The sequence below is a fragment of the Streptomyces sp. 4N124 genome (assembly GCF_052245395.1).
In the GTDB taxonomy this organism is placed as follows: domain Bacteria; phylum Actinomycetota; class Actinomycetes; order Streptomycetales; family Streptomycetaceae; genus Streptomyces.
Genome location: NZ_JBQQBS010000034.1, coordinates 1 through 108,123 on the forward strand (window position 1 = coordinate 1; position 108,123 = coordinate 108,123).

98 protein-coding genes and 3 pseudogenes are annotated in these 108,123 nt (G+C 71.0%); 55 read left to right on the plus strand and 46 right to left on the minus strand.

All coding sequences use genetic code 11. The annotated features are described in order from the left end of the window. Nucleotides 1–118 precede the first annotated feature (118 nt). Both ACTWQO_RS29395 and ACTWQO_RS29400 read right to left on the minus strand, forming a co-directional pair. Nucleotides 119–337: a hypothetical protein gene (locus ACTWQO_RS29395; RefSeq protein ID WP_443240388.1), complete on the minus strand. Its 219-nt coding sequence runs from the start codon at nucleotides 335–337 to the stop codon at nucleotides 119–121. 134 nt (nucleotides 338–471) lie between these two features. Beyond that, on the minus strand, nucleotides 472–1,413 hold the full coding sequence (locus ACTWQO_RS29400; RefSeq protein WP_443240389.1) for a LysR family transcriptional regulator: 942 nt from the start codon (nucleotides 1,411–1,413) through the stop codon (nucleotides 472–474). Between the two features lie 184 nt (nucleotides 1,414–1,597). Between ACTWQO_RS29400 and snpA the strand changes: the two genes are divergently transcribed. Beyond that, nucleotides 1,598–2,278 carry a snapalysin gene (snpA, locus tag ACTWQO_RS29405; RefSeq protein WP_443240390.1) on the plus strand — a complete coding sequence of 227 codons (681 nt, stop codon included), beginning with the start codon at nucleotides 1,598–1,600 and terminating at the stop codon, nucleotides 2,276–2,278. A gap of 160 nt (nucleotides 2,279–2,438) precedes the next feature. On the opposite strand, the gene ACTWQO_RS29410 is transcribed toward snpA, so the two are convergent. Both ACTWQO_RS29410 and ACTWQO_RS29415 read right to left on the minus strand, forming a co-directional pair. Next, nucleotides 2,439–4,376, minus strand: coding sequence for an FUSC family protein (locus ACTWQO_RS29410; protein ID WP_443240391.1), 1,938 nt, complete (start codon nucleotides 4,374–4,376; stop codon nucleotides 2,439–2,441). Between the two features lie 28 nt (nucleotides 4,377–4,404). Beyond that, nucleotides 4,405–5,403 (minus strand): endonuclease/exonuclease/phosphatase family protein, encoded by a 999-nt coding sequence (locus tag ACTWQO_RS29415; RefSeq protein WP_443240392.1) that lies wholly within the window; start codon nucleotides 5,401–5,403, stop codon nucleotides 4,405–4,407. A gap of 148 nt (nucleotides 5,404–5,551) precedes the next feature. Between ACTWQO_RS29415 and ACTWQO_RS29420 the strand changes: the two genes are divergently transcribed. Next, on the plus strand, nucleotides 5,552–5,749 hold the full coding sequence (locus tag ACTWQO_RS29420; protein WP_443240393.1) for a hypothetical protein: 198 nt from the start codon (nucleotides 5,552–5,554) through the stop codon (nucleotides 5,747–5,749). Between the two features lie 31 nt (nucleotides 5,750–5,780). Beyond that, nucleotides 5,781–6,167 (plus strand): peptidoglycan recognition protein family protein, encoded by a 387-nt coding sequence (locus ACTWQO_RS29425; protein WP_443240394.1) that lies wholly within the window; start codon nucleotides 5,781–5,783, stop codon nucleotides 6,165–6,167. A gap of 71 nt (nucleotides 6,168–6,238) precedes the next feature. Here ACTWQO_RS29425 and ACTWQO_RS29430 read toward each other — a convergent pair whose 3' ends face one another. Next, nucleotides 6,239–7,348, minus strand: a complete 1,110-nt coding sequence (locus tag ACTWQO_RS29430) for a hypothetical protein (RefSeq protein ID WP_443240395.1) — start codon at nucleotides 7,346–7,348, stop codon at nucleotides 6,239–6,241. Nucleotides 7,349–7,432: 84 nt separating this feature from the next. Then, nucleotides 7,433–8,644: a PP2C family protein-serine/threonine phosphatase gene (locus ACTWQO_RS29435; protein ID WP_443240396.1), complete on the minus strand. Its 1,212-nt coding sequence runs from the start codon at nucleotides 8,642–8,644 to the stop codon at nucleotides 7,433–7,435. Nucleotides 8,645–8,773: 129 nt separating this feature from the next. On the opposite strand from ACTWQO_RS29435, the gene ACTWQO_RS29440 reads away from it, so the two are divergent. Then, nucleotides 8,774–9,217, plus strand: coding sequence for a hypothetical protein (locus tag ACTWQO_RS29440; RefSeq protein WP_443240397.1), 444 nt, complete (start codon nucleotides 8,774–8,776; stop codon nucleotides 9,215–9,217). A gap of 3 nt (nucleotides 9,218–9,220) precedes the next feature. Here ACTWQO_RS29440 and ACTWQO_RS29445 read toward each other — a convergent pair whose 3' ends face one another. Further along, a complete protein-coding gene (locus ACTWQO_RS29445; RefSeq protein WP_443240398.1) occupies nucleotides 9,221–9,601 on the minus strand; it encodes a nuclear transport factor 2 family protein in 381 nt (126 codons plus the stop codon). Between the two features lie 117 nt (nucleotides 9,602–9,718). Beyond that, nucleotides 9,719–10,045 (minus strand): SH3 domain-containing protein, encoded by a 327-nt coding sequence (locus ACTWQO_RS29450; protein ID WP_443240399.1) that lies wholly within the window; start codon nucleotides 10,043–10,045, stop codon nucleotides 9,719–9,721. 221 nt (nucleotides 10,046–10,266) lie between these two features. Here ACTWQO_RS29450 and ACTWQO_RS29455 point away from each other — a divergent pair. Beyond that, nucleotides 10,267–10,650 (plus strand): annotated as a pseudogene (locus ACTWQO_RS29455) (hypothetical protein); the annotation flags it as partial. Here ACTWQO_RS29455 and ACTWQO_RS29460 read toward each other — a convergent pair. Next, nucleotides 10,553–11,903 (minus strand): annotated as a pseudogene (locus tag ACTWQO_RS29460) (aminotransferase-like domain-containing protein). The pseudogenes ACTWQO_RS29455 and ACTWQO_RS29460 sit on opposite strands and share 98 nt — an antisense overlap. Nucleotides 11,904–11,977: 74 nt before the next feature. On the opposite strand from ACTWQO_RS29460, the gene ACTWQO_RS29465 reads away from it, so the two are divergent. The 4 genes from ACTWQO_RS29465 (at nucleotide 11,978) to ACTWQO_RS29480 (ending at nucleotide 17,109) form a co-directional block, all read left to right on the plus strand. Beyond that, nucleotides 11,978–12,757: an alpha/beta fold hydrolase gene (locus ACTWQO_RS29465; protein WP_443240400.1), complete on the plus strand. Its 780-nt coding sequence runs from the start codon at nucleotides 11,978–11,980 to the stop codon at nucleotides 12,755–12,757. A gap of 131 nt (nucleotides 12,758–12,888) precedes the next feature. Next, nucleotides 12,889–13,257 carry a hypothetical protein gene (locus ACTWQO_RS29470; RefSeq protein WP_443240401.1) on the plus strand — a complete coding sequence of 123 codons (369 nt, stop codon included), beginning with the start codon at nucleotides 12,889–12,891 and terminating at the stop codon, nucleotides 13,255–13,257. 4 nt (nucleotides 13,258–13,261) lie between these two features. Then, complete coding sequence (locus ACTWQO_RS29475) at nucleotides 13,262–15,757, plus strand: substrate-binding domain-containing protein (RefSeq protein ID WP_443240402.1); 2,496 nt, start codon at nucleotides 13,262–13,264, stop codon at nucleotides 15,755–15,757. Then, nucleotides 15,754–17,109 carry an extracellular solute-binding protein gene (locus tag ACTWQO_RS29480; protein WP_443240403.1) on the plus strand — a complete coding sequence of 452 codons (1,356 nt, stop codon included), beginning with the start codon at nucleotides 15,754–15,756 and terminating at the stop codon, nucleotides 17,107–17,109. Before ACTWQO_RS29475 ends, ACTWQO_RS29480 begins: the two co-directional genes overlap by 4 nt. Nucleotides 17,110–17,134: 25 nt before the next feature. Here ACTWQO_RS29480 and ACTWQO_RS29485 read toward each other — a convergent pair whose 3' ends face one another. Beyond that, nucleotides 17,135–18,373, minus strand: a complete 1,239-nt coding sequence (locus tag ACTWQO_RS29485) for an amidohydrolase (RefSeq protein WP_443240404.1) — start codon at nucleotides 18,371–18,373, stop codon at nucleotides 17,135–17,137. A gap of 336 nt (nucleotides 18,374–18,709) precedes the next feature. Here ACTWQO_RS29485 and ACTWQO_RS29490 point away from each other — a divergent pair, with 336 nt between their 5' ends. Further along, nucleotides 18,710–19,366 (plus strand): Uma2 family endonuclease, encoded by a 657-nt coding sequence (locus ACTWQO_RS29490; protein WP_443240405.1) that lies wholly within the window; start codon nucleotides 18,710–18,712, stop codon nucleotides 19,364–19,366. Here the strand turns inward: ACTWQO_RS29490 and ACTWQO_RS29495 are convergent. Continuing rightward, nucleotides 19,363–19,512 (minus strand): hypothetical protein, encoded by a 150-nt coding sequence (locus ACTWQO_RS29495; protein ID WP_443240406.1) that lies wholly within the window; start codon nucleotides 19,510–19,512, stop codon nucleotides 19,363–19,365. The two genes, ACTWQO_RS29490 and ACTWQO_RS29495, sit on opposite strands and share 4 nt — an antisense overlap. Nucleotides 19,513–19,638: 126 nt before the next feature. Here ACTWQO_RS29495 and ACTWQO_RS29500 point away from each other — a divergent pair, with 126 nt between their 5' ends. Both ACTWQO_RS29500 and ACTWQO_RS29505 read left to right on the plus strand, forming a co-directional pair. Next, nucleotides 19,639–20,982, plus strand: coding sequence for a tetratricopeptide repeat protein (locus ACTWQO_RS29500; RefSeq protein ID WP_443240407.1), 1,344 nt, complete (start codon nucleotides 19,639–19,641; stop codon nucleotides 20,980–20,982). A gap of 154 nt (nucleotides 20,983–21,136) precedes the next feature. Next, nucleotides 21,137–21,922 carry a GAF and ANTAR domain-containing protein gene (locus ACTWQO_RS29505; RefSeq protein WP_443240408.1) on the plus strand — a complete coding sequence of 262 codons (786 nt, stop codon included), beginning with the start codon at nucleotides 21,137–21,139 and terminating at the stop codon, nucleotides 21,920–21,922. Between the two features lie 21 nt (nucleotides 21,923–21,943). On the opposite strand, the gene ACTWQO_RS29510 is transcribed toward ACTWQO_RS29505, so the two are convergent. Continuing rightward, nucleotides 21,944–22,720: a hypothetical protein gene (locus ACTWQO_RS29510; protein ID WP_443240409.1), complete on the minus strand. Its 777-nt coding sequence runs from the start codon at nucleotides 22,718–22,720 to the stop codon at nucleotides 21,944–21,946. A gap of 297 nt (nucleotides 22,721–23,017) precedes the next feature. On the opposite strand from ACTWQO_RS29510, the gene thrS reads away from it, so the two are divergent. Both thrS and ACTWQO_RS29520 read left to right on the plus strand, forming a co-directional pair. Continuing rightward, nucleotides 23,018–24,298 (plus strand): threonine--tRNA ligase, encoded by a 1,281-nt coding sequence (gene thrS / locus ACTWQO_RS29515; protein ID WP_443240410.1) that lies wholly within the window; start codon nucleotides 23,018–23,020, stop codon nucleotides 24,296–24,298. Nucleotides 24,299–24,372: 74 nt separating this feature from the next. Continuing rightward, entirely contained in the window at nucleotides 24,373–25,332 is a 960-nt protein-coding gene (locus ACTWQO_RS29520) for a nucleoside hydrolase (protein ID WP_443240411.1), read from the plus strand. Nucleotides 25,333–25,411: 79 nt separating this feature from the next. On the opposite strand, the gene ACTWQO_RS29525 is transcribed toward ACTWQO_RS29520, so the two are convergent. Further along, nucleotides 25,412–26,335, minus strand: coding sequence for an LAETG motif-containing sortase-dependent surface protein (locus ACTWQO_RS29525; protein WP_443240412.1), 924 nt, complete (start codon nucleotides 26,333–26,335; stop codon nucleotides 25,412–25,414). A gap of 350 nt (nucleotides 26,336–26,685) precedes the next feature. Here ACTWQO_RS29525 and ACTWQO_RS29530 point away from each other — a divergent pair, with 350 nt between their 5' ends. Further along, entirely contained in the window at nucleotides 26,686–28,329 is a 1,644-nt protein-coding gene (locus tag ACTWQO_RS29530) for a glycoside hydrolase family 13 protein (protein ID WP_443240413.1), read from the plus strand. 161 nt (nucleotides 28,330–28,490) lie between these two features. On the opposite strand, the gene ACTWQO_RS29535 is transcribed toward ACTWQO_RS29530, so the two are convergent. From ACTWQO_RS29535 to ACTWQO_RS29555, 5 genes are all read right to left on the minus strand, one after another. Further along, complete coding sequence (locus ACTWQO_RS29535) at nucleotides 28,491–28,856, minus strand: DUF6479 family protein (RefSeq protein WP_443240414.1); 366 nt, start codon at nucleotides 28,854–28,856, stop codon at nucleotides 28,491–28,493. A gap of 34 nt (nucleotides 28,857–28,890) precedes the next feature. Continuing rightward, a complete protein-coding gene (locus ACTWQO_RS29540; protein WP_443240415.1) occupies nucleotides 28,891–31,410 on the minus strand; it encodes an immunoglobulin domain-containing protein in 2,520 nt (839 codons plus the stop codon). 104 nt (nucleotides 31,411–31,514) lie between these two features. After that, nucleotides 31,515–32,039: a hypothetical protein gene (locus tag ACTWQO_RS29545; RefSeq protein WP_443240416.1), complete on the minus strand. Its 525-nt coding sequence runs from the start codon at nucleotides 32,037–32,039 to the stop codon at nucleotides 31,515–31,517. Between the two features lie 77 nt (nucleotides 32,040–32,116). Next, complete coding sequence (locus ACTWQO_RS29550) at nucleotides 32,117–33,046, minus strand: HtaA domain-containing protein (protein ID WP_443240417.1); 930 nt, start codon at nucleotides 33,044–33,046, stop codon at nucleotides 32,117–32,119. A gap of 102 nt (nucleotides 33,047–33,148) precedes the next feature. Beyond that, on the minus strand, nucleotides 33,149–33,889 hold the full coding sequence (locus ACTWQO_RS29555; RefSeq protein ID WP_443240418.1) for a hypothetical protein: 741 nt from the start codon (nucleotides 33,887–33,889) through the stop codon (nucleotides 33,149–33,151). A 107-nt stretch (nucleotides 33,890–33,996) separates the two neighbouring features. Between ACTWQO_RS29555 and ACTWQO_RS29560 the strand changes: the two genes are divergently transcribed. From ACTWQO_RS29560 to ACTWQO_RS29570, 3 genes are all read left to right on the plus strand, one after another. After that, on the plus strand, nucleotides 33,997–35,043 hold the full coding sequence (locus ACTWQO_RS29560; protein WP_443240419.1) for a heme/hemin ABC transporter substrate-binding protein: 1,047 nt from the start codon (nucleotides 33,997–33,999) through the stop codon (nucleotides 35,041–35,043). Between the two features lie 91 nt (nucleotides 35,044–35,134). Then, a complete protein-coding gene (locus ACTWQO_RS29565; RefSeq protein ID WP_443240420.1) occupies nucleotides 35,135–35,527 on the plus strand; it encodes a luciferase domain-containing protein in 393 nt (130 codons plus the stop codon). 58 nt (nucleotides 35,528–35,585) lie between these two features. After that, the gene (locus ACTWQO_RS29570; RefSeq protein ID WP_443240421.1) at nucleotides 35,586–36,077 is read left to right on the plus strand and encodes a DUF4442 domain-containing protein; all 492 of its coding nucleotides are present in this window, start codon (nucleotides 35,586–35,588) and stop codon (nucleotides 36,075–36,077) included. 19 nt (nucleotides 36,078–36,096) lie between these two features. Here the strand turns inward: ACTWQO_RS29570 and ACTWQO_RS29575 are convergent, their stop codons facing one another. From ACTWQO_RS29575 to ACTWQO_RS29585, 3 genes are all read right to left on the minus strand, one after another. Continuing rightward, nucleotides 36,097–36,867, minus strand: a complete 771-nt coding sequence (locus ACTWQO_RS29575; RefSeq protein ID WP_443240422.1) for an SCO2400 family protein — start codon at nucleotides 36,865–36,867, stop codon at nucleotides 36,097–36,099. Between the two features lie 162 nt (nucleotides 36,868–37,029). Further along, nucleotides 37,030–37,956, minus strand: coding sequence for a peptidoglycan-binding protein (locus ACTWQO_RS29580; protein WP_443240423.1), 927 nt, complete (start codon nucleotides 37,954–37,956; stop codon nucleotides 37,030–37,032). Between the two features lie 102 nt (nucleotides 37,957–38,058). After that, complete coding sequence (locus tag ACTWQO_RS29585) at nucleotides 38,059–39,027, minus strand: alpha/beta hydrolase (protein WP_443240424.1); 969 nt, start codon at nucleotides 39,025–39,027, stop codon at nucleotides 38,059–38,061. A gap of 154 nt (nucleotides 39,028–39,181) precedes the next feature. Here ACTWQO_RS29585 and ACTWQO_RS29590 point away from each other — a divergent pair, with 154 nt between their 5' ends. Further along, the gene (locus ACTWQO_RS29590) at nucleotides 39,182–39,637 is read left to right on the plus strand and encodes a MarR family winged helix-turn-helix transcriptional regulator (protein ID WP_443240425.1); all 456 of its coding nucleotides are present in this window, start codon (nucleotides 39,182–39,184) and stop codon (nucleotides 39,635–39,637) included. Between the two features lie 131 nt (nucleotides 39,638–39,768). Further along, nucleotides 39,769–41,475, plus strand: a complete 1,707-nt coding sequence (locus tag ACTWQO_RS29595; protein WP_443240426.1) for a lysyl oxidase family protein — start codon at nucleotides 39,769–39,771, stop codon at nucleotides 41,473–41,475. A 79-nt stretch (nucleotides 41,476–41,554) separates the two neighbouring features. Here the strand turns inward: ACTWQO_RS29595 and ACTWQO_RS29600 are convergent, their stop codons facing one another. After that, on the minus strand, nucleotides 41,555–42,211 hold the full coding sequence (locus ACTWQO_RS29600; protein ID WP_443240427.1) for a response regulator: 657 nt from the start codon (nucleotides 42,209–42,211) through the stop codon (nucleotides 41,555–41,557). Further along, nucleotides 42,208–44,565 (minus strand): sensor histidine kinase, encoded by a 2,358-nt coding sequence (locus tag ACTWQO_RS29605; RefSeq protein WP_443240428.1) that lies wholly within the window; start codon nucleotides 44,563–44,565, stop codon nucleotides 42,208–42,210. Before ACTWQO_RS29605 ends, ACTWQO_RS29600 begins: the two co-directional genes overlap by 4 nt. Before the next feature lie 240 nt (nucleotides 44,566–44,805). On the opposite strand from ACTWQO_RS29605, the gene ACTWQO_RS29610 reads away from it, so the two are divergent. The 5 genes from ACTWQO_RS29610 (at nucleotide 44,806) to ACTWQO_RS29630 (ending at nucleotide 50,783) form a co-directional block, all read left to right on the plus strand. Next, on the plus strand, nucleotides 44,806–45,426 hold the full coding sequence (locus ACTWQO_RS29610) for a peptidoglycan-binding domain-containing protein (RefSeq protein ID WP_443240429.1): 621 nt from the start codon (nucleotides 44,806–44,808) through the stop codon (nucleotides 45,424–45,426). Between the two features lie 20 nt (nucleotides 45,427–45,446). After that, a complete protein-coding gene (locus ACTWQO_RS29615) occupies nucleotides 45,447–46,319 on the plus strand; it encodes an esterase/lipase family protein (protein ID WP_443240430.1) in 873 nt (290 codons plus the stop codon). A gap of 151 nt (nucleotides 46,320–46,470) precedes the next feature. Continuing rightward, entirely contained in the window at nucleotides 46,471–48,687 is a 2,217-nt protein-coding gene (locus tag ACTWQO_RS29620) for an MMPL family transporter (protein WP_443240479.1), read from the plus strand. A gap of 126 nt (nucleotides 48,688–48,813) precedes the next feature. After that, nucleotides 48,814–50,130: a sensor histidine kinase gene (locus ACTWQO_RS29625; RefSeq protein ID WP_443240431.1), complete on the plus strand. Its 1,317-nt coding sequence runs from the start codon at nucleotides 48,814–48,816 to the stop codon at nucleotides 50,128–50,130. Further along, nucleotides 50,127–50,783: a response regulator gene (locus ACTWQO_RS29630; RefSeq protein ID WP_443240432.1), complete on the plus strand. Its 657-nt coding sequence runs from the start codon at nucleotides 50,127–50,129 to the stop codon at nucleotides 50,781–50,783. The genes ACTWQO_RS29625 and ACTWQO_RS29630 overlap by 4 nt, the downstream gene beginning before the upstream one ends. A gap of 9 nt (nucleotides 50,784–50,792) precedes the next feature. Here the strand turns inward: ACTWQO_RS29630 and ACTWQO_RS29635 are convergent, their stop codons facing one another. Continuing rightward, nucleotides 50,793–51,641: an NAD(P)H-binding protein gene (locus ACTWQO_RS29635; protein WP_443240433.1), complete on the minus strand. Its 849-nt coding sequence runs from the start codon at nucleotides 51,639–51,641 to the stop codon at nucleotides 50,793–50,795. A 106-nt stretch (nucleotides 51,642–51,747) separates the two neighbouring features. Between ACTWQO_RS29635 and ACTWQO_RS29640 the strand changes: the two genes are divergently transcribed. Then, nucleotides 51,748–52,134, plus strand: coding sequence for a winged helix-turn-helix transcriptional regulator (locus ACTWQO_RS29640; protein WP_443240434.1), 387 nt, complete (start codon nucleotides 51,748–51,750; stop codon nucleotides 52,132–52,134). Nucleotides 52,135–52,168: 34 nt separating this feature from the next. Here the strand turns inward: ACTWQO_RS29640 and ACTWQO_RS29645 are convergent, their stop codons facing one another. The 5 genes from ACTWQO_RS29645 to ACTWQO_RS29665 form a co-directional block, all read right to left on the minus strand. Continuing rightward, nucleotides 52,169–54,172: a flavin monoamine oxidase family protein gene (locus tag ACTWQO_RS29645; protein ID WP_443240435.1), complete on the minus strand. Its 2,004-nt coding sequence runs from the start codon at nucleotides 54,170–54,172 to the stop codon at nucleotides 52,169–52,171. A 167-nt stretch (nucleotides 54,173–54,339) separates the two neighbouring features. Beyond that, on the minus strand, nucleotides 54,340–55,566 hold the full coding sequence (locus tag ACTWQO_RS29650) for a cytochrome P450 (protein WP_443240436.1): 1,227 nt from the start codon (nucleotides 55,564–55,566) through the stop codon (nucleotides 54,340–54,342). A gap of 143 nt (nucleotides 55,567–55,709) precedes the next feature. Then, nucleotides 55,710–56,870 carry a serine hydrolase domain-containing protein gene (locus ACTWQO_RS29655; protein ID WP_443240437.1) on the minus strand — a complete coding sequence of 387 codons (1,161 nt, stop codon included), beginning with the start codon at nucleotides 56,868–56,870 and terminating at the stop codon, nucleotides 55,710–55,712. Nucleotides 56,871–57,016: 146 nt separating this feature from the next. Then, a complete protein-coding gene (locus ACTWQO_RS29660; protein ID WP_443240438.1) occupies nucleotides 57,017–57,676 on the minus strand; it encodes a response regulator in 660 nt (219 codons plus the stop codon). A gap of 16 nt (nucleotides 57,677–57,692) precedes the next feature. Further along, nucleotides 57,693–58,922, minus strand: a complete 1,230-nt coding sequence (locus ACTWQO_RS29665) for a sensor histidine kinase (protein ID WP_443240480.1) — start codon at nucleotides 58,920–58,922, stop codon at nucleotides 57,693–57,695. 225 nt (nucleotides 58,923–59,147) lie between these two features. Here ACTWQO_RS29665 and ACTWQO_RS29670 point away from each other — a divergent pair, with 225 nt between their 5' ends. The 3 genes from ACTWQO_RS29670 to ACTWQO_RS29680 are packed head-to-tail and all read left to right on the plus strand — an operon-like array spanning nucleotide 59,148 to nucleotide 62,671. Further along, nucleotides 59,148–59,384 carry a hypothetical protein gene (locus ACTWQO_RS29670; RefSeq protein ID WP_443240439.1) on the plus strand — a complete coding sequence of 79 codons (237 nt, stop codon included), beginning with the start codon at nucleotides 59,148–59,150 and terminating at the stop codon, nucleotides 59,382–59,384. Then, nucleotides 59,381–60,142, plus strand: a complete 762-nt coding sequence (locus ACTWQO_RS29675; RefSeq protein WP_443240440.1) for an ABC transporter ATP-binding protein — start codon at nucleotides 59,381–59,383, stop codon at nucleotides 60,140–60,142. Before ACTWQO_RS29670 ends, ACTWQO_RS29675 begins: the two co-directional genes overlap by 4 nt. A gap of 3 nt (nucleotides 60,143–60,145) precedes the next feature. After that, nucleotides 60,146–62,671, plus strand: a complete 2,526-nt coding sequence (locus tag ACTWQO_RS29680) for an FtsX-like permease family protein (protein ID WP_443240441.1) — start codon at nucleotides 60,146–60,148, stop codon at nucleotides 62,669–62,671. Between the two features lie 15 nt (nucleotides 62,672–62,686). Here the strand turns inward: ACTWQO_RS29680 and ACTWQO_RS29685 are convergent, their stop codons facing one another. Then, nucleotides 62,687–63,460, minus strand: a complete 774-nt coding sequence (locus ACTWQO_RS29685) for an alpha/beta fold hydrolase (protein ID WP_443240442.1) — start codon at nucleotides 63,458–63,460, stop codon at nucleotides 62,687–62,689. A 100-nt stretch (nucleotides 63,461–63,560) separates the two neighbouring features. Here ACTWQO_RS29685 and ACTWQO_RS29690 point away from each other — a divergent pair, with 100 nt between their 5' ends. Next, a complete protein-coding gene (locus ACTWQO_RS29690) occupies nucleotides 63,561–64,160 on the plus strand; it encodes a TetR/AcrR family transcriptional regulator (protein WP_443240443.1) in 600 nt (199 codons plus the stop codon). Nucleotides 64,161–64,235: 75 nt separating this feature from the next. After that, a complete protein-coding gene (locus ACTWQO_RS29695; RefSeq protein WP_443240444.1) occupies nucleotides 64,236–64,622 on the plus strand; it encodes a VOC family protein in 387 nt (128 codons plus the stop codon). A 99-nt stretch (nucleotides 64,623–64,721) separates the two neighbouring features. On the opposite strand, the gene ACTWQO_RS29700 is transcribed toward ACTWQO_RS29695, so the two are convergent. Genes ACTWQO_RS29700 through ACTWQO_RS29710 form a run of 3 tightly spaced genes read right to left on the minus strand, consistent with a single transcriptional unit; the run spans nucleotide 64,722 to nucleotide 67,150 of the window. Further along, nucleotides 64,722–65,510 carry an ABC transporter permease gene (locus tag ACTWQO_RS29700; RefSeq protein ID WP_443240445.1) on the minus strand — a complete coding sequence of 263 codons (789 nt, stop codon included), beginning with the start codon at nucleotides 65,508–65,510 and terminating at the stop codon, nucleotides 64,722–64,724. Continuing rightward, a complete protein-coding gene (locus ACTWQO_RS29705) occupies nucleotides 65,507–66,466 on the minus strand; it encodes an ATP-binding cassette domain-containing protein (protein WP_443240446.1) in 960 nt (319 codons plus the stop codon). The genes ACTWQO_RS29700 and ACTWQO_RS29705 overlap by 4 nt, the downstream gene beginning before the upstream one ends. A 12-nt stretch (nucleotides 66,467–66,478) precedes the next feature. After that, a complete protein-coding gene (locus ACTWQO_RS29710; protein ID WP_443240481.1) occupies nucleotides 66,479–67,150 on the minus strand; it encodes a DUF4097 family beta strand repeat-containing protein in 672 nt (223 codons plus the stop codon). A 242-nt stretch (nucleotides 67,151–67,392) separates the two neighbouring features. Here ACTWQO_RS29710 and ACTWQO_RS29715 point away from each other — a divergent pair, with 242 nt between their 5' ends. Further along, nucleotides 67,393–68,127: a helix-turn-helix domain-containing protein gene (locus tag ACTWQO_RS29715; RefSeq protein WP_443240447.1), complete on the plus strand. Its 735-nt coding sequence runs from the start codon at nucleotides 67,393–67,395 to the stop codon at nucleotides 68,125–68,127. Nucleotides 68,128–68,134: 7 nt separating this feature from the next. Here the strand turns inward: ACTWQO_RS29715 and ACTWQO_RS29720 are convergent, their stop codons facing one another. Next, on the minus strand, nucleotides 68,135–69,349 hold the full coding sequence (locus ACTWQO_RS29720) for a PucR family transcriptional regulator (RefSeq protein ID WP_443240448.1): 1,215 nt from the start codon (nucleotides 69,347–69,349) through the stop codon (nucleotides 68,135–68,137). A gap of 275 nt (nucleotides 69,350–69,624) precedes the next feature. On the opposite strand from ACTWQO_RS29720, the gene ACTWQO_RS29725 reads away from it, so the two are divergent. From ACTWQO_RS29725 to ACTWQO_RS29735, 3 genes are all read left to right on the plus strand, one after another. Next, nucleotides 69,625–70,509: a DUF4394 domain-containing protein gene (locus ACTWQO_RS29725; RefSeq protein ID WP_443240449.1), complete on the plus strand. Its 885-nt coding sequence runs from the start codon at nucleotides 69,625–69,627 to the stop codon at nucleotides 70,507–70,509. A gap of 165 nt (nucleotides 70,510–70,674) precedes the next feature. Then, nucleotides 70,675–71,226, plus strand: coding sequence for a DUF3558 family protein (locus ACTWQO_RS29730; RefSeq protein ID WP_443240450.1), 552 nt, complete (start codon nucleotides 70,675–70,677; stop codon nucleotides 71,224–71,226). Between the two features lie 209 nt (nucleotides 71,227–71,435). Further along, nucleotides 71,436–71,873, plus strand: a complete 438-nt coding sequence (locus ACTWQO_RS29735; RefSeq protein WP_443240451.1) for a hypothetical protein — start codon at nucleotides 71,436–71,438, stop codon at nucleotides 71,871–71,873. A gap of 58 nt (nucleotides 71,874–71,931) precedes the next feature. On the opposite strand, the gene ACTWQO_RS29740 is transcribed toward ACTWQO_RS29735, so the two are convergent. Next, entirely contained in the window at nucleotides 71,932–73,518 is a 1,587-nt protein-coding gene (locus tag ACTWQO_RS29740) for a carbohydrate-binding protein (RefSeq protein WP_443240452.1), read from the minus strand. A 271-nt stretch (nucleotides 73,519–73,789) separates the two neighbouring features. Here ACTWQO_RS29740 and ACTWQO_RS29745 point away from each other — a divergent pair, with 271 nt between their 5' ends. The 5 genes from ACTWQO_RS29745 to dacB all read left to right on the plus strand — a co-directional run bounded on the left by ACTWQO_RS29745 (nucleotide 73,790) and on the right by dacB (nucleotide 77,221). Beyond that, nucleotides 73,790–74,176, plus strand: coding sequence for a sortase-dependent protein (locus tag ACTWQO_RS29745; RefSeq protein ID WP_443240453.1), 387 nt, complete (start codon nucleotides 73,790–73,792; stop codon nucleotides 74,174–74,176). Further along, nucleotides 74,173–74,784 (plus strand): class F sortase, encoded by a 612-nt coding sequence (locus ACTWQO_RS29750; protein WP_443240454.1) that lies wholly within the window; start codon nucleotides 74,173–74,175, stop codon nucleotides 74,782–74,784. Before ACTWQO_RS29745 ends, ACTWQO_RS29750 begins: the two co-directional genes overlap by 4 nt. A 76-nt stretch (nucleotides 74,785–74,860) precedes the next feature. Further along, nucleotides 74,861–75,352: an RNA polymerase sigma factor gene (locus ACTWQO_RS29755; protein WP_443240455.1), complete on the plus strand. Its 492-nt coding sequence runs from the start codon at nucleotides 74,861–74,863 to the stop codon at nucleotides 75,350–75,352. Beyond that, complete coding sequence (locus tag ACTWQO_RS29760) at nucleotides 75,336–75,788, plus strand: hypothetical protein (RefSeq protein ID WP_443240456.1); 453 nt, start codon at nucleotides 75,336–75,338, stop codon at nucleotides 75,786–75,788. Before ACTWQO_RS29755 ends, ACTWQO_RS29760 begins: the two co-directional genes overlap by 17 nt. Before the next feature lie 152 nt (nucleotides 75,789–75,940). Continuing rightward, nucleotides 75,941–77,221: a D-alanyl-D-alanine carboxypeptidase/D-alanyl-D-alanine endopeptidase gene (gene dacB / locus ACTWQO_RS29765; protein ID WP_443240457.1), complete on the plus strand. Its 1,281-nt coding sequence runs from the start codon at nucleotides 75,941–75,943 to the stop codon at nucleotides 77,219–77,221. Between the two features lie 54 nt (nucleotides 77,222–77,275). Here the strand turns inward: dacB and ACTWQO_RS29770 are convergent, their stop codons facing one another. Continuing rightward, entirely contained in the window at nucleotides 77,276–77,818 is a 543-nt protein-coding gene (locus ACTWQO_RS29770; protein ID WP_443240458.1) for a tellurite resistance TerB family protein, read from the minus strand. 551 nt (nucleotides 77,819–78,369) lie between these two features. Here ACTWQO_RS29770 and ACTWQO_RS29775 point away from each other — a divergent pair. Beyond that, the gene (locus tag ACTWQO_RS29775; RefSeq protein WP_443240459.1) at nucleotides 78,370–79,602 is read left to right on the plus strand and encodes an acyl-CoA dehydrogenase family protein; all 1,233 of its coding nucleotides are present in this window, start codon (nucleotides 78,370–78,372) and stop codon (nucleotides 79,600–79,602) included. 102 nt (nucleotides 79,603–79,704) lie between these two features. On the opposite strand, the gene ACTWQO_RS29780 is transcribed toward ACTWQO_RS29775, so the two are convergent. The 7 genes from ACTWQO_RS29780 to ACTWQO_RS29810 form a co-directional block, all read right to left on the minus strand. After that, the gene (locus ACTWQO_RS29780) at nucleotides 79,705–80,298 is read right to left on the minus strand and encodes a GAF domain-containing protein (protein WP_443240460.1); all 594 of its coding nucleotides are present in this window, start codon (nucleotides 80,296–80,298) and stop codon (nucleotides 79,705–79,707) included. 31 nt (nucleotides 80,299–80,329) lie between these two features. Beyond that, nucleotides 80,330–80,932, minus strand: coding sequence for a GTP-binding protein (locus ACTWQO_RS29785; protein ID WP_301982606.1), 603 nt, complete (start codon nucleotides 80,930–80,932; stop codon nucleotides 80,330–80,332). Beyond that, entirely contained in the window at nucleotides 80,910–81,287 is a 378-nt protein-coding gene (locus ACTWQO_RS29790; protein ID WP_443240461.1) for a DUF742 domain-containing protein, read from the minus strand. The genes ACTWQO_RS29785 and ACTWQO_RS29790 overlap by 23 nt, the downstream gene beginning before the upstream one ends. 2 nt (nucleotides 81,288–81,289) lie before the next feature. Next, nucleotides 81,290–81,718: a roadblock/LC7 domain-containing protein gene (locus tag ACTWQO_RS29795; protein ID WP_301987486.1), complete on the minus strand. Its 429-nt coding sequence runs from the start codon at nucleotides 81,716–81,718 to the stop codon at nucleotides 81,290–81,292. Nucleotides 81,719–81,766: 48 nt separating this feature from the next. Further along, entirely contained in the window at nucleotides 81,767–83,395 is a 1,629-nt protein-coding gene (locus ACTWQO_RS29800; protein WP_443240462.1) for a sensor histidine kinase, read from the minus strand. Between the two features lie 478 nt (nucleotides 83,396–83,873). Further along, entirely contained in the window at nucleotides 83,874–84,539 is a 666-nt protein-coding gene (locus ACTWQO_RS29805; protein ID WP_443240463.1) for a response regulator transcription factor, read from the minus strand. Continuing rightward, on the minus strand, nucleotides 84,536–85,717 hold the full coding sequence (locus tag ACTWQO_RS29810) for a sensor histidine kinase (protein WP_443240464.1): 1,182 nt from the start codon (nucleotides 85,715–85,717) through the stop codon (nucleotides 84,536–84,538). The genes ACTWQO_RS29805 and ACTWQO_RS29810 overlap by 4 nt, the downstream gene beginning before the upstream one ends. Before the next feature lie 227 nt (nucleotides 85,718–85,944). Between ACTWQO_RS29810 and ACTWQO_RS29815 the strand changes: the two genes are divergently transcribed. Next, nucleotides 85,945–86,547, plus strand: a complete 603-nt coding sequence (locus ACTWQO_RS29815) for a DUF308 domain-containing protein (RefSeq protein ID WP_443240465.1) — start codon at nucleotides 85,945–85,947, stop codon at nucleotides 86,545–86,547. A 70-nt stretch (nucleotides 86,548–86,617) separates the two neighbouring features. Here ACTWQO_RS29815 and ACTWQO_RS29820 read toward each other — a convergent pair whose 3' ends face one another. Next, nucleotides 86,618–87,253 (minus strand): TetR/AcrR family transcriptional regulator, encoded by a 636-nt coding sequence (locus ACTWQO_RS29820; RefSeq protein WP_443240466.1) that lies wholly within the window; start codon nucleotides 87,251–87,253, stop codon nucleotides 86,618–86,620. Between the two features lie 134 nt (nucleotides 87,254–87,387). Between ACTWQO_RS29820 and ACTWQO_RS29825 the strand changes: the two genes are divergently transcribed. The 4 genes from ACTWQO_RS29825 to ACTWQO_RS29840 are packed head-to-tail and all read left to right on the plus strand — an operon-like array spanning nucleotide 87,388 to nucleotide 93,041. Then, nucleotides 87,388–88,509, plus strand: a complete 1,122-nt coding sequence (locus ACTWQO_RS29825) for a VOC family protein (protein ID WP_443240467.1) — start codon at nucleotides 87,388–87,390, stop codon at nucleotides 88,507–88,509. After that, complete coding sequence (locus ACTWQO_RS29830; RefSeq protein WP_443240468.1) at nucleotides 88,506–89,444, plus strand: fumarylacetoacetate hydrolase family protein; 939 nt, start codon at nucleotides 88,506–88,508, stop codon at nucleotides 89,442–89,444. The genes ACTWQO_RS29825 and ACTWQO_RS29830 overlap by 4 nt, the downstream gene beginning before the upstream one ends. A gap of 19 nt (nucleotides 89,445–89,463) precedes the next feature. Beyond that, nucleotides 89,464–91,056, plus strand: a complete 1,593-nt coding sequence (gene mhpA / locus ACTWQO_RS29835; RefSeq protein ID WP_443240469.1) for a bifunctional 3-(3-hydroxy-phenyl)propionate/3-hydroxycinnamic acid hydroxylase MhpA — start codon at nucleotides 89,464–89,466, stop codon at nucleotides 91,054–91,056. After that, entirely contained in the window at nucleotides 91,053–93,041 is a 1,989-nt protein-coding gene (locus tag ACTWQO_RS29840; RefSeq protein WP_443240470.1) for an acetoacetate--CoA ligase, read from the plus strand. Before mhpA ends, ACTWQO_RS29840 begins: the two co-directional genes overlap by 4 nt. A 125-nt stretch (nucleotides 93,042–93,166) precedes the next feature. Here the strand turns inward: ACTWQO_RS29840 and ACTWQO_RS29845 are convergent, their stop codons facing one another. After that, entirely contained in the window at nucleotides 93,167–94,513 is a 1,347-nt protein-coding gene (locus ACTWQO_RS29845) for a COG1470 family protein (RefSeq protein ID WP_443240471.1), read from the minus strand. A 236-nt stretch (nucleotides 94,514–94,749) separates the two neighbouring features. Between ACTWQO_RS29845 and ACTWQO_RS29850 the strand changes: the two genes are divergently transcribed. The 4 genes from ACTWQO_RS29850 (at nucleotide 94,750) to ACTWQO_RS29865 (ending at nucleotide 101,942) form a co-directional block, all read left to right on the plus strand. Continuing rightward, nucleotides 94,750–95,442 carry a LuxR C-terminal-related transcriptional regulator gene (locus ACTWQO_RS29850; protein ID WP_443240472.1) on the plus strand — a complete coding sequence of 231 codons (693 nt, stop codon included), beginning with the start codon at nucleotides 94,750–94,752 and terminating at the stop codon, nucleotides 95,440–95,442. A gap of 220 nt (nucleotides 95,443–95,662) precedes the next feature. Further along, nucleotides 95,663–98,929: a hypothetical protein gene (locus ACTWQO_RS29855; RefSeq protein WP_443240473.1), complete on the plus strand. Its 3,267-nt coding sequence runs from the start codon at nucleotides 95,663–95,665 to the stop codon at nucleotides 98,927–98,929. Next, entirely contained in the window at nucleotides 98,926–99,630 is a 705-nt protein-coding gene (locus tag ACTWQO_RS29860) for a DUF4255 domain-containing protein (RefSeq protein WP_443240474.1), read from the plus strand. Before ACTWQO_RS29855 ends, ACTWQO_RS29860 begins: the two co-directional genes overlap by 4 nt. Next, entirely contained in the window at nucleotides 99,627–101,942 is a 2,316-nt protein-coding gene (locus ACTWQO_RS29865) for an ATP-binding protein (RefSeq protein WP_443240475.1), read from the plus strand. Before ACTWQO_RS29860 ends, ACTWQO_RS29865 begins: the two co-directional genes overlap by 4 nt. Nucleotides 101,943–101,960: 18 nt before the next feature. On the opposite strand, the gene ACTWQO_RS29870 is transcribed toward ACTWQO_RS29865, so the two are convergent. Next, nucleotides 101,961–104,111, minus strand: a complete 2,151-nt coding sequence (locus tag ACTWQO_RS29870) for an eCIS core domain-containing protein (protein WP_443240476.1) — start codon at nucleotides 104,109–104,111, stop codon at nucleotides 101,961–101,963. A 247-nt stretch (nucleotides 104,112–104,358) separates the two neighbouring features. On the opposite strand from ACTWQO_RS29870, the gene ACTWQO_RS29875 reads away from it, so the two are divergent. The 5 genes and pseudogenes from ACTWQO_RS29875 to ACTWQO_RS29895 form a co-directional block, all read left to right on the plus strand. After that, the gene (locus ACTWQO_RS29875; RefSeq protein ID WP_443240477.1) at nucleotides 104,359–105,921 is read left to right on the plus strand and encodes a phage tail sheath family protein; all 1,563 of its coding nucleotides are present in this window, start codon (nucleotides 104,359–104,361) and stop codon (nucleotides 105,919–105,921) included. Between the two features lie 34 nt (nucleotides 105,922–105,955). Beyond that, entirely contained in the window at nucleotides 105,956–106,396 is a 441-nt protein-coding gene (locus ACTWQO_RS29880; protein ID WP_210573033.1) for a phage tail protein, read from the plus strand. Continuing rightward, nucleotides 106,393–106,887, plus strand: a complete 495-nt coding sequence (locus ACTWQO_RS29885) for a hypothetical protein (protein WP_443240478.1) — start codon at nucleotides 106,393–106,395, stop codon at nucleotides 106,885–106,887. The genes ACTWQO_RS29880 and ACTWQO_RS29885 overlap by 4 nt, the downstream gene beginning before the upstream one ends. Continuing rightward, the gene (locus tag ACTWQO_RS29890; RefSeq protein WP_163014002.1) at nucleotides 106,884–107,042 is read left to right on the plus strand and encodes a DUF6760 family protein; all 159 of its coding nucleotides are present in this window, start codon (nucleotides 106,884–106,886) and stop codon (nucleotides 107,040–107,042) included. Before ACTWQO_RS29885 ends, ACTWQO_RS29890 begins: the two co-directional genes overlap by 4 nt. 4 nt (nucleotides 107,043–107,046) lie before the next feature. Next, nucleotides 107,047–108,123: pseudogene (locus ACTWQO_RS29895) on the plus strand (hypothetical protein); the annotation flags it as partial.

Here is a 108,123-nt window from a genome sequence, read left to right on the forward strand (position 1 = left end):
GTCGTGGCGGTATGGCGCAAGGACGGCTGCGACATCGGCGCCTGATCGCACCCGGTACGCATACGGATGCGGGCCGCTCTCTTCAGGAAAGCGGCCCGCATCCGTATGTCCGTGCAGCTCAGGGAGCCGTCACGCAGTTCACGGCCGGAAGCTCGGCCGGGGCCGCGAGGCCGGTCGGGTCGAGCAGGGCGGCCGGGTCGACGAGTCCGGTGACGGCGCCCGGAGCCTCGGCGAGGCAGGTGACGGCAGCCGACGGGTCGGGCACGGCGGTGGCGGCCGGGGCCGCGGCTGAGGCGAGGGCCAGGGTGCCGAGGATGACGGAGGCGGTGCGACGCATGGAAAATCCCCTTATCGGGAGGGCGGTTGAACAGGATTGATCATTACCTGTACGCGCCCCTGAACTCGCCCTGCGTCACTCGCACGAGAACGACGTAACGATTCACCGCCCGCGCGGAGTTGACCAGGCCGCCGTCACGGCAGCGCCGGGACCGGCCGACCCGCACCGTCGCGTTCCAGCCACTCCCGGTACGCCGGTGCCTCCCGCGCCGCTTCCCGGTACGCCTGCTCCAGCGCGGGATACACGCCGTCGAGGTCCGTCTCGGTGCGGGCCGCGAGCATCAGCCGTACGCCGAGCGGGTCGCCGTACAGCCGTCGTACCGCCATCCCGGGGCGGGGCAGACAGGTCGGCTGGCAGACCGTGACGACCTCGCCGGTCGCGACCAGGGCGGCGGCCGTGTGGTAATCGCCGTGCAGGACACGGGGGTTGACCCCGGCGGCGCGGAACATGCGCCGGACGGCGTCCCATTCGCCGTCGACGGTGGGGTCGATCATCCAGCGGTCCCCGGACAGGTCGGTCAGCCGGACCACCGGGTGCGCGGTCGCGGGATGGTCGGCGGGCAGGGACACGAACTGCGGTTCGCGGGGGATCAGGACACGCAGGCGCAGTTGTTCGGGGATGCGCAGCGGGCAGCCCTCGACCTCGTGGACGAAGGCGACGTCCAGCTGGCCGTCGGCGACCATGCGCAGCAGGGCGTTCGGGGAGACGTCCATGTGGAGGGTCGGTTCGTGCAAAAGCGCCCGCAGCCGGCGCAGCCAGCCCGCCAGGGCCGCGCTGGCGGTGGAGCCCACGCGCAGCTGCGGTCCGCCGGTGGCGGCGGCGCGTGCCTCGGCGACCAGGGAGCGCATGTCGGCCACGACCGGGCGGGCACGGCTGAGCACCAGCCGGCCCAGCGGGGTGGGCCGGCAGCCGCTCCGTTCCCGGGTGAACAGCGTGCCGCCCAGCTCCTGCTCGATGCGGCGCAGCTGGGTGCTGAGCGACGGCTGGGCGACGCCGAGTTGGCGGGCGGCCCGGTGCAGACTGCCGGTGTCGGCGATGGCGCACAGCGCGCGTAGATGTCTCACCTCGAGCTCCATGCCCTGGGAGACTAAAGCGGGGACACAGGTTCCACCAGACGCACAAATGGCTGCTGACATACGCGAATTGGGCGCGGGCACGGTGCGCGATAGGACGGTGCTATCGCCGGTTGCCATCATCACAGCCGCGCCACAGGCGCCGAGACTCAGCGATGACGACTCACCCCCCACCTAGGAGTCATCGATGCGTATCCGTACGTCTGTCATGGCCGCGGCAGCTTTCGGCCTCAGTGTCGCAACGGTCGGTCTGGGCACGGCGGTTCCGGCCGCCGCGACCCCGGCCGCCACCGCGGTCCCCGCCCACGCCGGCTACACCGCGGCGTCCCCCGACGCCGACGCGAGCCGTGCCTTCTTCGAGGCCGTCCTCAAGTCGGTCGCCGAGAAGCGCGCCGCGCAGCCGAACGCCGCCGCGGCCGTCACCGTCACCTACGACGCCTCCGCCGCGCCGACGTTCAGCTCCCAGATAGCCCGTAGCACGGAGATCTGGAACGGCGCGGTGTCCAACGTCCAGCTGCAGGAGGGCTCGAACGCGGACTTCACCTACCGGGAGGGCAACGATCCGAGGGGCTCGTACGCCTCGACCGACGGGCACGGTGGCGGCTACATCTTCCTCGACTACGCGCAGAACGAGGAGTACGACTCGACTCGCGTCACCGCGCATGAGACGGGGCACGTCCTTGGTCTGCCTGATCATTACGAGGGTCCGTGCAGTGAGCTGATGTCGGGGGGTGGCCCTGGTCCGTCCTGCACGAATGCCAACCCGGATGCGAATGAGCGTGCCCGCGTGGAGCAGTTGTGGGCCAACGGGCTTGCTGCGGCGCTGGAGACGGCGATGAGTGACAAGTCGCTGAGCAAGTCCCGCTAGGCGCTGTGCGGCTGCCGCGATAGGCCGTTGATCGTCTGCGGGTCCGTTGTGGCTGGGCGCGCAGTTCCCCGCGCCCCTTCGGGGCGCTACCGAACCCCACCCCCCACATGGGTGCGGGGCCGTCCTCCTGCACAGGGCGGTCCCGCACCCATTCTGGTGGTCAGTGTGGGGAGGCGATTGATCTGGCTGCCGCCACCTCCTGGCGGAGTGGCTCCAGGACGCTTCCCGATGGGCCGGTCAGGTCGGTGCGGACCTCGTACAGGACGTCGGCCTCTCGTAGTCCTTCGGCCAGTTCCCGGAGTTGCAGGGTTACTTGAGCGACCTCTGCGGCCGAGGGAGGGGCCGCGCCGTGCTTCACCCGCACCCGTGCCGCCGTTGTCACGTCGACGATCCGTTCCACGGCGACGACCAGTGGCCACCAGGCGGCGGCACGGCGGCCGGTGGGCGGGGGTTCGGTCAGGGCGCGTTGGAACTCCGTGCGGATGACGGAGAGGTCGCGATAGAGGCGGCGGCGCATGCGGGCGCGGGCGGCCGGGTCCTCGCCCTTGCCGAAGGCCGCCTCCACATACGTCGCCGTGTCCGCCACCGCGTCCGCGAGACGGTCGCCCACGCGCACGTGCCAGCTCTCCGGCCAGAGCAGGTAGCCCGCGATCAGCGCGATCGCGCAGCCCATGAGGGAGTCGACCAGGCGGGGCAGGAGCAGGCCCGTTCCCTGGTGGTTGAGGATGTCGGAGAGGAGGAGGATCACCGGGGTGATGGCGGCGGTCTGGTAGCCGTAGCCCCGCGGGGTGAGCGCGGGGATCAGCGGGGCGAGCAGCAGCATCACCGGTACGTCCCACCAGCCCCGCGGCACCTGGGAGAGCACCGCCGCCGCGACGACGAGGCCGGTGACCGTGCCGAGGGCCCGCAGCAGCGCCCGTGAGAAGACCGATCCGAAGTCGGGCTTGAGGACGAAGGTGATGGTCAGCGCCACCCAGTAGGAGCGCGGGACCGTGATGATCGACACCAGGACCTGGGCCAGGCCGATGCACAGGGCCAGGCGCAGGCCGTAGCGCCAGGAGTTGGCGGACAAGATCACGTTCCGTCCGGCCTGGGCGGCGCGGATGCGGAGGGCGGCCGGGCGGCCGAGGCGGTCGTCGATGCCGAGGGGATCGATGTCCGGGGCGGTGACGACGGAGGCCGCGTGGCGCACGGCGTGGTTCATGGCGCGGTTCGTCTCGCTCACGGCCACCGGCAGGTCGAGCCCGATCGGGCCGGTGTAGCCGGTGTCGATGGCCTCCGCGACGTGCCGGACCGCTGCCGGGACCTCCGGCGGGAGCGGCTTTCCGGTCAGGTGGGCCGCGGGGGCGGCCTCCACTACGGGCGTGATCGCGTTCAACTGGGCGAGCAGCCGGGTGAGTTCGGGGCTGCGGCCGTGGTGGCGGGTGCGCCGGGCGAGGACGAGGTCGTACGACTGGTTCAGCGACTGGGTGACGGCGTGGCGGGCGTCGTCGTACGCGTCGGGATCATCGGTCGCCGCCAGCAGCTCGGCCACCGTCCGGTAGGTGTCCGCGACCGCCGTCCGCTCCGGCACCCCGCCCCGCAGCGGCCAGGCCAGCAGCGCGAGCAGCAGTACGAGGAGCCCGCCGCCGCTCACCAGCGCCGGCGCGAGCCACCACTCGCCCGGCATCGGCAGGCCCGCGCCCACCACGGAGTTGAGGAGCAGCAGCAGCCCCGATACGGAGGCGACCGCGCCGATCGTCGAGATCATCCCGGAGACGAGCGCGACGCCGGTGACGGCGGCGACCGCGAGCCAGCCGTGCCCGTAGACCAGCGAGCCGAGGGTGATGCCGACGGCGCCGAAGAGCTGCGGGACGGCGATGGTGAGGATCCGCATCCGGTAGGCGTCGGCGGTGTCGCCGATGACTCCCGACAGCGCGCCCATGGAGGCGAGGGCGCCGTAGGCGGGCCGGTCGACGGCGAGGCCGATGGCCAGGGGCAGGGCCATGGCGAGGGCGGCGCGGGCGACGGCGGGCCAGTTGACGGGCGCCGGTTCGGACCGGAGGTTCCGGACCAGCCAGTCGGGGGGCGTCAGGCCGATGGGGAACTCTCGGGACATGGCCCCATTATGTTCGCCCCTGACATCCTCATCCCCGCTGGTGGAGCGTGATGTCGACCAGCAGCGACCGGTGGTCGGTGTCGCCGAGGTCCACGAAGCGGGCCGTGCGTGCGGAGAAGTCCGGGGACAGCAGCACATGGTCGATCTGTGCGCCGAACGTCGGTGTCGTCCGGGTCGGCCAGCTGGGCGTGCGGTCGGAGCCGGTGAGCCGGGCCGCGTCGCGCAGCCCGGCGTCCAGGATGCGGCGGAAGGCGGCGTGGTCCTGAGAGGCGTTGAAGTCGCCGGCCAGGATGGTGGGGGTCTGCTCGTCGGCGCTCACGTAGTCGCGCAGGGCGCCCAGCTCCCGGCGCCATACGTCCGTCTGCCCGGGCAGCGGCGGCATGGGGTGCGCGAGCTGGAGCCGTACGTCGTGCCCGCGCACGTCGGCGACGGCGCCGGGCATGGCCATGGTGCCGGGCACGCCGTCGGTGCCCTTGAGCGGGAAGCGGCTGAGGATGACCGACCCCTCGGAGCCACCGGCGATCACGGCCTCGCGGTGCGGATAGTCGTCGGCGAGGTCGCGCTTGAGCACCTCGTCGCAGGCGAAGTCGCACTCCTCCACGAACACGATGTCCGGCTTGTCACGTCGTACGGTCTCGACGAGGGCACCGGTGGCCTGCCCGAACTCGACGTTCGAGGTGAGCACGCGGAACGAGGCGAGGACGGGCCCGGTCGGCTGGGCGCTCTTGCCGTACGGCTCGATGAACCACGCCAGCAGGCCCAGCAGGACGACACCCCACACCGCCCCCACCCACCACCGCGCGAGCAGCGTGCACAGCAGTCCGAGACCCGTGGGCACGAGCAGCCAGGGCAGGAACGCGAGGACCTGCGGGACGGGCGTGATGCCATCGGTGTCGGCGACCCGGCAGCCCACGACGACACTGACTCCGGCGAACAGCAGCACGGCGAACCAGACGCCGGGACGCCGCGAGCTCCTTCGCTCGCGTCCGTCACCGGAAACGGTCCACTCGGCAACATCAGTGTCCAATGCCCGGCCTTCCGCTCGCGGGTGGGGTGGCCGAATCCTCCCTCAAAGACGGGAGCCGTGGGTGGAAGGTTGCGCCGAGCGGGAGGGGTCCCGGGGGTGCGCGCCCATGATGTGGCGCCGGTCATCGAGTGGGAGAGGGAGATCCGAGATGACACCCGTACAGGTCGACTGGTTGACCCTGCTGCTGGCGCCTTTCGCCCTCGTCGGGCTGTTGGTCGCCTTCCCGGCCATACGTTCGGCGATCAAGCGCGGTGAGCCGGCGCCCGGCTGGGCGAAGGCCGTCCAGGGGGTGGCGATCACCTGCGCGCTGCTCATCGCACTCCTGAACGTCACGAGGAGTTCGTGACGCCCGGGACGGGTGTGGAGGTCGCGTAGTCATGATCACTCGAAGCGGGCTCGTCTGTTTCTGGATCGGCGCGGTGTTGATCCTGAGCTGCACGACGGCGTCGCTGTGGGTGGCCGAGACGCAGCTCGGCCGATACCCGACCTGGCAGGTGGCTGTCGGCTTCGGCGTCGGCTCGTTCGTCCTGTGCCTGATCCTGCTGGCGAACAGGTACCGAGGCCAACGGCAACTCATGGCGGGCGTGTGGCACTCGATATCCCTCATCGATGTCACCGTCATGCTCGCCCTGCTGGCCAACTGGGGTTTCGTCGCGCTTCAACTGGTCGGGGAGCACGGCCGGGCCTGGCATGCGGTACCGATCGGCCTGTACTTCGTCGGCATCGCGCTCATCTACATGTTGGGCGACTATCCGCCCGGCTGAGCACCCATCGACCGAGGTTCGGGTCAGACGACCCAGGCGGGAATCCCTGGCCTTTCAGGTCAGGGAGCACGTCAAGCGGACTGACTCTGTGTCTGGAGCTGGTTCAGATGCCGCTGGATGTGATCCAGCGCGCCCTGCCGACGCCCCGGCACCCGTGCCCTCAAGTCGGCCAGGGTGGGCCCGAGTTCGCGGGCCCGCGCCGGGTCGGCGATCCGGCCCCACTGGTGGTGCGCCCGGTCGACGGCGGCCTCGACGGCAGGGTCGGACGGCGCCTGCCCGGCCGCCAGCCGCGCGGAGGCGACGCCCAGCCAGGTACGGCAGCTGCGGACGGGGTCCCCGGCGAACATGGCCAGATCCGCGCGGACCTCGGCCCAGTGCAGGGCCTGTCCGGAACCGGGGCCGTATGCCCGCACCGCGGCCTGCTCCTGATGCGCGGCGAGCGCGTCGGCGTCGTCGTGCCGCTCCGCCTGCACGGCGGCGCTGATCGCGGAGTGCGGATCGGCGACCTCCGGCGGATGCTGCGGGCGCGGCACGGGAACGGGCATCGGTACCGCCGACGGCGTCAGCACCAGGTCACCGTACGAACCCTCGTTGGCGATCCGGCTCAACGCCTGCTGATGCAACTGCTCCAGCGGCGGCCGGTGCCCGCTGCGCAGAATCGTCGCCACGGCCTTCATGTACGACGGCACCGCCACGGTCCGCCGGGGAGGCGGCGGCGCGATACGGCCGTAGACGGCGTTGTTGCCGCCCGAGTCGAAGGGCCGGGTCCGCAGATGGTCCCAGGTCTCCGCATCGGCGTGCAGATCGAGGACGAGGGTCGTGGTTCCCGCCGCCCGCAGCCGCAGTTCCTCCCGCACCCAGTGCCACGGGAACGCCGTGTACCGCACCGTCGACGGCGTCGTCCGGGCCAGCGCCAGGTGCGGCAGGTACTGCCGGCGGTCGATCTGCAGCTGGCCGGTGATGAAGACGGTGAGCGGGCCGGGGGTGCCCGCGGCGGCGCGCAGCCGGGTGAGGACGGCCTGCGGCTCAAGCGGGTCGGCGAGTTCGACGACGTTCGCGGTGTCCGTGCCGGACAGGACGGCGGGCGGGACGGCCGCGAGGACGGGAAGCACGGACGCGGCGTCCACCATTCGCCCCTTGCCCAGCGGCGAAGCCGCCAGCAGCAGCACGGTTCCGGGCATCGTCCCTCCCAATCCCCCGTCGATCACTTACCGCAGCACCGTAACCGCTGCGGCTGCAAAGGTGGGTGTCAGGACCGCAAACCGTCAACTGTCCCGTGCGTCCCGGGGCCTGAGCCGCCGTACGGCGAACACTGTGGTGTCATCGGCCAGCCTTCCCCCGCAGTGCCGCAGCACGCCCTCCCGTACGAAGGCGACGAGGCGGCGGGGTTCGACGGTGCGCGGATCGGCGGCGACGGCGCGGGCGACCTCCGTGGCGAGCGGGTAGAAGACGCCGTCGCGGTCGCGGGCCTCGGTGACGCCGTCCGTGGTCAGCAGCAGCGTCTCGCCGGGCGCGAGGCTCACCCGTTGGACGGGCGGCGGGCCCTGGGCGGGGGCGAGGGTGCTCAGGCCGAGGGGGAGGGTGTCGCCGGACGGCAGGGAGCGTACGCCGTCGGGGCCGACGAGGAGCGGCGGCTCGTGGGCGAAGACGACGGACCGGACGTCGTCGGGTTCCCGGTCGGCGAAGCCGAGCAGGACGGCGGTGGCGAAGCGGTCGCCGTCGTCGCGGCCGAGCGCAGTGACGTGCCCGCAGTGCCGCAGCATCCGCACCTCCAGGCGGTCGGCGACCGTCGCCAGGTCCGGCTCGTGATAGCCGGCCTCGCGGAACGTGCACAGCAGCGCGGCCGCCGCCTCGACCGCGCCGAGGCCCTTGCCCTGCACGTCGCCGAGGAGGACGCGCGTGCCGTGCGGGCCGGGCTGGATGTCGTAGAAGTCGCCGCCGACACGTGCCTCGACATCGGCGGACAGATACACCGCCGCGTGCTCCAGGCCGCCCCAGCCCGGCGGCAGCGGACGCAGCACGGTACGGCGGGTGGTCTCGGCGACGTCCCGCATGTGCAGCATGCGGCGCTCGCCGCGCACCCGCACCGCGCAGGCCAGCACGGCCAGCACACTGCCGACGGCGACGAGGTAGAAGTCGGCCGGTCCGGCCTGGTACTCGTTCGGCCAGGCACTGTCCGCGATGGGGTAGACGACGGTCGCGAGCACCGCGTACGCGGCCGTGCCCCACACCCCGCAGATCGCGGCGGCGATACCCGGCACCAGCACGATCCAGGTGATGATCCGGAAGTCCCGGGTGGTGTTCCAGTCGACGATCAGAATGCCCACGAGCACCAGCAGCGGCGGCACCCAGGCGACGCTCCGGTCCCGGACCCGCAGCATCTGGTGGCTTTGCAGCACATCCCGGGGCACGGCGTCCGGCAGCAGTCGTACGAGCGGGCGCCGACCGCCCACCGGCCTCAGTCCGCGCCCGCTCATGACGCCAGCGAAGCACGGCCGGGCGCGGGCCGCATCCGGACCGGGGCCAAGCGGGTTTCCCACCGACTTGCCAGAGAACCCGCCCAGGTGTGCTCTGGATGACAGGGGCGACAAGAGAGGAGTCCTCCCATGGCTCATGCGGCACCAAGGTCCGGGGGACCGGCCACACGGCTCCCCACACCCGACGTCTTCAGCGAGCGCACCCACAAGGTCGCGAGGTATGCGATTCCCGTGGTCCTCGGGCTCGTCTACGGCTACTGGGCCGCGGCCAACCGGCGCTCCGGTGGCGAGATCACCGGCTGGAACATCCTGTTCGGCTTCGCCACCGCGCTCGCGTTCATCGTGCTCTGCATCGCCGTGGCGACACTGGCCCCCCGTCTGAAGCGGGAACTGCACTCGATGACGAAGTCCGCCTTCGCCGGCGCGGCATTCGGGTTCCTCTACAGCCAGTCGGGGGCGAGCGTGCTGCGCTCCACGGTGATGAGCCTGCTCATCACGGCCGCCATCTTCACGGTGTTCTTCTACCGCTACTACACGCACGAGGACGCCGAGGGAAACCCCCTCCCGCGCTGACGACTACTCCATCGGTTCGACGAGGGCGGCCCGCCATTCAGGCCGCGGGTCCGCCCCCAGGCTCGTCCAGTACTCCGTCCCACGGACGATCTGTCCGTCACGGACAGTCCAGAACGATGCTGCGCGGAAGACGCCAAGACTGTCGTGTGGCACTTCGACTTCGGAGACGACTTCGTCGCCCTCGGCCACCACCTTGAGCACCCGAATCGACCAGCCCTCCGGATATTCACGGTTCACCGCGACGAAGTTCTCCCGGCCGATGATGCGTTCGAGGCTGATCGGCCACTCGACCACGACATCCTCCGCGATCAACTCGGCGACACCTGCCCAGTCCCGAGCCTGGATCCGGTCCCACAGGGTCTCAATCACCATCGAAGATTCCATCGACGGAGCCTCCCACAGCGGTCTGACACCCGGCCCCGCTTGGACGGGAGACGCCCACGCGTGGGCCCCGGCACGGCCGGCCGGAGCCCACGCGCTCCCCTGTTTCCCTTCCCCCGGTCACCAGTTGGTGTCGATGAAGGCGGCGCTCGCCCACGCCTGGACGCCGACGAGCCGGTACCAGTACGGGTTTCCGTTGACGCTCTGTCCGACGACCCGGCAGTCGACACGGACCTGACTGCCCGGTGCCAGCCGGGCGACGACGTGCGAGTGGACGGTCGGCGACTGCCTCAGGTCGAGCTTCGTCGCGGAGACGACAGTGCCCCAGATCGGACCGGAGGATCCTCCGCTGCCGGCGTGTGCCGTGCCGCCCGCCGTCGAGACGGCGAGGCTTCCGCCGGTCAGCAGGGCTACGGCCAGGGTCCGCAGGGCCGGGGTGGTGCGCATGATCGGCCTCCTCTCCCCAGAACCATGAGACACCCGATCGGGTGAACCCTCCACCGGAGAGAGCCCCCGTATGCAGTCGGCGAGGTCGCGCACCCGCTCACCAGGGAGTTGCATGAAGAGGAGCGCCCTGAAAGGGCGCGGGGCTGCATCAATATGCGGCTCCGCCGCGTGGGCGCGACCAGCCACAACGGACCCGCAGACGAACCACCGCGGCACCTCCGGAAGGAACCCACGTGCTAGAAGTCGCAGCCTTCTGGCTCCCCGTGGCGGCCACCGTGGCCGCATTCACCGGCATCGCAGTCGCCGCCTGCCGCCGCCGCGCCCTCACCGCGACCGCTCTCGGCACGGCGCTCGGCGGCGCGTTCCTCACCCTCGCCGTCGAGATCGGCCGCCGCCTCACCCTCGCCGACCTGCCGGAGGACACCCACCGCCCGGCCGCGGGCACCGTCTACGACGCCCTCACCACCACCCTGCGCACGGTCTCCTGGCTCCTCGTCGCCGTCGGCCTCACCGTGGCCCTCGGATGCCACCTCGTACGACGCCGGCGAGGGTCCGCAACGCCCGCTCCAGATCCGGCTCAGGAACGGACGCGAGCCCGAGCCTGACCGCGTCCGGCGTCCTCGCCGGATCCACGGCGAACGCGGGCCCGGGAGTCACCGCGATCCCGTGCTCCGCCGCGGCGGCCGTGAACGTGTCCGCACGCCAGGGCGCGGGCAACTCCCACCAGGCGTAATAGGCGCGAGGATCGGACCGTATGTCGAACCCGTCGAGGTGCCGGGCGACAAGCCGCTGCCGACGCGCGGCGTCCTCCCGCTTCCCTTCGACCAGCCGCGCCACCGTCCCGTCCCCGCACCACCGCACGGCCGCCTCCAGCGCGAACCGCCCCGCGCTCCACCCCCCCCGGACCGGATCGCGGCGGCCACAGCCTCCACCCGCCGCGGCGGTACGACGAGAAAACCCACGGTGAGCCCGGGCGCGACCCGTTTGGACAGGCCGTCGACGACGTGGGTCAGCTCGGGGGCGTGCACGGCGAAGGGTGCGCCATCGCTTCCGGCATCGGCGAGGAAGGACCAGATGCGGTCCTCCACGACGGGAATGCCCAAGTGGGTTATGGAGTCCGCCAGTTCGCGCCTGCGCGCCTCATCCATCGTCGCCGACGTGGGGTTGTGCAGCGTCGGCTGGAGATAGAGCGCGGACAGGCGGGCCGTGCGATGGGCGGCGGCGATCGACTGGGGGAGCGGGCCGCGTTCGTCTGCGGCGAGCGGCACCAGGGTGACACCGAGCCGCGCCGCGATCTCCTTGACCAGCGGATACGTCAACGGCTCAACACCGACACGACCACCCGGCGGAACCAGGGAGGCGAGAGCGGCGGCGATGGCTTGGCGGGCGTTGCCTGTGAAGAGCAGCTGGGCAGGGGCCGGTTGCCAGCTCGGCGTGGCGAGCAGGCCGACCGCCGCCTCCCGTGCCGGAGCCGTACCGGTGGCCGCCGCCGGACGCAGGGCCTCCGTCAGAACATCGGGGCGCAGGAGCGGGGCGAGGGCGGGGGCGCGAGCAGCTCCGACTGGCCGGGCGCGGAAGGGTAGTTGAGCTCCAGATTCACGGGCGCGGCGGTCGCGGTTTCCACGAGCGGACGGCCGTACGACATGACAGGCGCCGCCCGGACGAACGTACCCCGGCCGACCTCCCCGACGACCAGACCCCGGCGCACGAGCTCGCCGTACACCCGCCCGGCCGTGGACCCGGCGATCCCGCGGCGACGCGCGAACACGCGCTGCGGAGGCAGCCGTTCGCCGGGGCGGAGCCGGCCGGCGGCGATGTCGTCGGCGATGCGGTCGGCGAGACGCCGGTAGTCGTCCATCAGGCCTCCCAGGATTGCACCGAGGGCAAAGATCTTATTGCACCGAGGAGTTGACCGGATCTAGGGTCGTTCACATGGCACCCTTCCTCGCATACGAGGACAAAGGAGCAGACACCTCCCTGCTCCCCCTCGTCCTCATCCACGGCCACCCCTTCGACCGCACGATGTGGACCCCGCAGACCGAGGCGTTCTCCGCATCCCGCCGGGTCATCGCCCCCGACCTGCGCGGCTACGGCGCCTCCCCGGTGGTCCCCGGCCTCACCCCGCTCTCCGACTTCGCCCGCGACATCGAGGCGCTGCTGGACGAGCAGAAGGTGCGGGAGTTCGTCCTGGCCGGCCTCTCGATGGGCGGCCAGATCGCGATGGAGTGCTACCGCCTCTTCGGCGAGCGCATCCGGGGTCTCGTCCTCGCGGACACCTTCCCGGCGGCGGAGACGGCAGCGGGCAAGGTGGTCCGCAACGAGATGGCCGACCGGCTGCTGGCCGAGGGCATGCGTGGATACGCCGACGAGGTGCTGGAGAAGATGGTCGCCCCGTACGCCTCACCGCAGGTCAAGGCCCACGTCCACCGCATGATGACGGCCGCGCCTCCCGAAGGCGCCGCAGCAGCCCTGCGCGGCCGCGCCGAACGCCCCGACTACCGCACCTTGCTGACCCGGGTCACCGTCCCGGCGCTGGTCGTCGTCGGCGCCGACGACACGTACACACCGGTCGCGGACGCGGAGGCGATGCACGCGGCATTGCCGGACTCGACGCTCCGGGTCGTCGAGGGGGCGGCCCACCTGCCGAACCTGGAACGCCCGGCGGAATTCAACGCGGCGTTGCGGGAGTTCCTGACCCGGATCGACGCGTAATTCGCCCCGGCCCGGCTTGCGCTTCTACAACGTAAACAGCGCACTGAGTTCCGTTTGTGACGCAAACGCACTTCAGTGCCCCCGTGACGAACCCTTCAGTGCCCGCAACCTCCCTGCCATGATGGTGAGTTATGGCTGAGGGGGATGGAGTGGCCGACCGGGCCGAGCGAGGGATCCGCGTCCGGCTGGACGAGACGGCGGGCGAGGGCGACCTCGACGCGCTGCGGAAATGGCTTGAGCGGGAACAGCCGCTCGACGAGATGGTGCGCGAAGGCACACTGCGGATCCACGAACGGGCCCGCACGGACGAGACCGGTGCCCCGATGGGCGCCGGCATGGAGATCGTCATCGAGCTGATCGGAGCCGCCGCGAGCGCCGTCTTCCTTCAGCTGCTCACCCAGGTGGGACGGTCCGTCGATGCCTGGCGTGCCAACCGCCGCCAGGTGGAGGACGGCGAGCCGCCCGCGGGAACCGTCGACCCGTTGGACGGCGACGGGTAGACCGGTGAGCCCCAGCAAGAACCGAGCGCTGCTGGTCGGAGTGTCCACGTACGAGGACAAGAATCCGCCGCGTGGGGTGCCCGGGGACCTTCCCGCCGTCGAGCACAACCTGACGATGCTCAGACGGGCGCTGCTGCGGGGCGGTGTCTTCGACGAGGACTCCATCACCGTCTCCCGGTCGCCCTCGCAGGACGAGTTCAACGAGGCGCTGCACTCCGCCGCCGCGGAGACCGACGGGCTGCTCCTGCTGTACTTCGCCGGGCACGGCGCCACGCCCAGCTCCGGCGACCCGCTGTTCCTGCAGATGCGCAATGCGCGCGTGATCAGGGGCGGACACAGCGTCTTCCACGGTGCGGCGAAGTACGACGACGTGCAGACCGTGCTGCTCAGCAGCCGGGCCGAGCGGATCGTGGTCGTCCTCGACTGCTGCTACGCCGGCAACGCGGGCGTCGCCTGGGAGCGGGAGCACGAGACCCACCAAAAGCGGCGGGTGCTGCTGCTGATGAGCGTGCAGGCCAACCACCGCATCGACGCGGGCGACGCCGCCACACCGACGCCGTTCACCGCCCAGCTCGTACAACTCCTGGAGAAGCCAGGTGAGTTGTCGTTCCGCTGGCTCTCCGGGCAGTTGCGTGAGGAGATGGTCGGGCAGGAGACCACGCGGGGTGAGCCATGGGTGCCGCAGAGCCGGGCCGAGCCCGGGGAGGACGTGCTGCTGTCCCGGAGGCCGGAGACCGGTGTCGTGCGGCCGCCGCGGAGCGGGTCACCTGCCGTGGCGCCCAGACCGTCGTCCCTCCTGAAGCACCTGCGCCGCCGCGCCGCCGCCCTCGGCACCCTCGTACTCGCCCTCACCGCCTTAGCCTTCGGCACCTACGGCCTGTACGCCCTCGTCGGCTCCTCCCCCGCCTGCGCGCCGCCCCTCGAACTGCGCGTCCTGACCGACCCCGACCTGAAGCCGACGCTCACCGCCGCGGCGGGCGCCTATCTGACGTCGGAGGAGAACACGGACGGGGACGGGTGCCGGGTCAGTGGGATCACTGTGTACAGCGCCCGTTCCGCCGACGTGGTGACCGCGCTGCGCGAGGAGTCCGAGCCCTGGCAGGAGCCCCGTGCGGAGGAGACCAACCCGCAGCGGGACATCGGGCCGCAGGCCGACATCTGGATCCCGGGCTCGCCCGCCGCCGCCCAACGCGCCGAACACGAGCGGGACACCAATGCCAAGGCCTGGCTGGAGGTGGAGCGGCAGCCGCTCGCGTACTCCCCGATCGTCCTCGCCGTACCGACCGCCCTCCCCGCCGCCGACCAGCGCACCGGCCGCAACCTCACCGACCTGATCGCCGACCTGCGTGGCCGCGCGGACCAGGCCGAAGTGCGCCGTACCGACCCGGAGTTCGCCGACTCGGCGCTGTTCGCCACGATCGGCCTGTACAACGGCGCCGGCCGTGCGCTGGACGTGGAGAAACAGCTCGACCAGCCGGGGCCGCCGTCCGACACGGCCGCGCAGCTGCTGTGCGAACTGCCCCGCAACGACGCGGTGGACGACCGCACGGCTGTCCTCGTCCCCGAATTCCTGCTGAAGTCCGGGGTCGGCTGCGACAGCGCGCGGCGCAGTCCGCGGATCGCCGAGTACCCGAAGAACGTGCCCGGTCTGGAGCCCACGTTCGTGCGGGTGCGCTGGCAGGACGGCGACCGGGACCGGGCCGCGCGGGATGCCGCCGTGGCGGACTTCCGCTCCTGGCTCACCGACGGGCAGGGGCGGGACGCGTTCGCGCGCGCCGGTTTCCGCGAGCCCACCGGCGACCGGCTGCTGCTGGACGGGAATGGGCCCGCACCCGGGGTGCTGCCCGCGCCCAGGCCGCTGACGGAGGCCGCCGGACTCAACCAGACGGAGACGGCGTTACGGGCCTACCGCGCCGCCCACGGTCCCGGCCGGGTCCTCTTCCTGCTCGACAGCTCCGGCTCGATGGCCTCCCTGTGGGACGGGCCCAGCGGCGGCCCCGGTCTGCTGAAGCAGTCCCTCGGCGGGCTCGGCGGCCAGGACGAGTACGGCGTGCGGGCGGTGGCGGACACCCCCGAAGGAGACCGGTACGAGACCCTGCTCCCGCTCACCACCCACGACCGCGAGGACGCCGTACGCAGGATCGACCAGGCCGAGGTCCGGTCCGGTGCCGACTCCGATCCGCACGCCGCGCTGCTCGGCGCGCTCGACGACATGGCGGACCTCGGCGCCGACGACCGCCCCCAGCTGATCGTCTACATCACCGACAGCGGGGACCACAACCGGATGACCGGCGGGAAACTCGACGAGGTGCTGACCCGGGCTCAGTCGGCGGACGTGCCGGTGGCGATGGTGTCGCTGCGCGGCGGGGCCTGCGCGGCGGGCAAGCCGGACGCCCGGATCGCCGCGGCGAGCGGTGGCCGCTGCCTGGACGCCGACGGCGACATCGGCAAGGGCCTGTCCGCCGAGGTCGAACGGACCGGACTCGGGGAGGACCAGTGATCCGAAGGACGGCGGCCCTGCTCGCCCTGCTGCTGGTGGCCGCCTGCACCGGCGGCGGCGACGGCACGTCCGCCGAGCCCTCCGACGACGTGGTCGGCGACATCGTCATCGCCAGCGGCCTGGACGTCACCGGCAAGAGCGGCATCCGCCAGCAACTCATCGACGCCTGGAACGACCGGGAGGCCAAAGCGGGCACCGGGTTCAGGGCCACCCTGGTCGAACTCACCGGCAGCGCCGACGAACAGCGCAGCCAGCTCCTCGGCGCCCTCCAGTCGGGCAGCGCCACCTACGACGTGGTCAACCTGGACGTCACCTGGGTACCGGAGTTCGCCGAGTCCGGTCTCGTACGACAGCTGTCCGACGACCTGCTCGACGACGACGTCATCGACTCCGTCGCCGACACCGCCCGCTGGGACGGCAGGGTGTACGCGGCTCCGTTCAACAGCGACGTCGGGCTGCTCTACTACCGGCGCGACCACTTGAAGGCAGCGGGCCTGGAGCAGACCGAGCTGACGGGCGACCTCACCTGGAAGGGGCTGCTCGGTCTGATCGACTCCCTCCGCGGCGACGAGCCCGAGGGCTACGAGAAGGGCTGGACCACCCAGCTCGGCCCCTACGAGGGCCGTACCGTGGGCGCCGTCGAGGCGTTCGCGTCGGCGGTGCCGGACCTGGAGCTGACCGACGAGCGGGGCGAATACACCGGCGACGCCGAGACGTTGGAGAAGGGCATCAGGGAACTGCGCGAGCGCACCCGGACGCCGTACATCCTCCAGGACGCCTTCGACTCGAACGAGGCCGCGTCGATGGCGGACTTCGCCGCGGGCCGCACCACGTTCCTGCGGCACTGGCCGTACGCGTACGGCACCCTGCACCAGACCCTCGACGAGAACCAGCTCGGCGTGGTCCCGCTGCCCGGCAAGGCGGTGCTCGGCGGGCAGAACCTGGCGGTGACGCAGGCCTCGCCGCGGGCGGGGAAGGCCATGGAGCTGATCGAGTTCCTCACCGGCGAGGAGAGCGAACGCTGTCTGCTGGACGCGGGGTTCGCGGCGACCCGGGAGTCGGCGTACACCGACGACACGGTCGACTGCACGGTGGCGGCCACGCCCGCGCCCTCCGCGACGGGCGAGCGCCCCGACGACATGCCCCGCGAGAAAGGCCGCCCCGCCTACGCCCGCGCCACGCTCCTGCCCGCACTGCAGCAAGCCGTCCAACGCCCGCGCACCGCCCTGTACGGCGCCTTCACGCAGACTCTCATCGCCCAGCTGGGCCCTCTGTTCACCGATGACCCGCCGCCGGAGGAGGAACTGGCGGAGAACCTCCACCGGGCCTTGAAGAAGGCTCTGCCCGGCTGATCGATCGACCGACGCTGCTGGCTGATCACGCCACCAAATACGCCAGCGCCCCCGCCACCAGCGTCCGCACCCCCGGCGTGACCACCGACAGATCGGGGGCGAAGAGCGGGCTGTGGTTGCTGGGGACCGCGTCGATTCTCGCCATGAGGTCCTCGCCCTCCGCCGTGTCCCACACCTCGTCCGGGGTGCTGGTCACGAACCAGAAGGAGTACGGCAGCTTGCCCTCGGCGAGTTGCGCGAAGTCCTCGCTGCCCATCGCCGGACCCGGGTCGAAGACGGCGGCGGCACCGAACACCTCGCGGTGCACCCCGGCGATACGGTCATGGGTCGCGGGGTCGTTCACCGTCGCCGGGAAGTCGTTGCCCAGCGTCACCTCGGGCTCGCGCGGGCAGCCGGCGGCCAGGCACTCGCCCCGCGCGATACGCCGGATCGCCTCGACCATGCGGTCCCGCACCGCCGCCGACTGCGTCCGCAGGTTGAGGGAGATCCGGGCGGTGGCGGGGATGACGTTCGCCGCCGTGCCCGCCTCGATACGGCCGACGGTCAGTACCGCCGACTCGCGCGGGGCGACCTCGCGGCTGACGACGGTCTGCAACCGGGTCACCAGATAGGCGGCGGTCACCACCGGGTCGACGGTCGTCTCGGGACGCGAGCCGTGCCCGCCGCGCCCGTGCACCACGATGTCGACGTCCGTCGTGGCGGAGAGGATCAGCCCGGCATGGTGGCCGAACAGGCCCACGGGGCCCGGCGCCACATGCTGGCCGAGCAGGACGTCCGGGCGCGGCACACGGTCGTAGAGCCCGTCCGTGACCATCGCCAGGGCGCCCTGGCCGGATTCCTCGGCGGGCTGGCCGACCACGATCAGCGTCCCCGACCAGGCGTCCCGTCCGGCGGCCAGCGCCTGCGCCGCGCCCGTCAGCCACGTCACGTGCATGTCATGCCCGCACGCGTGCATCACCCCGGGCGCCTGCGACGCGTACGGCAGCCCGGTCTGCTCCTCGACCGGCAGCGCGTCCAGGTCGGCGCGCAGCAGCACGGTCGGGCCGTCGCCGTTGCGCAGCACGCCGGTGACGCCGGTGCCGCCGATGCCCTCGGCCGTGTCGAATCCGGCCGCGGTGAGGCTCTTGGCGAGCCCGGCCGCCGTCCGGTGCTCGCGGAAGGCCAGTTCCGGGTGGCGGTGCAGATCGCGGTAGAGGTCCTCGAGGGCGGGGAGGGGGAGGTCGGCGGTGAGGTCCAGCGCGGTGCGTGCGGCAGCAGACGTCATGGCGTCAGGGTAGGGCGACCGCATGTCGGGCCCGCGTATGCGAAAGGCCGCCGGCGGGACGAGGGGGGAGTGTGTCCCGCCGGCGGCGGATCAGAGGTGGTCCGGGCGTCAGAACGCGGGGACCTCGGCGGGCCGGGCCTTGTTGATGTTGCTCTGGGCAGGACGGTCAGCGCCGGCACGACGCTCAAGGGCACCATCCCGCCCGGCGTGGCGGGGACCTGGCCCGTCGGCGAGCGGAAACGTAGCAGCACACTCGTTCGGGTGATCGGCTCCGGATTCCTTGTGCGGGCTCGGCGTCTACCCTGGGAGCGTCGCGTCGAGCGAAGGAGGTCTGTCATGGCGACGGCGGAGCCGATCATCATGCCGGGGTATCAGGGCGAGGCCATTCACGGGCCGTACGACGACCCTGACGGCGACAGCGACGCGGACAGTGGCGTGCCCGACTACCAGGGTGCGAGCGTGGAGCAGGTCTTCGAGCTCTTCAGTGCGACGGCCCCCAGGGGCTGGCGTGTGGAGTTGATCGAAGGGGAGATCTGCGTGACGCCGCCGGCCAACGGGGAGCATGAGGAGATTGTGTCGAGGCTCAACCGTCAGATCATCCGGAAGGACCCCGACGACTTCCTGTTCACCTACACCGGCATCGGTCTCAACGTTCCCGGGGCGTCCGAGACTGGTCACGTTGTCCCCGACCTCGTCGTCGCACCCGAAGGCAGCTTCGATGACGAGAAGCAGTTTCACGACACTCTGCCTGTCCTGCTCGTCGCCGAAGTAGCCTCCCCCGGTACCGCTGATCGTGACCGCGAGAAGAAGATCCGCGGTTATGCCCGAGCCGGCATTCCCGTCTACCTGCTGATTGACCGCGAGGAGGCGGAGATCACCGTCTACTCCGAGCCTTCCGGCGACGAGTATGCCCAGGCCCCCAAGCATAAGATCGGCCTCACCGCCCCTCTGCCTGCCCCCTTCGGGTTCGAGCTGGACACGGCGAAGTTCTAGAACTCTCGCTGAACCTGCTGCTGTACCGGTTCCGGCTCCGCCCGCGCCGGTCCCGCGTTCGCGGCCAGCAGCAAGGTCGCTACGGCGATGACGGCGGCGGCGATGCCTCGGGCGTAGCGCTGGGTGGGGCTGGTGCGATCGAGCACGGCGACCTCACAGCGGCGGTGTGTTGAGGAGGGTATTAAGCGGGTCTCCTACGCGCGTTTAATCCGCCGTTTAACCTAGAGGCTGTGCTTGCCGAACGGCAAGAGGGGCCAGGGGAGTTGGGCGGAATGCCGGAGCGGGACGACCCGGAGATCATCGGGCGCAGAGTGCAGCAGCTGCGGGTCGAGCGGGGACTGACGCAGCGGCAGTTGGCCGAGCCCGCTTACACGCCTGCCTATGTATCCACCCTGGAGGCGGGGCGAGTCCGGCCCTCCGACGACGCGTTGCGGCATCTCGCCGAGCGGCTCGGCGTCGCCTTCGACGAGTTGGCCAGCGGACGGTCCGCCCGGCTTGTCACGGAGCTTCGGCTCAAGCTCACCGGCGCCCAGCGCACCCTCGCCACCGGCGAGGCCGAGGCCGCCGCCCACGGGTTCAGGGCGGTGCTGGACGAGGCTGAGCCGCACGGGCTGAGGGAGGAACAGGCGGCCGCGCTGCTGGGGTTGGGGGAATGCGGGACGCAGACCGGCGAGCTGGTCGAGGCGCGGAAGTGCTTCGAGCGGGCCGAGGAGACCCTTGCCGACGCCCCGCTGCCCGCCCGTGTGCCGGCGATCCGCGGTCGGGCCGTCGCGCACTACCTCGCCGGTGAACTGCGGTACGCCGTCTACCTGTTGGAGTCCACCCTCGACGAGCTGAACCGGGGCGGCCTGCACGACCCGGACGCCCTGCTTCTGCTCTACGCCTCCGCCATCGGGCCGTACATGGACATGGGCGCCCACGCCCGCGCCGCCCAGGCCGCCGAGTTCGCTCTCGCGCTCGCCCCGCGCGCGGGCGACCCGGCGCTGGTGGCCCGTATGCACCGGTCGGTCGCCCGCACCCTGCTCGCCGAAGGGCGGCTCGCCGAGGCCGACGCCTCGCTGGCCAAGGCGGCCGAGCTGTACCGGCAGCTGCAGATCCGCACCGAACTCGCCAACTGCCACTGGATGCGCGGGTATGTGTGCGCACAGAACGGCGAACTGGAGCGCGCAGAGGACGAGTTGAGGGCTGCCCTGGACATGCTCTCCGCCAAGCGCGCCGCCCTCTACAGCAGCCAGGTCGCCGTCGAGCTGGCCGACGTACTCCACCGGAGGGGGAAGTCCGAGGAGGCGGCGGCCCTCCTGAATGGGGTCCTCGGTGATCTGTCCTCCGAGCGCGGCGCCGTCCACGCCGCCGCCGCGCACCGGCTGCTCGGGATCATCGCCGAGGACACCGGGGACACGGACGACGCCGAGGAGCACTACGTACGCGCGCTCAGCCTGCTGGAGCGCGCCGGCGCCGCCGGTGATCTCGCCGACCTGTGCCGGCTGCTCGGCGATCTGCTGCGTCGGACCGGGCGCGTGGAGGCGGCCCTGGACGCGTACCGGACGGGGCTGGGACACCGTACGGCCCCCGGCACCACCACCCTCGGACCCGCACCCGCACAGCCCCCTCTTTGAGAAAGCCCGGGCCGGGCACGGAGGCTGCGATAAGCGGTAGGGCGGGCGTTTCGGGCCAGGTGCCTCGGGTAGTCGGGCGGCGTCCGGGGATGGACGGTCCTGTGGGCCGCCCCGGACGGAGAGACCATGCAGGCCGCACCGTATGGAGGAGGCGGTGACAGTGCGGCCCAGGGACGAGCGGCGCGGCGGTTCCGCCGGCGGTGAGGGTCCCCGGCAACATGATCCCACCGCCCGTGTGATCGGTGAGGAGGTACGGGGTGCCCGGCCCGCGGAGATACCGGGGCGGCTGTGCTCGGTCGCGGTCCGGCTGGTGGACGTGACCGGGGCGACCGTTTCGCTGCACGGTGGCGGGATGCCCGTACAGCTGTGTGCGAGTGACGAGCTGGCGGAGCGGCTCACGGAGATCCAGGCGACGCTGGGTGAGGGGCCCTGCCTTGCCGCCGCGCAGGACGGGACGGCTGTGTTCGCCGAGGATCTGGCGGGTGAGGAGGGGGCGCGGCGCTGGCCGGTGTTCGCGATGGAGGCCACGGCGGTGGGGATACGCGCGGCGTACGCGGTACCGCTGGGCGGTGAGGACGGCGGAGCCGGGCCGGAGGGCCTGGAGTGCCTGGGCACGCTGGACCTGTATCGCCGGGAGCCCGGCGCGCTCGGCGCGCGTGACCTGCGGACCGCGCGGCTTGTCGCCGGGGTCATGACGGTGGCCTTGATGGCCCTGCCGCGCGAGGAGGACGGTGTGCTCGACCCGGGGCGGTGGCTCAGCGGGCTCGCGACCGAGCACGACGAGATCTACCAGGCCACCGGGATGATCATGGCTCAGCTGGGGGTCGGGGCGGACGAGGCGATGGCGCGGTTGCGGGGGCGGGCGTTCGCGGAGGAGCGGACCGCGGTGGATGTGGCGCGGGATGTGGTGGCGCAGCGGGCGAGGTTCGACCGGGACTGAGGTGCTGCCCCCCTTTCGCCCTCACACCTCCGCGCGGCCCCGCTTGCGGACCTCTGCGAGGCGTGCGGCGCCCAGTTCCGCGACGCCCTGGGTGACCTCGGCCGATACCTCGCCGATGCCGCCGTTGGTGAGTGCGAGTGCGTCGGCGCCCACGCGGACGGCGGCGACGTCGAGGGTGAGCGTGAATTCGCCCTCCGCCGATTCGCCGGTGAGCGTGAGCCGGACGGCCTCGCGGGCATCGCCGACGTCGGGCATTTCCAGGCCGCTGACCTGGCCTTCGCGTACGGCGCCCTGTGCGGTCGTCGCGGCGAACGTGGCGCACGTCCTCGGCAGCGACCTCAGCCAGGCGAGCGTGCTCTCCACCTCCGCCGGGCGCTGGGTGACGACCTGATAGCGCAGCTGCGCCCCGTCCCAGGCGTCGTCCAGGGCGACGACGGCTCGGGTTCCCGCGGCTGTGCCGAAGAGTTCGTCCGTGTAGACGGTGTCCAGCAGCCGCTGGCACTCCGCCGGGCGCGCGGCCGCCTTGAGCAGCCCGTCCCGCCAGGTGGCGGCCCCTTCCGTGGGCATCCAGGGGTCTCCGAGGTCGGTTTCGGTGATGAGCGCGGCTTCTGTCTGGGCTCTGGTGAGGGAAGGGGCGGCCGCGGGTGACGTTGACGGTGACTGTGCGGTGGTGGGGGTGCTGGTGCTGGGCCGTTCGGCTGCGGAGGGGGTCTCCGGCCAGTCGACCGAGCATGCGGTCGCGGTTGCGGTCAGGAGGGCGGAGACGAGGACGAGGGGGACGGCAGGAGTGCGGGGCATCGAGGGGGCTCCTGGGGTGCCGGGGCAGGGGCGTGTCTCCTACGGCACCACCGGCAACGTGGCCTCACCAGCGCGCCGGGCCGTCCGGGTGAGCGGGCACCCGGGGTGGGGGCTGCGCCCACCCGTGCCGCCCCGGGCGGCACGCATGCCCGCAGCTCAGAAAAGGCGTCGCCGTCTCCCTCACCCCCCTGTTAGCGTCCCCCCATGAAGCGCGCCCAGCCGTCCCTCATGACGACGACGCCGGAGAGTGTCCCGGCGCGCTGACTGCTGACGTAGATCATCGAAGCCCCGGGGCGAGTGCTCCGGGGTTTCTGCGTTGCTGCCCGGCTCCTCGCCTCCGTATCGGAGGAGCCCGAAATGAACGATCACCGTCGACTCGGTCGTGAGCTGGAGTTGTTCGGCACCGATCCGCTGATGGGGGCGGGGTTGCCGTACTGGCTGCCGGACGGGGCCGTGGTGCGGCATGTGCTGGAGGAGTACGTCCGGGACGTGGAACGGGAGGCCGGGTATCGGCATGTGTATTCGCCGGTGATCGGGAAGCGGGAGCTGTACGAGATCTCGGGGCACTGGGACCACTACAGCGACGGCATGTTCCCGCCCATGGAGCTGGGGGCCGAGCAGGTCGTGCTGCGGCCGTCGCTCTGTCCGCACCATGCGCTCATCTACCGGTCCCGGTCGCACAGCTATCGCGAACTTCCCCTCCGGATCGCGGAGTTGGGCGGCATGTACCGCTCCGAGCTGTCCGGCGTCCTTGGTGGGCTCAGCAGGGTGCGGGCCATCCAGCTCAACGACGCGCATATCTTCTGCACCCTGGAGCAGTCCGTCGACGAGGCGCGTGCGGCCCTGGAGTTGATCGGGCGGGTGTATGCGGATCTGGGGATCCGGGCGGCGAGGTATCGGCTGTCGCTGCCCGGGGACGGTGGAAAGTACGTCGCCGATCCCGCGCTGTGGCGCCGGGCGACCGCATTGCTGGAGGAGGTTCTCGACAAGGCGGGGGTCGCTTACGAAGCTGTCGAAGGCGAGGCCGCCTTCTACGGGCCCAAGATCGATGTGCAGGTCGTGGACTCGGCGGAGCGCGAGGCCACCCTCTCCACCGTACAGATCGACTTCCACCAGCCCGAGCGGTTCGACCTGCACTACATCGGCCAGGACGGGGCCAAGCACCGGCCCGTCATGGTCCACCGCAGCATCGTCGGCAGTGTCGAGCGCTGTGTCGCCCACCTCCTCGAAGTGCACGGCGGCGCCTTCCCGGCCTGGCTCGCGCCCGTGCAACTGGCGGTGCTGCCGGTGTCGGAGGCGCAGGAGCAGCAGGCGCAGGAGGTCGTACGGCGGGCCGTGCGGCGCGGGCTGCGCGCCGAGCTGTACGGCCCCGGCGACGGCACCCTCGGCGCCCGCATCCGGGCGGCGCGGCTCGTGCCGTACCAGGCGGTGATCGGGGCGCGGGAGGCCGACGACGAGCTGGCGGCCGTACGGCTGCGGGACGGGCGGCAGCCGGGGGCGGTGCCTGTCGCCGGGCTGCTCGACCGGATCGCGGAACGGGTCTCGGATCGCGGCGCCGAACTGTGGGCGCCTGCGTAAGGTCATGTCCGTAGTGACTTGTGACAGCGACTCACGACAGTGACTTTCCCGGACGTGGAATGAGGAGCGCCGACGTGACCGGTCAGCCCATACCCGTGATCATCGACTGCGACACCGGTGTCGACGACGCCCTGGCCCTGCTGTTCGCCGTACGCCACCCGGGGATCGACCTGCGGGCGATCACCTGTGTGGCCGGGAACACCGACGTCGACGGCGTCGTACGGAACACGCTCACCGTGCTGGAGCAGGCGGGCGCACCCGAGATTCCCGTCGCGCGCGGCGCCGAGCGGCCGTTGATCGAGGCCGTGCGGACGGCACGGCATGTGCACGGGGAGGACGGGATGGCCGACCTCGGGCTGCGCGCGCCGAGCCGTACGGCGGTCGACGTGGACGCGGTGACGCTGCTGCGGCGGGAGATCCTTGCGTCGCCGCGGCCGGTGACGCTCGTTCCGACCGCGCCCCTCACGAATATCGCTCTGCTGTTGCGGACCCACCCGGAGGTCGTGCGCAACATCGAGCGGATCGTGTTCATGGGTGGCGCGGTGGCGACGGGGAATGCCACGCCGGTCGCGGAGTTCAATGTGTGGCATGACCCGGAGGCGGCGGCGATTCTGCTCACCGCGGGGGTGCCGATCACCATGTATGGGCTGGATGTGTTCAAGCGGGTGCTAGTGCCTGCGGCGGATGTGCAGCGGTTGCGGACGAGTGCGGAAGCGAGTCTTCGGATGGCCGGGGAGTTGCTGGCCCATCGTGATCCGGACGCGTCCGGTGATCCGACCCCTACGGGGGGTCTGGGGGACGCCGGTGCGGTGTGTGCGGTCGTCGATCCCGCGGGTATCCGTACGGAGCTGTTGGCGGTCGAGGTGAACCTTGCTCCGGGGCCGGGGCGGGGGCAGACGATCGTCGACCGGCGTCCCCGTCCCGGCGAGGCCGAGATCCATGAGGGTATTCGTGAACAGCCCTTGGTGGATGTGGCGTTGGACGTCGATGTCGAGAGGTACGTGAAGCTGTACCTCTCGACCGTCGAGCGTTAGTTGGTTCTTTCTTGTCTGCGGGTTTGTGGGGGCTGGTCGCGCAGTTCCCCGCGCCCCTGAAGGGGCGCCAAGGTTCCCGTTAGCTTGAAGTGCGGCGGCGGCGTGTCAGCACCACTATGCCTGCGCCGCCTGCCAGCAGGACCGTCGCGCCGATCGCGATCGGCATGGTCGCGCTGCTGCCGCCCGTCTCGGCGAGGTCGTCGTCGCCGCCGTTCGGGGTGGGGGCGGGGGGCGGCGTCGACTCGGAAGCGGGCGGGGTGGAGGGGGTCTCGGACGGCGGCTCGGTCGGCGGAGGCGTCGTCTCCTCGGCCGGCGGGGTGGACTCGGCCGGGGGCGTGGACTCGGCCGGCGGGGTCGACTCGGCCGGGGGCTCCGAAGGAACCGTCGTGCACTCCTTCGTGCCGCCGTTCCACGCGGCGATCAGCTTGTCCTTGATGACCGGGCGGTCCGGGCCCTTGGGCAGGTCGCCATGCTCGAAGCCGTCGTTCGCGTCGAAGTCGCCGTCGTACTTGACCTTGCCGCGGTAGAGGTCGATCTGGGCGAAGCAGCCAGCGTCCGGCACCGCGATGTCGAGGGTGTCGGTCTGGCCGGGCTTGACGGTCGCGGTGTCGAAGTCGACGAAGACCTGCTCGCCGGAGGTGGCGAAGGTGGCGCCGTGGGCGATGTAGGAGGCGAGGGAGGCGGTGCAGGTGGTGGCGTCGCCGGCGGTGCGGACGGAGATGTGCACCTTGCCGTCGTCGGTGGGCCGGAGGTTGACGTCGTCGACCTTGACCGAGTCGAAGAAGTTGGTGCCGTCGAGCGAGAACTGGCAGCGGTCGGTTCCGGTTTCCGTGCCCGCGCCGGTGCCGGGCTGGTAGGCACCGCCGGACTTCCAGCCCTCGCCGCCGGGCGTGCCGGTGGCCCAGGCGCCGGAGGCGGAGGCGACGGTGGCGGCGCAGAGGGCGAGTGACGCGGCGCCCGTGGTCAGCAGGCGGCGCGCGGTGACACGTCTCGCAATGGACATGCGGATCCCCATCTTGGCGTGAGCAGAGAACCCGGGCACGGAGCCGTGGAGGGCAGCGCGATGCAGCCGGGCACGCCGAGCCGGGTGGAATGGTCGTGGAGAAAAGCGAAAAAAACACCGGGCCCATCGGTCACATGCGCCACAGCGAGGACCATGCTCGTCGTGCCGTTGAAACCTGTCAACCTGCGGAGATGGAGAGGAAGTTCAGGCGTCATCACATTTCCATCACACCGGGAATGCTTCAGTCCACGCCTGACGCAACCGCCCGGTGGTTCACTTTTCAGGCGATCTGGACAGGGTTTTGTCTGTCGCACCACCGCACAGCGTGACCGCACCGCAGAGGAGACCGCGTGCCCGACCTCTCGTCCCGCGACCCCAACTGGTGGCGTCAGGCCGTCATCTACCAGGTCTATCCGCGCAGCTTCGCCGACGCAGACGGCGACGGGCTCGGGGACCTGAAGGGCATCACCCAGCGCCTGACCCACCTCGCCGCCCTGGGCGTCGACGCCCTGTGGCTGAGCCCCTTCTACCCCTCCGAACTCGCCGACGGCGGCTATGACGTGGCCGACTACCGCGACGTCGACCCCCGCCTCGGCACCCTCGACGACTTCGACGCCATGGTCGAGGAGGCACATCGCCTCGGCCTGAAGGTGATGGTCGACATTGTCCCGAACCACACCTCGCACCAGCACGTCTGGTTCCAGGAGGCCTTGCGCGCGGGGCCGGGATCAGCGGCCCGTGACCGGTATGTCTTCCGCGACGGCCGGGGCGAGACCGGCGAACTCCCGCCCACCGACTGGCAGTCCGTCTTCGGTGGCAGCGCGTGGCGGCGCCTCCCGGACGGGCAGTGGTATCTGCACCTGTTCACCCCCGAGCAGCCCGACCTCAACTGGGACAACGAAGAGGTCCGCGCCGACTTCCGCACCACCCTGCGCTTCTGGTGCGACCGGGGCGTCGACGGTTTCCGCGTCGACGTCGCCCACGCCCTCGCCAAGGACCTCAGCGAGCCGCTGCGCGACCTCGGCGCCCCCGAACTCAGCGCCGAGGACGCCCTCCCGGACTTCGCCCCCGGCACCCACCCCTTCTACGACCGCGACGAGGTCCACGAGATCTACCGCGACTGGCGCAAGATCCTCGACGCCTACATGCCGCCCCGCATGGCGGTCGCCGAGGCCTGGGTCCCGGGCGCCCGCCGCGCCCGGTACGCCCGTCCCGACGAACTCGGCCAGGCCTTCAACTTCGAGTATCTACAGGCTGGTTGGGACGCCGGTGAGCTGAAGCAGGTCATCAGCGATTCCCTCGCCACCGCCCGTGCCGCCGGCGCCTCCGCCACCTGGGTGCTGTCCAACCACGACGTCGTCCGCCACGCCTCCCGTCTGATGCTCCCGCCCGGCACCGACCTGGACGCCTGGCTCCTGTCCGACGGCACCGCACCCGCCGTCGACGCGTCGGCGGGGCTGCGGCGAGCCCGGGCGGCCACGCTGCTGATGCTGGCGCTGCCCGGATCGTCGTACGTCTACCAGGGCGAGGAACTCGGGCTGCCCGAGGTCGCCGACCTGCCCGCCGAGGTGCTCCAGGACCCGATCTGGGAGCAGACCGGCCACACCTCCAAGGGGCGCGACGGCTGCCGGGTGCCGCTGCCGTGGACGACGAGCGGTCCCTCGTACGGCTTCGGGGCGGGGGCCGCGTGGCTGCCGCAGCCGGCGAGCTTCGCGTCGTACGCCGTCGAGGCCCAGGACGGTGTCGAGGGCTCGACGCTGGAGCTGTACCGCCGGGCGCTGCGGCTGCGCCGCAAGCTGCTGGAGGGGGAGGAGCTGACCTGGGTGGCCGACACCCCGCCCGGCGTGCTGGCCTTCGCCCGCGGCGACGGCTGGCGGTGCGTCGCCAACCTGTCGGACACGGAGATCGCGCTGCCGCCGGGAGAGGTGCGGTTGAGCAGTGCGCCTATCGAGGACGGGCGGATCGGGCCGGATACGACGGTCTGGCTGGCGTAGCCCGGGGACGGGGTGGCGGGGGGCGCGCGGTTTGCTGCGGCGCCATCGTGGCTGGTCAGGCCGGCGGTTCGGCAGCGCCCCAAAGGGGCGCGGGGAACTGCGCGACCAGCCACAACGGCGCCGCAGACAACCGACAACCCTTCACGGCACCACCGACGGAGTCACACGTGGCCGATGCCGCCGCTTCCGAAGCCGCCGCTCGTGCCGGGGAGCCAGCGTTTGCGGTGCTGGTCCCTTCCTCGCTTGGTGCGGGCGTGGTGGAGCTCGTACGGCATGAGCCGTTCGCGCTCCGACTTGGGGACCTCGTCCGGTTCCCGTACCTCCCGGACCTCGTGGACCGGGCCGGTGACGGGAAGGTGGGGCTGTTCCTCCGGGCGAGGCCGTGGGGGTTCCTGGTCCCTGACCCGCATGCCGAGCCGCACGGCCCAGATCAGTGCACCGGCGATGAACAGTCCTCCGGCGAAGGCGGCTATCACGTTCAGTACGTCACTCGCCGTGGCTGCTACCTCAAACGCTGCCGTACTCATACCCCCATTATCGCCCCATTGGCCCGAATGGGAGCTAGTCGGCCGTGCGTCCGCGGCGGTACGCCACCCAGCCCGCGCCCAGCAGGCCGGCCGCGAGAGCGGCGACGGTCAGGACCGTGACGCCGGTGGAGGCGAGGCTGCCGCCGCCCGTCGTCGTGGCCGTACCGCCCGTGGAGCCCGTCCCGCCGGTCGTGGACGTGCCGCCGGAGCCCGAGCCTCCCGTCGAGCCGGTGCCGCCCGTGTCGCCGTCGTCCGTGTCCACCGGATCCTGGCCGACGAAGCTGACCGGGACCTTCACGTCCTGTGAGCGGTCGCCGGACAGGGTGTGGTCGGCGCGGGTCGCCAGGACGCAGGTCGCCTTGAAGCAGTCGGTGTACTCGTCCTTCGCGTCGACCGTCAGTTCCACCTCGAACGTGCCGCCGTCGCCGTACGGGATCGCCAGGTCCTCGCCGTAGTCCGGCGGGTTGGAGGAGATCCAGGCGGAGGAGTGCGAGGTGCCGGACATGTCGACGCCGCCGATGCAGGGGGTGGGGAGTTCGCCGGCGCCGTTGTCGACGCACAGGGCGACGTAGATGCCCTTGTCGGTGTCGTAGCCGGAGCCGGTGATCTTCAAGGTCTGGTCCTCGGTGGCGAGGTTGTTGACCGGGGTGACGGTGAGCTTCTGGCCCTCGGGGCCGGTGCCGGTCTTCGTGCCGGAGGGGTCCTGGTCCTCGCCGCCGCCCCCGCCGTCGCCGCCGTCCGACGGCTCCTTGACGGTGAGCGTCACCGGCGTCGTGCGGGTGGTGCCCACCGCGTTGGTGAACTCCGCCCGGTACCGGTAGCCGTCCTGCGCCGCCTTGGCGGTGAAGGTGTACGCGTTCCGCGTCGCGCCCTCGACCGCGGTCCAGGTCTGGCCGCCGTCGGGGCTGACCTGCCAGCGCACGGTCGGCTCGGGAGTGCCCTCGGCCGCCGCGACGAAGGTGACCTCGTCGCCGGGGTCCACGGTCTGGTCGGTCGGGGACTGGGTGACCTTCGGGGAGACGCGGACGTCAAACTTCAGGACCTTGCTCTCGGCCTGGGCGGTGACATAGACCGACGTCGCGCCCGGGGCCACGGCCACCGCGGCGCCGGTGCCCGCCAGGCTGCCCGGGAGGGCGAGGGGCGCGGCGGCCTGCTCGAAGGTGGTGCTGTCGTACGTCTCCAGGGAGCCGGTGCTGTCCGAGCCCTCCGCGGCGGTGTCCTCACGCAGGACGAAGGCGCGGTGCGTGGTCTTGTCGAAGCCCGCCGCCTTCGCCCGGTCCTTGCCGGTCAGCGTGGTCAGGAGCTTGGCGTCCTTGTCGTAGACCAGGATGTCGTCCCCGACGCCGACCCAGACGTTGCCCGTGTCCGGGTCCGGTTCGATGAAGGTGAGGAAGCCCTCGGGGAGTTGGGCGGTGGCGGTCACGGTGAAGGAGCCGGTGTCGATCCGGCTGAGCTTGCCGTTGTCGTAGCCGGACCAGGCGGCGGCGTGTGCCGTGTCGACGCCGAGCTTGCTGCCGCCGTCGAGGGTGAGGGTGCGCTTGATGGTGCCGGTGGCGTACTCGGCCTCGGAGACGGTGGCGCCCTGCTGGACCAGGACCGTCGACGCCTGGGTGCCCGGGCCCGTGGCCGTGACCGAGGCGCCGGTCAGCCAGACGCCCCGGGCGACCGTGTCGCCGTCCTTGGCGGCGCCCAGGCCGCGCAGCGGGTAGTGGAAGACGACGCCGTCACCGGCGAGCGGGACGGTGATCTCCTTGGCCACGCGGGGGGCCAGGGTGCCGGTGGAGCCGGGGGCCTGCGCGACATGGCTGAGCAGCTTGCCGTCGGCCGCGTCCAGCGCGTACAGGCCCTGCTCGGCGACGTCGGCGGTGTCCGGGATGTTCTCCGAACCGACGTACAGCTTCCCGGAGTCGGGGTGCAGGAGGAGGTCCACCGGGCGTCCGGCGGTGGTGAACTCGGCGGTCTTCACATAGCTGACGGTGCCGGCCGGTACGTCGACACCGTCGCCGCCGCCTCCGCCGGGGTCCTGGCCCTCGAAGGCGACCGGGATACGGACGTCCTGGGACCGGTCGCCGCTGCCCCGGTGGTCGACGCGGGTGATGACCGAGCAGGTGACCTGGGTGCAGTCGAGCCCGCCGTCCTTGGCCTTGACGGCGATCTCGACGTCGAAGGTGCCGCCGGCGCCCCAGTGCACGGCGAGATCGCCGGCGTACTCGTCCCCCTCGGGCACGATCCACTTCGACGACTCGCCGCCCCCGGTCATGTCGGCGCCGCCGAGGCACGGGGTGGGGATGCGGTTGTCGCCGTTGTCCTTGCACAGGGCGACATAGATGGCCTTGGTCGCGTCGTAGCCCTCACCGGTGACGCGGAGGGTCTCGCCGTCGGGGTCGAGGTTCGCCGAGGCGGAGACGGTGAGCTTCTGGCCGTTCTTGCCGAGGGCCGTCTTCGGGGTGTCGGCCGCTTGCGCGGTGGAGCCGACGCCGACCATGACCGAGGCGGCCACGAGCGCGGCGGCGCCGAGCAGCGCCGCCGGGCGTCTGCGGCGCGGGCGTGGCATGTCAACTGCCGTGGAAAACATGGGCTTCCTCATCGGTGCTCGGCGGCGGGGGGTGGTGGTGCGGGCCGGTGTGACGGGAGGTCCGGCCCGCACCACGTGCGGGGTTACTGGAAGGTGATCGGGACGTGCACGTCGTACTTGCGGTCGTTCGTGTCGAAGTGGTCGGCGCGGGTGACCACCGCGCAGGTCACGTCCTCGCCGCAGACGCTGCCGTCGTCGAGGGTCGCCTTGACGTAGATGCTCACGCTGAAGGTGCCGCCGGTGCCGAACTTGGAGCTGTTGGCGAACATGCCGCCGAAGGTGTTGTTCACCCAGTGCGAGGCGCCGGTCGAGCCGGACTCGTCCTGGCCGCCGAGGCACGGGGTCGGCTTGTTGACGCCGGCCGCGCCGTCGACCACGCACAGGCCGACGTAGACGCCCTGGCCGGTGTTGTAGCCGGAGCCGGAGACGGTGATGACCTGGCCCGCGGCGGCGGCCGTGTTCGGCGCGGTCAGGGACAGGTTGTACGTGGTGGAGCCGTCGACGACCGTGCGGGTCGAGGTGGCGGCGGACGCGGAGGTGGCCAGGCCGAGGGTGAGGGCACCGGCGGCGGCTACGGCGAGTGCGACACGGGCGGAGTTACGTCTCATGGGGTACCGAGCACCTTTCTGGGTGAGTCGAGCGAGTGCTCAACTTAGGTTAGGCAAACCTAAGTATGACTCGGTCTTTACGCAACACCGAAGTGCGCGGCAGCGACCGTCTGTTGGTCCATCGGCGTGTACAACTCGACCGTGTGCGCGCCCGCTTCGGCGGTGTCGTACACCGGGAAGGACCGCTCGACCCTGCCCTCGTCGTCGGCCACCGCCTGATAGCGGGTGTCGCCGTCGATCGCGACGAGCACCACCGCGCCGGGCTCGAATCCCGTTCCGGTGACGGTCTGTTCGCCGCCGGCTGTCAGGGTGGCGTGGGTGACGGATGCGGTCGGTGAACTCGCCGTCGGCGGCTGGGATTTCGGTTGCTCCGGCGTCGACGCCGGGATGCTCGGCGTCGGTTCAGGAGTCTCGGCAGGCGTCTCGCTCCCCGTCCCCACCGTCACATCCAGCACGCCCAGCCCGTCCCCCGCCGCGAACTCCGCCCCGCTCCACGCGGACAGCAGCGTCGCTCCCTCATCGGTCAGGGTCGCGCGCAGGCCGGTCCAGGTCATCCCGCTCGCCCGTACGGCGATGGCGGCGTCGTCCGTCTCCACCGTGGCCAGCGCGAGGTCACGGGCCCGTCCGTCGACGGCCGTACGGGTGTGCAGGGCGCCGTCGCCGCCGTCCAGGGCCAGCCGCAGGGAACCCAGCACGAGCGGCTGCCCGGCGGAGCCGTCGAGGCGGAGCGTGCCGCCCAGGTCGATGTCGGCGGCGCCGGTCGCGGGGTCGGTGCCGCCGCCCGCTGCCGGGAAGGACGCCCGGTTCGCCGAGCCCTGTACGGCGGGCCGGGCCGCCGTGAGCGTCACGCCGTCCAGCTCCGCCGAGCCCGTGGCCCAGGTCGCGTATCCGCCGGATATCTCACGCGGGAACGTGTCATCGTCATCCGCGCTAGCGGAGCCCGCGGGAGCCATCAGCGCGAGCAGGGCGCCGCCGGCTATAACCGCGGCGCCAGGTCTCTTCAGCATCTTCAAGTCTCCTTGAGTCAAACGCGCCCCAAAGGGGCGCGGGGAACTGCGCGACAAGCCCCCACCGGCCCGCAGTGAACGAACCGCCTGTCCAGCTGAGCGCTAGCTCGCCCGTCGGCGCCGTCGCGCCAAGTACCACGTCCCCGCACCCACCACGACCAGCCCCACCGCGGTGCCCCCGCTCGCCAGCGCGAGCGACCCCGTGCTGGCGAGCGGGCCGTCGGAGGTGTCGTCGCCGCCCGTGCCGCCCCCGCCCGTCGTACTCGCACTGGCCGTCGCGCTCGGCGTCGTTGACGTGCCGTCGGATGTCGACGACCCGCTCCCCCCGAAGCTCACCGGAATCCGTACCGTCTGCGACTGGTCCCCGCCCCGCGTGTGGTCGTTGCGGGTGATGACCGCGCAGGTCACGCCGGACTTGGTGCAGTCGGTGTTGGCATCCTTGGCGCGGACCTTGAGCCGCACGCTGAAGGAGCCGTTGTGGCCGCTGCCCTGGTAGGGCTTGGCCAGGCCCTCGCCGTACGAGGGCGGGTTGGAGGAGATCCACACGGACGCCCCGGACTCGCCGGACATGTCGACGCCGCCGACACAGGGCGTGGGCGTCTTCCCGGCTCCGTTGTCCACGCAGAAGGCGACGTAGATGCCCTTCTCCGTGTTGTAGCCGGTGCCGGAGACGGTGACCGTCTCGCCCGCCGCGGCGAGGCCGGAGGCCTTGGAGACGGTGAGTTTCTGGCCCTCGGGTCCGGTCGCCGAGTTGCCCGCCGCGGATGCCGGTACGGCGGCCGTGAGCGCCAGGGCGACCGAGGCGGCGACCCCGGCCAATCCGGCAACTCGTCTGTCATGCAAGCCACTTGAGGACATCAAGTCACACCCCCACCTCGGGTAATTAAGGTAAACCTAACCTAAGCTAATGCTCAACCGTGTGGGGGATACGAGACATGAAAGGACCGGCGATGCAGAAGTCCGGAAGAAACCCGCGAGCGTGGGCCCTGGCCCCGCTCGCCCTGGCGGTCGCCCTGCTCGCCGGCGCCTGCGCGGGCAACTCCGCCGATGCGGGCGGCGCTTCGGACGCGTCCCCGGTCTCCGCGAGCGAGCGGGCCGCCACGGCCGGGAAGCAACTCGCGAAGAACACGCTCGTACCGCTCGAAGGGAAGGCGCCCACACCGGAGTTGCCGGTGACCGTCGACTCCTCCGACGGCCGCAAGGTGACCGTGAAGGACGCGTCGCGGATCCTGCCGCTCAACGGCGGTGTGGCGGAGATCGTGTTCACGCTCGGGCTGGGCGACAAGGTCGTGGGCCGGGACATCACCGCCACCTTCGAGGAGGCGAACAAGCTCCCGCAGGTCACCAAGGCGCACGATGTGAGCGCGGAGAGCGTGCTGTCGCTCCGGCCGACGGTCGTCCTCGCCGACACCGACACCGGTCCGTCCGAGGCGATCGACCAGATCCGGGACGCGGGGGTCCCGGTGGTCGTCCTCGACCCGGCGACGAAACTGGCCGACGTCACGACCCGTACGACCCGGATCGCCGAAGCCCTGGGCGTCCCCGAGGCGGGCAAGGCCCTCAACGACCGTATGAGCGACGAACTCGCCGCCGCCCGCTCCGCCGTACCCGAGGGCAGCAGGCCCAAGGTGGCCTTCCTCTACATGCGCGGCAGCGCGGCCGTCTATCTGATGGGCGGCAAGGGCTCCGGCGCCGACTCGCTGATCGAGGCGGCGGGCGCGGTCGACGCGGGCGTGGAGGCCGGTCTCGACAAGCCCTTCACGCCGCTCACCAGTGAGGCCCTGGTCTCCGCCCGGCCCGATGTGATCCTGATGATGGACAAGGGGCTGGAGTCGGTGGGTGGCGTCAAGGGGCTGGAGGAGATCCCGGGGATCGCTCAGACCCCGGCGGGGGCGGCCCGGCGGATCGTGTCCCTGGAGGACGGCGTGCTGCTGAGCTTCGGGCCGCGCACACCACTCGTCATCGACCTTCTGGTTGACCGGATTCACCGGGGATGAACCCGATCTCACACCGCGGGTGAACCGTTGGTGAAGGTTACGGATTGAACAACCCCTGGTGGCTTTGGGGCGATCGGGTGACGATGGAGCCATGACTCTGGCCCAGCGTGCCCTGGAGCGACTGGAAGCCTGGCCCGACCTCACGGCGGTCCAGGCCAGTTGCGGTACGGGGCGCGCACTGCGCTCCCGGCGCTGCGAAATCGTGCACTTCCACTCCGACCACGAAGTGGACCTGCATCTCACCAGCGGCGCCATCAGGCGTTTCGCCGAGGACCTGGAGCGGTCCACGGCGATCCGTGTGGTGCCCGGTTCCCGGTGGGTGACGGTTCACCTCGACTGCGAAACCGACGTCGACCTGCTGGCCAGCCTGGTGAGCGTCGCCCTCCAGGCGCACGACAAACCGTCCCCGCCCGGCGCGCTCCCGCCCGCCGGCTGCAACTTCCACCGCGTCACGGTCCTGCCCAGACAGCACGAGCGGGGCTGACGCCTCACGTCATCCGCCACGTCATCCCGTCGTAAGCGCCCGGTGCGAGGCTACGGCGATGGACGACACGAAGGACGACACGGCATACGACAGGACGGACACGACCGCACTCGCCCGCACCCTGCTCGACATCCCCGCGCACCGTACGGCCGCCATCGAGGTCCTCAGCGCCGCCGACGGCACCGCCGAACTCACCTGCCCCACCCCGGAGTCCCTCACCAATGTGATCGGCTCCCTCCACTCCAGCGGCCTCATCGCCCTCGCCGACGCGGCGGGCCTGGCCGCGATCATCGCCGAGAGCACGGGCCCCGACGACATGACGGGCGTCGTCCCGCTGGGCACCAACGCGCGCATGGAGTTCCTGGCCCCGGCACGCGGGCACCTGGTCGCCACCTGCCGTCTGACGCGGGAAGCGCGGGATGCCGTACGACCGCTGCTGGCGCGCGAGACCGACCGGGCCCGGTTCTCCACCCACACGGAGATCACGGACGCGACCGGGGCCGTGGTGTGCCGGGGGACGTTCGACTGGAGTGTGCGGCGCGGGAATTGAGACGCCCACGCGGTGCCGGTCAGCCGAGGCAGATCACCAGCAGGCAGAGCTGCGACGACGGGGGCGATGTCGGCGCCGGGGTGGAGGGCGTCTGCGACGGTGTCGACGGCGCGGCGGGGGCGGTCGACGCGGAGGCGGACGGGGTGGGCGTCGGTGTCGTCGCCGGGGTGTCCGGGGTGCTGGGCAGCAGGGGCAGGCTCTGGCGCTGCTGTTGCGGGGTCGGCGGGGTGACGACGGTGTGCGACTGCGTGGTCCGCGGTGTGGTGGGGGACTGCTTGCCGGACTGCTGGCCGGGGACCTGGGGGGACGCCGGGTCGGAGGCCGGTGTGCTGGGGGTCGGCGAGGCCGGGCGGGTGTCCTGCTGAGGCGTTCCCTCCTCCACCCCGGTCGTCTCTTCGCCCGTACCGCCCATGATCGTGTCGTCCGGCGTCGTGGCCGCCTGTGCCCGGTCGTTGTTGCCGCGCTCCATCGTGGCGAAGCTCAGGCCGCCGCCGACCAGGGCGACGGCAGTCGCGATCATGGCCCGGCGCTGGTGCTTCTTCAGCCGGGCGAGCTGCCGGCGCCGCGCGGCCCGGCCGCCGTGGGGCGCGGGGGCCGCGACCGGGGCGTGACGGGGGCCCTGGACATCCGTGTCGTCGTCCATGGCGGGTTCGGGCTCGGTCTCCGCCTCGTCCGGGCGGCGGTACCAGCCGGCCATCGTCATCGGGGCTATGTCCGGGGCGTAGGCGCCGCACCCGGGACAGACCAGGGCGCCGTTGAGGTGCCGGCGACACGTGGTGCAGTAGTCCATCTCTGGTCTTCCTGGGTTGACGGCATCGATTGGCCAGCAACCTAACGAGGCTTTCGAAAGCCTGTGTGCAGCCCGTGTGGTGCTCTTGCGTAGATTCCCTGACCTGTGACCGCCTGCACCCCGCGTGTGACGCGGGGTGCAGGCGCTGTCCGCTGTGGGCGGTTACGCGAACAGGAGCCGCCAGGTCAGCGGGCCGGGATAGCCGTCCGCGTCGCCGCGCAGTTCCTTGCGGGACTTCTGGAAGTCGCGGACATTGAGGCGGTCGGCCTCGCCCCAGGCCTGGCTGGGGCCGACGCGGTAGTGGTCGCCGAAGCCGCGCTTGACGAGCTGCTTGCCCAGCTGCAGGACGTACTTGTTGGAGGCGCCTTCACGGAAGTACTTGCGGCCGGGGTAGGTGGGCACCTTCGGCTTCGAGGGCTTGGACGGCTCGGTCTGTGACGGGTTGTCGTCGTCGAGGTCCAGGTCCGCCTTGGCGTGCTTGAGGAGGCGGGCGAAGTCGATCGCGCCGGGGTCGCCGTGGTCGTTCTCGGGCACGTGCATGTGCCCGCACACGCCCTTGAACCCGCTCCACTTCGCGCCGGACATCCGCTGGCCGCCGCCGTTCTTGTACGACGTCGGGTAGGCCGGCCATGCCTTCGGGCCGGTCAGCGGCAGGCCGTGCTCCTCGTGCATCCAGGCGAGGAAGCGCGCGACGCCCAGCAGCGCCCAGTCCGGGGCGTCGGGCCAGTAGATGTGCGACTGCCCGGCGTCCTGCCACTTCTTGTGCGTCTTGGGGTCGCAGGTGCCGACCAGCTCGACCTGGCACACGTTGAGCGTGTTCGTCTCGACGCCGCCGCGCAGGTTCTGCAGCGCCCGGGAGGAGGACTCGATGTCGAAGTGCTGGTACCACCTCAGCTTCTTGGCGGAGAGGTCGGGCACGGCCGTGAGGTTCGGGGCCGAGCCGCCACCGCCGTATCCGGGCAGGCTGCGGCCCTCGGTGGTGTGCAGCACGACGACGTTGACCTCCATCGCGTCGCCGCCGAAGTCGTCCTGGTACCAGTTCGCGCGGCTTGCCCCGGGGTAGCGCTGCGGTCCTGTCTTCGTGCTCACTCGAGCCTCCTCCTGTGACGCCTGGGTCCAACTTGGTTGAAATCTAAAGGCATTGACTGTGCGTCGGAGGAGGCTCGAGCATCCTGTAGCAGGAGTGTTGCGTCAGTCCGTGCCGAGGGCCGTGCGCAGGGTGCTGATCGCCTGACGGATTGCGCCCTCTGCGGCGTTCGTCCCGCGCAGCGCGTTGAGCATCACGAAGTCGTGGATGATGCCCTGGTAGCGGACCGCGGTGACGGGGACGCCCGCCTCGCGGAGCTTGTTGGCGTACGCCTCGCCCTCGTCGCGCAGCACGTCGGCCTCGCCGGTGATGACCAGGGCCGGGGGCAGCCCGGTGAGCTGCTCGGTGGTGGCGCGCAGCGGGGACGCGGTGATCTGCGCGCGCTCCGCCTCGTCGGTCGTGTACTGGTCCCAGAACCACTGCATGCCGTCCCGGCGCAGGAAGTAGCCGGTGGCGAACTGGTGGTAGGAGGGCGTGTCGAAGCTCGCGTCCGTCACCGGGTAGAACAGCACCTGCTGGACGAGCGGGACGTCGCCCCGCTGCTTCGCCATCAGGGTCAGCGCGGCGCTCATGTTGCCGCCGACCGAGTCACCGGCGACGGCGATCCGGGCCGTGTCCAGGTTCTTGGCGGCGCCCTCGCGGACGATCCACTGGGCGACCGCGTAGTTCTGCTCGATGGCGACCGGGTAGCGGGCCTCGGGGGAGAGGTCGTACTCCGGGAAGACCACGGCGGCGTTCGCGCCCACCGCGAGTTCGCGGACCAGCCGGTCGTGGGTGTGGGCGTTGCCGAAGACCCAGCCGGCGCCGTGGATGTAGATGATCACCGGGAGGGTGCCCTGGGCGCCGGCGGGCTTGACGATGCGCGCCCGGACGCTGCCGGTGGGGCCGCCGGAGACGGTGATCCACTCCTCGTCGACCTCGGGCTTCTCGATCTCGCCCGACTGCACGTCGTCGACGGCCTTGCGGCCCTCGGCGGGGTCGAGGTCGAAGAGGTACGGCGGGTTCGCGGTGGCCTCGGTGAAGGCCTGGGCGGCGGGTTCCAGGACGGGGCGGGGGGCGGTGCTCTCGGTCATGGCGATCTCCTCGGATCGGGTGCCGTCGCGGGTGGCGGCACACCTGAAGGTACTGCACGATTAAGTCGTGCGCAACTCATTCGTGCCCGATTGAATCGGGTGGACTTGGTCATGTACGGTGAACGAACAATTCGGAGACGTGGAGGAGGGCGACGTGAGCGCTGCGGCACCGGACGCGCGAGAGGGCTCGCTGCTCCTCGACGACCAGCTCTGTTTTGCACTGTATGCGGCATCCCGGGCGGTCACCACCCGCTATCGCCCGCTTCTGGACGCGCTGGGCCTCACCTACCCGCAGTACCTGGTCATGCTGGTGCTGTGGGAGCAGGACTCCATCTCCGTACGGGATTTGGGAGCCGCCCTACAGCTGGAGTCCAGCACCCTCTCCCCGCTCCTGAAGCGCCTGGAGGCGAGCGGCCTGCTCCACCGCGAACGCCGCCCCGAGGACGAGCGTTCCGTCGCCATCCGCCTCACCGAAGCGGGCGCCGAACTCCGCGAACGGGCCGCCACCGTGCCCCTCGCCATCGGCGACGCGATGGGGCTGACCCCCGAACAGGACGCGCAGGCCAAGCAGTTGCTGCGGCTGCTGACGGCGAACGTGACAGAACGCTGACCCCGTCCTCGTAACTCCCTCGCCCCAACAGGCAACCGGCACACCGCATTTACCGGTCTCACAGGTTGTTCACAGAGCCGTTCGGCCCGGGGGTTCACGAAGGCCGGCGGGTTTCTGGACTGTCCAGTCCGATGCCGTTGACCACGGCACTCGCAGACGAGGAACCGATGACCAGTCAGCAACACCGCACGCGTGTGAAACGCTCTGCACTCGCCGTCTCCGCGGCGCTCGCCGTCGTAGCAGGAGTCGCCGCCACCGCTCCCGGCGCCGGGGCGGCGCCGTCGAGCACACCCGGCAAGCCGAAGCTCAAGCTGATCGCAGCCTCGAAGGCCGTGACAGTCACCCGCTGGCAGGGGGAGGAGGGCGAGCCCAGCGGCGTCTACCTGGACCTGGGGACGTACGTCACGGTCGACAACGCGCCGCTTGAGTTCAAGGTCAAGCGCAAGTCGTACAAGGACCCCATTGTCGCCCAGCAGATCCTGCGCAACGGCACGAAGACCACGACCAAGACCCTCCCCGCCGGCCTGGTGAAGGACTTCGCCGGGCTGCCCGGCTTCATGGAGGTGTCCGTCAAGAACGCGGCCGGCCGGGAGGTGGCCAAGACCAAGACCAACTTCTGCCCGAACAACGCCTCCGGCCGCATCCGCCCCGACGCCCCGGCGACCTCCCGCTATCCGGAGAGCTGCCCGACCAACCCGTTCACGCTGGGCTCGGTGTGGGGCGTGCAGAAGGGCTGGGCGTCCAACACCAGCACCTTCGACTACGACAAGCCGCTGGACCTGCCGGTCGGTGAGTACACGGCGAAGGTGCGGGTGGCGAAGAAGTACCGGGATCTGTTCGGCATGCCCGACAGCCAGCCGACGATCAAGGTGACGGTGCGTCAGGACAGCAACGACGGTCCCGGTGCGGGACTTACCGCCCACTCCGGCCACTCCGGGCAAGGCGCCGGCGGTCACGCGGGCGACCACTACCCGCCCGGCATCAAGGCCCCCACGCCGGGCGCCCTCTCGCATGCCCTCGAAGACCGGGGCCTCGCCCACCACCTGGGCGACGGACGCGGCCACACCGACGGCTCCCGCATCGCTCCCGCACTGAAGCCGGCCTCCAAGCGGCCCACCGGCCGGGCGGGCGTCCCGGCCAATGTGCCCAAGCCCGACCTGCGTTCGCTGCCCGCCTTCAACATCCGCATGAGCGATGGCGCGGACGGCGACGTACCCGGCAAGGACTACCTCACCTTCGCCGCCAACGTCTGGAACGCGGGCCCCGCCCCCCTCGTCGTGGACGGCTTCCGCAGCCCCGGCAAGGACCTGATGGACGCCTACCAGTACTTCTACGACGCGAACGGCAAGCAGGTCGGCTACACCCCCACCGGCACGATGGAGTGGGACCCGCGCGAGGGCCACGAGCACTGGCACTTCACCGACTTCGCCAGCTACCGCCTGCTCAACGCGGACCAGACGAAGGAGGTCCGCAGCGGCAAGGAGGCGTTCTGCCTCGCCAACACCGACGCCGTCGACTACACGGTCAAGAACGCCAACTTCCGCCCGTACAACACCGACCTGGAGTCCGCCTGCGGCGAGGAGAACGCCATCTCCGTCCGCGAAGTCCTCGACGTCGGCTCCGGTGACACCTACGTCCAGGACATCCCCGGCCAGTCCTTCGACATCACGGACGTGCCGAACGGTACGTACTACATCCAGGTCGTCGCCAACCCGGAGAAGCGCCTGAAGGAAACCACCACCGCGAACAACGTGGCCCTGCGCAAGATCGTCCTCGGCGGCACCCCGGGTGCCCGCACGGTGAAGGTCCCGCCGCACCACCTGATCAACGCCGGCTAGCCAACGCTGAGTGACGCCGCACCGGTTCGCGTCAGCGAGCCGGTGCGGTGTCGTTCGCGTACCGGGACGGGGCGACCTCTCAGAGGTCGTTCACGTCGACCAGCCCGTCCTGGATGGCGCGGGCCACCAGGCTCGCCTTGGTCCGCGCGGGGCGGCCGACGTTCGCGTACTTGATCCGCACGCGGTCCAGATACGAGTTGACCGTCCGTACGGAGAGGCCGAGGCGCTGCGCGACCAGCTCCTTCGACTCCGACTGGAACCACTCGATGAGCACGTTCTCCTCGCGTACGGAGAGCTGGGGGCGGTCGGCGCGGGTGTTCGTGCCCAGCGCGCCGGCCAGTGCGGGCGGCATGTAGGGCCGCTCATCGGCTGCTGCCAGCGTCGCCTCGACCAGGTGCTGCCGTCCCTCGCTCTTGGTCAGAAAGGTCGCGGCTCCCAGGTCCAGGCAGCTGAGCGCCGTCTTCTCGTCGTCCCGCATCGAATAGACGACCACCTGCCGCCCGGCGTCGACGAGTTTTCGAAGGCTGCCGAAGGCGGGGCCCTCCTCCCCCAGTTGCAGGTCCAGGACGACGACATCGGCCGTGCTGCCCGGCTCGGTCCAGGCTTCCCGTACGGAGCCGCCGGCCGCGACCACGGTGATGGGCCGCCGCGATGCGGCGTACCACGCCTCCACGCCCGAGAGGATGGCGGGATGGTCGTCGACGACGACCACGCTGACCGGTGCGTTGTCACTCATGCCAGTTCAACTCCCTGGGGCACCGGTCTTCTCCAGTCGGCTTCCACCCACACACTTCCGCCGCGCGTCGTTCTGGCCACGCTCACGCTCGCCTCCGTGGCACGGCCGTGTGCCGGAGCGGCTTCTCCCGTGGCATGGCTGTCGGTGCAGTCCTCGCTGATCACGCTCACGCGTACCGCGCGGGGTGTCCACACGACAGTGACCCGCGCGGTCGAGCGGGTACGGCCCAGAATCACCGCCACCGGGTCGACCAACTCCCTGCGTACCTCCACAGGCACCTCACCCGGGCGGCCTCGTACGGCCAGACTCACCGTCACCCCCTGGTGCTCGGCCACCTCGACGCACGCCCGCACCTCGTTCAGCAGCGGGTCCAGGACGGCATCGCCTTCCGCGAACAGGCGGCGCATCCGGGCCGCCTCCACGCCGCACCGCAGCCTGACGTCCTCGTCGTGCGGGCTCAGCACGCCGTGGCCGAGGCCCACGAGCAGCGGCACTGTCGTCGCCATCAGGGTGCGGTAGCGCTCTTTGTGATCACGCTGCATGTTCTCGTGGATGCGTTCCCGGGTGCGCAGTTCTTCCTCCTGTGCGGCCGCGGTCCCCGCGGCAGGCGCCGTGCCGTGCAGCAGGTGCGTCATGAGTACACCGACGGAGAGCTGGAAGCCGCAGGTGGATATCGCGGCGATCCCCATGACGGCCGACTCCGCGGCGGTGGGCGCCCCCAACAGGAACACGGCGGTCGCGTTGAGCCCCAGATGCGCCCCGAGGAATGCCGTGAACGCCCTGACCCGCAGGTCTGCCAGCAGGAACAGCGCGTGCCAGCCGACCAGTCCGAACACCCAGTCCTGCGCCCCTGTCAACCGCTCCGGCGGGAGCGTGAACGCGCCTGTCGCCGAGACGGCCAGCACCGCGCCCAGGCTCCACCAGCGCACCCTCGGCGGGATCTGCCTGCCGCGCAGCAGATGGGCGGCCCCGGTCGCCGCGACGGCGGCGAGGCAGACGAAGGCCGCCGTCTGTGCCCATGCGGGGCGGTAGACGCCCTGGTGGGCCGTGAGTTGGTGCAGCGACAGGGCGAACTGCGACAGCAGGCTGATCAGCAGCGCGGCCAGTTGGGCCCCGTACAGCAGCTGCCTGCGGATGAGGCGGACGACGGCCGTGTGTGCCCGGGCGCGGGGCGGGCGCGGTAGGCCCGTCACCTGGGCCGCGTCCCCTGCCGGTGAGGCTTGGACCCGGTCGTGCCAGCGCCACTGCACGCGGGTCCCGATGCCCGGATGCGAGGTGACGGAAGCGGAGCCTGAGACCGCGTGCATCCGGCCGATGATGGAACCGGAGATGCCCCGGCGCCGTGCGGGGACGGACTCCGGGTCGAAACCCCGCCCCGCGTCGGACAGTTCGACCACGACGCCGTCCTCCTCCGCCCATGCCCTGAGTTCCGCCTCCCGCACCCCGGCATGGCGTGCCACATTGGTGACGGCTTCCCGGACCCCGTTGAATATCGCGAGCCCAGGGCCGGACGGGACCGTGAGCGGGCCGTCGATGCGCGTCTTGAGCCGCACCCTGTCCCGGCCCTCACCCTCGGGCACACAGCCGAGAAGTGCCGCGAGGTCGACGTTCCCCGTCTCGAATCCGGGCACGGCGGACAGCGCCTCCAGATCCTGTCGGGCACGCGGAGGCAGCCACGACCAGTCCCGGCCGTCGCCCTGGGAGACCATCAGCAGCGTCGCGCTCGCCGTGTCGTGCAGGGTCGCCAGGTACTCGCGCTCGGCCGCTCTCCGTGCGGCGGCGACTTCGGCCTCCCGGCGCGACGCCGCCCTGAGTGCGGCCGACCGGTCGGCGGCCCTGGCCCGCGCCCGGACGATGAGGTAAGCGGCTCTCGACAGGCCCGCCAGGACGAGGATGCGCACCAGGGGTAGCAACTCCGGGCTGTTACCGGGCGAGGAGAGAAGGTCGCCGAGCGCGCAGACGGCGACCCCCAACGCGGCCAGCGCGGCCCCGGCCGCCGGTCGCGTCGCCCACTCGTGCTGGAAGGTGATGACGCTGATGCTGACGATCGCCTCCACCATCACCTCCGCGCCGTCGCCGCCGAGCACCGGCTGAGACAGCCCCGTCAGCACCATGACGGCAGCGTCCAACGGCCACAGCAGGGCGGGCGGGAGCGGGCGGCGCAGCGCGTAGAGCCGCACAGCGCAGGCGAGGAGAGCGGGCACCAGCAGAGACAGCGCCGGGGCAATCTCCGCCCCGTCCGCCGAGACGACGCCCAACGCACCGCAGAGGCAGAACACGGTGGACCGCAGCCACACTCCGTACCGCTCAAGGGTCAGGATCACCAGGCGCTCGCCGGCCCTGGGCCCGTCCATCGGCTGAGCGACTCCAGCCCTGTTCCCCGCGTGTCCCCCGAGCCGCATGGACGCAAGGGTAGTGCCTTGTGGGGCGAACGACCGTCACACTCAGCGACCGGGCCGGGCTACTGTCCCCGTCGTACGGGGGACGTACGGGGGCTGACACCGGCCGTGGCGGCTGCGCACGACCTCACTTCCTGCGCCATCTGAGACCGCGTCCTCTCGCGGGACGCCCACATCATCGATGAAAGGTCCGCCATGTCTGCCACCTCTCGCCACCGTGCGCTGACGGCTTCGGCCACAGCCCTCACCGTGGTGGCCTCGACGTTCGCGTTCGTCGCGGCGTCCGCTCCCTCAGCTCAGGCCGCGAGCTGTTCCAGCACCTACCTGAGCTACGGCAGCCGTGGCACCTGCGTGAAGTTGCTCCAGAAGAACCTGGGCGGGCTCAGCGTGGACGGCGTGTACGGCTCGGGGACGCGCAGCCGCGTCCGGTCGTTCCAGGACGACGCCAACATCGGCGTCGACGGCAGGGTCGGACCCCAGACCTGGCGGAAGCTGGCGACCTACGGCAAGGCGCTGGGCTGGAAGGCCGGGGTCACCGTGTACATGTGCAAGGAGAGTTCGACGGCATTCCGCTTCTCGGCGTGGAACAACTCGGGCGACAACGCCAACTGGAACTTCTACGTGTCGCAGAGCAATTGGCCCATTGAGGGAGATGCCCTCGCGGATGACCGGATCGAAGCCCAGGGCAAGGTCTACGCCGGGGCGTACAACAGCGAGAAGCTCGTGGTCTGGGTCGGTAGGTACGGCCGCGACAACGCCCAGACCACCACCAACGTGCGCAGCTTCTCGCGCAACACCCTGCCCGCCTGCGCGTAGCCGTCTGAAAGGGCTGAGCCATGCAACGGACCCGAAGATTTGTCACGCTGTTCATCAGCGCCCTGGTGGCCCTCGCGATCATGTTGACCGCGGCCGCACCGGCGAATGCTGCCGGCCCGAGTCGACGCAACAGCGAGGAAACCGTCATCTTCATCCACGGTTACGCCCCGGCCGGAACGCACGACTGCGAGGACTACTTCAAGAACGCCGGGACCCTGTTCAGGAACAAGCACTGGGACGGGAACCTGTACACGTACGGGTACTACAACGGCAACTCGAACTGCTCTTACAACTTCCGCGGTGACCGCAACACGTCGCTCAACACGGTTGCGAAGGCGTTCGCGCGGCGAATTCACAATCTGTACTCGAGGGACAACAAGAAGGTCGACATCGTCGCCCACTCCATGGGCGGCCTGATCGTCCGCACCATGCTCCGCCACGTCGCTCTGAAGGGTGGGACGGACGGCTGGCCGGAGTACCTCTACATCGAGGATGTCGTGACGCTCGGCACCCCCCACGACGGCACGAATTGGGGCGAGTACCAAGACCAGTTCCGCCAGGCCCGGCAGATGGAAAGGGGGAGCTCTTTCATCAACAGCCTCGGGGAAAACCTCTACCGGTCACAGATGGGCACCGACTGGACCCTGCTTTCATCGTTTGACGATGCGGTCGTCTCCGAAGGTTCCGGTGTCGGCGCACATGCGCAGCACAAGATCCAGTACAGGAATCTGCCCAACGACAATCCGCTCACCCGTGACCATCAGTCGCTGGTGAAGGTCTACACAGGCACGCACACGGCCCGCATCAAGCACACCAGGTGGAGCGGCTATGCCGAGCGAGCTTCACCACTGGAGCGAGCCCGCCAGGCTGTCTACTACCACTCCAGCACGTAGGTCTCGGACGGAGTACACCTGACGGATGACGGCCGCATGGCACCGCAGTACCGGTGCCGGCGGCCGTATTCACCTCTCCGGGCCCAAGGAGCCGCGGCAATACGTTCCTAGCGTGGGGGCACGTTCCTCGTACCCCCTCCGGGAGTTCTCCGTGGCCACGTTCCTCTACCGGCTGGGCCGGTTCTCGTTCCGGCGACGACGGCTCGTCCTGATGCTGTGGATAGCCGTGCTGGCGGCCGTCGGCATCGGGGCCGCCGGTGTCAGCGCCAGCACGTCCGACGCGTTCACCATCCCCGGCACGCAGTCCCAGAAGGCGCTGGACCTGCTGGAGAAGGAGTTTCCGCAGGCGTCGGCGGACGGGGCCACGGCGCGGGTGGTGTTCGAGGCGCCGGACGGGCAGAAGCTGACGTCCGGGGTCCACAAGACCGAGGTGGAGTCGCTCGTCGGGGACCTCGGGAAGGCCGAGCAGGTGGCGAGCGTCGCCGACCCGTACACCGGCGGCACCGTCAGCAAGGACGGCACGGTCGCCTATGCGCAGGTGACGTACGAGGTCACGGAGACCGAGGTCACCGACCGGGCCCGTGATGACCTGGAGGAGATCGCCGGGAAGGGCGAGCGGGCGGGTCTCGCGGTCAGCATGGGCGGCACGGCCGTCAGCGAGCAGCCCCACCAGAGCGCGGCCGAGCTGATCGGTATCGCGGTCGCCGCCGTCGTCATGGTCATCACCTTCGGCTCGCTGGTCGCGGCCGGACTGCCGCTGCTGACCGCGCTGTTCGGGGTCGGCGCGGCGATCCTGGGGATCACCGTCGCGAGCGCGTTCATCGACCTGAGCTCCAACACCAGCACGCTGGCGCTGATGCTGGGCCTGGCGGTCGCCATCGACTACGCCCTGTTCATCGTCTCCCGGTACCGGGGGGAGCTGCGTGACGGGCACAAGCCGGAGGAGGCTGCCGGACGCGCGCTCGGTACGGCCGGTTCGGCGGTGGTGTTCGCGGGGCTGACCGTGGTCATCGCGCTGGCCGGGCTGAGCGTCATCGGCATCAAGGTCCTGTCCGACATCGGTCTCGGCGCCGCCTTCGCTGTCGTCGTCGCCGTGGTCATCGCGCTCACCCTGCTGCCCGCGATGCTCGGCTTCGCCGGTCCCCGCATCGCGACGGGGAAACTGAAAACGCGCCGGATGAAGGCGATCGAGAACGGCGAGCGCGAGCCGATGGGGGTGCGCTGGTCGATGTTCGTGCTGCGCAACCCGGTCAAGATCCTCGGCGTCTCGGTCGCCGGTCTGCTGCTGCTCGCCATCCCGGCCCTCTCGCTCCAACTCGGCATGCCCGGCGACGAGTCGGCCACCCCCGGCAGCACCCAGCGCACCGCCTACGACACCGTCACCGACGGCTTCGGCCCCGGCTACAACGGCCCCCTGACGGTCGTGGTCGACGCCCGCGGCAGCGACGACCCCAAGGCCGCCGCGAATGACGCGGTCACCCTCCTCGACGGTCTGCCCGACGTCGCCTCGGTGAGCCCCGCGACGTTCAACCAGACCGGCGACGTCGCCCTGATCCGCGCCGTCCCGGGCTCCTCCCCCTCCAGCGAGCAGACCGTCGACCTGGTCTCCGAGATCCGCGACCGGGGCCCGCAGCTCCACGACGACTCCGGCGCCGAGCTGATGGTCACCGGCACCACCGCCCTCAACATCGACATCTCCGACAAGCTCAACGACGCGCTGATCCCGTACCTGTGCGTGGTCGTCGGCCTGGCGCTGGTCCTGCTGATGCTGGTGTTCCGCTCGATCCTGGTCCCGATCAAGGCCGCCGCGGGCTTCCTGCTGAGCGTCCTCGCCACCCTCGGCGTCGTCGTCGCGGTCTTCCAGTGGGGCTGGCTCGCGGACCTCTTCGGCGTCGAACAGACCGGCCCGATCGTGAGCGTCCTGCCGATTTTCCTGGTCGGCGTGGTGTTCGGCCTCGCGATGGACTACCAGGTCTTCCTGGTGACCCGGATGCGGGAGGAGTACGTCCACGGGGCCGAGGCGAGGGAGGCGGTCGTCGCCGGTTTCCGGCACGGGGCCCGGGTGGTCACGGCCGCCGCGGTCATCATGATCTCCGTGTTCGCCGGGTTCGTCTTCAGCGACGAGGCGATGATCAAGTCGATCGGCCTGGGCCTGGCCGCCGCCGTCTTCTTCGACGCCTTCGTGGTCCGGATGACCATCGTTCCGGCGGTGATGGCGCTGCTGGGCCGACGGGCCTGGTCGCTGCCCCGCTGGTTGGACCGCCTGCTGCCCAACGTGGACGTGGAGGGCGAGAAGCTGCGGCACCTGCTCGACAAGGCCCCGGAGAGCGACCGGGAGCCCGAGCCCGTGCCCACCGGCAGGGGCTGAGCGGTCGGCCGTACGATCCGAAGCAGGCGTACGGCCCCGACCCCAGCCGTGACCACCCGCCCCGCCCGCCGGTCCCACTCCCCCCGGGGACCGGCGGGCGGCCCCTGTACCGAGAGGGCGTACGACGTGACAGGACCGACCGCCGCCGGGCAGCCGGTGGCCTCCGTCCCGCCCGAGACCCTGCTGGGCGGGGCCGAACGGCGCTCGGACGTCGCGGTCATGCGTGCGCTCAAGCGGGTGGTGGAGGCCGACCGGAATCGTCCTTGGGTCAGGCGCTGGGCGGGTCCGTTGTTCTGCGTGGCGTTCGGTATTCCCGCGCTCCAGGACGCGGGGGACGGCACCGGGCCCGGTGTACCGACGTTGCTGGTCCTGATGGCCGCCTTCTGCGTCCCGCTGCTGTGGCGGCAGCGGCGGCCGATCCTGGTCTTCGCCCTCACCTCGGTCGTCTCCACGGTGGCTCTCCCCCTGGACGCCAACACCGGGTCCGAGGCCGCGCGTGTGCTGGCACTGCTCAATGTGGGCCGCAGCAGCCGGCCCGTTCAGGTGGCGGTCTGTCTGGCCGTCGCCGTCGCGCAGACGTCCGTGTCCACCGTCCTGCGCGACGACGGCCGGGACACCGGCCTGCAGGCTCCGGTGGTGGCGATCATCCAGTCGGCCCTCGTGGCGGCGGTCGCCGCGGCGGGCCTGGTCGGCCGGGTGGTGAACGCGTACATCAGGGCCCTGCACGAACGCGCCCTGCGCCTGGAGGTGGAGCGGGACCAGCGCGTCCGGCTCGCCGCCGCCGCCGAACGTGCCCGCGTCGCCCGGGAGATGCACGACATCCTCGGCCACACCCTCGCCGTCATCGTCGGCCTCGCGAACGGCGCCGCCGGACTGACCGAGGCCAAACCCAAGCGCGGCGCCGAGACCCTGCGCATCATCGCCGACAGCGGCCGGGGCGCCCTCGCCGAACTGCGCCGCCTCCTCGCCGTCATCGGCGACGACGAGAAGACCACCGCCGAGGGCACCCCCCTCGCCCCCCAGCCGGGCTTCAGCGATCTCACCCCGCTGCTGGAGCGCGTCCGCGCCGCCGGCCCCGCCGTCACCCTGCACACCGAGGGCCACCGCACCGACCTGCCGCCCAGCCTCCAGCTCGCCGTCTACCGCGTCGTCCAGGAGGCCCTCACCAACACCCTCAAGCACGCGGCGGCCGACACGACCGTCCAGGTCACGATCACCGCGGACGACGACGCCGTCGACGTCACCGTCGAGGACACCGGACCATCGCTGCACGCGCGCGTGAGCGACGAGGGCCGAGGCCTGGTCGGCATGCGCGAACGCGCCGCGCTGTACGGCGGCAGTGTCACCGCCGGCCCCAACGACCGCGGCGGCTGGACCGTCCACGCCCGCTTCGAGATCGCGACCACCCCGGCATCCACCTCCACGGAGAAGCGCCCGCTATGACCACCGTCCTCATCGTCGACGACCAGGCCCTGCAGCGGCTCGGCTTCAGCATGCTCCTGGAGCAGCACCCCGACCTGAGCGTGGTCGGCGAGGCCACCCACGGCGCCGAGGCGGTCCGGATGACCGCCGAACTCCGCCCCGACGTCGTGCTGATGGACGTCCGGATGCCGGGCATGGACGGCATCGAGGCCACCCGCCGCATCGTCCAGTCCGGCGGCCGCTCCCGCGTCCTCGTCCTGACCACGTTCGACCTGGACGAGTACGCGTACTCGGCGCTGCGCGCCGGCGCCAGCGGCTTCCTCCTGAAGGACGCCCTGCCCGACGAACTGATCGCCGGCATCCGGGCCGTGGCCGTCGGCGACGCCGTCATCGCACCCGGCCTGACCCGCAAGCTCATCGACGCCTTCACCGACCGCCTGCCGGGCCAGACCCCCGACCAGGAACGCCGCCTCGCCGCCCTCACCGAACGCGAACGCGAGGTCCTCACCGCGATGGCCACCGGCTGGAGCAACACCGAGATCGCCGAGCGCTTCTCGCTCGCCGAGTCCACGGTCAAGTCCCATGTGAGCCGGGTGCTGGCGAAGATCGGGGCACGGGACCGGGTGCAGGCGGTGATCTTCGCTTACGACACGGGGCTGGTGCGGCCCGCGTGAGCTGGGACGTCAGCGGAAGGCGGCGACGTTGCGATGCGCCCAGCCGGCGTACGTACCCGGCGCCCGCCCGAGGACCAGTTCGGTGTCCGGGCTGATCCGCAGCTCCGCCGGGTTGGGCTCGCCGAGGATGTCGAGGGTCGTCTCGACGACGGGCTCGGGCATGAACCGCAGCATCTGCGCGCGGGCCTCATCACGGGACTGCTCGCTGAACCGCACCGGCTCGCCGAGCGCGGCCCCGATCGCCGCGGCCTGCTGCCTGGGCGTGACGGCAGCGGGGCCGGTCAACTCGTAGACCTGCCCGCCATGTTGACCGCCCGCCCGCAGCGCGACCGCCGCGACCGCCGCGATGTCGTCCGGGTCGACGACGGGCAGCCCGACGTCGCCGAACGGCGCGGTGACGGTCCGCGTCGTACGCACCGACTCGGCCCACGCGTAGGTGTTGGAGGCGAAGCCGCCGGGCCGCAGGACGGTCCACTCCAGCCCGGACTGCCGTACGACGTCCTCGATGGACCGGGCCGCCTCCCCGTGCGAGGCGGAGCCTGGCCGGGTCGCGACCCCCTGGGACGACAGCAGCACGATCCGCCGTACGCCGCCGGCCTTGGCGACATCGACGAGGTGCGCGGGGTCGAGCCGATGGGCGCTCGGACCCCCGTCCTGGAGGAACAGCGTGTCGGCGCCGTCGAGAACGGGCCGCAGACTCTCCGCGTCGATGAGGTCCGCCGCCCGGCGCAGTACCCCCTGCGGCAGTTCCGCCTCCACGGCGGAGCGCGAGGTCGCGGTCACCGGCTCACCGGCGTCCACCAGAATCCGTACGAGCGACCGCCCCACATTGCCGGTCGCCCCCGTCACCACGATCATGGTCAACTCCCCTTGTCATCTGCGCATTTGCGCCAACGGGAGGACGCTAACACCGCCGGTATAGTAGGTACCCAGAGGAAAGTGACTACCTCAGGGGGATGTACCTATGGCCGCCGAAGCGAAGACCTGGACGTCGACCTCCGACCCCGAACTCGCCTGCCCCATCAGCCCGGTCGTGGACATCGTCTTCAGCCGCTGGACCACACCGATCCTCTGGGCCCTCCACACCTACGGCCGGCAGCGCTTCGTCGAGCTGGAGCGGCGGATCACGAAGATCACGCCGAAGGTGCTGACCCAGCGGCTGCGGCAACTGGAGCGCGACGGCCTGATCGTGCGCACGTACCACCCGGAGGTCCCGCCCCGCGTCGAGTACGAGATCAGCGACCTCGGCCGCAGCCTCGCCCCGCTCTTCGCCCACCTTGCCGAGTGGGCGTCGGACAACCTGGAGAAGGTTGATCAGGCCCGGCACGCGTACGACGCGGAGCCGTCCTGATGCCGCACATCGACACTGGGGTTCCACCACGGCCCTAGGACGTGTGCACCTCCAGCGCCGCCCGCACGCCCGACTCCAGCGCCCCCTCGATCCACGACGGCTTGACCGAGGTGTGGTCCCCGGCGAAGTGCAGCGGTCCCTCGGGTGCGCGGATGGCCGCGAGGAGTTCCGTGTGCTGGCCGGGGAGGAGAACGGAGGCCTCGCCGTATGCGTACGGGTCGCGCAGCCAGCTCTGGGTGCGGCCCGCGCCGGTGTAGAAGACCTCGATGCGCTGTCCGTACACCTGCTGCAGGCCCCGCAGCGCGTGCGGGTAGCGGGCGTCGTCGTCGAGGGAGTCCCAGCGGGAGGCGTCGTCGGCCCAGCTGTAGGAGGCGAGGAGGACGCCGCCCTTGCTGCCGGGCACTGGATGGGAGGGGTTGATCATGAACCGGTTGGAGTTGTCGGAGACCGAGCCGCCGCCGACGATGTCCGCCGCCTCGGGCTGGTCGCGGGCGGCCCACCGGTTCGCGGCGTAGTGCACGCGCTGCGCCGGGCTGATGTGCCCCGGCGGTACGGAGGGGTGCGCGCCGAGGAGACTTCCGTCGGCGGGCGCCTTCCCCTGCCGGTAGTCGTCGTACAACCCGGGCCGTACGGCGTCGAGTTCGCGCCTCCAGTCGCCCTCGTCGAACTCCCACCACCGGCGGCTGAACTCGAGCAGCACCTTGGTGGCGCTGTCGTAGTGCAGCTCGGCGACCGCACGCCGTTTGCCGTACGACATCAGCGGGGCGACCTGCACCTGTCGCAGCCCGGAGAAGGGCACGGTGACGATCGCGAGGTCGGCGGTGAACTCCTCCCGTACGACCTTGCCGTCGCGTCCCTCGGACACCGTGTCGACCCAGACGTGCGGCCCGCCCTTGCGGACATGGCTGCCGGTGGTGCGGTCGGCGTCCCAGTACTCGATGTGCGTGACCCGGCGGTCCATCCGCACCACGTCGCCCACCTCCCGCAGCAACGCGTCCGGCAGTGTCGCCGTGCCCCCGACCAGCTCCCAGAACGCGGTGTCCGGGCTGATCAGCGACTGGCTGATGAAGCTGTGCACGAAGGACAGCGGCAGCCGCGAGGTCAGGTTCTCCAGGGTGCCGATGAGGTCGACGGTACGCTCGTCGAAGCCCGCCTGCTCGGTCAGGAAGCGGTACATGGACCAGTCCCCGTACCGCTGGATCACCCGCGCCCAGCCCTCGACCCGTTCGGGCATGGGCTTGTCGACGCGCTTTCCGTCCGGCCCGACCGTGCTGAACTCGTCGCGCACGGGATCCAGAGCGGCGCGCAGGATCGTGGCGGAGGGCGTGTCCCAGTACTTGCGGGGCACCCCGAAGGAACGGTTGATCCTGCGCGGTGACTTCGCGTAGTCGGAGCGCCGGACTCGGATCCCGTTGACATGAAGCCACGCGCGGTTGACGGGTTTTCCCTCGCCGTCGACGTCGACGAGATGGAACGGCCGTCGTTTGACGCCGAGTTGGTCGATGAGGCTCATCACCAGCGGATGGCTGCCGGGGATCCGCATGGCCCCGGCCTCGGCGTACTGCTCCGGATCGGCGAACGGCTGCTTCGCGTCCTCGTGCCCGCCGGTCCGGAAGGTCTTGATCCGGCCGCCGACCCGGTTGCCGTTGGCCTCCAGCAGCGTCACCTGGTGCCCGGCCCGCTTCAGCAGCCAGGCGGCCACCAGCCCGGCGGGCCCGGCACCGAGCACGAGCACTTTCTTGCCGCCCTTGGTTCTCGGCCGGGGCAGCCCCGAGTCGATGATCTTCTTGTACCCGGGCACGAGCGGTTTGTTGTCCTCACCGACGACCAGCAGCGCGCGGGCGACGGCGAGGCAGGTGGACCAGCCGTCGGTGGAACGTGGTGGGCAGGGCGCGGCGGGGGCGGCGGGGACCTGCTGGGGAACGGCGGGCGCGGCTACGGCGGCGGATCCCGTCGCGGTCAGTCCCAAGGTCGCCGCGGTGGTGAACCGGCGCCGGGAGAACGGATGATGACTGGCAGGCGTGCGAAGTTCATCCATGTGTTCATGGATAGAGCGCGAGGGCTTATGTCCGACAGTGCGATCTATGCCGATCACCGGAACGGGGGAGCGCACCGGCCCGGCCCGAAGCCATCGGCGCTCCACACGCCCCCTGAGCACAACTCCGGCCGTCTGCCCGGAGGTTTACGGCTGTCCGCGGCTGCCGCTCACCAGGCGACCGGCAGTTCGTACACGCCATAGATGAACCCGTCGTGCTTGAAGGGGATGTCGTCGATGCCCGCGGCCAGGCGCAGGGTGGGGACGCGGCGGTAGAGGGTGCCGTAGACGACCTGGAGTTCCATGCGGGCCAGCGACTGGCCGAGGCACTGGTGGATGCCGTAGCCGAAGGTGACATGGCGGCGCGCGTCGCGGTGTAGGTCGAGCCGGTCGGGGTCGTCGCCGAAGACGGCGGCGTCCCGGTTGGCGGTCTCGTTGACGACGACGATGCCCTCGCCGGCGCGGATGAGCTGTCCGCCGATCTCGAGGTCCTCCAGCGCCACGCGCCGCGTCCCGCCGTGCGTGATGGTCAGATAGCGCAGCAGCTCCTCCACCGCGCGTGCGACGAACTTCGGGTCGTCGCTCTCGCGCAGGCGGTCCAGCTGGCCGGGGTGTTCCAGCAGGGCCAGCGTGCCCAGCGCGATCATGTTGGCGGTGGTCTCGTGGCCGGCGAACAGCATCAGCACGCCCATCTGCACCGCTTCCTCGCGGGACAGCTCACCGCCCTTGATCCGCCCGGTCAGCCCGGAGAGCAGGTCCTCGCCGGGGTCGTCGAGCTTCTCGCCGACCAGCCCGTCCAGGTACATGTACAGCGCGATCATGGCCTCCCGCCGCTCCTCGCCGGTGGAGTCGCGGTTGATGATGACCCTGCTGTTGCGCTGGAAGAAGTCATGGCTGTCGTACGGCACTCCGAGCAGCTCGCAGATCACCAGCGAGGGCACCGGCAGCGCGAACGCCTCCACCAGGTCGGCCGGGTTCGGGCCCGCCAGCATCGCGTCGATCCGCTCGTCCACGATCCGCTGCGCGACCGGCCGCATCGCCTCGATCCGCTTGACGGAGAAGGCACCGGTGACCATCCGCCGCAGCCGGGCGTGCTCGGGGTCGTCCATCAGGATGAAGCTGAGCGCGGGTGCCGTCGCCTCCGCGTGCACCTCCGACGGGGACAGCCTCGGCATGCCGGGGGTGGTCGGGACGACGCTGACCCTGGGGTCGCTCAGCACGGCCCGGTGCTCGGCGTATCCGGTGACCAGCCACGGGGTGCTGCCGTCCCACAGCCGCACCCGCACCACGGGGCCCTCCTCCCGCCGGGCCACCATGGCCGGCGCGGGATCGAAGGGGCAGCCCGGCGCCCGGCTGGTCCCGTACTCCGGAATCGCGTCGATCGTCGACTTGTCCATCGGAGATCACCCCAACTCATCGGCACATCACGGCACTTGGCCATGGTGATCCGGTGGCGGCCGTGCGCGGAAGGAGGGAAGTGGCCGGAATGCCGGACAGGCCCGAAGCGTTGCGCTCCGGGCCTGAACGGTCTCGGTGGGTCTCAGGAGCAGAGCTCCCCGTCGATCAGCTTGTTCCGCGCGTGCTCGGTGGACAGGTCGGCCGCTCCGTCGCCGGTGGTCGCCAGCACGACGACCCGGCGGCCGTCGGCGGTGGCGCCGTCGCGGGTGGTGTAACCGGGGAGGTCGCCGCCGTGGCCGTAGTACGAGCCGCCGCAGGACAGCGGGACCTCCATCAGGCCGAGGCCGTAGCGCGCGCCGGCCCAGACCTCGTCCATTTCCGCGGCGCGTACGGTCGTCTTCATCGCCTTCATCTCGGCCGGGCGGAGCAGGTGACCGCCGAGCAGCGCCTGGTAGAAGCGGGTCAGATCGGCCGACGTACTGATCATGCCGCCTGCCGCGCTCCCCGCGGACGGGTTGAACTCGGTGACGTCGATCGTCGCGCCGGAGCCCTCGAAGTTGGAGTAGCCGCGCAGATGGCGGCCGGGGATGTGGGTCTGGGTGGTCGGGGCGGAGGTGTGGCTCAGGTGCAGCGGCTTGATGATGCGGTGGGTGACCTCCTGCTGCCAGCTGTGGCCGGTGGCCTTCTTGATGATCATTCCGGCGAGGATGTAACCCGTGTTGGAGTACGACCACTTGGTGCCCGGCGCGAAGTCCGGCTGGTGCTTCATCGCGATCGCGACCAGCTGTTCGTCGGTCCAGGTCGTGTACCGGCCGGCCTCGAAGCCGTCCACGCTGGTGAACGCCGGGAAGTCCGCCGTGTAGTTGAACAGCCCGCTGGTGTGCTGGAGCAGCTGCCGTACGGTGATCCTGCTGCCGTCGTTGCCGTTGCCGGAGACCACGCCCGGCAGCCAGTCCTCGACGGTGTCGTCCAGCGACAGCCGCCCCTCGCCCGCCAGTTGCAGCACCACCGTGGCGACGAACGTCTTGCTGGCGCTGGCGATCCTGAACCGGTCCCCGGGCCGCACGGCCTCGCCGGTGGCCTTGTCGCTGACGCCCGCGGTGGCCGAGCGCTGCTTGCCGTACGGGCCCGTCGAGCGGGCGAGGGCGCCGACGGTCTCCCCGGTCTCCATCACGGCGTTCACCCGGTCCCGCAGCGAGTCGTGGGAGGACTGCGGGGAGGAGTTGGCCGCGGCGGACGCCACGGGGATCGTCAGGACGGACGCGGCGATCGCGGCGACCAGGGCGGTGGCGGTGCGCTTCATTGCGGGTGCTCCTTGCGGGTCGGTGTCCGCACCGCTCACTGCGATGCGGACACCAACCTAGGAAGCCGGCGGCTTCCGGACGATCCGGCCAACTGGCCTCTGTGCGGTGGGGATTGCTGCCGTGGCGACGTACAGCCTGCTGTACCTCAGCCCCTTCGCTGTACGTCCTCCAGGTACCGCAGCACCGCCGCCACCCGCCGGTCCACCTGGTCCTGCGGCGACAGATCCAGCTTGGCGAAGATGCTCCGGATGTGCTTGTGCACGGCGCCGTCGGTGACGACGAGCCGCTCGGCGATGGCGCTGTTGCCGAGCCCCTCGGCCATCAGCGCGAGCACGTCCCGCTCCCGGGGGCTGAGCCGTTCCAGGCGGGTGTCCTCGCGGCTGCGGGTGAACAGCTGGGCGACCACCTCGGGGTCGATGGCGGTGCCGCCCTCCGCCACGCGCCGCAGCGCGTCGAGGAACTCCTCGACCCGGCCGACCCGTTCCTTCAGCAGATAGCCGAGCCTGTCCACTCCGCCGCCCAGCAGATCGCTGGCGAAGCTCTGCTCGACGTAGGCCGACAGGACGAGCACGGCGAGGTCGGGCCTGCGCCGCCGCGCCTCGACCGCCGCGACGATCCCCTCGTCGGTGTGCGTCGGCGGCATCCGTACGTCGAGGATGGCGACATCGGGCTTGTGCTCGTCGATGGCGTCCAGGATGCCGTCGGGCGTACCGGCGGTGGCGACGACGTCCAGGCCCTCGGCGCGCAGGAGGAGAGCGAGGCCCTCGCGCAGCAACGGGTCGTCCTCGGCGATCACGATCCGCATGAACGCTCCCGCTTCGTCATGTTCCGCATGGCAGTTCCACTTCCAGTGTTGTCGGGCCGCCGGGCGGGCTGGTCACGGCGAGGGTGCCGTCGAGGGCCGCGATCCGGCGGCGGATGCCGGTCAGTCCGGAGCCGCCCTCCTCGTCCGCGCCGCCCCGGCCGTCGTCGGTGATGGTCAGATGCAGCAGGCCGCCGCGGCTGCGCACGGTGACGGTGGCGTTGTCGGCCTGGCTGTGCTTGGCGATGTTGGTCAGTGCTTCGGCGACCACGAAATAGGCGGTCGCCTCGACGGACGCGGCGCACCGCGCGGGCGCGTCGACGTCGATCCGGCAGGGCACCGCGCAGGACGCGGCGAGTCCGCTGAGGGCGCCTTCGAGGCCGCGGTCGGCCAGCACCGGCGGCAGGATGCCCCGGGCGACGCCGCGGAGTTCGGCGAGGGCCTGTTCGGCGGCGCCCTGGGCACGTTCGAGCAGTTCCTCGGCGCCGGCCGGATCCCGGGCCACCATGCGGCGGGCGGCGCCGAGCAGCACGGTGACGGTGACGATCCGGTTCTGCGTGCCGTCGTGCAACGAGCGCTCGATCCGGCGCAGCTCGGTGGCGTGGGCGTCCAGCGCGGCGGCCCGGGTGGCGGTCAGCTCGGCGACCCGCAGGGACAGGTCGACATCGGGCCCGGCGGACAGCAGCCGCCGTCCGGGCGCCGCCTGCAGCCGTGCCATGCCCGGCGTGAGCCCCACGATGATCGCGATCCAGCCGAGGGCCAGCAGGGAGACGGCGAGCGCGTCCGGCCAGGTCTGCGCGGGGTCGAACCCCAGCGACGTGCTGTTGGTCTCCTTCGGCAACAGCCGCCAGTACGCCGGGAACAGCGCGTCGCGCACGGCCATCAGCGGCAGCAGCACACCGACGAAGCCGAGCAGGAACCCCAGCGTGGCGTGGCGCAGCAGCCAGCGCAGCTCCCGCCGGGTGGTCGCGTCGACGAGGGCGAGCCGCAGCCGGGTGGGGGCCGGACCCGGGCCGATGACCTCGGGTCCCCAGCGGCCGAGCCGGGCGCGTTCGCGGTCGGCCAGCGTGTGCAGGGCGCGCAGCACCTGGGGTGCCATGAGCAGGCCGACGCCGAGCGGAACGGTGACGGTGGCGAACAGCAGCCACAGCAGGACGGCCAGCGCGACCACGGCGGTACCGAGCCCGCCGGCGAGCTGTTCCAGCGCGGCGCCGGCAGCACGGGCGGCGCGGACGGCGGTCTCCCGGATGCCGGGGCGGGCGGGGGCGGCCTTGTTGCCGTCCGTGGGGGCGGCGGTTTCGGCGTGCACGTCAATGACCCTAGGGGGTCGGCCGCTGCGCCGTCATACGGAGGAGGACAGAGGTACAGCCTGCTGTACCCCGAACCGGGCGGCCTGCGGGCTCGGAGACAGGGGGTCACGATCCGTAGCTTCGGTGACCGACAGCGCATCACCGAAGGAGCCAAGGAGCAGGCCATGACCACCACCGACCGCTACCACCTCGCCGCCGACACGGACACCCCCCGGCCGCGCGCCCTGACCCTCTCCGACCTCGCCCGGACGACGCTCTGGGTCGTGCTGGTGATCAGCGTGGTCGGCAACATGGCCGCCTCCTACAGCGGCGCGGCGACCCACATCCACCTCGCGTGCGGCGCGGTCACCGCGATCTGCGTGACCGCGCTCGTCGTGCAGCGGCTGCGGGGCCGGCGATGAGGGCGCCCTCCGCGGGAACTCCCCGTACGGTCACGGGCCACGCGCCCGCCATCGCGCTGGCGCACGTCAGCAAGAGGTATCCGGGTGGCGTACGAGCCCTGGACGATGTGTCGCTCACGGTCAGGCACGGCACCTTCCTCGCCGTGATGGGGCCGTCCGGGTCCGGCAAGAGCACGCTGATGCACTGCGCCGCCGGGCTGGACTCCCCGACCGAGGGCAGCGTCGCCATCGACGGCCACGAGATCGGCGGCCTGAACGAGACCCGCCGCACCGAACTGCGCCGTGAGCGCGTCGGCTTCGTCTTCCAGTCCTACAACCTCGTCCCCTCCCTCAGCATCGCCGACAACATCACCCTGCCGCTGCGCCTGGCGGGCCGCGCCCCCGACAAGGACTGGCTGATGGCGCTGGTGGCGCGTGTCGGACTGGCCGACCGGCTCAGCCACCGGCCCGCCGAACTCTCCGGCGGCCAGCAGCAACGCGCCGCCATCGTCCGGGCGTTGGTCGCCAAGCCCGCCGTGGTGTTCGCCGACGAACCGACCGGCGCCCTCGATCTGCGCACCGCCCACCAGGTGCTCCACCTGCTGCGCGAACTCGTCGACGAACTCCGCCAGACCGTCGTGATGGTCACCCACGACCCGGCCGCCGCCGCCCAGGCGCACCAGGCCCTGGTCATGGCCGACGGCCGCGTGACGGAGACCCTGTACAAGCCGACCGCGCCCGAACTGGCCGCCCGTCTCGTCGCGTTGGGAGAGGCGTAACCCATGTTGCATCTCGCGGTACGCATGGCCGGCCACCGCATCACCGCACTTCTCGCGGTGGCCTGCGCGGTCCTCGGCGGCGCGGCGCTCATCACCGGCACCGGCGTCCTCGCCGAGTCCGGCCTGCGCTCCCAGCTGCCCACCGGCCGCCTCGCCGGAGCGGATGTCGTGGTCTCCACCGACCAGAACTACCGCCCGCCCGCCGACCTGCCGATCGCGCTCCCGGAGCGCGGGGCGGTCCCGGCCCGGCTGGTCGACGAGCTGTCCCAACTGCCGGGCGTCACCAAGGCGGTCGGCGACATCGGCTTTCCCGCAGCCGTCGTCGACGCGCGCGGTCAGGTCGTACCGTCCGAGGAACCGCAGACGGCCGGGCACGGCTGGTCGTCCCAGGAGCTGTACGAGGACGCCGAGGTCGACGGCACCGCGCCCGCCGGCTCGCGTCAGGTGGCCCTCGACAGCGAGACCGCGCGGGCCGCCGGAGTCCAGGTCGGCGACCAGGTACGGATCGCCGCGGTGGGCCGCCCCGCCACCGACTACCGTCTCTCCGCGGTCGTCGACGCACCCGGCGCCGGAATCCTCTTCGCCGATACGACGGCCCGAGAGCTGTCCGGCGGCAGCACCGTCGACCTGGTCGCCCTGCGCACCGAGCCCGACGCCGAGGACGGGGGCGCCACCGCGGCCCGCGCCGAAGTACGGGGCACCGGCCTCACCGTGTCCACCGGCGGCGACCGGGGAGACGTCGAGTCCCCCGGCGCCGGGGCCGCCCGCTCCCTGCTGATCCTGCTCGCCGGTTCACTGGCCGGCATCGTCCTGCTGATCATCGGCTTCGTCATGGCGAGCGCGCTGGCCGTGGCGGTCGGCGGGCAGCGGCGCGACCTGGCCCTGATGCGGGCCGTGGGCGCGACTCCGAAGCAGATACGGCGACTTGCCGCGACGCAGGCCACGCTCATCGCGGGCGTGGCGATGGTGCCGGGCGTGGCGCTGGGCTATCTGCTGGCCGGGCAGTTCCGCGATCTCCTGGTCGACCGCGGGGTCCTGCCGCAGGCCCTGCCGCTCACCCTCAGCCCTCTTCCCGCCCTCGCCACGGTCCTGCTCCTGGCCGCCGCCGTCCAGCTGTCCGCCCGGGGTGCCGCCTGGCGCACCTCCCGCATGCCGGCCACTGAGGCGGTCGCCGAGTCCCGCAGCGAACCCCGCACCCCGTCGAGGCTGCGCACCCGCGCGGGGTTGTTGCTCATCGTCGCCGCGACCTCCCTCTCGGCCGTCCCGCTGCTGAGCCGCACGGTCCTGGGCTCCACGGCCACCTCCCTCGCCGGGATCATCGGCGCGATCGGCCTGGCGCTGGCGGGCCCCGCCCTGGTCCGGGGCGTCGGCAACATGGCGGCACGCCGTCTGCGCCCGGGTGTCTCGGCGCCGACCTGGCTGGCCGTGTCGAACATTCGCGGTTACGCCATGCGGCTCGCGGGCGTCGTCAGCGCCCTCGCGATGGCGGTCGTGTTCGTGCTGACGTACACCTTCACGCAGACGACGGTGATGGCGGCCACCGCGGACGACGTCCGCACCGGCACCCTGGCCCAGCAGCGCCTCACCGCACCCGGCCTGGGCGGACTGCCCGCCGACGCGCTGACGGCCGTACGCGACACGGATGGCGTACGAGCGGCTGCTCCCGTCAGTTCCACGACCGTGGTGTGGCCCTACAAGCTGCTCGGCGAGGACGAGGTCGAGTCCGGTACGGCGATGATCCTGACGCCGGACGCGGGGTCGGTGCTCGACCTCGGCGTCCGGGACGGGAGCCTGGACCGGCTCACCGGTGCCACCGTCGCCGTCAGCAGTGAGGTCGCGCGGATGCGTGGGGCGGAGCTGGGCAGGACGGTGAATCTGGTGCTCGGTGACGGTGCCCGGGTCGAGGCGCGGGTCGTCGCCGTCTACGACCGCGGGCTGGGCTTCGGTCCGGTCGCCCTGTCCCACGATCTCGCGAAGGGGCACACGACCGCCGGGCTCGACCAGAGCGTCCTCGTCCGCACCGACGGCAGTGAGGCGGCGGAGCGCGATCTCGCCGAGGTGGTGGGGTCGCGGCCCGGGCTGGTGCTGGAGCCGACCGACACCGGAGACGGTGAGGGGCTCAGCGAGGCGCCGCCCGAGGTGTGGATCAACCTGGCCGTCATCGTCGTACTCCTCGGCTATCTGCTGCTGAGCATCGCCAACAAGCTCGTCGCCACGACCGCCCAGCGCCGTAACGAGATCGCCACGCTCCGCCTGAACGGCACGACGCCCCGGCAGATCCTGGCGATGATGCGCCGCGAGGCCGCGGTGATCGGCGCGGCGTCCCTCGTCACGGGCGTGCTGCTGTCGGTGATCCCCCTGGCCCTGCTCGGCATCGGCTTCCTGGACCGCCCCTGGCCCGCGGGCCCACCGTGGCTCCTGCCCGCCCTCGCCATCCTGGTCGTCTGCACGGCCTTTCTTACGGTCGAACTGCCGACGCGGCAGGCGCTCCGGACGGCACCGGCGGACGCGCTGTCGGTACGGGAGTGATGGGTCACCTGGTGATCACTTGGTGAAGTCCCCGAGCAGCGCGAGGAGTTGCTCGGGGTTCTCCACTTGCGGCAGGTGACCGGCGCGGGGGATCAGTTCGAAGCGGGCCTCCGGGACGGCCGCCGCGTATGCGCGTCCGTAGTCGGCGTCGACGATCCGGTCGCTCTCGCCCCAGGCCACGAGGGTGGGGTGGGTGACCTTCACCAAGCGCTCGCGGAGGGTCGGGTCGGCCATGGCGTGCGGGCCTGAGTACACCTCCAGGGCGGCGCGGTTGGTGGCCATGACCGCGAGTTGGGACGCGGAGGGGGCGGCGGCGAGGGCGGGGGACTTCGCCGGGTCGTGGAAGGAGAGGCGGGCCAGCTCGGCGGGCGTCAGGGAGAAGGTGTCGGCGACCGGGTGGCCGGGGACCTCGATGCCGACCGCGTCGACCAGGACGACGCCGCTGATCCGGTCGCTGCCGAGCAGGGCCAGTTCGGCGGCGATCCAGCCGCCTATGGAGTTGCCGACGACGGTGACGTCCGTCAGGCCGAGTACGTCGAGCAGTTGAGCGTAGATCCGGGCGAGGGCGGGGATGTCGGTCAGCCCGTCGGGGCGGGCGGTGCCGCCGAAGCCGGGGTGGACAGGGGTGAGCACCCGGGCCTTCTCGGAGAGCAGCCCGGCGAACTGTGCCACGGTCTGCGGACCGCCGCCGCCGTGCAGCAGCAGGAAGGGGCGGCCCTCGCCCCGGTCGTCGACGGTGAGGCCGAGGTCGTCGGAGGCGAGGGGGAGGGTGTGGACGGTAGTGGTCATGCGGGGAGATTATGCGGGTGTCCTCTCTTCGTGCAAGTGAACTCTCATGATGAAGGCAAACTCTTGGTAAGGTGGTGGGGCGAAGGAAGTGAGGGCAGGCATGGCGATCACCAGGACCGACACCGGCCGCAGCAACCAGAAGAAGCGCACCCGCGCGGCGATCGTCGAGGCCGCGCGCGGCCTCATCGGCACCGGCGCGGAGGTGACCATGCCCGCGGTCGCCCGTGCGGCGGAGGTGTCCGAGGCCACCGCCTACCGGTACTTCCCCGATCTTCCGTCACTGATCAGTGAGGCCCTCGCCGGCGTCTGGCCCGCCCCCGCCGAGGCACTCGCGCCCGTCGCCGACTCCCGCGACCCCGTCGAACGGGTCGCCCACGCCTGCGAGTTCCTGCTCCGCGGCGTCCTCGCCCGCGAAGGCGCCGTCCGCGCGATGATCTCGGCCACCATCACCCGCCCCGAGGCCGCCGCCTACCGCCCCGGCATCCGCTTCGGCCTCATCGACCACGCCCTCGCGCCTCTGGAGGCGACGGACCCCGAGGCCGTCGTACAACTCAAACGGGATCTGGCCGTCGTGGTGAGCGCGGAGGCGCTGTTCTGCCTGACCGACCTGTGCGGGCTGGATCCCGAGGAAGCGGTGGCGAGCGCGGTGCGGACGGCGAGGACGCTGACCCAGGCGGCGGTGGCGGGGCGCGCGACTTGATAGGTCGGCGTATCCGCGATGAGCTGGTGGTCATCGTCATCCGATGGCTCAGGCCCGATACCCGGAGGGCACACCATGAGGATCCATCTGACCAGCGTCTTCGTCGACGACCAGGAGAAGGGGCTGCGCTTCTACACCGATGCGCTCGGCTTCCGGACGAAGCACGACGTCCCCATGGGCGAGGACCGCTGGCTCACCCTGGTCTCCCCCGAGGATCCCGACGGCACCGAACTCCTCCTTGAGCCCTCCCGCCACCCCGTGGTGAAGGCGTACAAGGAAGGGCTGGCCGCGGAGGGCATCCCGGCCGTCTCCTTCGCCGTCGACGACGTACAGGCGGAGTTCGATCGGCTGCGCGGGCTCGGCGTGCGGTTCGCCCAGGAGCCGCTGGACATGGGACCGGCCGTCACCGCCATCCTCGATGACACCTGCGGCAATCTGATCCAGATCGTGCACACCAAGTAGGCGCGGGCACACGGACGGGGCGGCGTACGCCGGTGGGGTGCCGGTGTACGCCGCCCCGGGGTGGGACGCGTTGCGGGATGGCCCGCGTCGTGATGGCCGTTACTTCGGGTCCTGGTTGAACTTCGAGGTCGACCAGCGGTAGCCGAGTACGGCGAGGCCGAGGCACCAGGCGACGGCGATCCATCCGTTGTTGCCGATCTCGGTGCCGAGCAGCAGCAGGCCGCGCAGGGTTTCGATGGCGGGTGTGAAGGGCTGGTACTCGGCGATGGGCTGGAACCAGCCGGGCATCGCGTCGAGCGGGACGAAGGCGCTGGAGATGAGCGGCAGCAGGATCAGCGGTATGGCGTTGTTGCTGGCCGCCTCGGCGTTCGGACTGACCAGGCCCATGCCGACCGCGATCCAGGTGAGCGCCAGGGCGAAGAGCACGAGCAGCCCGAACGCGGCGAGCCATTCCAGGAGGGTGGCATCGGTGGAGCGGAAGCCGATGGCGACGCCGACGGCGCCGACGAGGACGACGCTGATGATCGCCTGCAGCACGCTGCCGATGACGTGTCCGATGATCACCGAGCCGCGGTGGATGGCCATGGTGCGGAAGCGGGCGATGATGCCTTCGGTCATGTCGTTGGAGACGGAGACCGCGGTGCCGATCGTCGTGGAGCCGAGGGTCATCAGCAGGATGCCCGGGACGATGTAGGCGATGTACGCGGAGCGGTCTCCGCCGCCGATGCCCGCGCTCATGGTCCCGCCGAAGATGTAGACGAAGAGCAGCAGCAGCATGACCGGCGTGAGCAGCAGGTTCAGCGTGAGCGAGGGGTAGCGGCGCGCGTGCAGCAGGTTGCGCCGCAACATGGTGGAGGAGTCGCGCACGGCGAGGGAGAGGTTGCTCATCGGACAGCCTCCTTGGGCTGGTTGGGGACGGTGGCACCGCTGCCGGTGAGGGCGAAGAAGACGTCGTCGAGGTCGGGGGTGTGCACGGTCAGCTCGTCCGCCTCGATGCCGGCCAAGTCGAGCCGGTCGAGGAGGGAGCGCAGCTCGCGCTGGCTGCCGCCGCTGGGGATCTGCAGAGCCAGCGCCTCGTCGTCCCGGGTGACCTCGACCAGCGCCGTGGCGGCGGACTGGTAGGCGGCCGGGTCGGTGAAGTGGAGGCGGACGTGTCCGCCGGGGATGAGCCGCTTGAGCTCGTCGGCACTTCCCTCGGCGGCGATCTTGCCGTCGTTCAGCACCGCGATGCGGTCGGCGAGTTCGTCGGCCTCCTCCAGGTACTGCGTGGTGAGGAAGACGGTGACCCCGTCCGAGACCAGGCCGCGGATGATCTGCCACATGTTGTGGCGTGAGCGCGGGTCGAGACCCGTGGTCGGCTCGTCCAGGAAGATGATCCGCGGACTGCCGACCAGCGTCATGGCGATGTCGAGCCGCCGCTTCATGCCGCCGGAGTAGGTGGAGGCGGGCTTCTTCGCCGCCTCGACCAGGTCGAAGCGTTCCAGCAGCTCGGCGGCGACCCGCCGCCCCTCGGACTTGGACAGGTGGTGCAGATCCGCCATGAGGAGCATGTTCTCCTCACCGGTGATCAGCCCGTCCACGGCCGAGAACTGCCCGGTGACACCGATCGCGCCGCGCACGGCCTGCGGGTCCGCGGCGAGGTCGTGGCCCCCGACGCTGATGACACCGGCATCGGCGCCGATCAGGGTGGAGAGGATCTTGACGGCGGTGGTCTTGCCGGCCCCGTTCGGGCCGAGCAGGGAGAAGACCGATCCCTCCGCCACGTTCAGGTCGATGCCGTCGAGGACGGTCTTGTCGCCGTAGGACTTGCGCAGCCCGTTCGCCGCGATGGCCAGGTTGGTCATGACGTTGCTCCTTTACAGGCTGCGGGCGGCGATGTCGCCGTAGGCGGTGGTGGCGTGGATGTTCAGGCCGGCGGCGGCGCCGTCGGTGTTCTTGAGCGCGTTGTTGACGCGGCCGTAGCCGGTGCCGGCGTCGAGGGTGGCGGAGACTCCGTGGGCGGCGCCGATGGTGATGTCGCCCTGCTGGGTGCTCAGGGTGACGGTGCCGCTCGCGGCCTCGGTGATCTGGATGTCGCCCCGCTGGGTGCTGATCTCGCCCGGGCCGGTGAGGCGGCCCACGGTGATGTCGGCGTCGGCGGCGGTGAGGCGGGCGCTCGCCGCCTCGTCGAGCTTGACCGAGCGGTAGCCGTCCGCGACGACGACATCGCCGAGCCGTCCGACGCCGCGGAACTCGGCGGCGGCCGTCTTCGCCTCGACGCGGGAGCCGGCGGGCAGCCGGACGGTCACCTCGACGGCTCCGGAGGGGCCGAGGTACTTGTTCTTCGCGGGTGGGGCTGAGATCCGCAGCAGTCCGTCGCCGTAGGTGACCTCGATCTGCTCCGCCGCCTTCACGTCGCGGCTCTTGGCGGCGTTCGCGGGCAGCACCTCGACGGTGGTGTCGGCGCGGTCCGCGGCGATGAGCTGGATGCGTCCGGCCGGAATGTCGAAGTGGGCCGAGATCGGGGCGGCGGTGTCGAACTTCTGCATCGTGTGCTGGCCCTTGTACATGGTGTGCTCCTTGGCAGTCGCTGTTTCCTATGACAGAAACGCTACGTTGCATTCAAAGATGTGGCAACTAAGTCGTTGCGCGTAATCACCATCACTGCAGGTCACTGCAGAGAAATCGTTGCAACAATCCTGAAAGTAATGCAACAAGCCCTCCTCTACCTGTTGCAATGAATTGGAAGTGAACGCTATGGTGGAGGCCACGGACCACGAAGGAGGCAGCGATGCCGGGAGGCAGACTCACCCAGCAGGAACGCCAGCAGATCGCGCTGGGACTGGCCGACGGACTCGCCTACGCGGAGATCGCCAGACGTCTCGAACGCCCGACCTCGACCATCACCCGCGAGGTCATGCGCAACGGCGGCCCCACCGGCTACCGCGCCGACCTGGCGCACCGGGCCACCGAACACCGCGCCCACCGCCGCAAGCAGGCCGCACCTCCGAGTCCGCAGGCACCCCCGCAGGCCTACGGACGCGACCCGGAGGCGGTGCGCGAGTACGAGGAGGTGTTCACCACCGTCCTCATGGCGTCGGGCACGCCCAAGATGATGGCCCGGGTGATGGCCTGCCTCTGCATCAGTGACTCGGGCAGCCTCACCGCGTCCGAACTCGCCCAGCGCCTCCAGGTCAGCCCGGCGTCCATCTCCAAAGCGGTCGCGTTCCTCGAAACCCAGAGCCTCGTCCGCCGGGAACGCGACGAACGCCGCCGCGAGCGCTATGTCGTCGACGACGACATCTGGTACCAGTCGATGATGGCCAGCGCCCAGGCCCTCGTGCAGACCGTCGAGACCGCACGGCAGGGCGTGAGCGTCCTCGGCCCCGACACCCCGGCCGGCGTCCGCTTCGAGAACATCGCCCGCTTCCTCGACTTCGTCGCCGAGAGCACCACCCGCGCGGCGGAGCAGGCCCGCGACATCCTGCGGACGAAACCCGAGACGACGCCGGGCGGCACGGACTGAGCCGCGTTCAGGTCGCCGTCTCCCGGTCCCACGCCCCCGACAGCCGCCGCGTCACGGCCGAACTCAGCGTCCGCACGCCGGAGGTCGAGCCCGGGTCGATGCGGGTGAGTTCGCGTACGCGGCGGAGGCGGTAGTCGAGGGTGCGGGGGTGGATGTTGAGGGCGGTCGCGGTGGCGCCGCGGTTCATGTCGTGGCGGTAGTACGCGTCGAGGGTGACGAGGAGGTCGGGGCCGGAGTCGAGGCGCCGGGCCACCGTGTGGAGCCAGGCGTCGACGAACGGCACGTCCGCGACGGCGAGTTCGACGAAGACGTCCGGCATGGTGTGCACCCGCGGCCGGGCCGATGCCGGCAGCAGCGGGGCCGCCGCGCTGATCCGCCGGGCCCGGTCGAGGGCGTCGGCGAGATCGGACCGGGGTGCGGTGGCGGTGCCGGCGGCGCAGGGGCGGCCGAGGGCCTCGGCGAAATCCCGTACGAGATCAGTCACGGGCGCGGGGGACTGCCGTAACTCTTCGTCCGCACACGGAGTTACGGCGATCAGCTCACCACCCCGCGTTCCGCCCTCCGGGCACCACACGACCGGCACCCGGTGCGTCTTCACCAGCGCCTCGATCTCGTTGTCCAGGTCACGGTCACCGGCGGGGCGGTCCGGCACCCGGATCACCGTCACCGCGCAGAATTCGGGGACTTCCAGGCCGAGGGCGGGGGCGAGGTCGGTGGCCATGGGATCGCCGGTCAGCAGTGACCTGGCCAGCAGGGCGACCTGTTCGACGTACGGCAGTCGGCGCCGCAGCACCGTAACGAATCCCTGTCGGTAGGCGACGATGCCGCGGTCGCCCTGCGGGGCGAACCAGGTCATCACCTGCATGAGTTCCTCGACATCGCCGCCGCGCTGGCTCTCGGTCGCCTCGTGGATGTCGCGCAGCATGAGCGCGGTGTGCACGCGCAGCACCCGCTGCCGTGAATCCGAGGACATTCCGGCAGCGGCCCGAACCTCGCCGATGGACGCGATGTAGCGGAGGTCGTCGGCGGTCAGCTCGCTGTTGCCCGGGGACAGTTCGATCGTCCGGCGCCGGAGCCACACCGAGTACTCCATCGTCTCGCCCCTGGCCCGGGGGTCTGTATCCAGAAATCGGAACTCCGGAATCTCGCGTGCGTACGTCTCGACCTCCCGGCGGGCGTTGGTCGACGCCTGCCGGGCCAGTTCAGCGAAGAGGCTCCCCATGGACGGGAGCCTGCCAGCGCAGGAGAGCGGCTCGACAGACGAAATCCGGACGGGATTTATCACTTCGCGTGAATCGAAGACCGTGGTATCGACCCGGCATTTGTCACGGTGTGCAAAGTTCGCTGATCAAGGGGGTGTTGTGGGCAGATCCGGTTGTGGAGCTGCTGTGAAGGCGGCTAAATGGGAGCCGCCATGACGTCGAAATTCGCACTCGCAGAGGCACTGCGCGCGCAATTTCATTCGATGGCATTCGATCAAACGGGAGGGAAACAGCCATGAAATCAGGAAACCGAAAGAGACTCGCGGCGGCGATCGCGGTCCTGTCCGTGTCCTCGGCGCTCATGCTGGGCCTGCAGGGCACCGGCTCGGCCGCCGCCACCCCCAGCCTGGTGGCCTTCGGGATCACCGGTGACGGCACCCAGATGGCCACGTTCACGACCGACAAGCCGAACGTGAACAACTGGGTCAGGGACATCGTCGGGCTCAGTGGCGACACGACTCTGATCGGCATCGACTTCCGGGTGCAGAACGGCCTGATGTACGGCGTCGGTAACCAGGGCGGCATCTACACGATCAAGACCCCGCCGGCCACCACGGACGTCGTGATCACCAAGGTCTCCCAGCTCCAGTACACGCTGCACGGCACCAACTTCGGCGTCGACTTCAACCCGGCCGCCGACCGGCTGCGTGTGATCAGCGACACCGGCCAGAACCTGCGGCACAACCTCAACGACCACACGACCATCCAGGACCTGAACCTCACCACCCCGCCGATCGAGGGCACGACCAAGGGCGTCTCCGCCGCCGCCTACACGAACAACGACCTCAACGGGGCCACCGCGACCACGCTGTTCGACATCAACACGACCACCGACCAGGTCGTCATCCAGTCCCCGGCCAACAACGGCACCCTGGCAGCGACCGGCAACCTCGGCATCGACGCGCAGATCAACGCGGGCATGGACATCTTCAGCACCCTGTCGGGCGGCAAGACGGTCAGCAACGCCGCCTTCGCCGCTCTCACCGTCCCCGGCGCCAACAGGCCCTCCCTCTACAGCATCAACATCTTCACCGGCGAGGCCACGCTCGTGGCCGACGCCGCCACGTCCAAGTTCGCCATCAACATCACGGACCTGGCCATCTCCCTCACGGGAAGCTGAGCCCGTACGTCAGCGGACCGCCGGGTAGCTGTCCGGCGGGCCGCCCGTCCGGGACCGGTCCCGGCGCGACGCCACTACCGTGCCGATATGCCGCGATTCGATCTTGATCGGCGTCCCCGGGGCGGGCGCACCGGCCGAACAGCCGGACTTGTGCTGGTAGTTGCCGTGAGCCTGCTCAGCGCGGGGTGTTCGAGCGAGCAGGGCGCGCAGCGGCCATCGTCCCCTCGTCCGACACCCTCCTCCTCCACCTCTGCCTCCGCCGCCACCCCGTCCTCTGCCGCCACCTCGTCCTCCCCCTCCGCCCCAGCACAGCCCAGCAAGTACACCCAGACGCAGCTGGCGGCGCGGCCGTGCGACGCTCTCGACGAGCGCGACCTCGCCGCCCTCGGAATCAGCGGCCGGGGGACACAGGAGTCCGGCAAGCACGGGCCGACGTGCCACTGGAAGCTGGGGGGCCAGAACGTCAGCCTCGCACTGGACCTGCCGCTGTCCTACGCGAAGACCATGACCAAGAACGGGCGGGTCACGCAGGTGCCGGTGGGGCAGCACAAGGCCATCCAGGCCGAATTCCAGGGGATCTGCTTCATCTTCGTCGCGGTGCACGATGTCGATCGCCTGGTCGGCACCACGACCATTCCGGAACCCGGGGAACCGCAGGACACCACGTGCCCCGCGGGAGCGTCGGTCGCCGCCGCGGCCCTGACCCACATCCGATGACGGCCAGGTCGGCGCTGTTCGTGGCAGTGCTGCTCAGCTTGGCCGGGTGCACGGCGTCGACGGACACATCGTCACCATCGACACATCAAGCCCCGTCAGCGACATCTGCCTCCGCGACGCCCTCCTCACGCGGCCGGACAGACTGCGGTTCCCTGCACTTCCCGGATCCGGCTGCGCCGGCTTATGCCGGCCGAGGGCCGCACCTGGCGGTGGCGGGAGACGCCGAGCCGGACGATCTCACCCAGTACCCCATCCGCAACGTCTTCACTTCTGTCTCGCTGCCGGAGGAGTGGATACCGCCAGAGGACGAGTCCGCCAGGACATCCACCCGGCACGACGTGTCGCGGGCGCAGCTGGTCGTCTGTCTGGCAGATGTGCGGTTGCGGAGCGACACACCGATCGGCACATGCGACTACCCGACCGTGCGTGCCGCCGTGTATCCGGCCGTCCACACCTTCGAGGTCTACGAAGCGAAGACAGCCCGACAGGTCACGAGGTTCACGCTTCGTGGCGACGAGAGGGCTGACCTGTCCTGCCCGCCGTACTTCTCCCATGACGCCGACGCCGATTCGGTCGACATCGCGCAGTTCTTCAAGGACGAGACCCTGCACGAGCGACTGCGCCCGCTGATCACGGGGCCTGTCTGACACTCGACGGCCCGCCGGACATCAGCTGTCCGGCGGGCCGCTCTGCGTGATGACGCGATCAGGGAGTGACCTGCGTGCCTCCGAAGGTCACGACCAGCCGGCCGTCCGAGGCGAAGGACCAGCCGAGGGCGCCGTCGTAGGAGGTGCAGCGGGAGCCGTTCGTGCCGGACCAGAACTGGTTCGAGCTGTCGGAGTTGCCGATGATCCGGTCGTTCGTGCCGCTGCCGCTGCGGCAGGAGGTGTTGTTCCGGAACACCGAGGTGCCCGCGTCGAAGTTGAAGTTGCGCTCGGTGTTGTCGACGCTGACGTTGTTCGAGATCGTCATCGAGCCCGGGTTGCTGTTGTACGTGAACCCGTGCTTGCCGTTGTCGACGGCGAAGCTGCGCCGCACGATGTGGTTGATCGGGACGTCCTCGCCGCCGAGCTTGTAGCCGTTGCGGTCGCCGTTGCCGGCCTGGGAGCCGTCGCTGAGGGTGCCGTTCTCGTAGGAGAGGGAGTCCTCGATGGTCACCGGGCCGATGGGGTCCTCGTCGGCGTAGGTGTAGAGGTCCCAGCCGTCGTCGATGTTGTTGTGCGCGACGGCGTTGCGGAAGACGTTCCCGGTCCCCGAGGTCAGCTTCGCGGCGAAGCCGTCCGCGTCCTCGCCGTCCGAGTCGGCGTTGTCGTGCGACTCGGCGCTGAGGATCAGGTTGTTGGACGGCCACTGGGCGGTCGGGGTGGTGGAGGTCATCCGGCCGAGCTGCAGTCCCGTGTCGCGGTTGAAGCGGGTCACCGTGCGCTCGACGACGTTGTTGCTGCCGCCGACGAAGATGCCGTTGTCCCCGGCCCGTTCGACGATCAGACCCTTGATGTGCCAGTACGACGCGTTGAGCTGGAGCCCGCGGTTCGACGAACTCTCGCTCTGCGCCGAGAAGTTGAGCACCGGCGTCTCGCCCGGGTAGGCGGCCAGGGTGGTGCGGGCACTCGCGGAGCCGTTGTTGCCGGCCGGGATGGTGACCGTCGAGGCCTGGTTGTACGTCCCTCCGCGCAGGTAGATGGTTCCGCCCGCGGAGATCCGGCTGATCGCCGAGGTGAGCGTGGTCGGCGCCGCCTGGGTGCCCGCGGCGCTGTCGGTGCCGTTCGGGGCGACGTAGAGCGCGCTGCCGGTCGGCGGCGGGGTGGTGCCGTCCGTCACGACGTCGACGTAGTCGATGTTCGGCAGACCGGCCGCGGTGGTCGGGGTGAGCCGGATGGTGTTGCTGCCCGCGTTCACCGGCACGGTCAGCGTCTTGGTGACCCAGGTCGACCAGGCGCCCGTGCCCTCGAACGACGGCGTCTGCACCGTGGACCCGTTGACCACCAGTCCGGCCGGGCGTGCGGTGGTGGCGCCGTTGGCGAAGCGGATGTTCAGGGTCGCCGTGCCCGATGCGGGTGCGGTCACGGTGAACTGGGCAGAGCCGCTCGTGGAGTTGGTGCCGTTGCAGAACCCGCTGCCGGAGTAGCCGGCCCAGTCGGAGTCGATGGTGCCGGTGCAGACCGCCGGGGAGCTCTCGGCCTCGTAGCGGGTGGTCGCCGCCTGTGCCGCGGTGGTGCCGGACAGCGCGACGAGTGTCCCGGCCAGCAGGCCGACGGACGCGATGACTGGTCTCACTGGTCTCAGTCGCATCGTTCGTCTCCAAGTCGCTTGGATTCACATGAGGTTGGTTTGGTTCACATCCAGATGAGGGAAAGCGCTTTCTCGGAAGCTAGAGCCATGATGTGGGCGCGTCAATGACTTGTACGTGATTGCTGTTCATCAACATGAACAGCCGCACGAGGTGAGCCCTTCATGGCTTTGCCATCTCTTTACAACCTGCCCCGCCCCTGCGTCGTCTCTCCGCTCGATCCGTCACACAGCCCGCCGCATACCGGGCGGTCCGACGAAAGAGAGCGAATCCATGCGCCGAACTGTCCTCAGCGTCCTGGCACTTGCGTGCACCGCCGTACTGGCGGCCACCGCCCCCGCGCTCGCCAACGAGGCGGCGACCCCGGCCCCCAAGGAGACGACCGCGCCGAGCCCCGTACCGGCCGAGGACGGAAGTCCGAGTGACGCGCCGGCCGAGCCGACGACTGCCGCGCCGGCGGAGGACGCCCCCAGCGCCGAGCCGACGCTTGCCCCGAGTGATCAGGTCTCGGTCGTCCCGAGCGGCGCCCCCGACACCGGCGTGACGTCACAGGACTCGGGGCCCGGGGCCGGAATGATCGGCGGCGGTGCCGCCGCCGCGCTGGGCCTGAGTGGCGTGGCGGTCTTCGTCGTACGGCGTCGGCGGGCGACCGGGGTATGACTGAGCCGCTCTCCAGGCGGACGTTCACGACCGCGGCGGCGGGTGCGCTGACGGCCTCGTTCCTCACGGGGTGCGGAGGCGGCCACGAGGGCGTGCGGACCGAGCAGACCACGGGAAGCACACCACGGTCGACGCCCGGTCCCGCCAAGGCGCCCGGCCGTTCCGTGCCCGTCCGGCTGCGCATCCCCGGCATCGAGGTCGACACCCCGGTCATCCGGCTGGGGCTGGCGTCGGACGGCACCGTGGAAGTGCCGCCGATCACCGCGGACGACCGGGCAGGCTGGTACGGGCACTCGCCGACACCGGGAGAGGTCGGCCCGTCGGTGATCCTCGGCCATGTGACGGTCGGTGAGTACGGCGACGGGGTCTTCCGGCATCTCGACCAGCTGCACCGCGGCGACCGGATCGAGGTGCGCCTGGGGAACGGTACGGAGGCGGAGTTCGCCGTCACCGCCCTACGGACGGTCGCCAAGGCGGACTTCCCGACGGACGACGTCTACGGTGACGTGGACCGCCCGGAGTTGCGACTGATCACCTGCGGCGGGCCCAAGAGTGGCGACGAGTACCGCGACAACGTGATCGTCTTTGCCGCGCTGAGCAAGAGCTGAGGACGAGTTGGTCGCGCTGAAGACGAGTTGAGCACGCGCTGAGCGCCCCCCACAACCCGCACCACCCTGGAGAGCGTTGAAACGGTCCCGCGACACGGCAGCGTCCGAGCTGTTCGCCGCCCTCTACCCGCGCCTGGCCGGCTGGTGCCGCCGTCTCGTCGACGACGACGAGACGGCGCACGAGATCGCGTCGGAGGCGTTCACCCGGCTGTGGGCCCGCTGGACGAAGGTGGAGGAACCCCGCGGTTTCCTCTACGTCACGGCCGCCAACCTCGTCCGGGACCACTGGCGCAAGCTGGAGCGCGAGCGCAAGGCCGTGCGCAGAGCCACCCATGAAGTCGCGGTACGCCCGCACGCCGAACCGGCGGACCCGTCCGTACGGCTGCTCGTGCAGTCCCTGCCGGAACGGCTGCGCGTGCCGATCCTGCTGCACTACTACGCTGACATGCCGATCCGGGAGGTGTCCGTGCTGACCGGACGTAAGGAAGGAACCGTCAAGGCCGACCTGCACGCGGCCCGCGAACTGCTCCGCGTCCAATTGAGGAGAAGCCTTGACCACACGCTTTGACGAGGACCCGGAGTTCGCACCGGACGACCCCCTCGCGGTCATCCTCCGCCCCGCCTCCGAGCACCTCGCCCCGCCCCCCGGCCACTACGAGACGATCCGCCGCACCGCGTCCCGCCGCCGACTGCTCCGCGCCGCCGCCGGAGCGGCCCTGACCTGCGCCGTCGCCGCGCTGATCGCCCTGCCGGTCCACCTTTCCACCACTCCCGCCGCCCCCTCGGCCCCGCTCGCACCACCGCCCCCGAGCGGTCCTACGACACCCCCCGCACCGTCGGAGCCCCTCACCACCCCCTCGCCGTCCGACGCGAGCGACGGGCCCACCCGGAACCCCAGCACCGACGTGCCCAGTGCGCCGAGCAGCTCGGCAGTGCCCACCCCCGCCGAACCGTCGGCGTTGGCGCCCCCGACGGAGGCCGCCCCGTCCGACAGCAGCCCTTGACACGACGACACGGCCGACATGCGCCTGGTGCCGTTTTTGCGATGAGTGGTGGGTAATTCCCGCATAAGTTGTGCCTGTTCTGCTCGCACCACTTGTCCACTCTCCCCGTGCACCGAGGCCCCCACATGCCCAGTTCCCGCAAGCCCAGAACGATGAGCCCATCGCTCCGCCGCGCCCTCGTGATCGTGGCCACGGCCCCCCTCGCCGCGACGATGCTCGCCGCTCCGTCCGCCGTCGCTGCCGACCCGGCCGCCGCACAGCGCTCCGCCACCGAACTCGACCGCGCCGAGCGGAAGATGGCGAACAACCTCGACATCCGGGTCCGGGACCGGCGGCTGGGCGGCCGGGTCAGCGGTGTCGTCATCGACGCCAAGTCCGACAGGACGATCTGGGGGCACCACGCGAGGACCGCGCTGATGCCCGCGTCCAACGTCAAACTCGCCACCGCTGTCGCGGCGTTGACCGTCCTCGGCCCCGATCACCGGTTCACCACCAAGGTCGTCCACGGCCACGGCACGCTTACCCTCGTCGGCGGCGGCGACCACACCCTGACCACCGGCGAACTCGAAGCGCTGGCCAAGGACGCGGTCGCGGGCCTGAAGAGGGCCGGTGTCAGCTCGGTGAGGGTCCGCGTCGACGCGCGTCTCTTCCCCAGGCCCACCCGCGCCACCGGCTGGAAGCGCGGCTACTACCCCGGCGAGGTCACACCGGTGCGGGCGCTGGCCGTGGCCGGGCACGCCGTCATGGACACCTCGCTGGACGCGGGGCAGGTCTTCGCGCGGCTCCTCGCCCGGCGGGGCGTCACCGTCACCGGAGGCGTCAACCGCGGTGCGGCGGGGGCCCGTGACATCACCGTCGGGCAGCACCGGTCGGCCAAGTTGCCCAGGATCGTGCAGCGGATGCTCAAGGTGAGCGACAACGACATCGCCGAGTCACTGCTGCGGATGACCGCGCTGGGCGCCGGACGCCCGGCCACCTTCGAGGGCGGGACGGCGGCCGTAAGGACGGTGCTCAGCGGGACGTACGGCGTGTCGCTGGCCAACTTCCGGATGTACGACGGCAGCGGGCTGTCCCGGGCCACCCGGATCCCCGCGCGGACGCTGGCCGAGATCCTCGATCTGACCGTCGACCCCCGTCACACCAGGACGCTGAGGCACGTCGTGGACGGACTGCCGGTCGCCGGGCAGGCGGGCTCGACCCTCGGTCCCGAGTGGGGCCGGTTCGACACCGCGGCCTCGAGGTGCGCCGTCGGCAAGGTCAGGGCCAAGACCGGCACCCTCACCGGCGCCATCGCCCTGAGCGGCGTGACGAAGGCTCAGGACGGGCGGTGGAGGGTCTTCTCCTTCGTGGAGAACGGCTCGCCCGCCAGCGCGAGCGCCACCAAGGACGCCCTCGACGGTCTCGCCGCCACGGTCAACGGCTGCTGGTCCTGAGCACGGCACGCACCACCGGCGCCGGGCAGTACCCGGCGCCGGTCGGCGGCTCGCTCAGAGGCCGAACTCCTGGGGGGACAGGCCGAGTGCCGCGCACGCCTCGCGCAGGACCTGCTCCTCGGCCGGTGCGATGTAGCCGTCCGCGCCCGCCACGACGAAGCCGGTCTGTACGACGGCCCTGGCCTCGGTCGGCTTCTTCGCGGCCTTGGCGATCTCCTGCATGGCCTCCGCCTTGGCGTGCTGGAAGTTGACCGCGAGCTGGTCGACATGCTTGTTGAACCGCTGCCGCAGCTGGTCGGGCGGGAAGTTCTGCAGCACGTCGTTGCTGACGATCAGCGACTCCACGTGCTGCCGCTCGGCCGGGTCGACGGTCCCGTCGGCGGCGGCGACCAGGGCGCACATGGCCATGCTCGCGTCCCGGTAGGCGCCGCTCTTCAACTCCGTCTTCAGTGACGTGAGCTGGGTCTTGAGCGCGCTCACCAGCTGCGCCTTCGATCCCCCGCCGGACCGCGCACCCGGAGTCCCGTGACCGCCGGAGCCGCGCGAGCCCTGCTGCAGCCCCTTGGCCTGGTCCTTGATCCGATCCCACATCGCCATACGTGCCACCTCGGCTTGAGCCCACTTCGTTCGGTCGCCCGCACCATTCCCGGGCTTCCTCCTGGCAACGCCTCCCCATGGCCCGAAGTTCCGCCGTAACCGGTGGGGCGCAAGTGACCCTTGGTGCAGACCTGCTGGCATGTGACGCCTGGGAATGTGGCTGATCTGCGGCTGTCGAACGGAGTATCGATCCAGCATGTGGGCCTCATATCAGCCACACAGAAGGTGACTGATTGTCCATGTGCCCCGCCGACTGCCCGCCGGGCAATTGCCTGATGGGTGGGCGCATGACCGTATGGGTTGAACTCTGTTCAATCGTGAACGGTTTCTCTCCGTTACTTGCCAGTGTTCAAGCCAAGTTCCGTTCCATAGCGCACAGTTGGCGCGGAATGCAAGCTACCGTTTTTCGGCCAACCCTCTATGCTGATCTTGGCTGGGATGGATCGATAAGTAGACAATCCTTTGGGCGGTCGGCCCTGGGGCGAGGAACCACTGCCCGACGAATGACCCCCGGCTCCGCACGGAGCCGGAGGCAGCGTGCTGGAGGGGTTGTGGAACGCTACTTTTTCACCAGCGGGTGGCACGATGACCTGCGACGAACGGTGCGCGAGTTTGCCGAGCGAGAAGTACGGCCCCGGATAGCGGAGATGGAGACTTCGCGAGCGGTGGCACACGACCTGTCCCGGCTCATCGCCCGGCAGGGCTGGATCGGCGTGACCATCGACAAGGTGTACGGCGGTATGGGCGCCGGACATCTGGCCAAGACCATCATCATCGAGGAACTCGCCCGCGTCAGCGGAGCGATGGGGGCCATGGTGCAGGCCTCCCAGCTGGGCGTCGCCAAGATCATTCACTTCGGCGACGAACTGCAGAAGCGCACCTGGCTGCCGCGTATCGCCACGGGCGACTGCCTGCCGACGATCGCGGTGACCGAACTGGAGTCGGGCGGCCACGTCCTGGGCATGAGCAGCACCGCCGTCCGTGACGGCGACGACTACATCCTCAACGGGCACAAGGTGTTCGTCGGCAACAGCCACGTCGGTGACCTGCACGGAGTGGTCGTACGCACCGGCGAGGGAGCGAAGGGCCTGTCGGCCTTCCTCGTCGAGGCGGACCGCCCCGGCTTCTCGCTCGCCGAGCACCAGCCGGCGATGGGCCTGCACGGCTTCAGCTTCGGCAAGCTGATCTTCGACAACCTCCGCATCCCCGCGGCCAACCGGCTCGGCGCGGAGGGCCAGGGCCTGTCCGTCGCCTACTCGTCCAGCATCCTCTACGGACGCCCCAACCTCACCGCCGTATCCCTCGGCATCCACCAGGCCGTCCTGGAGGAGACCACCGCCCTGTGCATCGAGCGGGAGCGGTACGGCGCACCCCTCGGCGCACTCAACAGCATCAAGCTCAAGCTGGGCCGCATGAAGTCCCGGCTGATGACCGCCCGGCTGGCCGCGTATCACGCCGTGCACCTGCTCGACCAAGGGCTGCCGTGCGACGCGGAGCTGATGAACGCGAAGTTCCTCAACCACGAGTCCGCCGTCGAGTCGGCCACGGAAGCGATGGAAATCCACGCCGCGGCGGGCCTGTTCACGGACCGCCCGGTGGAGCGCTACCTCCGCGACGCCCACCACATCTACGCCCCCGCCGGCACCTCCGACATCCAGCTCCTGAGGCTCGGCGAGATAGCCCTCGGCACGTCCAAGGGCCAGTGGTCCGAACGCCTGTCCCACCTGGTCCGGACGGTCGGCCCGCACTCCAGGGAGGGCCAGCTGGCACCGGCCGCGGGCTGAACGCGGCTCCCGCGCCCCGAAAGGGGCGCGGGACTGTATCGATATGCGGCTCCGCCGCGTGGGCGCGACCAGCCACAACGGACCCGCAGCCGAAGAACCGCCCTACCCGCGGAGCTCCATCGCATGGATCCGCTCGACCAACTGCTGAGCCAGCGACTTGATCGTCGCCAGCCCTTCCCGCCCCCACGGATGGGTATCCGTGTCCACCACGCAGATCGTCCCCAGCGCCATCCCGGTCTTCCAGTCGATCAGCGGCGCTCCCATGTACGACCGGATGCCGATCTCATCCACGACCCGGTTGCCCGCGAACCGCGGATAGTCGCAGACGTCCTCGAGTACGAGCGCCTTCTTACGGACGACGACATGCGGGCAGTACCCCTGGTCCCGCGTCATCGTGCGGCCGACCTGCTGCTCCTGCGGCGCCGCCTCCAGCTGCACGCCAGGCTTGCCGGCGGCGTAGAGACCGGCGAAGTACTGGCGGTTCTCGTCGATGAAGTTGACCATCGAGAACGGCGCACCGGTGACCTGCGCCAGATTGCGCGCGAACTCGTCGAACTCCGGGATGGGGGTGTCCCCGATGCCGAGCTCGCGCAGCCGGGCCACCCGGGCCGGCGCGTCCCGGTCCTCGGGGGTCAGCAGCAAGTGGCTGGTCGGGTCGAACTGGGTCGGCGGGGTGTAGGGAACCGGGGCTGACATGCAGGCTCCATTCGGCCGCGCTGAGGGTGCCTCAGCGCAGCGGGTTGAGTTCCGCGGGCGGTGTGCCGGGAGTCGAGGCGAGCAGATGCTGAACGAGTGCGATCAGTACGCGGGTTGCGGAGTTGCACTGTCGTGCGTCACACATCACGACGGGTATCTCGGGCTTGAGGGCGAGGGCCGCGCGGACCTCTTCGGCCTCGTAGCGATAGCCGTTGTCGAACTCGTTGACGGCCACGATGAAGCCGATGCCGCGCCGCTCGAAGAAGTCGACCGCGGCGAAGCAGTGGTCCAGTCTTCGGGTGTCCGCGAGGACCACCGCGCCCAGGGCACCGTTGGACAGCTCGTCCCACATGAACCAGAACCGTTCCTGTCCGGGCGTACCGAACAGATACAGCACATGGTCCTTGTCCAGGGCCAGTCGGCCGAAGTCCATCGCCACGGTGGTGGTCGTCTTGTCCTCGATGCCCACCAGGCTGTCCGTGCGGGCGCTGACCTGGGTCAGCAGTTCCTCCGTGCTGAGCGGCTCGATCTCGCTGACCGCGCCGACGAAGGTGGTTTTGCCGACCCCGAAGCCTCCCGCGACGAGGATCTTCAGGGCGGTGGGAAAGGGATCAGATCCGCTTTCGAAGGCCATGCAGCACCGCCTCCAGGATGTTTCGGTCGGTCGGGGAAGCTGCCTCGACGGGACGCGGCGACCGCATGGCGAGCGCCTGGTGCGTCACGAGGTCGGACAGCAGGACTTTGGTGATGACGGCCGGCAGCCGCAGATGAGCGGCCACCTCGGCGACCGACACGGGCGCGTCGCACAGGGCAAGCACCTGGTCGTAGTCGGGTCCGAGGTAGGTCGGCGGCCGGACGCCGGTGGCGATCACGAGGGTGAGCAGGTCGAAATGGGCCGAGGGACGGGTGCGGCCGTTGCTGACGGTGTACGGCCGTACCAATCGGCCGGCCTCGTCATCGAGCCACGACCCGTCATCGGCGTCCGACATGCTCAACGCCCCGCGTCCGGCGAACCGCCGGGCACCTGCTGTCGGGCCGGTGTGGACAGATACGGGCGCACGCTCTTGACCAGCATGGCCATCTCGTAGCCGAGCACGGCCGCGTCGGCGTCCCGCTCGGCCAGTACGGCCAGACAGGCGCCCGAGCCGGCCGCGCAGACGAACAGCAGGGCGGTGTCCAGCTCCACCACCACCTGCCGTACGTCCGCTCCCTGGGCGAACTGCACGCCGGCGCTGCGCGCGAGGGAGTGCAGACCGGACGCCAGGGCGGCCAGGTGTTCCGCCTCGGTCGGTGTTTCGAACCCGTCAAAGGCCTTCGCCAGTCCGTCGGAGGACAGCAGCAGGGCGCTGCGGGTGTAGGGGACCCTCTGGACGAGTCCGGCCAGAAGCCAGTCCAGATTCTTCTGCTGGCCGGCATACATGTCGCTCACGGTGGCGTTCTTCTCCTTGTCCGAAAACGGAGCCAGTGGTCATCGGGAGCCGTCGGCGTGCGGCTCGTCGGATTCGTTGTCGGCCAGGTCGACTCCGCGCCGGAACATGGCCATCAGCCCCGGATCGTGCTCCACCTCCTGGTCGTCGGACCGGCGTGGGGCGGGGCCGTTGCGGAGTTCCGGCACCAGATGCTCCTGTGCGTGGCGCTGCGGCAGCGGCGGCCGTCCGTCCCGGGAGTCCGAGCCGAGGGCGGGACCGCGGTCGTACACCTGGGGCGCGCCCGTACCCGGTGCCTGCTGTTGCGACGGGGTATACGGCGGCGGCGCTCCGGTAACGCGCGCATGCTGCTGCGCCATGGGGCCTGGCGCGGCAGGCGCGGGGGCCTGTGCCTGGGCCGGCGGCAGCGGCTGGCGCAAGGCAGGCGGTGGCGTCACGGGCCGGGCGGCGGCGGGCGCCCGGCCGGACTGCTGCTGTGCGCTGGTGATCTGGTGCTGCGCGTACTGCTGCTGGTGCGGCGGGACCGGGCGCTGCGCCGGGGCCGGGGCGGCCTGGGGCGGTCTCTGCATCTCGTGGGCCGCCTGCGCGGGCGTGTCCCCGGGCTCGTCGCCGAGCAGACCGGGCGGGATGATCAGGATCGCCTGGATACCGCCGTAGATGTTGCTCTGCAGCCGGACCGCGATGCCGTGGCGGCGGGCCAGCGCGGAGACCACGTACAGGCCGATCCGGCCGTCGGCGAGCAGCTTGCTGAGGTCGATGTGGTCGGGCTCGGCGAGCAGGGCGTTGATCCGCGCCTGCTCCTGCAGCGGCATCCCCAGACCGCGGTCCTCGACCTCGATGGCGAGCCCCGCGGTCACCCGCTGGGCGCGCAGCAGGACTTGGGCGTGCGGTTCGGAGAACATCGTGGCGTTCTCGACGAGTTCGGCCAGCAGGTGGATGACGTCGGCGACGGCGTGGCCGCGCACGGTGCCCTCGATCGGCGGCACCAGCTTGACCCGGGAGTAGTGCTCGACCTCGGCGATCGACGAACGCAGCACCTCGGTCAGGGTCACCGGGCGGGTCCACTGGCGGCGGGAGACGGAGCCGCCGAGCACGGCGACGTTCTCCGCGTGGCGGCGGATGCGGGTGGCCAGGTGGTCGACGTGGAAGAGGCCCTTGAGCAGTTCCGGGTCCTCGACCTCGTTCTCCAGCTGGTCGAGCATGTTGATCGCGCGGTGCACGAGGGACTGCAGCCGCCGGGCGAGGTTGACGAAGACCTCGACGCGCTCCTCGCTGTCCGGCGCGCTGCCGCGGGGGAGCTGGGCCGACTGGGCCAGGGCCGTGCAGGCCTGCCAGGTGCCGACGCGGATCTCGTACGCGAGCCGGTCGACCGGGTCGGCGGGCGGCGGGCCGGCCTGCGCGAACGGAGCCAGCTGCTCCAACGGCTCGCCCCGCTCCAGGCGTTGCAGCGTGCCCCGCAGCGCGGCCTGGCCCTCGGCGACGGCGCGACGCAGCGGCGCGTACTCCCGTGACACGTTCCGGGCCTCGGCTCGCCCGGCCCGTACCGCACCGGCCAGCACTCCGCAGCCGAGCACGGCGCCGGCGGTCAGCACGGACCAGGTGGTGCCGTCCGCGGTGCCGTCCTGGGTGAGCAGTACGAAGACGATCAGCGCGGCGGCGAGGACCGCCATGAGGGCCGCGGGAAGGACGGCGAGACGGACCGTCCGGGACAGTGTGGCCGAATCACTCGGCGTGTCCTGAGCCGGCGGCCTGGCATGCCTGTTCCGTGCCGAGCCCGTGGCACCCGCCCGGTCGGGCTCCGAGCGCACTGCATAGGTCGGGGATTCGGGCATCGGAGTCCTCTCGATCAACCAGCTCGGACACACGGCGCGCAGCGCGAAGTAACCGTCAACTCAGGGTCAGTATTGGACAGTTAATAGGACAGCCACACTACGCCACCCCCCTCACACTGGCGTAATCGCATCACCACGGAAACGGAATCTCAGCCCGCCGAAACGATTCGGCGGCGCTCTCGGCAACAATCCGGACACACCGCGTTGACGCGAGGGGGCTTGACGATGGCGAGAAAGGGACGCTGCGGCGTCCGGCGGCGTAAGCGGAATGCCGGGATGGCTGTCCGGGGCGGGGAGGTGTCACCGCCTGGACGTGTCATGTCGGGTAGAGGCCGGCCCGGAAGGTGAAGGAGACGAGTTGCGCCCGATCTCGTGCGCCGACCTTCGTCATGGCGCGTACCGCGTGCGTCTTCACGGTGAACGGCGACACGGACATCTGGGCCGCGATCTCGTCGTTGCCGAGACCGCTCGCGACGAGGACGACCACGTCCCGCTCCCTGGGGGTCAGCGCGTCGAAGCGTCGTAGCAGTTCCTGGTCGATCACCGGGGGCGGACTGTCGGTCATGTGACCGATGAGCGCGGCCGTCGCGGCGGCCGACAGCGCACCGCCACCGCCGACGACCTCGGTGATTCCGGCGACGAGTTCGGCGGGGCTCACGGTCTTGCTCAGGAAACCGTTGGCGCCCGCGCGAAGGGCGGCGAGAACGATGTCGTCCTGGTCAAAAGTGGTCAGCACGATCACCCGCAGCTTTTCGGGTGGGTGCTCCTTGCGGATCCGGCGGGTGGCTTCGACACCGTCGATGCCGGGCATCCGGATGTCCATCAGGACCAGGTCGACGAGGTGATCCCGGAGGAAGGGGACGACCTGGAGTCCGTCGGACAGATCACCCGCGACAACGAGACTCGGGTCGAGCCTGAGCATCGCTTTGATGCCGGCCCTGATCTCGGCCTGGTCGTCGACGATCAGAATCCGCGTCGTCATACGGCGGCTCCCAGTGGGCTGAACTCCGCATGGACCCGGAATCGCCCGTCGTCACTGTCGATCGTCAGCCGCCCGCTGGAGGACTCGACGCGTTCACGCATCCCCACGAGTCCGAGTCCGCTGCCCGAGCCGGAGCCGCGCCGTGAGTGACCGACGCGGTTCTCCACCGTGACGCAGATTCTGCCGTCCCGCTCGCGCACATCCACCGTCGCCGCTCCCTCTCCATGCCGGTACGCGTTCGTGAGCGCCTCCTGAACGACCCGGTAGACCGTCACGCCGACGCTGGGCTCCACGAAACCGGTCGGGATGTCGATGGAGGGCCGGACTTCGAGGCCGATGCTCTCGAAAGAAGCGACAAGGCTTTCCAGGCCGCTGAGGGCCGGGGTCGGCCGGAGCGCCTCGTCGTCGGAGATGTCGTCTCCGAGGCGGAGGAGCGCGAGGATCCGTTGCGTTTCGACGACCACGGTGCGGGCGCTGGACCTGGCTGAGACGAGGGCCTGCCGGGAGGGTTCAGCGTCTTCGGGCAGCCCGATCTCCGCGGCACCGAGATGCATGCTCAGCATGGCGACCTGGTGGCCGATGACGTCGTGCAGGTCCCGGGCGATGCGCAGTCGTTCCTCGGTCACCCGCCGGGTGGCTTCGATCTCGCGGGTGGCGATGGCGATGTCGGCCCGTTCCTCCAGGGTGCGCCAGTGCTCTCGATGGATGCGCAGCGCGGCCCCTGTCGCACCTCCCGCTACGGCTGAGAAGAGCGCGGCGGCTCCCACGATCGCGCCGCCACGGAATCCTCCCAGCGTCATGAACGCCCCCAGGAAGAACGCCGCCACGATGCCGGTTCCGACCAGCGGCTGCTTCCCCCTGAGAGTGACCGAGAACAGCACGAGCACCGCCATCATCCACACCGACAGGGGATCGTGGCCCACCGCTGTGACGGCGAAGGACGCCGCGCTCGCCACGACCAGTCCTGCCCACGGCCGCCACCATGAGAGGGCGACACCGCCACCGGCGAGGAGCACGGAGAGGGCCGTCGGCCCATCCGACCCTCGCAGGATCACCGCCACGATCTGGCCGGTGAACGCCAGCGCGGCCACCGCATAGGCGACGAGGTGCAGCGCCTCGGGGCGGCGGACCCACAGGGGTGCCAAGGGCCCGTCCTGACTCTTCTGCGCCTTGACCATGGCCCGATTCTCGTCCACGGGTGCTGCGGCCGTGTACTTCGAACGATGTAGACGGCGGGCTCGGTCCGAGCGATGGGGGACGGGCGATGGGGGACAGCGGAACTCGTTCGATTCGAAGTGGATGGCAGAACTACTTCGTGCGAAGTACGCGGCCCCTCCCGAGGCCGCTGAGACTCCTCATCGAGGCGACCGTCTCACACCATCACGATCACAAAACGGGACACCCGATGACTCAGACCACCGTGACATCGAGCACGACCACGACCACCACCACGACGACGCCCTCCGGGCTCCGATCGCTCCACCTGATCCGAGCCGCCTTCTCCCTGATCTGGGTGGCACTCGTCGGCACGACCTCCGCCTCGCTCGTGTCGACGGACAGGCCCACAGCGATCGCGGCCGTGCTGCTCGTCAGCTATCCCCTGTGGGACGTCATCGCCACGCTCCTGGAGCGTCGCCTGGCCGGCACCGGCTCCACGGACCGCGTCAGTACGGCCAACATCGCTCTCGGCCTCGCCACCGCCGCCGGGATGATCACCGCCGTCTTCTCCACCGTCGGGACGGCCCTGCTCGTGTTCGGCATCTGGGCCCTCCTTTCCGGAGCGATCCAGCTCGTCGTGGCGGTCCGGCGCCGACGCGTCGTCGGTGCCCAGTGGCCCATGGTCATCAGCGGCGGGCTGTCCGTCCTCGCCGGCACCTCCTTCGCCGCCATGTCCGCCTCGGCGACGAGCAGCCTGTCCACCCTCGCCGGATACTCGGCCTTCGGTGCCTTCTGGTTCCTTGTCTCCGTCATCGCCCTCACCATCCGCATCCGACGCGAAAGGCGTTGACGACCGCCGGGCCCGCAGCGCGGAAGCGACTGCGACGCCGTACCACGGCGTCCACAGTGGGTGAGAGCCGTCAGGCCAGGTCGGGCAATGGTCGCCGGGCGACCTCGTGGGCGTCGTCCGGTGGTACGCCCAGCATGCGCAGCACCATCTCGGCGAGTTCGGCCGCGGCCTCGTCGCCGTCCAGGTCGGGGCGGGCGAAGCGGAGTTCCACCAGGGACAGCAGGGTGCCGCCGAGTGCGGACAGGGCGACTGTCGCGTCCAGGGCGGTGAAGCGGCCGGAGGCCATGCCGGCCCGGAGGTCGCGCAGGGCCCGGACGGCGAGGCCGTTGTCCGAGTGGAGGTGACCGAGGCCGCGGAGGCGCAGCACCTGCATCAGCTCCGGGTGGGACTCGGCCATACGGGCGCTGAGCCGGAAGCCGCCCGCGACCAGTTCCGCGGGGTCGTCGATCCCGGTCAGCCGGTCGTCGAAGGTCCGGCCGAACTCCTCCAGCGCGTCGATCACCGCCGCCTCGAACAGCTCCGTCTTGGACTCGAAGTGGTTGTAGAAGGAGCCGAAGCCGACGTCGGCGCGCTCGGCGATCGCCTGGATGCTGGCGCCGGTGTCCCCGGTCTCGGCGAGGATCTGCCGGGCCGCGCGGACGAGCGCCCTACGGGTCTCCGCGCGGCGCCGCTCGAACCGGTTGCTGGGCGGGGCTGACGTAGGCATGCGCCGAGTGTAGCCGCGGAAGCGAGCACAGCCGCAGTTCTGATGGATTCATCATTTTCTCCGTGCAAGCTATTGACGACGCTTCTGTCAAAGCTGATGATTTCATCAATACGGCAATGTTGCTCGGAGGAGACATGGACGTCAGGACGGCCCACCAGGACCTCCACAGTGAGCGGGGCGCCCTGCGCGGCGAGCACCCCGGCCGCTCCCGGAACCCCCTGATCAAGGTGGCCGACCTGGCCTGGCTGGAGTTCGAGAAGCCCGACCTGGACCGGGCCGAGGTCTTCGCCCGTGACTTCGGCTTCGGCATCGCCGCCCGCACCGAGAACGAGTTGTGGCTGCGCGGCACCTTCGCGGGCTCGCCCTGCATGGTCATCCGCCGCGGCCGGACGTCCCGGTTCATCGGCCCGGCGTTCCGCGCCGCCGAGCGGGCCGACCTGGACCGGTTGGCGCGGGCGACGGGGGTGCCCGTACGGGACGCGGACGTGCCCGGCGGGGGCAAGGCGATCGGCCTGCTCGACCCGTCCGGCTTCCCGGTGCGGGTGGTGCACTGCGCCGAGCAGCTCCCCCCGCTGCCCGAGCAGCAGCCGCTGCTGCTCAACGTCGGTACGGATCACCGCCGTACGAACGCCACGCAGCGCCCACCGCGCGAGCCGTCCCGGATCCAGCGCCTGGGTCATGTGGTGCTGGAGACCCGGGTGTTCGGCCGCGCTCTGGACTGGTATCTGGACACCCTCGGGATGATCGTGTCCGACTTCCTGTTCCTGGACGGGCAGCGCGAGCGCGGGCCGACGATGGCGTTCATCCGCTGCGACCTGGGCGGCGTGCCGGCCGATCACCACACCCTGGCGATGCACCTGGGGCCGGGCACGGGGTACGTCCACTCCGCATACCAGGTCACCGACCTGGACTCGATCGCCGCCGGCGGCGAGTACCTCAACGAGCGTGGCTATCAGCGCAGTTGGGGCATCGGTCGGCACATCCAGGGCAGCCAGCTCTTCGACTACTGGCGCGACCCCGACCACTTCATGCTGGAGCACTTCGCCGACGGCGACCTCTTCTCCTGCGACGTCGAGCCGGGCTGGGCGCCGATGTCGGCGAGCGGGCTGGCCCAGTGGGGGCCGCCGGTCACCCGTGACTTCCTCGGCGCCAGTCCTTCCCCCGCAAAGATCCGCGAGGTCCTCACGGCCCTGCGCGGCGACAACGAACTCGATCCGGCGCGTCTGCTGGGCCTGATGAAAGCGATGAACTCATGAGCACGAATGTCCTGCGGACTGCTGAGGGGTGGTGGGTGGTCCTGGGTGACCGGGCCGTCGCCGTCGACACGAAGGCCGTCACCACCGCCGAGCTGATCGCCGATCGCGATGCCGTACGGGAGGCTGCGCTGTCGGGTGAAGCGGGCACGCCTGTCGCCGACCTGGTTGCCCTCTCTCCGGTCACCACGCCCTGCCGGGTCGTGGCCCAGATGGTCAACTACCGCAGCCACGCCCGTGATTCCGGCTTCACCGGTGACATACCGCCCGCCTTCTTCCGCAAGGCGTCGGGTTCTGTCAGCGGTCCGGGGGACGTCATCGTCCGGCCCTCGCATGTGCAGTTCCTGGACTACGAGGTCGAGTTGGGCCTTGTGATGGGGGCGCCGCTGCCGATCGGCGCCGTCGTCGAGGAGCGGGATCTGCCGTCGTACGTCGCTGGGCTCGTCGTCACCAATGACGTCAGCGCGCGGGATGTGCAGCTGACGAAGACGCAGTTCTACGAGAGCAAGTCGTACCCGACGTTCACGCCGACCGGGCCGTACCTGGCTCTGCTGGAGGCGGAGGACTTCGCCCATCTGCTGGATCTGCGGCTGAAGTTGAGCGTCAACGGCGAGCTGCGCCAGGACCGCACCCTCGCCGACATGATCGTTCGCCCGGCGCAGGCGCTGACGCTGCTCGCCCGCTTCCAGACCCTCGACCCCGGCGACCTGCTGCTGACCGGCACTCCCGGCGGCACGGCCCTCAAGGCGCCGCCGAAGCCGGTGGAGAAGATCGGCGCGCTGCTGCCCCCCGCGGTGAAGTGGAAGGCGTTCTTCAAGACCCAGGCCAAGAACCCCCGCTATCTGCACCAGGGCGACGTCATTACCGCCACCATCGCCACCCCGGACGGCCGGATCGACCTGGGCGAGCAGCGCACGCCCGTGGCCGACACGCGCTGAGACCCGAAGTGAGCCGCACATGAGCGCCGAACAAGCCGCAAGACCGGACTCCGCCGAGTACGTGCCGGTCGTGATCGTCGGAGCCGGGCCCGTGGGCGTGACCGCCGCCCTCCTGCTCGCCCGGCGCGGGGTGCGTACCGTCGTCCTCGAGCGCCACCTGGACGTCTACCCCCTGCCCCGCGCCGTCGCCACCGACGACGAGGTCCGCAGGATCCTCCAAGCCGCTGGAATCGCCGACGAGTTCGCCGCCATCGCCCGTCCCGCGCGCGGACTGCGTCTGCTGGACGCCCGCCACCGGGTGATCGCCGAGTTCCGGCGCTTGCCGCACGGCCACCACGGCTTCCCGCAGACCAGCATGTTCGACCAGCCCGAGTTGGAACGGCTGCTGCGCGAGGCGCTCGCCCGTCGGCCGGAATGCGAGCTGCTGGGCGGGGTGGAGGTGACGGCGGTCGAGCAGGGTGCGGACAGGCCGGTCCGTGTGACGTATCGCGACGACGAGGGTGAGCACCTGCTGCTCGCGGATGCCGTCCTCGGCTGCGACGGCGCGGGCAGCCTCACCCGCGACGCCATCGGGGCGGAGTGGGAGGACCTGCGGTTCGAGGAGAGCTGGACCGTCATCGACGTGACGACGAAGGCCGCCGTCCGCTGTTGGGAAGGCGTCGACCAGGTCTGCGATCCGGAGCGCCCGGCGACCTTCATGCGGGTCGGTGAGGATCGCTACCGCTGGGAGTTCCGGCTGCGGGAGGGGGAGGAACTCGACGAGGGGCTGCTGCGTGAGCTGTTCGCGCCCTGGGTCGACATCTCTGGCCAGGATTTCCATGTCATCCGGCAGGCGCAGTACACCTTCCGGGCCCGAGTCGCCGACCGTTGGCGCGGGGGGCGGGTCTTTCTGCTCGGTGACGCCGCGCATCTCACGCCGCCGTTCGTCGGGCAGGGTCTGTGTGCCGGGATGCGGGACGCCCACAATCTGACCTGGAAGCTCGCCCGTGTTCTCCAACAGGGCGCTGATGAACGGCTGTTGGACACCTATGAGCGGGAACGCAAGCCGCACGCCCGTCAGCTCATCCGTCTCGCCGTCGCCACCGGGTGGGCGATGACCGGTGGTCAGGACCGCGCGGCCGCCCTGCGTCGTACGGCCGTGGGTGCCGCCTGTCGTATACCCGGGGTGACGGGGATGGCCGGGCGGGATCTCGGCCGGCCGCTGCCCGCCGGCCCGTTGATACGTCGCAGTCGGCTCGGCGGGACGTTCTGTCCGCAGCCCCGGATGACGGTCGAGGGCGGGCAGGTCCGGCTGGACGACCTGCTCGGGGACTCCTTCGCCGTGCTGACCGCAGGGCCGCTGCCGCCCTCGCCGCATGCGCTCGCCGAAGCGCTCGGTGCCCGGGTCGTCGACGTGCGGGACGCCGGTGACGACGGCACGCTCGTGAACTGGTTGCGGGCCGGGCGTGCCGATGCGGTCCTGCTGCGCCCCGATCGTGTCGTCATGGATGTCCTGCCACGCGGTGGCGGCGGCTTCACGGGCGCCGTCGCCTGGGCGCCCCTGCTGTGCACCAGCCGCCGATCCGCCGAACCACCCGCACCCGAGCCCTTGTTGAGGAGCCCCGCGCGATGACCACGCCGTACGCAGAACCCTTCTGGACCCCCGACCCTGAATCCGCCGCGCGCAGCCGGATCGCGGACTTCGCCCGGCGCAACGGGCTGGACTCCGCCGACTACGACGCCCTGCACCACTGGTCGGTCACCGATCTGGAGGGCTTCTGGGGTGCGGTGTGGGAGTACTTCGACGTCGACGCGGACACTCCGTACGACGAGGTGCTGGCGGAGGAGCGGATGCCGGGCGCCCGCTGGTTCACCGGGGCCACCCTCAACTATGCCCACCACGCCCTGCGCAACCTGGCCGACGACGAGACGGCGGTCGTAGCGCTGGACGAGACCGGCGGCGGGTACGACGTGTCCGGGGAGCGGCTGCGCGGCCAGGTCGCGTCCGTCGCCGCGACGCTGCGGGATCTCGGCGTCGGACAGGGGGACCGGGTGGTCGGCTATCTGCCCAACACGCCTCATGCGATCGTCGCGTTCCTGGCCGCCGCGAGCCTCGGTGCCGTGTGGTCGGTGTGCGGGCAGGACTACGCGCCCGCGGCGGCCACCGATCGGTTCGCGCAGCTCGAACCGACGGTCCTGATCGCGGCGGACGGTTATCTGTTCAACGGGGTCACTCATGACCGACGGGACGCGGCTCTCGAACTGGCCCGTGCGCTGCCGACCTTGAAGGCGATGCTGCTCGTCGACCACGTGGGTCTGCCGTGGCCGTCGGGGATCTCGTCGGCGCTCTTCGTGCCCTGGGAGGAAGCGGCCACCCGTACCGAGCACCTCACCTGCACGCCCGTGCCGTTCGACCATCCGCTGTGGGTCGTGTTCTCCTCCGGTACGACCGGGCTGCCCAAGGGCATCGTGCACGGCCACGGCGGGGTCCTGCTGGAACACCTCAAGACCCTCGGCCTCCAGTCCGACCTGGGCCCCGGCGACCGTCTGCTGTGGTACACCACCACCCACTGGATGATGTGGAACCTGGTCGTCTCCACCCTGCTGACCGGGGCCACTACTTGTACGTACGACGGCAGTCCCGCCCCGCTCACTCAGCCCGGCATCCTGTGGGAGCTGGCCGCTCGCCACCGCGTCACGCTCTTCGGCGCCAGCCCCCAATACCTGCTGGGCATGGCCAAGTTCGGCATCGACCCGTCCGTGTACGACCTGTCGGCGGTCCGTGAGATCGGCTGCACTGGCTCCGCGCTGCCCGCCTCCGCCTACCCGTGGGTCGGCGAGCATCTGGGGGAGCGGGTCCAGTTGGTCTCCGTCAGCGGCGGCACGGATGTCGTGTCCGGCTTCGCGGGCGGCGCCCCGAACACGCCCGTGTGGGCCGGTGAGTTGTCCGCGCCCCATCTCGGCGTGGCGCTCGCCGCGTACGACTCCGAGGGCGTGCCGGTCGTCGACCAGGTCGGTGAGCTGGTCGTCACCCGGCCCATGCCGTCGATGCCGCTGTACTTCTGGAACGACCCCGACGGCAGCCGTTACCGGGACGCCTATTTCTCGGCGTACGCCGGTGTGTGGCGGCACGGCGACTGGATCACGGTCACGGGTCATGGGTCGGTGATCGTGCACGGGCGTTCCGACTCCACGCTGAACCGCAATGGCGTACGGCTGGGCAGCGCCGACATCCACGACGTCGTCGAGCGGCTGCCGGAGATCGCGGAGGCGCTGGTCATCGGCGCGGAAGAGCCGGACGGCGGCTATTGGATGCCGCTGTTCGTGGTCCTGGCGGCCGGGGTGACCCTCGACGACGCCCTGTGCGACATGATCCGCGACGCCGTCCGAACGGGTGCCTCCCCGCGGCACGTTCCCGACGAGATCCTCGAAGTCCCCGGCATCCCGCACACCCGTACCGGCAAGAAGATGGAAGTCCCCGTCAAGCGGCTGCTGCAGGGCGTGCCCATGGCGCAGGTCGCCGACCCGGCCGCCGTCGACCACCCCGAACTCATCGAGTACTTCGCCCGCCTGGGAGCGGAACGGGCCGAGAACGGGCGCCGCAGCGGACCGGCCTGACCGAACGGACGTAACCCGGGTCCTGTTTCGGACCCGGGTTGGTCATTTCCGGTCGGATGAAGATCCCACTCTTTACAGAGAACGCCGGGACCGACCCACAATGTCTGTGAATCGGGGGGTCCGGTTCACTGCTTGGTGCTGCTGAGAATTCCGCTCACGTTCAGGACCTCGTGGCACCCCTGAGCCTGACGACCGGTCGCCGGCGTACCAGGCTTGGCGCACGTCACGCTGATCGTCACGGTGTCGTTCTCGGCGATCTTGATAGGGGTCACCCAGTGGTAGTCCTGGTTACGGAAGGTCTCCAGCGCGATGGTGGTGATTTTGCGGTCGCCGAAGTTGAAGGTCAAGACCCCTTCGTCGCCCTGGAAATTGGCGACGACGGCGTCCGTGACCCCGAAGACGCTGTCCTTCGGCACCTTGTAGGACTTGGACTTGGTCTCCCCGGCGGCCAGCTCCACGTCGATGGTCTCCGAGTGCTGGCCGCTGGTGCCCGTGACGCCGTCCTCGCCCGTGGCGCCCTCGCCGCCGCCACCGCCACCGCCCGATCCGGCCGATGCCCCGGACTCCTGGCCGCCCGGCTGGGGGTTCGCTCCGCCGCCGGCGCCCGGAGTCTGCTCGCCCGCGGGCGTGGGGCGCGGCTGGACCGCCTCCTCGGCGGCCTCCTTGGCGGCGCTCTTCACCACCGGACGTACCAGTGCGAACCAGGCGAGCAGCAGCGCGAGCAGCGCCGCCAGCAGAATCAGCAGCCAGCGGGGGAAGATCGGGATCTGGACGAACTCCGCTTCCAGCGGCGGCGGGGCGGCGGGCTCGTCCCACCGGGGCCGCTCCTCGTCCCCGTCCTGGTCACCGGTCTCGGCGGTGTCCACCGTGAACGGCCACACCACCGGGGCGCCGAACCACACCGGTTTGGCCGTACGGACCCGCAGGCCGACCTCGGTCGACTCGCCGGGCTCCAGCTTCGGCTGCGCCGGGGTGAAGGCGAACCCGAGCTCCTCGCCCGCCTGACCGGGCGTGAAGCCCACCTGCACCGGGGTGTTGCCCTGGTTGCGCACCGCCAGCTTGTAGCGGCCGCGCAGCCAGCCGCGGCGTCGGCGCGGGGCCAGCTCGGTCTGCAGTTCGTGGAACGCCTCGATGTGCACGGTCGTTTCGAGGACCCGCACCGACTCGGGGTGTTCGGTCGGCAGGACCCGCACACCGAGGGGCTTCTCGCCGGCCCGGATCTCCGGGGAGCGCGGCGGGGCCAGACGGAGCGTCACCGTTTCGGAGGTGCCGGGATAGAGCGAGACCCGGGCCGGTTCCACGGTGGTCCAGGGGGCACAGTCCCCGACGACCTCCAGGTTGTACGCCTCGACGATGTCGCTGTCGTTGCGGACGGTCAGAGTGGTCGTGGCGATCTCGCCCGGCGTCACCGTCACGGCCGGAATGTCGAGGCCGGGCGCACCCGGGCCGGAAGAGGCTGCAGAAGGCGTCACGCCACCACGGTAGAAGTGCGCTCCGGAGTTCCACGAGGAACGCGAGGGCAATGCACGGGCAGTCACGCTGCCCGGCAAGCCAATGTCAACTCCCTTGTAACGGTAGCTCGTTAATGTGGCGCGCCGGTTCCCGTGCGCCGCCTTGTGGTGGTCGCCTCGTCCTGTACCACCTTTGCCCCCACGAACCCGGGAACAGGTAACAACTGATGTTATGTGCACAGGAGACCAGCCCTGCCATGTCCGAGACCACGTCACGTGAGCCCGCCCAGGCAAAGGCTGCCCACCGGGCGTCCAGAGCCGACCGCCGGAACCGGGTGACCGTCGCCGTCTACGCCGCCGATCCGGTGCTGCGCGTCGGCATCGTCCAGCAGTTACGCCAGCGCCCCGAGGTCGACCTGGTCGACGACGCCGACGCGGAACGGGCCGAGGTGTCGCTGGTGGTCGTCGACCACGTCGGTGACGACGTGGTCGCCCTGCTGCACCGGCTGCGGCACAACAAGGCCACCCGCACCGGCCTGGTGATAGGCACGCTCGGACCCGGCGCGCTGCAACGCGTCATCGAGTGCGGAGTGGCGGCGGTGCTGCGGCGCGCCGAGGCCGAGCAGGACCAGCTCCTGCGCCTGGTCCTGGCGATAGCCAACGGAGAGGGAGTGCTGCCCGGTGACCTGCTCGGCAAGCTGCTGTCCCACGTGGGCAACCTCCAGCGCTCGGCACTCGACCCCGGGAGCCTGTCCCTGTCCACGCTGACCACGCGCGAGGCGGACATGCTGCGCCTGGTGTCGGAGGGCCTGGACACGGCGGAGATCGCGCGCAAGACCGCGTACTCCGAGCGGACCGTCAAGAACGTCCTGCACGAGATCATCACGCGACTGCAACTGCGCAACCGGGCCCACGCGGTGGGCTACGCCCTGCGCAACGGGCTGATCTGACGGGCCGGCCGACTGGTTGGTCCGGCCAACGGGTCCGGCGTACGGGGCGACGGGTTCGTCCGCACCCCGTCCGGCGACCTCCGGGAACCCGGCACTGCCCGAAAGCGCACCCCACGTTTCCCCCGGGTACGTCCCCGCCGCCCTGCCGCCCCGCACGGGGGCGGTGCAGGGTGGCAGGGGCACATCCAGATGCCGCATCCAGACTGCGAAGGGGACCCTGATGGAAACCGCTGGCTCCGGCGGGCGGTACCGCCTGGGGAGACTCGGGATGTCGCTGCTCCTGCTGATCCCACTGCTCGGGGTGACGGCGGCCGCGGGACCGGGCAGCGCCGAGCCGCAGGCGAGGGCGGTGGCCGACGCCGCGGACACCCGCGTCGCGTACGCCGGTACCCGGCACCGCAGTCTCGGCAGGGTCACCTCCACCACCTCCGACCCCAAGGACAACGTCAGCGCACCGCTGTTCGGGGCGGGCCCGGCCCACTACGACACCCAGCCGTCCGCCGTCGGCGACCAGCTGGTCTTCGCGAGCCGCCGCGACGAGAAGAACCCGCAGATCTATCTGCGGGCCGCCGACGGTTCCGTACGCAAGCTCACCAGCGGCATGGACGCGGCGCACCCCCAACTGACCCCGGACGGCCAGACCGTGCTGTTCGACTCCGCCGAGGCGGGCGGCGCCGGCGGCGGGACGCAGCGCGACCTGTGGCAGGTGCGCACCGACGGCACCGGCGACCCGACGCGGCTCACCGACACCCCCGCGAACGAACAGGACCCGGCCGTTTCCCCGGACGGGCAGCGGATCGCGTACTCCAGCGACAGCGACGCGTCTGCCGGAGCGCAGATCTACGTACGGTCCCTGGCGGGCGGCACCGAGACGCGGGTCACCGATCCCGCGAACGGCGCCGCCACCGAGCCGGCGTGGAACCCGGTGAACGACGACGTCAACCGGGACTGGATCGCGTACACCGCCACGGCCACCGTCGACGGGCAGCCCCGGCCCACGCTGCGGATCACGAACGGGACCAGCGACGAGCCGCTGTTCGCGGGCAGGTTTGCCAACTGGCGTGCCCACGCGGCAGCGTGGAAGCCCGACGGGAACGGGGTGGTGTTCCTTAGCCCCGAGATCACCTGCACCTGCGAGGGCAACTACGACCACGTGTTCACGTTCCCCGCGCACGCCGGCGAGGACCCCAACGTGGAACCTCCCCTGGTGCTCAACGAGGACCGGGAAGTCCTCTCGCCCACCTGGCTCGGCTCGAACGACGGCGGCGGAGTGGTGGTGGAGCGCACCACGGCGGACGACCCCGGAACCCGTACCGACACGCTCTCCGGCGCGCACGTGGTGACGCTGCAGGACGCCCGGATGGACGGGTCCGACCCGCGCGACCTGGGGCTGACGATCCTCAACGAGGACCCGGAGGCCGACACCAACACCGATCCCGCCAAGGACCCGCTGTTCCAGCCCAGGGACGGGTTCGACCCGTGGACCGAGCGGCAGAACTACACGCCCGACGGCCGCCGGATCGTCGTCACCCGCTTCGAGACCGTGGACGGCCAGCGGGTCGAGCGGATCTGGATGGTGGACGCCGACGGCGCCAACGCGGCGCCCATGCCGCTCGCCGGACGCGCCGCGGGGGACTGGGACACCGACCCGACGTTCTCCCCGGACGGCAAGTTCCTCGCCTTCACCCGGACTTCGCCGGGCGGCGTCGGTGACGCCGCGGGCGCCAGCCGCATCCTCATCGCCGACGCGGCCACCGGCGCGATCACCGGAGAGATCACCCCGCCGGCCGGGCAGCTCCAGGGCCAGGACGCCCAGCCCACCTGGTCCTCCGACGGCACCACCCTCGCCTTCACCCGCAACATGGAGATCAACGGGGGCGGCGGCAACAAGCACATCTGGACCGTGCCGGTGAACAACCTGGGCCGGCAGACCGACCTGAGCGCCGAGAACTGCCCGGGGGACTGCGAAGTCATCGACGACAGCCCGGCGTTCTCGCCGGACGGGCTCAGCATCGCCTACAACCGCAAGAACGGCGGCGGCGCGGTCGACGAGCAGAACGGTCTGCTCCTGACGTCCCTGTCGGGTGACGACTGCCAGGTGCTGCTGCCCGCCTCCCTCATCGACCTGCCCGGCGCCTGCGGCCGGGAGCTGCCGGACACCTCGGCCACCGGCCCGTTCCAGCCGCGCGACGCCGCCTGGACGGCCGACGGCAAGAGCCTGGTGTTCAGCTCGCGTGCCGAGGTCGCGGTCAACAGCCCCGAGAAGCTGAGCGTCCTGAACGTCGAGTCCGGCGAGATCACCCCGCTCACCGCCGATTTCCCGGGCCGGCAGAAGGAACCCGCCGTCCAGCAGTCCGTGGACCTCGCGCTTGAGGCGCCCGGGACCACGCCGGAGGTCACCGTCGGCGACTCCAGTACGGTCACCGTCGACGTGATCAACAACGGCCCCGCCGCCTCGCCCGGCACCACCCTGACCGTCGCCCCGCCGCCCGGCGTGCAGATCACCGGGATCACCTATCCCGGGGACACCTGCGACGCCGCCTCCCTCCAGTGCAACGTCGGCGTGGTGGAGCCCGGCACGACCGTGCCGGTGGAGGTCACCCTCACCGGAGTCACGCCCGGCGACGCGCCGATCGACTGGTCGGTCACCGGTACGGTCCTCGATCCGGAGCCCACCGACAACACGGGCCGGACCGTCGTGCCGGTGGTCGAGGAGGAGCCGCCCCCGCCGAGCCCGAGCCCCACTCCGACCCCGACGCCCACCCCGACCCCGGCGCCGCCCACCAGCGGGCCGCCCACCTCCACGCCGCCCACCGTGCCGCAGGAGCCCGAGGAGCCGAAGGCCGGACCCGGTGTGCGCGTCAACGCCCAGCCGAACCCCGGCTATGTGGGCGGGCGCGTCGTGGTGACATACACCGTGCGCAACGGCCGCAACGCGCTGGCGACCGGGCTGCGGCTGAAGATCGGCCTGCCCAGGGGCATCGCGAACAGCGGGCCGCCGGCGGGCTGTGACGCCTCCTGGGTGTGTGCGCTGCCGGACCTGAGGCCGGGCGCGAGCACGGTCGTACGGGTGGTCCTCAGCCCCAAGAAGGCGACGACGGGCCAGGCGGTCGGCATCCTCACCACCACCGGGACGGACGCCAACCGGAACGACAACACCGCCCGGGAGCGGGTGCGGATCCTGCAGCCGCGCATCATCGCGGTGCCGGAGATCGGCAAGCCCGGCTTCGTCACCTCGGTGCGCGGCAAGGACTTCCCGCCGGGCGTGCCGGTGCGGTTCAAGTGGAACCCGGGGATCACCGCGGCGGCAGCGCCGACCATTCCGAAGCGGGACGGCACGTTCATCGGCCAGCTGCTCATCCTCGCCAAGGACCAGACCGGACCGCGCACCATCACCGCCAGGGGTCCCGGGTTCTCGCCGGTGAAGACCGACTTCCTGGTGGTCAGCGGCAGTGTGCAGCCGCCCGACGAGGTGACCCGCCGGTGATCCACGAGGTCGACGAGGGGCTGCGGCGGCTGCTCGGCGAGTCCGGCCTGGAGGCATCGGGCGTCGAGGTCGTCTTCGACGCCCCCACCCGGGACTGGGCGGCGCGGCGCAGCGCCCCGACGGTCTGCGTCTTCCTGTACGACATCCGCGAGGACGCCGCCCGGCGGGGCGCCGGCGCCGGGGAGGTGTACGACGAGGACGGGTACGTGGTGGCGCGGCGCTCCCCGCCGCGCTGGTTCTGGCTGTCGTACATGGTCACGGCGTGGACGAGCCGGCCGCAGGACGAGCACCGGCTGCTCTCGCAGGTGCTCGCCACGCTGGTGGGCACGGACACGGTGCCCGAGCGGCTGCTCACCGGGACGCTCGCCGAACTCGGCCTGAAGGTATGGCTGGACGCCGGCGGGTCGGCGCTCGACGCACCGGCCGCGTCCGATGTGTGGTCGGCGCTCGGCGGTGAGCTGAAGGCCTCGCTCGGCCTGCGCGTGCGCGCACCGCTCGCCGGTATCAGCAGGGTCACCGCGCCGCCGGTCACCGAGGGCCTCGTCGTCCGCTCCGCCGCCGCCCGCGAGGGCGAGGAAGCGACGCCGGGCCGCCGGTTGCGCTACAAGGAGGTCAGCGACCCCGGCCCGAACGGCTTCGCCGGCCCACGTGAACGGGGCGAGGCCCCGGCCCGGCGCCGGCGGGGGGACCGCCAGCCGTGACGTACACAGTCGAACCGGACGTCGTGTCCGACGCCGCCGTCGACCCCCTGTGGACGCGACTTCGGGCGGTCGAGGAGCGGGTGCGGCATGCGGTGGGGGTGCGGCGGGCCGGGGATCCGGATCCCGACGATCCGTACCGGGGGCAGTACCTCACGCCCGAGGCGGCGGCGCGGATCCTGGACGAGCCGGGTGGTCTCGACGTACCCGGGGAGGAGCCCTGGCAGCCGCCGGCCGGTTCCGTACTCGACGGACTGGCCCGGCGGTTCGGCCTGTCCCCCCTCGATCTGGACCTGCTCCTGGTCGCGGTGGCGCCGGACCTGGACGCGCGGTTCGAGCGGCTCTACGGCTATCTCAACGACGACCTGACACGCCGCCGGCCCACGGTCGGGCTCGCCCTGGCGCTGTGCGGGCTCACCGGCGCGGGTCCCGACCGGTTCCGGCTCGCCCCCGGGGCGCCGCTGATCGAGGGCGGTCTGGTGGAGGTCACCGAGCCGGAGCGGCCGCCGCTGTCCCGGGTCTTGGTGGTCCCCGACCGGGTCACCGGGCATCTGCTGGGCAGCGCGCGGCCGGACGCCCGCCTCGCCGGGGTGCTCGGCGAGGCACGGGAGGACCCGACCGCGGAGGAGGCGGACGTCGAGCTGACGGCCGCCGCGGCCCTGACCGGCGTCGGTCTCGTCCATCTGCGCAGCCGTGGCGGCGACGCCGAGGGACTCGCCGCCGCCGCCCTGCACGCGGCCGGGCTGCGCCCGCTCGCCCTGGACGCGGTGGCCCTCGCCCGGCGCCCGGCCGAGGTGCCGGAGCTGGCCCGGGCGACCGCCCGCGAAGCCCGTCTGACCGGCGCCGGGGTCGTCCTCGGCCCACTGGAGTCGCTGCCCGCGGAACCCGCCGAACGGGCCCGCACGCTCTGGACGTTGTGCGCTGCCCTGCGCGGCATCCCCCTCTTCACCCACGGCACCGGCGGCTGGGCCCCGGAGTGGGCAGCCGACACCCCCGTCGTCCTCACCGTCCCGGCCCCCACCCCCGAACGCCAGGCCACACGCTGGCGCCACGCCCTGGAACGCGCGGCCGGCAACGGCTCGATGACCGGAGGCGTCGACGAGTTCCCTCGGACCGCCGGCGACAGTCCCACGACCGGCCACCCGACGCGGGTCGCTGGCGACGGTCCCGCGACGGGCGCCGCCGCCGCACTTGCCCGAGCTGCCGGAGATGGCGCGACGGCCAGCGACGCCCGTACGTCCGCCTGGGCTGCCGCGGATGGCGCCACGGTCAGTGAGGCCGGTGCGTTCGCCCGAGCTGCCGGGGACGGCGTCGTGACCGGTGGTGTCGAGGAGTTGGCGTTGGCCGTTGCCGCGCATCGGCTGGATGCCGGGCAGTTGCGTCGGGCCGCTGATGTGGCGGTGCGTACGGCTGCGCTCGCGGGCCGTGCGGTGCGTCCCGAGGATGTGCGGGCCGCCGTACGCGCGCAGAACGGGGCGGGGTTGGACCGGCTGGCGCGGCGGGTGGAGCCGGGTGTCGGGTGGGACGATCTGGTGCTTCCGCCGACCACCCACCGGCGACTGCGGGAACTCGCGCTGCGTGCCCGTCACCGCGAGCAGGTGCTCGGGCAGTGGGGGATGCGGCCCGGCGGCGGTCGGGGACGCGGTGTGATCGCGCTGTTCGCGGGCGAGTCCGGCACCGGCAAGACCATGTCCGCGGAGGTCGTCGCGGCGGACCTCGGCATGGATCTGTATGTGGTGGACCTGTCCACAGTTGTGGACAAGTACATCGGCGAGACCGAGAAGAACCTGGAGCGGATCTTCACCGAGGCGTCCGCGGTCAACGCGGTGCTGCTCTTCGACGAGGCCGACGCGATCTTCGGCAAGCGCTCGGAGGTGAAGGACGCCCACGACCGGCACGCCAACATCGAGTCGGCGTACCTGCTCCAGCGCATGGAGTCGTTCGACGGCATCGCGGTGCTCACCACCAACCTGCGGGCCAACCTGGACGAGGCGTTCACCCGCCGCCTGGACGTGGTCGCGGACTTCCCCGTGCCCGACGCCGGCCACCGCCTCGCCCTGTGGGACCGGTGCCTGGGCGACCGGCTGCCCCGCGCCGACGACCTGGACCTCGCCTTCTGCGCGGACCGCTTCGAACTCGCCGGCGGTTCCATCCGGGCCTGCGCGGTCACCGCGGCCTACCTCGCCGCGGAGTCCGGCGGCCCGCTCACCATGCGGCAGGTGGTGACGGCGGTCGCGCAGGAGTACCGCAAGCTCGGACGGCTGGTCCTGGAGGGCGAGTTCGGCCCGTACATGGCGGACGCCGTGGGCGCCTGACGAGGGCACCGCGCGTCGTCACATCTCCATGAGCTCGGCTTGGTGCGCCCCCCGCCGTCCCGCGGCGGGCGCCGCCCCCAGGTCGGTGGCGGCCTCCCAGATCTGCTTGCTCTGTGCCGTGGGGACCGTCGCCAGGTTGGCCTTGCGGGCCTCGTCCATGATCGTCTTGAACATGCCCCACAGCTCTCCGGGGCTGTTGGCCCGCTTGGTCAGCCAGCGCATCTCGAGGGGCGCCCCCTTCTGGCCACCGATGTGCGGCACGATCGCGGCATTGGGCTCGTCCGCCTTCGGCAGTGCCTTGCCGGGCGCGATCACCGGGAAGGTCTCGTCGCCGTTGAGCAGGCTGTGCAGCATGCCCGCGGTGTTCTGGACGCCGGTGTGCCCGTGGCCGTACGCCGGCCCGGCCGGGTTCGGCGTGTTGTCCGGGTACTTGTCCAGAAGCTTTTCCCAGTGCCCGACACCGGTCTCGGGGATCTGGCTGTGCATCCACGTGGCGAGTTCGCCGATCACCTCCGGCGCGATGTCCTTCGCGCGCAGCGTGTCGGTGGTGGCCTGCTTCCGGATGGTCCCGAGATTGGCCAGCTTGAGCAGGAACGGCACGGCGTTCTTCGTGGAGGCGGTCGGCCCGCGCACCCCGGCCTCGATCATCGCCGAGCCGATGGCATAGGACAGGCCGAGCGCGAGGGTGCCGGTCAGGGCCTCCTGGTCGCCGGCCCCCAGGTCGGGCACGAGCTTCGGCACGACATCGGAACGCAGCCGTTGCACTGAGCGGTTGACGGCGGCGGCGGCGTCGCGCCAGCCGTCGGCGATGTGCTCCTTGCCGGCTGCCCGCCGGGAGTCGTGGCTGACGTCGTTGGCCTGGAAGCTGTAGAGCGACGGCATCCCGGACGGCAGCACGCCGAGGGTGGCCTGGAGGTACATCTCCGCCTTGATGTCGGACTGGAAGGCCCTGATGGCTGTCTGCACCTTGGGGTGGTCGAACAGTTCCGGGCCCAGCCACGCTCTCAGGGCGGCCAGCGGGGTGCCGGTCCCGGCCATGGGCGAACCCGGCACGGGGAAGAGGTTGCGCACCGGGTCCCGCTGGAAGATCGCGTTGACGTGCTCGTCGATGCGTTCGGCGACCTTCTTGACCGCGGCGTCGGACCCCGGCGCCATCTCGTCGAACGGCGCGGTGACGTACTCGAGGTTGCTCATCGCGGAGGCGAGGTTCCCGGTCGCGACGGGGTTCCCGTCGGACCCGGTCAGCCCGGCGAGCACCATGTGCAGGACGCTGACCCGGCGGGAGAGCGAGTTGTGGTCGGTGAGGATGGTCAGGTTCTCTTCGGTCATCACGGTGGCCGCGTAGGGGAATCCGCCGTGGAAGAACGCGCCGAGCTCCGGGGCGGGCTCCCGCCCGTCGACCGGGTTCAGCCCCGTCGTGGGGTGCTCACCGAAGCTCGGCACGCTCAGCTCCACCTCGAAGCCCACCAGACGCTGTACGGCGTCCGGGTCGGCCGAGCGGTGCACCTCGCCGTGCCCGTGGTCGTGCCCGTCCGCCTCGCTGTGCCCGTGGTCATGTCCGTCGACGGCGCGGGCCACCGGCACGGGCCCGCTCATGACCTTGTGGGCGTTGGTCTCGGCGGCCCTTTCGAACGAGTCCGACGGGTGGGAGAGCTTCAGGCCGTTGCCGTGGTCCGTGCCCGAGACCGGGCCCTTACGCTGCTGGACGACGTGGGTCAACTCGTGGGCCAGGGTGTGCTTGTCGCCCCCGCCGGGGCCGAGTACGACATGGCTGCCGGAGGTGTAGGCGCGGGCGCCGATGGCTCGGGCCGAGCGGGCCGCGGCGGCGCCGGTGTGCAGGCGTACGTCGGAGAAGTCGGTGCCGAAGCGGGACTCCATCTCGTGGCGGATCGGCCCCGCGAACTTCTTGCCGCCCGAGTTCAGGACCTCGGGCACCTCGGTGTCGAGGCTGCCGAACTGCTCCGGGGCGGGTGCGGGGCGGGCCCGGCGGGCGATCATGCCGGTGACCGCGGCGTTGCCCGCGCTGCCCTGCGCCGCCCGCAGCACGTCGGTGGTGAGCGGGGGCGGGACGGCGGCGCCGGCCGAGGATGTCTCCCGTCGGGCGGCGGCTGTGCCGCGCACCGGCCGCTCGGCTTCGGTCCCCTCGGTGCGCCGTCCGGACCTCTGCATCTACTGCCTCCTCGTCGGCGCACGCCTGCTGCGTCCCCCAGTGGACAGCGCGCGCCGACCGGGCGTCCAGGTCCGAACGGGCAGCGCGAGGGCAACGGCGGGTGACGTCCGGACGGTCAGCGCGGGGCGTCCGGAAAGGCAGCGGTCTTGCCCCCGACCAGGTCCCCGGGTCCCTGCCACCTGCCCCACCCGTCCCCGCAGACTCGGCCTGGACACAGGTGACAAGCAAGGACGCTAAGGAGCGAACATGCCGACGTACCTCACCCCGGGCGTATACGTGGAGGAGGTGCAGTCCGGTGCTCGACCGATCGAAGGGGTCGGCACCGCCGTCGCCGCGTTCGTCGGATTCGCCGAGCGCGGACCCTTCCACGCGCCGACGCTGGTCACCAGCTGGGACCAGTACACCCAGGAGTTCGGTGGCTTCACCGAGGGCACCTATCTGGCCCACGCGGTCTACGGGTACTTCTCCAACGGCGGCGGCGCCGCGTACGTGGTGCGCATCGGCGGTTCCGCCGAGGACGCCTCCGCCCCGTCGGCGAACGGCGCCCGGGGCAAGCGGGACGCCAGGGCCGTGGAGCCGGTGGAGCTGGGCGGCTTCCTGGTCGCGGCCAAGCCGGGCGTGACCGGCGTGTCGGTGGAGGTCGCCGACGCGGGCGGTGAGAACCCGCCGGAGGACCGCTTCAAGCTGCTGGTCCGCAGGGGCGACGAGGTCGTGGAGACGTACGACGCCTCCACCCGCAAGAACGTCAAGGGCTACCTGGTCAACCAGGCCCGCGCCTCCAAGCTGATCGAGGTCACCGAGCAGCGCGGCGCCACCCAGACCAAGCCCGCCACGCAGACCCTGGCCGTCCCCGACGCCCCGGGCGCCCCCGCCACGAACGGCGCCGGCGAGGTGGCCCGGCTGAACCCCGCCGAGTACGTCGGCGACTCCGCGGCCCGCACCGGCTTCGGCGGCCTGGAGACCATCGACGAGATCACCATGGTCGCGGTGCCGGACCTGATGAGCGCCTACCAGCGCGGCGACATCGACGCCGAGGGCGTGCGCACCGTGCAGCTCGCCGTGATCTCGCACTGCGAGCAGATGGGCGACCGCGTCGCCGTCCTGGACAGCCCGCCCGGGCTCTCCGCCCAGCAGGTGCGCACCTGGCGCAACGACGAGGCGGGCTACGACTCCCGCTACGCCACCCTCTACTACCCGTGGGTGCGGGTCTTCGACCCGGCCCTGGGCCGCAACACCACCGTCCCGCCGAGCGGTCACGTCGCCGGTGTGTGGGCGCGCAGCGACGGTGAGCGCGGTGTGCACAAGGCGCCCGCGAACGAGGTCATCCGCGGCGCGGTCGACCTGGAGATCCGGCTCAGCAAGGGCGAGCAGGACCTGCTGAACCCGATCGGCGTGAACTGCGTACGGGCCTTCCCCGGCCGCGGTATCCGGATCTGGGGTGCCCGCACCCTCTCCTCCGACCCGGCCTGGCGCTACCTGAACGTGCGCCGCCTGTTCAACTACCTGGAGGAGTCCATCCTCCTGGGCACCCAGTGGGTGGTCTTCGAGCCGAACGACGACCGGCTGTGGGCGAGCATCCGCCGCAATGTCACGGCGTTCCTCCAGGAGGAATGGCGCCGGGGCGCACTGTTCGGCCGCACCGCCGAAGAGGCGTTCTACGTGAAGTGCGACCGCGACAACAACCCGCAGGAGTCCATCGACCAGGGCCGGGTCGTCTGCGAGATCGGCGTCTCGCCGGTCAAGCCGGCCGAGTTCGTGGTCTTCCGGCTGGCCCAGTTCTCCGACAGCACCAGCCTCATCGACGAGTGACCTCCGGGTCCTCAAGGAAAGGTGACAGACAGTCATGGCAACGGGCGATGCTCTTTCCACCCACGTCTTCGGCGTGCAGCTCGGTGGCTACCTGGTCGAGTCGATCCAGGAGATCAGCGGACTGACCGTCGAGGAGGAGGTCGTCGAGGTCAAGCAGGTCAGCGACCAGGGCAAGCAGATCATCCGCAAGCAGCCCGGCGCGCGCCAGGCCGGTGAGATCACGATCACCCGGGGACTCGACCAGAGCAGCGAGTTCACCAAGTGGATCAAGGAGACGCTGAACAACGGTGCCGTCAACACCGCGCGGCAGAACCTCACGATCGAGATCAAGGACACCGAGGGCAACACGGTCCGCCGTATCCAGCTGATGCAGGGCTGGGCCTCCAAGTGGGAGGGCCCCTCGCTGAAGGCGGGCGAGTCGTCGCCGGCCACCGAGTCCGTCACGATCACGTTCGAGGAGATCGTCGTCGAATGAGGCGCCGTACGGTGACGGCGGGCAACCTGGACGAGATCCTCCAGGCCACGGCGCCCGCCCAGGCGTCGGAGCAGGCGGCGGCCACCCCGGCCGCCGCCCCACCGCGCCGTGAGAACCAAGGGCTGCGCACCGAGTTCGAGTTCGAACTGCCGCGCGGGTACGTCGACGACGAGGGCACGGTGCACCGGCACGGTTCGATGCGCCTGGCCACCGCCCGCGACGAACTGCGGCCCCAGATCGACCTGCGGGTCAAGGAGAACCCGGCGTACCTGAGCGTGGTGCTGCTGAGCCAGGTGATCACCCGGCTCGGCAACATCACGGATGTGCACGCCGGGATCGTGGAGCGGATGTACGCCACCGACGTGGCGTTCCTCCAGGACTTCTACCGCCGCGTCAACAGCGAGGGCCACACCCGCGCGGCGGTCACCTGTCCGCACTGCGAGGGCGGCTTCGAGGTCGACCTCTCGGGTGGGCGCCTGGGGGAATCGTGACGTACGCCCTTCCCCGGCTCCGGGAGGAGATCGCGTACATCGCCTATCACTTCCACTGGCAACGCGAGGAGATCCTCGACCTGACCCACGGCGAACGCCAGCAGTGGGTGGCCGAGATCGCCCGTATCAACACCCGCATGAACGAAGGCGGTTGAGCACATGGCATGGCGGGACAGGCTGCGCCGCCGGGCCGCCGGAGCGGACACCGCGGGTCGCCCGCGGCGTACGGAGGGCTCCGGCGCCGGGGGTGGCGGCCGGTCCGGCTCCGGTGATTCGTCCAGTTCTGTACCGGGCCCGTCGGGTGACGGCGGGGGCACGTCCGGTGCCCCCGGCTCCTCCGTGCCCGGCGACTGGGACGGCGGCTGGCGCCGTACCGCCCCGCCGTCCCTCACCGTGGCCCGTGCCCCGCTCGGCGTGAGCGACGGCCTCACCTTCCGCGCGGGCCTGGCCTCCTGGCAGAACCCGTCCTTCGACAACGGCCTCGGCCACGCCCTGCTGCCGACGGCTCCAACGGGCCTGGTCCGCGGGGTCACCCGCCCGGCCGCTCCACAGCCCACTCGTACAGGTGGGGGACCGCTGCTGCTTCGGGCGGTGCGGCAGGAGGGGGCGGATGGGGACCTGGGCAGCGGGGGGCAGGGTTCGGGTTCGTCCGGTTCTGGCTCTTTCGGCTCTTCCGGTACGACGTCCCGCTCGGCGCCCTCCGGGGCCGGGCCCGTGGTTCAGCGTTCCGCCGACAACAGCGGTGCGGGGCAGGGACGTTCGGCCGACGCCCCGCGCACCCGCGGCATCACGTCCGGGGATTCTCCCGCCGTACTCTCCTCGCCGGCTCCCGCCGTCCAACGGGCTGTGGAGCCGGGCACGGCACCGGTCGTGACGCCTGCCGACACCGCCCGTTCGGCCGTCGCTCGCGAGATTCCGCTGGTACGACGGGTCGCGGTGGTCCCGGGCACGACGGCCGACATGTCCAGGCCGGAGTCCGGGAGCGCGTCCCGGTCGCCGGGAGGTTCGGGGGGTCGTACGACTTCCGGACCGGCCGTCCAGCGCACGGCGACGGGGTCACGGCCGCAGGCATCCACTCCCTCCAGCGCCGACGCGCCCCAAGTGGCCGTCCAGCTCCGCCCGGTGGGGCCCCGCCTGACCGTCGCCCGGCGCCAGGCCGGACCCGCGCGCCGCGTCCCCGCCCTGCGACCGGCCGCGCCCGACACCCGCCCAGCCGCTGACACGTCCGGCGCTCCC

Coding starts and splice junctions, on each gene's coding strand:
- ACTWQO_RS29395 (WP_443240388.1), bottom strand. CDS start 337: ATGCGTCGCACCGCCTCCGTCATCCTCGGCACCCTGGCCCTCGCCTCA.
- ACTWQO_RS29400 (WP_443240389.1), bottom strand. CDS start 1,413: ATGGAGCTCGAGGTGAGACATCTACGCGCGCTGTGCGCCATCGCCGAC.
- snpA (WP_443240390.1), top strand. CDS start 1,598: ATGCGTATCCGTACGTCTGTCATGGCCGCGGCAGCTTTCGGCCTCAGT.
- ACTWQO_RS29410 (WP_443240391.1), bottom strand. CDS start 4,376: ATGTCCCGAGAGTTCCCCATCGGCCTGACGCCCCCCGACTGGCTGGTC.
- ACTWQO_RS29420 (WP_443240393.1), top strand. CDS start 5,552: ATGACACCCGTACAGGTCGACTGGTTGACCCTGCTGCTGGCGCCTTTC.
- ACTWQO_RS29425 (WP_443240394.1), top strand. CDS start 5,781: ATGATCACTCGAAGCGGGCTCGTCTGTTTCTGGATCGGCGCGGTGTTG.
- ACTWQO_RS29430 (WP_443240395.1), bottom strand. CDS start 7,348: ATGCCCGGAACCGTGCTGCTGCTGGCGGCTTCGCCGCTGGGCAAGGGG.
- ACTWQO_RS29435 (WP_443240396.1), bottom strand. CDS start 8,644: ATGAGCGGGCGCGGACTGAGGCCGGTGGGCGGTCGGCGCCCGCTCGTA.
- ACTWQO_RS29440 (WP_443240397.1), top strand. CDS start 8,774: ATGGCTCATGCGGCACCAAGGTCCGGGGGACCGGCCACACGGCTCCCC.
- ACTWQO_RS29445 (WP_443240398.1), bottom strand. CDS start 9,601: ATGGAATCTTCGATGGTGATTGAGACCCTGTGGGACCGGATCCAGGCT.
- ACTWQO_RS29450 (WP_443240399.1), bottom strand. CDS start 10,045: ATGCGCACCACCCCGGCCCTGCGGACCCTGGCCGTAGCCCTGCTGACC.
- ACTWQO_RS29465 (WP_443240400.1), top strand. CDS start 11,978: ATGGCACCCTTCCTCGCATACGAGGACAAAGGAGCAGACACCTCCCTG.
- ACTWQO_RS29470 (WP_443240401.1), top strand. CDS start 12,889: ATGGCTGAGGGGGATGGAGTGGCCGACCGGGCCGAGCGAGGGATCCGC.
- ACTWQO_RS29485 (WP_443240404.1), bottom strand. CDS start 18,373: ATGACGTCTGCTGCCGCACGCACCGCGCTGGACCTCACCGCCGACCTC.
- ACTWQO_RS29490 (WP_443240405.1), top strand. CDS start 18,710: ATGGCGACGGCGGAGCCGATCATCATGCCGGGGTATCAGGGCGAGGCC.
- ACTWQO_RS29500 (WP_443240407.1), top strand. CDS start 19,639: ATGCCGGAGCGGGACGACCCGGAGATCATCGGGCGCAGAGTGCAGCAG.
- ACTWQO_RS29510 (WP_443240409.1), bottom strand. CDS start 22,720: ATGCCCCGCACTCCTGCCGTCCCCCTCGTCCTCGTCTCCGCCCTCCTG.
- ACTWQO_RS29525 (WP_443240412.1), bottom strand. CDS start 26,335: ATGTCCATTGCGAGACGTGTCACCGCGCGCCGCCTGCTGACCACGGGC.
- ACTWQO_RS29535 (WP_443240414.1), bottom strand. CDS start 28,856: ATGAGTACGGCAGCGTTTGAGGTAGCAGCCACGGCGAGTGACGTACTG.
- ACTWQO_RS29540 (WP_443240415.1), bottom strand. CDS start 31,410: ATGCCACGCCCGCGCCGCAGACGCCCGGCGGCGCTGCTCGGCGCCGCC.
- ACTWQO_RS29545 (WP_443240416.1), bottom strand. CDS start 32,039: ATGAGACGTAACTCCGCCCGTGTCGCACTCGCCGTAGCCGCCGCCGGT.
- ACTWQO_RS29550 (WP_443240417.1), bottom strand. CDS start 33,046: ATGCTGAAGAGACCTGGCGCCGCGGTTATAGCCGGCGGCGCCCTGCTC.
- ACTWQO_RS29560 (WP_443240419.1), top strand. CDS start 33,997: ATGCAGAAGTCCGGAAGAAACCCGCGAGCGTGGGCCCTGGCCCCGCTC.
- ACTWQO_RS29565 (WP_443240420.1), top strand. CDS start 35,135: ATGACTCTGGCCCAGCGTGCCCTGGAGCGACTGGAAGCCTGGCCCGAC.
- ACTWQO_RS29570 (WP_443240421.1), top strand. CDS start 35,586: ATGGACGACACGAAGGACGACACGGCATACGACAGGACGGACACGACC.
- ACTWQO_RS29575 (WP_443240422.1), bottom strand. CDS start 36,867: ATGGACTACTGCACCACGTGTCGCCGGCACCTCAACGGCGCCCTGGTC.
- ACTWQO_RS29585 (WP_443240424.1), bottom strand. CDS start 39,027: ATGACCGAGAGCACCGCCCCCCGCCCCGTCCTGGAACCCGCCGCCCAG.
- ACTWQO_RS29595 (WP_443240426.1), top strand. CDS start 39,769: ATGCCGTTGACCACGGCACTCGCAGACGAGGAACCGATGACCAGTCAG.
- ACTWQO_RS29600 (WP_443240427.1), bottom strand. CDS start 42,211: ATGAGTGACAACGCACCGGTCAGCGTGGTCGTCGTCGACGACCATCCC.
- ACTWQO_RS29605 (WP_443240428.1), bottom strand. CDS start 44,565: ATGGACGGGCCCAGGGCCGGCGAGCGCCTGGTGATCCTGACCCTTGAG.
- ACTWQO_RS29610 (WP_443240429.1), top strand. CDS start 44,806: ATGTCTGCCACCTCTCGCCACCGTGCGCTGACGGCTTCGGCCACAGCC.
- ACTWQO_RS29615 (WP_443240430.1), top strand. CDS start 45,447: ATGCAACGGACCCGAAGATTTGTCACGCTGTTCATCAGCGCCCTGGTG.
- ACTWQO_RS29630 (WP_443240432.1), top strand. CDS start 50,127: ATGACCACCGTCCTCATCGTCGACGACCAGGCCCTGCAGCGGCTCGGC.
- ACTWQO_RS29635 (WP_443240433.1), bottom strand. CDS start 51,641: ATGATCGTGGTGACGGGGGCGACCGGCAATGTGGGGCGGTCGCTCGTA.
- ACTWQO_RS29640 (WP_443240434.1), top strand. CDS start 51,748: ATGGCCGCCGAAGCGAAGACCTGGACGTCGACCTCCGACCCCGAACTC.
- ACTWQO_RS29645 (WP_443240435.1), bottom strand. CDS start 54,172: ATGGATGAACTTCGCACGCCTGCCAGTCATCATCCGTTCTCCCGGCGC.
- ACTWQO_RS29650 (WP_443240436.1), bottom strand. CDS start 55,566: ATGGACAAGTCGACGATCGACGCGATTCCGGAGTACGGGACCAGCCGG.
- ACTWQO_RS29655 (WP_443240437.1), bottom strand. CDS start 56,870: ATGAAGCGCACCGCCACCGCCCTGGTCGCCGCGATCGCCGCGTCCGTC.
- ACTWQO_RS29660 (WP_443240438.1), bottom strand. CDS start 57,676: ATGCGGATCGTGATCGCCGAGGACGACCCGTTGCTGCGCGAGGGCCTC.
- ACTWQO_RS29670 (WP_443240439.1), top strand. CDS start 59,148: ATGACCACCACCGACCGCTACCACCTCGCCGCCGACACGGACACCCCC.
- ACTWQO_RS29675 (WP_443240440.1), top strand. CDS start 59,381: ATGAGGGCGCCCTCCGCGGGAACTCCCCGTACGGTCACGGGCCACGCG.
- ACTWQO_RS29680 (WP_443240441.1), top strand. CDS start 60,146: ATGTTGCATCTCGCGGTACGCATGGCCGGCCACCGCATCACCGCACTT.
- ACTWQO_RS29685 (WP_443240442.1), bottom strand. CDS start 63,460: ATGACCACTACCGTCCACACCCTCCCCCTCGCCTCCGACGACCTCGGC.
- ACTWQO_RS29690 (WP_443240443.1), top strand. CDS start 63,561: ATGGCGATCACCAGGACCGACACCGGCCGCAGCAACCAGAAGAAGCGC.
- ACTWQO_RS29695 (WP_443240444.1), top strand. CDS start 64,236: ATGAGGATCCATCTGACCAGCGTCTTCGTCGACGACCAGGAGAAGGGG.
- ACTWQO_RS29700 (WP_443240445.1), bottom strand. CDS start 65,510: ATGAGCAACCTCTCCCTCGCCGTGCGCGACTCCTCCACCATGTTGCGG.
- ACTWQO_RS29705 (WP_443240446.1), bottom strand. CDS start 66,466: ATGACCAACCTGGCCATCGCGGCGAACGGGCTGCGCAAGTCCTACGGC.
- ACTWQO_RS29710 (WP_443240481.1), bottom strand. CDS start 67,150: ATGCAGAAGTTCGACACCGCCGCCCCGATCTCGGCCCACTTCGACATT.
- ACTWQO_RS29715 (WP_443240447.1), top strand. CDS start 67,393: ATGCCGGGAGGCAGACTCACCCAGCAGGAACGCCAGCAGATCGCGCTG.
- ACTWQO_RS29720 (WP_443240448.1), bottom strand. CDS start 69,349: ATGGGGAGCCTCTTCGCTGAACTGGCCCGGCAGGCGTCGACCAACGCC.
- ACTWQO_RS29725 (WP_443240449.1), top strand. CDS start 69,625: ATGAAATCAGGAAACCGAAAGAGACTCGCGGCGGCGATCGCGGTCCTG.
- ACTWQO_RS29740 (WP_443240452.1), bottom strand. CDS start 73,518: ATGCGACTGAGACCAGTGAGACCAGTCATCGCGTCCGTCGGCCTGCTG.
- ACTWQO_RS29745 (WP_443240453.1), top strand. CDS start 73,790: ATGCGCCGAACTGTCCTCAGCGTCCTGGCACTTGCGTGCACCGCCGTA.
- ACTWQO_RS29750 (WP_443240454.1), top strand. CDS start 74,173: ATGACTGAGCCGCTCTCCAGGCGGACGTTCACGACCGCGGCGGCGGGT.
- dacB (WP_443240457.1), top strand. CDS start 75,941: ATGAGCCCATCGCTCCGCCGCGCCCTCGTGATCGTGGCCACGGCCCCC.
- ACTWQO_RS29770 (WP_443240458.1), bottom strand. CDS start 77,818: ATGGCGATGTGGGATCGGATCAAGGACCAGGCCAAGGGGCTGCAGCAG.
- ACTWQO_RS29780 (WP_443240460.1), bottom strand. CDS start 80,298: ATGTCAGCCCCGGTTCCCTACACCCCGCCGACCCAGTTCGACCCGACC.
- ACTWQO_RS29785 (WP_301982606.1), bottom strand. CDS start 80,932: ATGGCCTTCGAAAGCGGATCTGATCCCTTTCCCACCGCCCTGAAGATC.
- ACTWQO_RS29790 (WP_443240461.1), bottom strand. CDS start 81,287: ATGTCGGACGCCGATGACGGGTCGTGGCTCGATGACGAGGCCGGCCGA.
- ACTWQO_RS29795 (WP_301987486.1), bottom strand. CDS start 81,718: ATGTATGCCGGCCAGCAGAAGAATCTGGACTGGCTTCTGGCCGGACTC.
- ACTWQO_RS29800 (WP_443240462.1), bottom strand. CDS start 83,395: ATGGCGGTCCTCGCCGCCGCGCTGATCGTCTTCGTACTGCTCACCCAG.
- ACTWQO_RS29805 (WP_443240463.1), bottom strand. CDS start 84,539: ATGACGACGCGGATTCTGATCGTCGACGACCAGGCCGAGATCAGGGCC.
- ACTWQO_RS29810 (WP_443240464.1), bottom strand. CDS start 85,717: ATGGTCAAGGCGCAGAAGAGTCAGGACGGGCCCTTGGCACCCCTGTGG.
- ACTWQO_RS29815 (WP_443240465.1), top strand. CDS start 85,945: ATGACTCAGACCACCGTGACATCGAGCACGACCACGACCACCACCACG.
- ACTWQO_RS29820 (WP_443240466.1), bottom strand. CDS start 87,253: ATGCCTACGTCAGCCCCGCCCAGCAACCGGTTCGAGCGGCGCCGCGCG.
- ACTWQO_RS29825 (WP_443240467.1), top strand. CDS start 87,388: ATGGACGTCAGGACGGCCCACCAGGACCTCCACAGTGAGCGGGGCGCC.
- ACTWQO_RS29830 (WP_443240468.1), top strand. CDS start 88,506: ATGAGCACGAATGTCCTGCGGACTGCTGAGGGGTGGTGGGTGGTCCTG.
- mhpA (WP_443240469.1), top strand. CDS start 89,464: ATGAGCGCCGAACAAGCCGCAAGACCGGACTCCGCCGAGTACGTGCCG.
- ACTWQO_RS29840 (WP_443240470.1), top strand. CDS start 91,053: ATGACCACGCCGTACGCAGAACCCTTCTGGACCCCCGACCCTGAATCC.
- ACTWQO_RS29850 (WP_443240472.1), top strand. CDS start 94,750: ATGTCCGAGACCACGTCACGTGAGCCCGCCCAGGCAAAGGCTGCCCAC.
- ACTWQO_RS29855 (WP_443240473.1), top strand. CDS start 95,663: ATGGAAACCGCTGGCTCCGGCGGGCGGTACCGCCTGGGGAGACTCGGG.
- ACTWQO_RS29870 (WP_443240476.1), bottom strand. CDS start 104,111: ATGCAGAGGTCCGGACGGCGCACCGAGGGGACCGAAGCCGAGCGGCCG.
- ACTWQO_RS29875 (WP_443240477.1), top strand. CDS start 104,359: ATGCCGACGTACCTCACCCCGGGCGTATACGTGGAGGAGGTGCAGTCC.
- ACTWQO_RS29880 (WP_210573033.1), top strand. CDS start 105,956: ATGGCAACGGGCGATGCTCTTTCCACCCACGTCTTCGGCGTGCAGCTC.
- ACTWQO_RS29885 (WP_443240478.1), top strand. CDS start 106,393: ATGAGGCGCCGTACGGTGACGGCGGGCAACCTGGACGAGATCCTCCAG.